The sequence below is a fragment of the Microbacterium sp. ZW T5_56 genome (assembly GCF_044987425.1).
GTDB lineage: Bacteria > Actinomycetota > Actinomycetes > Actinomycetales > Microbacteriaceae > Microbacterium.
Genome location: NZ_JBJDRI010000007.1, coordinates 1 through 113,316, shown reverse-complemented (window position 1 = coordinate 113,316; position 113,316 = coordinate 1). Strand labels below are relative to the sequence as shown.

Annotated in this window: 110 protein-coding genes, 2 tRNA genes and 1 pseudogene (1 of these 113 only partly in view); 45 read left to right on the top strand and 68 right to left on the bottom strand. The window is 67.7% G+C overall.

The window, feature by feature from the left end; translation table 11 throughout:
* Both ffh and ACI3KU_RS05330 read right to left on the bottom strand, forming a co-directional pair.
* Positions 1-159, bottom strand: partial view of a signal recognition particle protein gene (gene ffh, locus ACI3KU_RS05335; RefSeq protein ID WP_404921252.1) — the start only. The gene continues 1,398 nt to the left of window position 1, outside the view; only the first 159 of its 1,557 coding nucleotides appear in the window; the start codon lies at positions 157-159; its stop codon lies beyond the left edge, outside the window.
* A 24-nt stretch (positions 160-183) separates the two neighbouring features.
* On the bottom strand, positions 184-765 hold the full coding sequence (locus ACI3KU_RS05330; RefSeq protein WP_404921251.1) for a TetR/AcrR family transcriptional regulator: 582 nt from the start codon (positions 763-765) through the stop codon (positions 184-186).
* 91 nt (positions 766-856) lie between these two features.
* Between ACI3KU_RS05330 and lipB the strand changes: the two genes are divergently transcribed.
* Positions 857-1,510 carry a lipoyl(octanoyl) transferase LipB gene (gene lipB, locus ACI3KU_RS05325; RefSeq protein WP_404921250.1) on the top strand — a complete coding sequence of 218 codons (654 nt, stop codon included), beginning with the start codon at positions 857-859 and terminating at the stop codon, positions 1,508-1,510.
* Positions 1,464-2,492, top strand: coding sequence for a lipoyl synthase (gene lipA, locus ACI3KU_RS05320; RefSeq protein WP_404921249.1), 1,029 nt, complete (start codon positions 1,464-1,466; stop codon positions 2,490-2,492). Before lipB ends, lipA begins: the two co-directional genes overlap by 47 nt.
* Positions 2,493-2,590: 98 nt before the next feature.
* Here lipA and ACI3KU_RS05315 read toward each other — a convergent pair whose 3' ends face one another.
* The 3 genes from ACI3KU_RS05315 to smc form a co-directional block, all read right to left on the bottom strand.
* Positions 2,591-3,091, bottom strand: coding sequence for a DUF2004 domain-containing protein (locus tag ACI3KU_RS05315; RefSeq protein ID WP_404921248.1), 501 nt, complete (start codon positions 3,089-3,091; stop codon positions 2,591-2,593).
* Between the two features lie 92 nt (positions 3,092-3,183).
* Positions 3,184-4,053, bottom strand: coding sequence for a signal recognition particle-docking protein FtsY (gene ftsY / locus ACI3KU_RS05310; RefSeq protein WP_404921247.1), 870 nt, complete (start codon positions 4,051-4,053; stop codon positions 3,184-3,186).
* 37 nt (positions 4,054-4,090) lie between these two features.
* Positions 4,091-7,597, bottom strand: a complete 3,507-nt coding sequence (smc, locus tag ACI3KU_RS05305; RefSeq protein ID WP_404921246.1) for a chromosome segregation protein SMC — start codon at positions 7,595-7,597, stop codon at positions 4,091-4,093.
* Positions 7,598-8,071: 474 nt separating this feature from the next.
* On the opposite strand from smc, the gene ACI3KU_RS05300 reads away from it, so the two are divergent.
* Together ACI3KU_RS05300 and ACI3KU_RS05295 are read left to right on the top strand one after the other, a co-directional pair.
* Complete coding sequence (locus ACI3KU_RS05300; RefSeq protein ID WP_404921245.1) at positions 8,072-8,314, top strand: hypothetical protein; 243 nt, start codon at positions 8,072-8,074, stop codon at positions 8,312-8,314.
* Positions 8,315-8,323: 9 nt separating this feature from the next.
* On the top strand, positions 8,324-9,391 hold the full coding sequence (locus tag ACI3KU_RS05295; protein ID WP_404921244.1) for a GNAT family N-acetyltransferase: 1,068 nt from the start codon (positions 8,324-8,326) through the stop codon (positions 9,389-9,391).
* 17 nt (positions 9,392-9,408) lie between these two features.
* Here the strand turns inward: ACI3KU_RS05295 and ACI3KU_RS05290 are convergent, their stop codons facing one another.
* Positions 9,409-10,563: a hypothetical protein gene (locus tag ACI3KU_RS05290; RefSeq protein ID WP_404921242.1), complete on the bottom strand. Its 1,155-nt coding sequence runs from the start codon at positions 10,561-10,563 to the stop codon at positions 9,409-9,411.
* A 676-nt stretch (positions 10,564-11,239) separates the two neighbouring features.
* Between ACI3KU_RS05290 and ACI3KU_RS05285 the strand changes: the two genes are divergently transcribed.
* From ACI3KU_RS05285 to ACI3KU_RS05255, 7 genes and pseudogenes are all read left to right on the top strand, one after another.
* Positions 11,240-12,097 carry a hypothetical protein gene (locus ACI3KU_RS05285; protein WP_404921241.1) on the top strand — a complete coding sequence of 286 codons (858 nt, stop codon included), beginning with the start codon at positions 11,240-11,242 and terminating at the stop codon, positions 12,095-12,097.
* 152 nt (positions 12,098-12,249) lie between these two features.
* Complete coding sequence (locus ACI3KU_RS05280; RefSeq protein WP_404921240.1) at positions 12,250-13,299, top strand: NAD(P)-dependent alcohol dehydrogenase; 1,050 nt, start codon at positions 12,250-12,252, stop codon at positions 13,297-13,299.
* 112 nt (positions 13,300-13,411) lie between these two features.
* Complete coding sequence (locus ACI3KU_RS05275; RefSeq protein ID WP_404921239.1) at positions 13,412-13,942, top strand: hypothetical protein; 531 nt, start codon at positions 13,412-13,414, stop codon at positions 13,940-13,942.
* Positions 13,943-14,115: 173 nt separating this feature from the next.
* Positions 14,116-14,226 (top strand): annotated as a pseudogene (locus ACI3KU_RS05270) (thiol reductase thioredoxin); the annotation flags it as partial.
* Positions 14,223-15,305, top strand: a complete 1,083-nt coding sequence (arsB, locus tag ACI3KU_RS05265) for an ACR3 family arsenite efflux transporter (RefSeq protein WP_404921238.1) — start codon at positions 14,223-14,225, stop codon at positions 15,303-15,305. The pseudogene ACI3KU_RS05270 and the gene arsB, both read left to right, overlap by 4 nt.
* A complete protein-coding gene (locus ACI3KU_RS05260) occupies positions 15,302-16,288 on the top strand; it encodes a metalloregulator ArsR/SmtB family transcription factor (RefSeq protein WP_404921237.1) in 987 nt (328 codons plus the stop codon). Before arsB ends, ACI3KU_RS05260 begins: the two co-directional genes overlap by 4 nt.
* Before the next feature lie 11 nt (positions 16,289-16,299).
* Positions 16,300-16,704 carry an arsenate reductase ArsC gene (locus ACI3KU_RS05255; protein WP_404921236.1) on the top strand — a complete coding sequence of 135 codons (405 nt, stop codon included), beginning with the start codon at positions 16,300-16,302 and terminating at the stop codon, positions 16,702-16,704.
* A gap of 284 nt (positions 16,705-16,988) precedes the next feature.
* Here ACI3KU_RS05255 and mutM read toward each other — a convergent pair whose 3' ends face one another.
* The 6 genes from mutM to ACI3KU_RS05225 form a co-directional block, all read right to left on the bottom strand.
* Positions 16,989-17,885 carry a bifunctional DNA-formamidopyrimidine glycosylase/DNA-(apurinic or apyrimidinic site) lyase gene (gene mutM / locus ACI3KU_RS05250; protein WP_404921235.1) on the bottom strand — a complete coding sequence of 299 codons (897 nt, stop codon included), beginning with the start codon at positions 17,883-17,885 and terminating at the stop codon, positions 16,989-16,991.
* Complete coding sequence (gene rnc / locus ACI3KU_RS05245; RefSeq protein WP_404921272.1) at positions 17,878-18,537, bottom strand: ribonuclease III; 660 nt, start codon at positions 18,535-18,537, stop codon at positions 17,878-17,880. Before rnc ends, mutM begins: the two co-directional genes overlap by 8 nt.
* Positions 18,538-18,581: 44 nt before the next feature.
* Positions 18,582-18,791: a 50S ribosomal protein L32 gene (gene rpmF / locus ACI3KU_RS05240; protein WP_005050211.1), complete on the bottom strand. Its 210-nt coding sequence runs from the start codon at positions 18,789-18,791 to the stop codon at positions 18,582-18,584.
* A gap of 2 nt (positions 18,792-18,793) precedes the next feature.
* Entirely contained in the window at positions 18,794-19,291 is a 498-nt protein-coding gene (locus ACI3KU_RS05235) for a YceD family protein (RefSeq protein ID WP_404921271.1), read from the bottom strand.
* Positions 19,292-19,386: 95 nt separating this feature from the next.
* The gene (gene coaD / locus ACI3KU_RS05230) at positions 19,387-19,884 is read right to left on the bottom strand and encodes a pantetheine-phosphate adenylyltransferase (protein ID WP_404921234.1); all 498 of its coding nucleotides are present in this window, start codon (positions 19,882-19,884) and stop codon (positions 19,387-19,389) included.
* A 34-nt stretch (positions 19,885-19,918) separates the two neighbouring features.
* Positions 19,919-22,063 (bottom strand): ATP-dependent DNA helicase RecG, encoded by a 2,145-nt coding sequence (locus tag ACI3KU_RS05225; RefSeq protein WP_404921233.1) that lies wholly within the window; start codon positions 22,061-22,063, stop codon positions 19,919-19,921.
* A 70-nt stretch (positions 22,064-22,133) separates the two neighbouring features.
* Between ACI3KU_RS05225 and rsmD the strand changes: the two genes are divergently transcribed.
* Positions 22,134-22,697: a 16S rRNA (guanine(966)-N(2))-methyltransferase RsmD gene (gene rsmD / locus ACI3KU_RS05220; protein WP_404921232.1), complete on the top strand. Its 564-nt coding sequence runs from the start codon at positions 22,134-22,136 to the stop codon at positions 22,695-22,697.
* Positions 22,698-22,751: 54 nt separating this feature from the next.
* Here rsmD and thiL read toward each other — a convergent pair whose 3' ends face one another.
* Positions 22,752-23,780 (bottom strand): thiamine-phosphate kinase, encoded by a 1,029-nt coding sequence (gene thiL / locus ACI3KU_RS05215; protein ID WP_404921231.1) that lies wholly within the window; start codon positions 23,778-23,780, stop codon positions 22,752-22,754.
* A 71-nt stretch (positions 23,781-23,851) separates the two neighbouring features.
* Between thiL and ACI3KU_RS05210 the strand changes: the two genes are divergently transcribed.
* Positions 23,852-24,352 (top strand): DUF3515 family protein, encoded by a 501-nt coding sequence (locus ACI3KU_RS05210; protein ID WP_404921230.1) that lies wholly within the window; start codon positions 23,852-23,854, stop codon positions 24,350-24,352.
* A 49-nt stretch (positions 24,353-24,401) separates the two neighbouring features.
* Here ACI3KU_RS05210 and ACI3KU_RS05205 read toward each other — a convergent pair whose 3' ends face one another.
* From ACI3KU_RS05205 to leuC, 10 genes are all read right to left on the bottom strand, one after another.
* Entirely contained in the window at positions 24,402-25,280 is an 879-nt protein-coding gene (locus ACI3KU_RS05205) for a sensor histidine kinase (RefSeq protein WP_404921229.1), read from the bottom strand.
* Positions 25,277-25,987, bottom strand: coding sequence for a response regulator transcription factor (locus tag ACI3KU_RS05200; RefSeq protein ID WP_404921228.1), 711 nt, complete (start codon positions 25,985-25,987; stop codon positions 25,277-25,279). The genes ACI3KU_RS05205 and ACI3KU_RS05200 overlap by 4 nt, the downstream gene beginning before the upstream one ends.
* 32 nt (positions 25,988-26,019) lie before the next feature.
* Positions 26,020-26,616 carry a hypothetical protein gene (locus ACI3KU_RS05195; RefSeq protein WP_404921227.1) on the bottom strand — a complete coding sequence of 199 codons (597 nt, stop codon included), beginning with the start codon at positions 26,614-26,616 and terminating at the stop codon, positions 26,020-26,022.
* Between the two features lie 23 nt (positions 26,617-26,639).
* Positions 26,640-26,918, bottom strand: coding sequence for a DUF4190 domain-containing protein (locus ACI3KU_RS05190; RefSeq protein ID WP_404921226.1), 279 nt, complete (start codon positions 26,916-26,918; stop codon positions 26,640-26,642).
* Positions 26,919-27,002: 84 nt separating this feature from the next.
* Positions 27,003-28,088, bottom strand: coding sequence for a D-alanine--D-alanine ligase family protein (locus ACI3KU_RS05185; protein ID WP_404921225.1), 1,086 nt, complete (start codon positions 28,086-28,088; stop codon positions 27,003-27,005).
* A complete protein-coding gene (locus tag ACI3KU_RS05180; RefSeq protein ID WP_404921224.1) occupies positions 27,994-29,124 on the bottom strand; it encodes an NAD(P)H-dependent glycerol-3-phosphate dehydrogenase in 1,131 nt (376 codons plus the stop codon). The genes ACI3KU_RS05185 and ACI3KU_RS05180 overlap by 95 nt, the downstream gene beginning before the upstream one ends.
* Positions 29,114-29,863 carry a lysophospholipid acyltransferase family protein gene (locus ACI3KU_RS05175; RefSeq protein ID WP_404921223.1) on the bottom strand — a complete coding sequence of 250 codons (750 nt, stop codon included), beginning with the start codon at positions 29,861-29,863 and terminating at the stop codon, positions 29,114-29,116. The genes ACI3KU_RS05180 and ACI3KU_RS05175 overlap by 11 nt, the downstream gene beginning before the upstream one ends.
* A 4-nt stretch (positions 29,864-29,867) precedes the next feature.
* Positions 29,868-31,238 (bottom strand): UDP-N-acetylglucosamine 1-carboxyvinyltransferase, encoded by a 1,371-nt coding sequence (gene murA / locus ACI3KU_RS05170; protein ID WP_404921222.1) that lies wholly within the window; start codon positions 31,236-31,238, stop codon positions 29,868-29,870.
* Between the two features lie 9 nt (positions 31,239-31,247).
* Complete coding sequence (gene leuD, locus ACI3KU_RS05165; RefSeq protein ID WP_404921221.1) at positions 31,248-31,859, bottom strand: 3-isopropylmalate dehydratase small subunit; 612 nt, start codon at positions 31,857-31,859, stop codon at positions 31,248-31,250.
* A gap of 1 nt (position 31,860) precedes the next feature.
* Positions 31,861-33,303 (bottom strand): 3-isopropylmalate dehydratase large subunit, encoded by a 1,443-nt coding sequence (gene leuC / locus ACI3KU_RS05160; RefSeq protein ID WP_404921220.1) that lies wholly within the window; start codon positions 33,301-33,303, stop codon positions 31,861-31,863.
* A gap of 301 nt (positions 33,304-33,604) precedes the next feature.
* On the opposite strand from leuC, the gene ACI3KU_RS05155 reads away from it, so the two are divergent.
* Positions 33,605-34,882 carry an O-acetylhomoserine aminocarboxypropyltransferase/cysteine synthase family protein gene (locus ACI3KU_RS05155; protein ID WP_404921219.1) on the top strand — a complete coding sequence of 426 codons (1,278 nt, stop codon included), beginning with the start codon at positions 33,605-33,607 and terminating at the stop codon, positions 34,880-34,882.
* A gap of 59 nt (positions 34,883-34,941) precedes the next feature.
* Here ACI3KU_RS05155 and ACI3KU_RS05150 read toward each other — a convergent pair whose 3' ends face one another.
* From ACI3KU_RS05150 to ACI3KU_RS05130, 5 genes are all read right to left on the bottom strand, one after another.
* Entirely contained in the window at positions 34,942-35,862 is a 921-nt protein-coding gene (locus tag ACI3KU_RS05150; protein ID WP_404921218.1) for an ABC transporter substrate-binding protein, read from the bottom strand.
* Positions 35,863-35,916: 54 nt separating this feature from the next.
* The gene (locus ACI3KU_RS05145) at positions 35,917-36,627 is read right to left on the bottom strand and encodes an ABC transporter permease (RefSeq protein ID WP_404921217.1); all 711 of its coding nucleotides are present in this window, start codon (positions 36,625-36,627) and stop codon (positions 35,917-35,919) included.
* Positions 36,624-37,298, bottom strand: a complete 675-nt coding sequence (locus ACI3KU_RS05140; RefSeq protein ID WP_404921216.1) for an ABC transporter permease — start codon at positions 37,296-37,298, stop codon at positions 36,624-36,626. The genes ACI3KU_RS05145 and ACI3KU_RS05140 overlap by 4 nt, the downstream gene beginning before the upstream one ends.
* The gene (locus tag ACI3KU_RS05135; RefSeq protein WP_404921215.1) at positions 37,295-38,131 is read right to left on the bottom strand and encodes an ABC transporter ATP-binding protein; all 837 of its coding nucleotides are present in this window, start codon (positions 38,129-38,131) and stop codon (positions 37,295-37,297) included. Before ACI3KU_RS05135 ends, ACI3KU_RS05140 begins: the two co-directional genes overlap by 4 nt.
* Positions 38,132-38,210: 79 nt before the next feature.
* Entirely contained in the window at positions 38,211-39,230 is a 1,020-nt protein-coding gene (locus tag ACI3KU_RS05130) for a TerC family protein (RefSeq protein ID WP_404921270.1), read from the bottom strand.
* Positions 39,231-39,499: 269 nt separating this feature from the next.
* On the opposite strand from ACI3KU_RS05130, the gene ACI3KU_RS05125 reads away from it, so the two are divergent.
* Both ACI3KU_RS05125 and ACI3KU_RS05120 read left to right on the top strand, forming a co-directional pair.
* Positions 39,500-40,054: an RNA polymerase sigma factor gene (locus ACI3KU_RS05125; RefSeq protein WP_404921214.1), complete on the top strand. Its 555-nt coding sequence runs from the start codon at positions 39,500-39,502 to the stop codon at positions 40,052-40,054.
* Complete coding sequence (locus ACI3KU_RS05120; protein ID WP_404921213.1) at positions 40,054-41,229, top strand: DUF4349 domain-containing protein; 1,176 nt, start codon at positions 40,054-40,056, stop codon at positions 41,227-41,229. Before ACI3KU_RS05125 ends, ACI3KU_RS05120 begins: the two co-directional genes overlap by 1 nt.
* Positions 41,230-41,317: 88 nt before the next feature.
* On the opposite strand, the gene ACI3KU_RS05115 is transcribed toward ACI3KU_RS05120, so the two are convergent.
* The gene (locus tag ACI3KU_RS05115) at positions 41,318-41,749 is read right to left on the bottom strand and encodes a DUF6855 family protein (RefSeq protein ID WP_404921212.1); all 432 of its coding nucleotides are present in this window, start codon (positions 41,747-41,749) and stop codon (positions 41,318-41,320) included.
* 232 nt (positions 41,750-41,981) lie between these two features.
* Positions 41,982-42,054, bottom strand: a tRNA-Glu gene (locus ACI3KU_RS05110).
* Between the two features lie 171 nt (positions 42,055-42,225).
* On the opposite strand from ACI3KU_RS05110, the gene ACI3KU_RS05105 reads away from it, so the two are divergent.
* Complete coding sequence (locus ACI3KU_RS05105; RefSeq protein WP_404921211.1) at positions 42,226-42,861, top strand: MBL fold metallo-hydrolase; 636 nt, start codon at positions 42,226-42,228, stop codon at positions 42,859-42,861.
* Positions 42,862-42,908: 47 nt separating this feature from the next.
* On the opposite strand, the gene ACI3KU_RS05100 is transcribed toward ACI3KU_RS05105, so the two are convergent.
* Genes ACI3KU_RS05100 through ACI3KU_RS05090 form a run of 3 tightly spaced genes read right to left on the bottom strand, consistent with a single transcriptional unit; the run spans position 42,909 to position 45,129 of the window.
* Positions 42,909-43,835, bottom strand: a complete 927-nt coding sequence (locus ACI3KU_RS05100) for a hypothetical protein (protein ID WP_404921210.1) — start codon at positions 43,833-43,835, stop codon at positions 42,909-42,911.
* Positions 43,832-44,503 (bottom strand): hypothetical protein, encoded by a 672-nt coding sequence (locus ACI3KU_RS05095; RefSeq protein ID WP_404921209.1) that lies wholly within the window; start codon positions 44,501-44,503, stop codon positions 43,832-43,834. Before ACI3KU_RS05095 ends, ACI3KU_RS05100 begins: the two co-directional genes overlap by 4 nt.
* A 29-nt stretch (positions 44,504-44,532) precedes the next feature.
* Positions 44,533-45,129 (bottom strand): SGNH/GDSL hydrolase family protein, encoded by a 597-nt coding sequence (locus ACI3KU_RS05090; protein ID WP_404921208.1) that lies wholly within the window; start codon positions 45,127-45,129, stop codon positions 44,533-44,535.
* Between the two features lie 165 nt (positions 45,130-45,294).
* On the opposite strand from ACI3KU_RS05090, the gene ACI3KU_RS05085 reads away from it, so the two are divergent.
* From ACI3KU_RS05085 to ACI3KU_RS05055, 7 genes are read left to right on the top strand one after another with little or no spacing between them, the layout of a single operon-like run.
* The gene (locus ACI3KU_RS05085; RefSeq protein ID WP_404921207.1) at positions 45,295-46,566 is read left to right on the top strand and encodes an ABC transporter substrate-binding protein; all 1,272 of its coding nucleotides are present in this window, start codon (positions 45,295-45,297) and stop codon (positions 46,564-46,566) included.
* Positions 46,567-46,619: 53 nt separating this feature from the next.
* Complete coding sequence (locus ACI3KU_RS05080) at positions 46,620-47,546, top strand: carbohydrate ABC transporter permease (RefSeq protein WP_404921206.1); 927 nt, start codon at positions 46,620-46,622, stop codon at positions 47,544-47,546.
* Entirely contained in the window at positions 47,546-48,493 is a 948-nt protein-coding gene (locus tag ACI3KU_RS05075) for a carbohydrate ABC transporter permease (RefSeq protein ID WP_404921205.1), read from the top strand. Before ACI3KU_RS05080 ends, ACI3KU_RS05075 begins: the two co-directional genes overlap by 1 nt.
* 7 nt (positions 48,494-48,500) lie before the next feature.
* Complete coding sequence (locus ACI3KU_RS05070; RefSeq protein WP_404921204.1) at positions 48,501-50,462, top strand: hypothetical protein; 1,962 nt, start codon at positions 48,501-48,503, stop codon at positions 50,460-50,462.
* A gap of 2 nt (positions 50,463-50,464) precedes the next feature.
* On the top strand, positions 50,465-51,244 hold the full coding sequence (locus ACI3KU_RS05065; protein ID WP_404921203.1) for a ribonuclease activity regulator RraA: 780 nt from the start codon (positions 50,465-50,467) through the stop codon (positions 51,242-51,244).
* Complete coding sequence (locus ACI3KU_RS05060; RefSeq protein WP_404921202.1) at positions 51,223-52,164, top strand: aldo/keto reductase; 942 nt, start codon at positions 51,223-51,225, stop codon at positions 52,162-52,164. The genes ACI3KU_RS05065 and ACI3KU_RS05060 overlap by 22 nt, the downstream gene beginning before the upstream one ends.
* On the top strand, positions 52,157-53,086 hold the full coding sequence (locus ACI3KU_RS05055; protein WP_404921201.1) for an amidohydrolase family protein: 930 nt from the start codon (positions 52,157-52,159) through the stop codon (positions 53,084-53,086). The genes ACI3KU_RS05060 and ACI3KU_RS05055 overlap by 8 nt, the downstream gene beginning before the upstream one ends.
* A 12-nt stretch (positions 53,087-53,098) precedes the next feature.
* Here the strand turns inward: ACI3KU_RS05055 and ACI3KU_RS05050 are convergent, their stop codons facing one another.
* Both ACI3KU_RS05050 and ACI3KU_RS05045 read right to left on the bottom strand, forming a co-directional pair.
* On the bottom strand, positions 53,099-53,782 hold the full coding sequence (locus ACI3KU_RS05050) for a GntR family transcriptional regulator (protein WP_404921200.1): 684 nt from the start codon (positions 53,780-53,782) through the stop codon (positions 53,099-53,101).
* Between the two features lie 84 nt (positions 53,783-53,866).
* Entirely contained in the window at positions 53,867-55,153 is a 1,287-nt protein-coding gene (locus tag ACI3KU_RS05045) for an alpha-L-fucosidase (RefSeq protein WP_404921199.1), read from the bottom strand.
* Positions 55,154-55,307: 154 nt separating this feature from the next.
* Between ACI3KU_RS05045 and ACI3KU_RS05040 the strand changes: the two genes are divergently transcribed.
* From ACI3KU_RS05040 to ACI3KU_RS05025, 4 genes are all read left to right on the top strand, one after another.
* A complete protein-coding gene (locus tag ACI3KU_RS05040; RefSeq protein WP_404921198.1) occupies positions 55,308-55,856 on the top strand; it encodes a type 1 glutamine amidotransferase domain-containing protein in 549 nt (182 codons plus the stop codon).
* On the top strand, positions 55,837-56,484 hold the full coding sequence (locus ACI3KU_RS05035; protein WP_404921197.1) for an FHA domain-containing protein: 648 nt from the start codon (positions 55,837-55,839) through the stop codon (positions 56,482-56,484). The genes ACI3KU_RS05040 and ACI3KU_RS05035 overlap by 20 nt, the downstream gene beginning before the upstream one ends.
* Entirely contained in the window at positions 56,481-57,866 is a 1,386-nt protein-coding gene (locus tag ACI3KU_RS05030; RefSeq protein ID WP_404921196.1) for an Nramp family divalent metal transporter, read from the top strand. Before ACI3KU_RS05035 ends, ACI3KU_RS05030 begins: the two co-directional genes overlap by 4 nt.
* A gap of 85 nt (positions 57,867-57,951) precedes the next feature.
* Positions 57,952-58,461, top strand: a complete 510-nt coding sequence (locus ACI3KU_RS05025) for a hypothetical protein (RefSeq protein ID WP_404921195.1) — start codon at positions 57,952-57,954, stop codon at positions 58,459-58,461.
* 54 nt (positions 58,462-58,515) lie between these two features.
* Here the strand turns inward: ACI3KU_RS05025 and ACI3KU_RS05020 are convergent, their stop codons facing one another.
* The 4 genes from ACI3KU_RS05020 to ACI3KU_RS05005 form a co-directional block, all read right to left on the bottom strand.
* Positions 58,516-59,133, bottom strand: a complete 618-nt coding sequence (locus ACI3KU_RS05020; RefSeq protein WP_404921194.1) for a flavodoxin family protein — start codon at positions 59,131-59,133, stop codon at positions 58,516-58,518.
* A gap of 88 nt (positions 59,134-59,221) precedes the next feature.
* A complete protein-coding gene (locus ACI3KU_RS05015; RefSeq protein WP_404921193.1) occupies positions 59,222-59,461 on the bottom strand; it encodes a hypothetical protein in 240 nt (79 codons plus the stop codon).
* Entirely contained in the window at positions 59,458-60,927 is a 1,470-nt protein-coding gene (locus ACI3KU_RS05010; RefSeq protein WP_404921192.1) for a glycosyltransferase family 2 protein, read from the bottom strand. Before ACI3KU_RS05010 ends, ACI3KU_RS05015 begins: the two co-directional genes overlap by 4 nt.
* 210 nt (positions 60,928-61,137) lie before the next feature.
* Positions 61,138-61,782 carry an EAL domain-containing protein gene (locus ACI3KU_RS05005; RefSeq protein WP_404921191.1) on the bottom strand — a complete coding sequence of 215 codons (645 nt, stop codon included), beginning with the start codon at positions 61,780-61,782 and terminating at the stop codon, positions 61,138-61,140.
* Positions 61,783-61,974: 192 nt separating this feature from the next.
* Here ACI3KU_RS05005 and ACI3KU_RS05000 point away from each other — a divergent pair, with 192 nt between their 5' ends.
* A complete protein-coding gene (locus tag ACI3KU_RS05000) occupies positions 61,975-62,967 on the top strand; it encodes a diguanylate cyclase (protein ID WP_404921190.1) in 993 nt (330 codons plus the stop codon).
* Positions 62,968-62,992: 25 nt separating this feature from the next.
* Here ACI3KU_RS05000 and ACI3KU_RS04995 read toward each other — a convergent pair whose 3' ends face one another.
* Both ACI3KU_RS04995 and ACI3KU_RS04990 read right to left on the bottom strand, forming a co-directional pair.
* Positions 62,993-64,435 (bottom strand): amidohydrolase, encoded by a 1,443-nt coding sequence (locus ACI3KU_RS04995; protein ID WP_404921189.1) that lies wholly within the window; start codon positions 64,433-64,435, stop codon positions 62,993-62,995.
* A complete protein-coding gene (locus tag ACI3KU_RS04990) occupies positions 64,432-65,094 on the bottom strand; it encodes a VOC family protein (protein WP_404921188.1) in 663 nt (220 codons plus the stop codon). Before ACI3KU_RS04990 ends, ACI3KU_RS04995 begins: the two co-directional genes overlap by 4 nt.
* 203 nt (positions 65,095-65,297) lie before the next feature.
* Here ACI3KU_RS04990 and ACI3KU_RS04985 point away from each other — a divergent pair, with 203 nt between their 5' ends.
* From ACI3KU_RS04985 to ACI3KU_RS04945, 9 genes are all read left to right on the top strand, one after another.
* Entirely contained in the window at positions 65,298-66,101 is an 804-nt protein-coding gene (locus tag ACI3KU_RS04985; protein ID WP_404921187.1) for an AraC family transcriptional regulator, read from the top strand.
* A gap of 140 nt (positions 66,102-66,241) precedes the next feature.
* Complete coding sequence (locus ACI3KU_RS04980; protein WP_404921186.1) at positions 66,242-67,312, top strand: iron chelate uptake ABC transporter family permease subunit; 1,071 nt, start codon at positions 66,242-66,244, stop codon at positions 67,310-67,312.
* On the top strand, positions 67,309-68,382 hold the full coding sequence (locus tag ACI3KU_RS04975) for a FecCD family ABC transporter permease (RefSeq protein WP_404921185.1): 1,074 nt from the start codon (positions 67,309-67,311) through the stop codon (positions 68,380-68,382). Before ACI3KU_RS04980 ends, ACI3KU_RS04975 begins: the two co-directional genes overlap by 4 nt.
* 33 nt (positions 68,383-68,415) lie before the next feature.
* Complete coding sequence (locus ACI3KU_RS04970) at positions 68,416-69,228, top strand: ABC transporter ATP-binding protein (protein WP_404921184.1); 813 nt, start codon at positions 68,416-68,418, stop codon at positions 69,226-69,228.
* A gap of 149 nt (positions 69,229-69,377) precedes the next feature.
* Positions 69,378-70,376 carry an ABC transporter substrate-binding protein gene (locus tag ACI3KU_RS04965; protein WP_404921183.1) on the top strand — a complete coding sequence of 333 codons (999 nt, stop codon included), beginning with the start codon at positions 69,378-69,380 and terminating at the stop codon, positions 70,374-70,376.
* Positions 70,377-70,419: 43 nt separating this feature from the next.
* Complete coding sequence (locus ACI3KU_RS04960) at positions 70,420-71,334, top strand: SIP domain-containing protein (protein WP_404921182.1); 915 nt, start codon at positions 70,420-70,422, stop codon at positions 71,332-71,334.
* Positions 71,331-73,016: an ABC transporter transmembrane domain-containing protein gene (locus ACI3KU_RS04955; RefSeq protein ID WP_404921181.1), complete on the top strand. Its 1,686-nt coding sequence runs from the start codon at positions 71,331-71,333 to the stop codon at positions 73,014-73,016. Before ACI3KU_RS04960 ends, ACI3KU_RS04955 begins: the two co-directional genes overlap by 4 nt.
* Positions 73,013-74,752: an ABC transporter ATP-binding protein gene (locus ACI3KU_RS04950; protein ID WP_404921180.1), complete on the top strand. Its 1,740-nt coding sequence runs from the start codon at positions 73,013-73,015 to the stop codon at positions 74,750-74,752. The genes ACI3KU_RS04955 and ACI3KU_RS04950 overlap by 4 nt, the downstream gene beginning before the upstream one ends.
* 55 nt (positions 74,753-74,807) lie before the next feature.
* The gene (locus tag ACI3KU_RS04945; RefSeq protein WP_404921269.1) at positions 74,808-75,611 is read left to right on the top strand and encodes an endo alpha-1,4 polygalactosaminidase; all 804 of its coding nucleotides are present in this window, start codon (positions 74,808-74,810) and stop codon (positions 75,609-75,611) included.
* A 75-nt stretch (positions 75,612-75,686) separates the two neighbouring features.
* On the opposite strand, the gene ACI3KU_RS04940 is transcribed toward ACI3KU_RS04945, so the two are convergent.
* On the bottom strand, positions 75,687-76,319 hold the full coding sequence (locus ACI3KU_RS04940) for a hypothetical protein (protein WP_404921179.1): 633 nt from the start codon (positions 76,317-76,319) through the stop codon (positions 75,687-75,689).
* Positions 76,320-76,445: 126 nt separating this feature from the next.
* Here ACI3KU_RS04940 and ACI3KU_RS04935 point away from each other — a divergent pair.
* Positions 76,446-76,517 (top strand) — tRNA-Gln (locus ACI3KU_RS04935).
* Positions 76,518-76,639: 122 nt separating this feature from the next.
* Here ACI3KU_RS04935 and ACI3KU_RS04930 read toward each other — a convergent pair.
* The 4 genes from ACI3KU_RS04930 to gltX all read right to left on the bottom strand — a co-directional run bounded on the left by ACI3KU_RS04930 (position 76,640) and on the right by gltX (position 80,925).
* Positions 76,640-76,918 (bottom strand): hypothetical protein, encoded by a 279-nt coding sequence (locus ACI3KU_RS04930; RefSeq protein ID WP_404921178.1) that lies wholly within the window; start codon positions 76,916-76,918, stop codon positions 76,640-76,642.
* A 778-nt stretch (positions 76,919-77,696) separates the two neighbouring features.
* Positions 77,697-78,254 carry a hypothetical protein gene (locus ACI3KU_RS04925; RefSeq protein WP_404921177.1) on the bottom strand — a complete coding sequence of 186 codons (558 nt, stop codon included), beginning with the start codon at positions 78,252-78,254 and terminating at the stop codon, positions 77,697-77,699.
* A gap of 293 nt (positions 78,255-78,547) precedes the next feature.
* Positions 78,548-79,399, bottom strand: a complete 852-nt coding sequence (locus ACI3KU_RS04920) for a transposase (protein ID WP_404921176.1) — start codon at positions 79,397-79,399, stop codon at positions 78,548-78,550.
* 5 nt (positions 79,400-79,404) lie between these two features.
* On the bottom strand, positions 79,405-80,925 hold the full coding sequence (gene gltX, locus ACI3KU_RS04915) for a glutamate--tRNA ligase (protein ID WP_404921175.1): 1,521 nt from the start codon (positions 80,923-80,925) through the stop codon (positions 79,405-79,407).
* A gap of 52 nt (positions 80,926-80,977) precedes the next feature.
* Here gltX and ACI3KU_RS04910 point away from each other — a divergent pair, with 52 nt between their 5' ends.
* Together ACI3KU_RS04910 and ACI3KU_RS04905 are read left to right on the top strand one after the other, a co-directional pair.
* Positions 80,978-81,112 (top strand): hypothetical protein, encoded by a 135-nt coding sequence (locus ACI3KU_RS04910; RefSeq protein ID WP_404921174.1) that lies wholly within the window; start codon positions 80,978-80,980, stop codon positions 81,110-81,112.
* Entirely contained in the window at positions 81,109-82,752 is a 1,644-nt protein-coding gene (locus ACI3KU_RS04905) for a CocE/NonD family hydrolase (RefSeq protein ID WP_404921173.1), read from the top strand. The genes ACI3KU_RS04910 and ACI3KU_RS04905 overlap by 4 nt, the downstream gene beginning before the upstream one ends.
* 22 nt (positions 82,753-82,774) lie before the next feature.
* Here ACI3KU_RS04905 and ACI3KU_RS04900 read toward each other — a convergent pair whose 3' ends face one another.
* From ACI3KU_RS04900 to ACI3KU_RS04880, 5 genes are all read right to left on the bottom strand, one after another.
* Positions 82,775-84,019: an MFS transporter gene (locus tag ACI3KU_RS04900; protein ID WP_404921172.1), complete on the bottom strand. Its 1,245-nt coding sequence runs from the start codon at positions 84,017-84,019 to the stop codon at positions 82,775-82,777.
* Between the two features lie 101 nt (positions 84,020-84,120).
* A complete protein-coding gene (locus tag ACI3KU_RS04895; protein ID WP_404921171.1) occupies positions 84,121-84,891 on the bottom strand; it encodes a fumarylacetoacetate hydrolase family protein in 771 nt (256 codons plus the stop codon).
* Between the two features lie 83 nt (positions 84,892-84,974).
* The gene (locus ACI3KU_RS04890) at positions 84,975-86,054 is read right to left on the bottom strand and encodes a branched-chain amino acid aminotransferase (protein WP_404921170.1); all 1,080 of its coding nucleotides are present in this window, start codon (positions 86,052-86,054) and stop codon (positions 84,975-84,977) included.
* A 41-nt stretch (positions 86,055-86,095) separates the two neighbouring features.
* The gene (locus ACI3KU_RS04885; RefSeq protein WP_404921169.1) at positions 86,096-87,148 is read right to left on the bottom strand and encodes a 3-isopropylmalate dehydrogenase; all 1,053 of its coding nucleotides are present in this window, start codon (positions 87,146-87,148) and stop codon (positions 86,096-86,098) included.
* Positions 87,149-87,167: 19 nt separating this feature from the next.
* Positions 87,168-88,718: an MFS transporter gene (locus ACI3KU_RS04880; protein WP_404921168.1), complete on the bottom strand. Its 1,551-nt coding sequence runs from the start codon at positions 88,716-88,718 to the stop codon at positions 87,168-87,170.
* Between the two features lie 128 nt (positions 88,719-88,846).
* Between ACI3KU_RS04880 and ACI3KU_RS04875 the strand changes: the two genes are divergently transcribed.
* Positions 88,847-89,377 (top strand): TetR/AcrR family transcriptional regulator, encoded by a 531-nt coding sequence (locus ACI3KU_RS04875; RefSeq protein WP_404921167.1) that lies wholly within the window; start codon positions 88,847-88,849, stop codon positions 89,375-89,377.
* A gap of 71 nt (positions 89,378-89,448) precedes the next feature.
* Here the strand turns inward: ACI3KU_RS04875 and serA are convergent, their stop codons facing one another.
* From serA to ACI3KU_RS04825, 10 genes are all read right to left on the bottom strand, one after another.
* Complete coding sequence (gene serA, locus ACI3KU_RS04870) at positions 89,449-91,041, bottom strand: phosphoglycerate dehydrogenase (protein ID WP_404921166.1); 1,593 nt, start codon at positions 91,039-91,041, stop codon at positions 89,449-89,451.
* 326 nt (positions 91,042-91,367) lie between these two features.
* The gene (locus ACI3KU_RS04865; RefSeq protein WP_404921165.1) at positions 91,368-91,721 is read right to left on the bottom strand and encodes a hypothetical protein; all 354 of its coding nucleotides are present in this window, start codon (positions 91,719-91,721) and stop codon (positions 91,368-91,370) included.
* Entirely contained in the window at positions 91,718-92,272 is a 555-nt protein-coding gene (locus ACI3KU_RS04860) for a DNA polymerase III subunit gamma/tau (RefSeq protein ID WP_404921164.1), read from the bottom strand. The genes ACI3KU_RS04865 and ACI3KU_RS04860 overlap by 4 nt, the downstream gene beginning before the upstream one ends.
* Before the next feature lie 232 nt (positions 92,273-92,504).
* A complete protein-coding gene (locus ACI3KU_RS04855) occupies positions 92,505-93,218 on the bottom strand; it encodes a copper homeostasis protein CutC (protein ID WP_404921163.1) in 714 nt (237 codons plus the stop codon).
* A gap of 135 nt (positions 93,219-93,353) precedes the next feature.
* The gene (locus tag ACI3KU_RS04850) at positions 93,354-94,709 is read right to left on the bottom strand and encodes an alpha-L-fucosidase (RefSeq protein ID WP_404921162.1); all 1,356 of its coding nucleotides are present in this window, start codon (positions 94,707-94,709) and stop codon (positions 93,354-93,356) included.
* A gap of 1 nt (position 94,710) precedes the next feature.
* Positions 94,711-96,285 (bottom strand): M81 family metallopeptidase, encoded by a 1,575-nt coding sequence (locus ACI3KU_RS04845; RefSeq protein ID WP_404921268.1) that lies wholly within the window; start codon positions 96,283-96,285, stop codon positions 94,711-94,713.
* 112 nt (positions 96,286-96,397) lie between these two features.
* Entirely contained in the window at positions 96,398-97,345 is a 948-nt protein-coding gene (locus ACI3KU_RS04840; RefSeq protein WP_404921161.1) for an ROK family protein, read from the bottom strand.
* Between the two features lie 6 nt (positions 97,346-97,351).
* Positions 97,352-98,242, bottom strand: a complete 891-nt coding sequence (locus tag ACI3KU_RS04835) for a carbohydrate ABC transporter permease (protein ID WP_404921160.1) — start codon at positions 98,240-98,242, stop codon at positions 97,352-97,354.
* Between the two features lie 56 nt (positions 98,243-98,298).
* Complete coding sequence (locus tag ACI3KU_RS04830; protein WP_404921159.1) at positions 98,299-99,210, bottom strand: carbohydrate ABC transporter permease; 912 nt, start codon at positions 99,208-99,210, stop codon at positions 98,299-98,301.
* A gap of 42 nt (positions 99,211-99,252) precedes the next feature.
* Positions 99,253-100,527 (bottom strand): ABC transporter substrate-binding protein, encoded by a 1,275-nt coding sequence (locus ACI3KU_RS04825; protein WP_404921158.1) that lies wholly within the window; start codon positions 100,525-100,527, stop codon positions 99,253-99,255.
* 202 nt (positions 100,528-100,729) lie between these two features.
* On the opposite strand from ACI3KU_RS04825, the gene ACI3KU_RS04820 reads away from it, so the two are divergent.
* Positions 100,730-101,875: an ROK family protein gene (locus ACI3KU_RS04820; RefSeq protein ID WP_404921157.1), complete on the top strand. Its 1,146-nt coding sequence runs from the start codon at positions 100,730-100,732 to the stop codon at positions 101,873-101,875.
* Positions 101,876-101,928: 53 nt separating this feature from the next.
* On the opposite strand, the gene ACI3KU_RS04815 is transcribed toward ACI3KU_RS04820, so the two are convergent.
* Complete coding sequence (locus ACI3KU_RS04815) at positions 101,929-103,200, bottom strand: alpha-L-fucosidase (RefSeq protein WP_404921156.1); 1,272 nt, start codon at positions 103,198-103,200, stop codon at positions 101,929-101,931.
* A 156-nt stretch (positions 103,201-103,356) separates the two neighbouring features.
* On the opposite strand from ACI3KU_RS04815, the gene ACI3KU_RS04810 reads away from it, so the two are divergent.
* The gene (locus tag ACI3KU_RS04810; protein ID WP_404921155.1) at positions 103,357-103,710 is read left to right on the top strand and encodes a hypothetical protein; all 354 of its coding nucleotides are present in this window, start codon (positions 103,357-103,359) and stop codon (positions 103,708-103,710) included.
* A gap of 148 nt (positions 103,711-103,858) precedes the next feature.
* Here the strand turns inward: ACI3KU_RS04810 and ilvC are convergent, their stop codons facing one another.
* The 5 genes from ilvC to ACI3KU_RS04785 form a co-directional block, all read right to left on the bottom strand.
* On the bottom strand, positions 103,859-104,884 hold the full coding sequence (ilvC, locus tag ACI3KU_RS04805; protein ID WP_404921154.1) for a ketol-acid reductoisomerase: 1,026 nt from the start codon (positions 104,882-104,884) through the stop codon (positions 103,859-103,861).
* 55 nt (positions 104,885-104,939) lie between these two features.
* Positions 104,940-105,449: an acetolactate synthase small subunit gene (gene ilvN, locus ACI3KU_RS04800; protein ID WP_404921153.1), complete on the bottom strand. Its 510-nt coding sequence runs from the start codon at positions 105,447-105,449 to the stop codon at positions 104,940-104,942.
* Positions 105,450-105,451: 2 nt separating this feature from the next.
* On the bottom strand, positions 105,452-107,254 hold the full coding sequence (locus tag ACI3KU_RS04795; protein ID WP_404921152.1) for an acetolactate synthase large subunit: 1,803 nt from the start codon (positions 107,252-107,254) through the stop codon (positions 105,452-105,454).
* 915 nt (positions 107,255-108,169) lie between these two features.
* On the bottom strand, positions 108,170-108,946 hold the full coding sequence (gene otsB / locus ACI3KU_RS04790) for a trehalose-phosphatase (protein ID WP_404921151.1): 777 nt from the start codon (positions 108,944-108,946) through the stop codon (positions 108,170-108,172).
* Positions 108,943-110,361 carry a trehalose-6-phosphate synthase gene (locus ACI3KU_RS04785; protein WP_404921150.1) on the bottom strand — a complete coding sequence of 473 codons (1,419 nt, stop codon included), beginning with the start codon at positions 110,359-110,361 and terminating at the stop codon, positions 108,943-108,945. The genes otsB and ACI3KU_RS04785 overlap by 4 nt, the downstream gene beginning before the upstream one ends.
* A gap of 391 nt (positions 110,362-110,752) precedes the next feature.
* Between ACI3KU_RS04785 and ACI3KU_RS04780 the strand changes: the two genes are divergently transcribed.
* Positions 110,753-110,995, top strand: coding sequence for a hypothetical protein (locus ACI3KU_RS04780; RefSeq protein ID WP_404921149.1), 243 nt, complete (start codon positions 110,753-110,755; stop codon positions 110,993-110,995).
* 8 nt (positions 110,996-111,003) lie between these two features.
* Here ACI3KU_RS04780 and ACI3KU_RS04775 read toward each other — a convergent pair whose 3' ends face one another.
* On the bottom strand, positions 111,004-112,563 hold the full coding sequence (locus tag ACI3KU_RS04775; protein WP_404921148.1) for a DUF222 domain-containing protein: 1,560 nt from the start codon (positions 112,561-112,563) through the stop codon (positions 111,004-111,006).
* Positions 112,564-113,316: the final 753 nt, after the last annotated feature.

The following is a 113,316-nucleotide window of genomic DNA, read 5'->3' as shown; positions in this document are numbered from 1 at the left end:
GAACTCCTTCACGACCTCCAGCGCCACGTCCGCATCCAGGAGGGCGCGACGGATCTCGCGAACGGTGCCATCCACGTCCGCGGGCGTGAGCTTGCCCTTCGTGCGCAGATTGCGGAAGGTCTCGGTGAGACGATCTGAGAGCGTGCCGAAAGTAGCCATGATGCTACGAGTTTACGCGAGGACTCAGCGGATCGTCGCCGCACCCGGCATCGCGGCGACGAATGCCAGCGCCTCCCCCAGCCGATCCGCCAGCGCGGTGCGTCCGGATCCGTCACGGGCCCACCGCTCCACCGCGGCGAGCACGGCAGATCCATAGGCGGAGCCGATCACCTGTGCACGCAGCGGCGTCCAGCCTGCGGCCCGCAGGGCGCCGGTGACGGCCGTGCCGATCCGAGCGGCACGCGCAGTGCTCTCGCGCTGAAGATCCGCCGCGGCACCCATCGCCTCGTCGTTCGCAATCGCGAGCGCGAGCGAATCGGGCGCGAGTCCGTCCGAGAACGCCGCCAGCGCGGCGAGAACGTCTCGGGGCGCGGCCCCCACACGCAACTCCAGGGCGGTGATCGCATCATCGATGCCGGCCCACAGCACATCGTGCTTGGAGGCGAAGTAGTTGAAGAAGCTGGAGCGGCTGACACCGGCGCGGGCAGTGATGTCCGCCACATTCGTCGCCTCGTATCCACGCTCGAGGAAGAGCTCGCACGCCGCTTCGGCAAGCGTCTCCCGCGATGACGCCCGAGGCCTGCCCTGCCTGCTCTCCACACTCACCAGATCACTGTACCGAGACACCCTGTTGTCATGCGGATCGAATCGTATGGCATTATTGGACGCCGTACAACAATTGAAGCAAGGAGGCGAGATGGACGTGCACGTGGCAGGGTTTGCCCCCGATGCCGTTCCGTATGCGCGGGGCTGGGAGCTACAACGGGAGATTCACTCGGCCGTGGTCGATGGGACGCGCCCCGACACGCTGATCCTGCTGGAACATGAGGCGGTCTACACCGCGGGCAAGCGCACCGAACTCTCGGAGCGCCCGGATGACGGCACGCCCGTGATCGACGTGGACCGCGGCGGCAAGATCACGTGGCACGGTCCGGGTCAGCTCGTGGGCTACCCGATCGTCCGCCTGCCCGATCCGGTGGACGTCGTCGAACACGTGCGCGGACTGGAGCGGCGCCTGATCGCCGCGCTGCGTGTGTTCGGCATCGACGGTCGACAGGTCGCGGGCCGCAGTGGCGTCTGGGTGACGGAGGCCGGCCGTGACGCGAAGGTGGCCGCTATCGGCGTCCGCGTGGAGCGCGGCGTGACCATGCACGGCTTCGCGATCAACGCGGACTGCGATCTCGCCGGGTTCGCCCACATCATTCCCTGCGGGATCACGGATGCCGGCGTCACCAGCGCGACTCAGCTCACGGGCGAGCGCATCGGTGTCCGCGACCTCGTCGCTCCCGTTCTGGCTTCCTTCGATGTCGACGTGGTTCCCGACCTCCTCCGAGCGGCGGTGGCGGCATGAGCGCGATGGCCCCGACGGACGCAAGCTGCTGCGTCTGGAGATCCGCAACGCCGAGACTCCGATCGAGCGCAAGCCGGAGTGGATCCGCACGAAGGCGAAGACCGGGCCGGAATACCTCGGGCTCCGCGCGCTGGTGAAGGACGAGGGACTGCACACGGTCTGCCAGGAGGCGGGCTGTCCGAACATCTACGAGTGCTGGGAGGACCGCGAGGCCACCTTCCTCATCGGCGGATCCGACTGCACGCGGCGCTGCGACTTCTGCCAGATCGCGACCGGCAAGCCCGCGGAGTACGACACCGACGAACCCCGACGAGTGGCGGAGAGCGTGGCGAAGATGCAGCTGCGCTACGCCACGGTCACCTCCGTCGCTCGCGACGACCTGCCCGATGAGGGCGCCTGGCTCAACGCCGAGACGGTCCGCCGAATCCACCGGGACAATCCGGGCACCGGGGTCGAGCTCCTCGCCACCGATTTCTCCGGGCGCCCCGACCTCCTCGACGAGGTGTTCGCGTCGCGCCCCGAGGTGTTCGCCCACAATGTGGAGACGGTGCCGCGCGTGTTCAAGCGCATCCGACCGGCGTTCCGCTACGACCGTTCGCTGGGCGTCCTGACGCGCGCGCGGGCGGCGGGACTGATCACCAAGTCCAACCTCATCCTGGGCATGGGCGAGACCGACGACGAGGTCAGCCAGGCGATGCGCGACCTGCATGACGCCGGTTGCGACATCCTGACCATCACCCAGTATCTGCGCCCATCCCCGCGCCACCTTCCGGTCAATCGCTGGGTCAAGCCGGAGCGCTTCGTGGCGTTTCGCGAGGAAGCCGAGGAGATCGGGTTCCTCGGAGTCCTGGCCGGTCCGCTGGTGCGCTCCTCGTACCGTGCGGGTCGGCTGTGGGCGCGCTCGATGGTCTCGAAGGGGCGCGACATCCCGGAGCAGCTGCTCCATTTAGCCGACGCGGACGAGTTCGCGCAGGCCGTGTGAAACAGCGCCGTGTGAAAACGACGCCGTGTCATAACGACGCCGTGTCATAACGACGCCGCCGCCCGAAGCACCGGGCGGCGGCGTCTGTGTTCGCGGGATCAGTCCGCGGATGTCACCGAGAGCACCGAGGCATCCGACGCGAGGTTGACCAGCAGCACGTCATCCGTGGAATCGGCATCCAGCGCATACTCGAGGACCGCGAACGGATCGGTGCCGCCGTGCTCGTCGGCGAGGATCGTGACGCTCATCAGGCGCAGCGCCTTGATGATGTCAATGGCTGTATCACCCGAGACGTCCGTCAGGTAGTCCTCCAGATCATCGCCCAGGGTCTCCTCCTGCGAGATCACGTACTCGGTCACTTCGCTGGTGCGATCCCCCAGCTGGCCCACCATCGCCTCACGACACCGCAGGTCGAGATGCTCGAGCCCGGTGATCATCGCGGCGGCGATGTTGAGTGCGTCCGGGGCGACGTCGTTCTCGTCCGGAGCGGTGAGGTCCACGGTGACGGACTGGTCGCCGAATTCCACCGTCTCCGACCAGAAGATCGAGCCGTCGGGGCCCGATTCGAGCAATCCGAAGAAGTCGTGTTCGATCGCCATACGCCTATGTAATCAGTCTCCGCGGGGCGAGGGAAGTCGCCACGAGCCGAACGTCGTCATGCAGCCGGTGCGAAATCGCACTGACGACCGGATTAGGAAACGAGCTGTTCGGCGAACACGTGCGGCGTGAAGCCGGTGAGATCGCCGATTCCCTCGCCCTGGCCGAGGAGCTTCACCGGGATGCCAGTGCGCTCCTGCACGGCGAGCACGAAGCCGCCCTTCGCGGAGCCGTCGAGCTTGGTCAGCACGAGACCCGTGACACCGGCGTGCTCCAGGAACGACTCCGCCTGCATCACGCCGTTCTGGCCCGTCGTGGCGTCCAGGACGAGAAGGACCTCGCTGATGGGGGCCAGCTTCTCGACCACGCGCTTGATCTTGCCGAGCTCGTCCATCAGGCCGCCCTTGGTGTGCAGGCGACCCGCGGTGTCGATCAGCACGATCTCCGTGCCGGTCTGCTGCGCGTACTGGATGGTCTGGAACGCGACGGAGGCGGGATCCTGACCCTCCTGCTGCGGACGGACGATGGCCGCTCCCCCGCGCTCGGCCCAGGTGGCGAGCTGCTCGACGGCGGCGGCGCGGAACGTGTCCGCCGCACCGACCACGATGGAGCGGCCATAGCGACGCAGGAAGTGCGCGAACTTGCCGATGGTGGTGGTCTTGCCCACGCCGTTCACGCCGACCACCAGCACGATCGCCGGACGCTCCGTGAGCTTGAGGGTGGTGTCGAACTTGGCGAAGTGCTCCTCCAGCGTCTCCACCAGCATGCGCTGCAGGTCTTTCGGGTCCGTGGTGCGGAACCGCTCCACCTTCTCACGGAGCTCGTCGATGATCCGCTCGGTGATGTCCGGACCGAAGTCGGCGGTGATGAGCGCCGTCTCCATGTCCTCCCACGTCGTCTCATCGATCGTCGGCTTGACGAAGATGCCGCGCAGCGCACGACCCAGGGACCACTTTTCAGCCATGCCCCCAGCCTACCGACCGGTCCGCTCGCTGACGCGCCTACACGCGTGCCGCGCGGTCGCCCACCCGCTGACCAACAACCGCGGACACACCGTCCTGGCGCATCGAGACGCCATAGAGCGCATCGGCGATCTCCATCGTGCGCTTCTGGTGCGTGATGACGATGAGCTGACTGGACTCGCGCAGCCGTTCGAACACCCCGAGCAGTCGTCCCAGGTTCGCGTCATCCAGGGCCGCCTCCACCTCGTCCAGGATGTAGAACGGGCTGGGTCGGGCCATGAAGATGGCGGTGAGCAGAGCCACGGCGGCCAGTGAACGCTCACCGCCGGACAGCAGTGACAGCCGCTCGATCTTCTTCCCGACGGGACGCACGGACACCTCGATGCCGGTGGTGAGCATGTCGGTCGGATTGGTGAGGGTGATCGATCCGGAGCCCCCGGGGAACAGAATCGGGAACACCTCGTCGAACGCGACACGGGTGTCCTCGAAGGCACTCGCGAAGATGGTCTGCATGCGCTCATCGAGCTCCGCGATGATCGTCATCAGATCGGCGCGTGTCTGGGTGAGGTCGTGCAGCTGCTCGGTGAGGAACTTGTGGCGTTGCTCGAGCGCCGCGAACTCCTCCAGCGCGAGCGGGTTCACCCGCCCCAGCTGGGTCAGCTTCCGCTCCGCCTCCTGGAGCCGCTTCTGCTGAGCACGCCGCTCGAACGACACGGGCTCGGCCGTCTCGTCCGACTCATCGGGCATCAGCTGCTCAGGACCGTATTCGGCGACCAGCACATCCTCGTCCAGACCCAGCTCGCTCTGCACTCGCTCCAGCAGGCTCGTGACGTGCAGGCGCTTCTCGTGCATCTGCAGCTCCAGGGAGTGGACGCTCTCGGTCAGGGCGCTCAGACGCTCTCGGACACCCTCGTCCTGCGTGCGGATCTCGATGAGCTCCTGTGACTGTGCCGCACGCGCGGCCTCCGCCTCGGCGAGCGCGACCCGCGCCTCAGAGACCGATCGGTCCACCGAGGACAGCACCTCCGGAAGCTCGTCGATCACGCCCTGTGCGGCCTGACGCTGTGCGCGACGGATGACAGCGCGCCGAGCTGCTTCCGCGGCAGCCTCCCGCTCCTTCTCGCGCTGGCGCTCCAGCCCCACAGCGCGCGTCTCGGCGGATCGCACGCGCTCGCGCAGGGTCTCGATCTCCAGTCGTGTTCGCACCTCGGTCTCGCGCGCAGCGTCCAGCACCGCCAAGAGCCCATCCCGCGCCGAGGCGTCGAGAATAGGACGCGGAACCTCCAGCGCACGGGTGAGCTCCGCGGTGGCTGCGACCGACTTCGCCTCCGCGTCTGCGACCGCAGCCTGCGCCTGAGCGAGACCAGCCGCCAGGCGCTCGGTCTCGGCGGCCGCGGACTCCAGCCGCGACGTGATCTTGCTGACCCGCTCCGCGTGGGCGGCGACGGCGGCGTCGAACTCCCGCAGCGTCTGCAGCGCATCACGCGAAGCTCGTCGTGCACGCTCCAGGACATCGAGGGCGTCTTCTCGTGCGTCGCTGAGGCTGTCGACGATCACGCGGACCTCGGCGAGGCGTTCCACGGCAGCGTCACGTTCGGCGGCGAGCTCCAGCCGGCTCGTCTGACCCGAGCCGGCACGGAGGGTGAACGGCGTCCACACCTCGCCGGCACGGGTGACGATCGTGACCGGCAGGTCGAGATCGGCGAGGGCTGGTGCTGCGGCCACGGCGGCGTCCAGATCGTCGGCGATGAGGACGCTGCGCAGAACTCCGAGAATTCCCGCGGGTGCGGTGACAACGGCGGTGGCCGGCACTGTTGCGGGCACAGTGGGCAGATCCGCGGCGGGCACCGCAGCATCAGCGATGGCGATGTCCACAACACCGAGATCATCAGCGCGCACGGATTCCGCCACCCGCAGAGCGTCGGTTCGAGATTCGACCAGAAGGCCCTCGGCGAGAGGTCCCAGAACGGCGGCCACGGCCGACTCGTAGCCGGCGGTGACGCTGATGGCGTCGGATACCAACCCGCGAACACCCTCCCCCGCAGACTCCGCCAGCCCGCCGGCGGCATTGCGCGCGGCGAGCGCGGAGCTCAGGGCGGACGATTTCGCGGTCAGCGCTTCAGCCTCGCGCTCCGCCGCGTGCAGGCGCTCACGAATGCCCTCGACTTCACTCTCGGCGGCGGTGACCTCACGCTGTGCGCGCTCGTACGTCTCCGTGTGAGACGCCGTCGTTCCGTCGGGTGCCTCCTGATCGGCCAGCAGCTCGGCGGCCTCAACCGCCTCGATCCGACGAGCATCGGCAGCATCCCAGGCATTCTGCTGACGAAGCACCGCCCCGCGCACCGCGGCCAGGGCTGAAGCCGCTGCCTCCGCCTGGCCACGGAGCTTGGTGATCCGCATATCGTGCTCACTGACCAGGGCGCTCTGCTCGGCGATCTCCAGGTCGAGCGCGTCCAGCTCTCCGCGCGCCCGGACGACCTCAGCAGCGGCTGCGGTCGCAGCATCGCGGGCATCGCCCAGGCCCGCCGCGATCTCGTCGATCTGCGATCGTGCCTCGTCGATGTCTGTCTGCGTGACAGTCACACCCGGCTGCACATCGTCATCGGATCCCAGCAGCGCCAGCCGCTGATTCGCGAGAGTGAACAGACTCCGCAGCCGTTCCTGCGCCTGCTCAAGACCGAACAGCACGCTGCGAGCGGCGTCGACCTCGACGGTGCTCTGCTGCTTCTCCAGCACATCCATTCGAGCGCGCAAGCCCGCGGCCTGATCCTGCAGCAGCGCGCGCTCGGCGTGACGCTCCTGCTCGTTACGCGCCGCGTCAGCCAGTGCGGTGCGCAAGGTCACCAGATCGTCGGCGAACAGTCGTGCCTTCGCGTCACGCACGACGGCGGCGATCGTCGCGGCCTCGCGCGCGATCTCCGCCTGCTTCCCGAGCGGCTTCAATTGCCGACGGATCTCACCCGCGAGATCGCTGAGCCGCGTCAGGTTCGCCTCCATCGCGTCGAGTTTGCGGAGGGTCTTCTCCTTGCGGCGACGATGCTTCAGGATTCCCGCGGCCTCCTCGATGAACCCGCGCCGATCTTCGGGCGTCGCCTGCAGGACGGTGTCGAGCCGCCCCTGCCCGACGATCACGTGCATCTCTCGGCCGAGACCGGAATCGCTCAGCAGCTCCTGCACATCCAGCAGCCGCACGGACTCACCGTTGATCGCGTATTCGCTGCTGCCGTTGCGAAACAGCGTGCGAGAGATGGTGACCTCGCTGTACTCGATCGGCAGCGCGCCATCCGCGTTGTCGATAGTGAGGGCCACTTCCGCGCGCCCCAGTGGGCCGCGCGTGGAGGTGCCGGCGAAGATGACGTCCTCCATCTTCCCGCCGCGGAGGGTCTTCGCACCCTGCTCCCCCATGACCCAGGCGAGAGCGTCGACCACGTTGGATTTTCCGGAGCCGTTCGGACCGACGATGGCGGTGACCCCCGGCTCGAGGGCGAAGGTGGTGGGTTGGGCGAACGACTTGAACCCCTTGAGCGTGAGGCTCTTCAGGTGCATCCGTGCCCTCCTGGCCGTTGACTTACCTGCCCACGTTACCGGATGCCCGCACGACGGCTGGGGAGGCGCGACACGCCGCGACACGCCCGGAATGTTGACTTCGTTCGCGATTTCGCGCTAGCGTCGCTACCCGAACGACGAAAGGAGGATGCCATGTTCATGAAGAACCGTCCCGCCACTGCAGGTGACTTTGCTCGCTGCGCTGCAGGAATCAACGCATCCCTTCGTCGTGATCCCGGTCACGTCGGGGCGTAGCAGCGCCAGCCCGGAGTAGAGCACCGCTCCTCCGTTCGCCCCTTCCGACATCGCGTCGATCTACGCATCCTCTGGTGCGCCGTCTTTCGAGACGCCGCCCGTGCGACGCCCGATCGCGGTGTCCGGCTCCTCGCCGCCCGTCGAGTCATCGACTCACCCGCATCCTCATGCATCGCGCTTCGGCACGCGCCGCGCGCATATCTAACGAAGGTCACCATCGTGAACACTGTTCTCACCAGGCCTCAGGGCCTGACCCACCCCCCTCAACAGCTGCCGACGCCGCAGCGCCTGGCTCGTCTCGGCCTGTTCGACCGGATCACGCTGCGGATCGGTCTCTGGCTGATTCTGCGTGCCGAGCGGCCGAAGGTCACTCGCCGCCCTGGCGAGGATCGCGACACTGTCCGCGAGCAGCACGAACTGAGCGTCCAGCGCGCCATCGTCTTCGGCTCGATCATCCGATAAGGAGTAGACATGACCACCATCCGACAGATTCCCATCGCACCGGACGACACCACGGTCACGGCCGACATCGAAGCCGCGACCGCGCTTCGCAACACGGTGTACTCGATTCCCTCCGGAACGAGTGAGGAGGACCCCACTGCCGCGGCGTTCCTCCAGGAGTTCACCGGCACCACCCAGCTCCACCGCCTCTGGCTGTGCGAGCTGGGTGGTCGCCCGGTGGGCATCGCCCGCATGCATGCCCCGTTGGAGGAGGGAGCCACGTCCTCCTACGCGGAGATCCTGGTGCTGCCCGAGTACGAGAGCAAGGGAATCGGAACCCTCGCGCTGCGGGTGATCGAGGACGAGGCGCGCAGCCTCGGCCGACTCACGCTGATCGGCGAGGCTGAGCATCTTCCGGATCCGGCCCTACCGCGGCTGTCACCGCCGACCGGGTTCGGAACGATCCCGGAAGATCACATCGCGCGTTTCCTCGCGGGCCGCGGCTGGAGCTTCGAGCAGGTGGAGCGTAAGAGCACGTTCGATCTGACCGCAGATCTCTCACCGGTACGCGAGCATCAGGGACGAGCCGCCGCAGCGGCTGAGGGCTACGAGGTGCTGGCCTGGGATGACGCCACTCCGGCGGAGTATCTCGAGCCGATGGCTCGGCTGTACGAGCGGATGTCCACTGACATCCCGACGGCCGCGCTGGAACTCGTCCCGGAGAAGTGGACCGCCGAGCGCGTCATTCAGCGCGACGAGCGCCGAGCCGCCTCCGGCGATCACACGCAGATCACCGTGGCGCGGCACATCGCATCCGGCGAGCTCGTCGCGTTCAACGTGCTTGCTCGCGAGATGTCGGATCCGGCCAGCACGACGTTCCAGGGCGACACCCTGGTGCACGGTGAGCACCGCGGGCACCGCCTCGGCATGCTCGTGAAGACCGCCGGCATCCTCCGGTGGCGGGAGCGCAACCCTAAGTCGACACGGATCCTCACCTGGAATGCCGAGGAGAATCGACCGATGCTCTCCATCAATGAGGAGCTCGGCTTCGTTCCCGCCGGCTACATCGGTGCCTGGCAGAAGCGGCTGACGCCGTGACCGACGCGACGACGGGCTCAGTCCTGCGGGATCTCTTCGCCTGTCGTCGCGTCGAACACGCGTGACGTGTCCTCGTACTTCCCCTCGATCGAAACGCTCAATTGGAAAAGCCCGTTGGACTTGCGCACGTACACATCGCTGATCTCGGCACCCGGCGTCTCTCGGTAAATGCGCTGGGTCACGTCCCGAACGAGTGCCGCGTCGATGTCCGCGACAGTGAACGGCTGGGCGTAGTCGCTCGCTGTGGACGCCCAGGGCTCATCCAGCCGCCCATTGCGCAGCGCATACGTGTCAATTCCGATCGGATCGGATTCACTGTGCACACCCAGGGAGATGAAGTCGGCGAAGACGATGAGGTGCTCGAGTTCGCGATCGCCGATCTGATCCTGCAGGTCAGCTAGATCCAGAGGCAGGCGAGCGGAATCCCACAGCCCGTGAACCTGTCCCGACCACCGCGCGGGCAGCTCGCCGACGGTTGCGCTCAGTCGGTCGGCGCCGTTGAACGCGTAGAGGAGAGATCCGGTCGCGCCGGTCACCACACAGACCAGGACGATGGTGATGTTGAGGGCGCGACGCGCCGGTTTCATGAGTCGGGCATCGGGGATCGTCACCGTGACGGGCGTCGAAGGCTCTTCGGCCGCCGCGGGCATGCGTCCGTACTGCTGCGGTGCGGCTCGCAGGGCGTCCGCCCACTGCGGGCCGGGACTCAGATCAATGACGAGCCGCGATTCTGAGGCCGCGATGACCACATACGTTCCGTTCGCCAGATTCGGCAGGTCACCCAGGGTGATGAACTGGGAGATCGTCTCCCGCTTCGGCCGCCCCGTGCGCGGGAAGGTCGTCACCACGATCTCGAACAGATGGTGGAAGTTCCGCACGGTGACGCCCGCCTCGCGCAGGGACTCGATTCGTCCGATCATCCGCGGTGCGTCGGCGGGGGCGGGTTCCCCAGGCTTCGCCTTCATGGCCTCCGCGATACTCAGCCCTGCTGTCGTCTTGGCGCCCGCGATGAGCGCCAGCGGGCCGATGAAGCTGATACCGATTATCCCCACCACGAAGGGCGCTATTGTCCCCAGGCCCTCGCCGAGCGCAAGCGAGATGCCACTGGCAACAAGCGCTCCTGCACTGATCCAGAACAGCACGAGCAGGACGCGACGACCCCAACCCTTCATGGCCTCAGCATAGCGATGCGCTCCGGGCCGGCCGTGGCGCTCCGTCGCTGGTCCCTGGAGCGGGCGTCGTCGTAGCATGTGGGAAGGGGGAAGTATGACGGCTGATCACGATCGGCGCGCCGCGGAGGATCCGCGGACGCCGCCGCAACAGCTCGCGAACATCGCGACGCGTCGCTGGGATCTGCACACGATCATCGTGCGCAACCCCGCGACGCATCCGCCGTTGCGTCAGTGGATCGCGTCCGTGAACCCGGCAGCAGTGTCACGCCCCGGTCTCGCGCAGGAGTCGGACGCACCTGGTGCCCACCGCCGTGGTCCTGCCGCACCCGTGTCGCCCGCGCACGGGCCGGGCACACCGGTTCCAAGCAGAGGCGGTCCAGGCACAGGAGTTCCGCGCACGCCCTTCTCGAACACGCCGGTTGCGGGCACAGGAGTTCCGGGCACAGGAGTCCCGGGCACCCGGGTTCCAGGCACGCCCGGTCCGGCTCGGCCGTCCGGGCGCCAGGCTTCGCGCACTCCCCCGTATGTGCCGCGGCGGATCGCGCCGTCCGCGCCATTCGCCCCGCGCGGGCCCTACGCGCCGCCTCCGGGTCTGGCGGGATATCCCGCACCGCCCCCGCGCTCCCGGCGGGGATGCTGGTTCGCCGGGTGCGGCTGTCTCGGCGTCATCGGAGTCGTGATCGCGCTCGTCGTCGTGCTGAGCGGACTGGGTGGCGCGATCTCTGCCACGGGTTCGCGTCCGAGCGCTGCCCCGGTGATCACGACGCCACCGAATCCCACACCCACGCCTACCCCGACGATCGATCCGGAAGCCGCTGCGCTGGCGCAGCAGCTGGCGGCCTTCGCCGCCGAGCGCGACGCGTACTACGCTCTGTATCCCGCCGTCGACGGCAACCCGGTCGCGGCACTCGTCGCTCGCCCCAACGACTTCCACCGATTGGAGCGGCAGGCGGCGGATCCTGCCCTCACCAGTGTCGATGCGGCGTCCCTGGTTGCGCAGGCCGCACAGCAGCGGAAGGACCTGCAGCAGCGCGTCGATGCGGCAGCCGGGCGGCGCAATAACGACAGCGGCACGATCGCCGAAGACCTCGTGGACCGCGCCGGTAACGGGTTCATCGATATCCGGTGGGATGCCGCCGATGCTTGCGCGCTCACCATCACGGACGAGTGGCGCACCCTCGGATGCGTGAACGGCGACGATCTGCTCACGGTTCATCTGATGCCCGGCGACCAATTCGCGAACGAGTGGATGGTTCAGATGGTCACGGTGCACGAACTGGCGCATGTCTACCAGGGCGCCGATGCGTATCGGCACGAGAACTACAGCGGGGAGAGCGACCGCCTTCTTGCCGAGGGGTACTTCGAAGGAAGCCGCGAGAAGATGGCCGATTGCTACTCCCTGGCTTACTTCGACCAGTGGTCGCTGTGGTACGACAACACGACCGTCGGGTACGGCTACGTCTGCGGTGATGGCGAGCGACAGGCCATTCGGGACTGGTTCGCCACGCTTACCGTTCCACTCCCCCGAAGCTGATCGCGCGGCTCCGGTCGAGCAGCGCCGGTGGAAGATTGAAAACACACCGCGGAGACGGCTGCGGGGTGTGTTTTCGCCCTTTCACCGCGATCACGGGCGGCTCTTCGCACCGCGTTGGCCACAAAGCGGTGCGGTGGCAGAAGAATGGAGTCATGACGACAACCACAGTGAAGGCCTATGGTGCGCTCGATGCCACCAGCCCTCTCGTTGCACTGACCATCGAGCGCCGCGAGGTCGGCCCGCATGATGTGCTCATCGACATCGATTACGCCGGAATCTGTCACTCCGATATCCACACCATCCGCGGCGACTGGGGTCCCATCACCTATCCGCAGGTCGTGGGGCACGAGATCGTCGGCCATGTGGCGGCGGTGGGCAGCGCCGTCACGCGTCACCGTGTCGGCGACCTGGTGGGTGTCGGGTGCCAGTCCAACTCGTGCGGCGAGTGCGCGCAGTGTCAGCAGGGACATGACCAGTACTGCCTCAACGGAAACACCCAGACCTACAACAGCATCGATCCCGCAGACGGCACGATCACTCAGGGCGGGTACTCGCAGGCGGTTGTCACGAACGAGGACTACGTGCTCGCAATCCCCGCCGGCCTCGATCCCGCGAAGACCGCGCCTCTGTTGTGCGCCGGCATCACCACCTATTCGCCGCTGCGTCACTGGAACGTCGGTCCCGGTACGCGGGTAGGCGTCGTCGGCATGGGCGGGCTCGGGCACATGGGCGTGAAGTTCGCCGCCGCGCTCGGTGCCGACGTCACCGTCCTCTCCCGCGGAACCGCGAAGCGCGACGACGCTCTCGACTTCGGTGCACACCGCTACGTCGACACAACCGACCGCGAGGCGATGCGCGAACTGCGCGGTGGCCTCGATCTGATCATCAACACCGTATCGGCGGGCATCGACATCCGGGCCTACCTCGCCCTGCTCGATGTGGACGGGACGCTGGTGGTCGTCGGCGCTCCGGCCGAGCCGTTCAGCGTCCCGGCCTTCTCTCTCATCCCGGCGCGCCGCTCGCTCGCGGGCTCCACGACGGGCAGCATCACCGAGATCCAGGAGATGCTCGACTTCTGCGCCGAGAACGGCATCCACCCCGAGACCGAGCTGGTCTCCGCCGATCAGATCAACGACGCCTGGGAGCGCGTGCTCTCCGCTGACGTCCGCTACCGCTTCGTCATCGACACGAAGACACTGTAAGCGGTCAGAGCACGATGGAAAGACGCCGCCCGGGTTCGATTCGGGCGGCGTCTCTCCCTCTGTGGGCGTGGTCGTCGAAGCTCATCAGCGCCTGTCGTAGTGTGGGACGATCATGAGCTTTCCCAACCACGCACCCTACGCGCAGTTCGATGCGGCACTGGGCGACAACGCCACCGGCCAGTACGTGCCGGCGAGAGCCATCATCGCCGATGGTTTCGTGTCGCTCTGGGTGGCTTCCCCGTCGGGCTGGAGGCAGCACTTCAGCGTGCCCGCCCACGAAGTGACGGTGAAGTCCGCCGCTCAGCGCATCACGCTGGTCGTCCGCGGTCAGAGTTACCCGCTGCTCGCAAACCCGCGCACCGTCCGCAGGAGCATTCAGTACGGCATCGCCGGTGGAATGGCCGACATCCTGGACAAACCGCGATTCGAGATGGGCGTCGACCTCGCCCGTGGGGTCAACGTGGCCGGCAGCGCCTACGCGTTCCAGCGGCGCGGCGGTCCTGAGTTCATCGCCGCGGCCCAGCAGTCCGGCGCGCAGACCTCACGTCTGGGCTACGGCCCGCTGCTGGCAATCGGCTGCGGTGCCGGCCTCGCGATCGTCGTCATCGTGACGCTCATCACCGTGGTCGCCATCAATCTCTGACACGCACGCTTACCGCCGACGCCGACATCGTCGGCTGAAGCGTTCTGCGAGGCGGGACTCGGCACCCGCACGAGAGTGAACGTTCGATGACGCGTCCGGCCTGAGGTTGCAGGCTGAATAGAAGAACTTCAATATAGAAGCATGTCGAATCAACCCACGCTGACCGACGCTATACCTCGATCCCGACTCTCAGCTTCTCCTGGCACGGGAAGCGCGTGGACGTGCTGATCGGCGCGCACCCAAAGCCCATCCACGCGGCGAAGATCGAGGAACTGCTCGCATGACCGACACCCTGTCCCATACCGCCTCGAAGCGGCTCTCCCCGCTCGACCGGTGGCTGCCGCTGTGGATCGGTCTCGCCATGGTCGCGGGCCTGCTCCTGGGCCGGTTCGTACCGGCGCTCTCCGGCGCGCTGTCCGCGATGGAGATCGGAGGGATCTCGGTCCCCATCGGGCTGGGCCTGCTGGTGATGATGTATCCGGTGCTCGCGAAGGTGCGCTACGACAGGGTCGCGGCCGTCACCGGGGACAAGAAGCTGCTGGTCTCGTCGCTGGCGCTGAACTGGCTGGCGGGCCCCGCGGTGATGTTCGCCCTGGCCTGGCTGTTCCTGCCAGACCTGCCGGAGTACCGGACGGGGCTGATCGTCGTCGGCCTGGCGCGGTGCATCGCGATGGTCGTGATCTGGAATGACCTGGCCTGCGGCGACCGCGAAGCTACGGCCGTGCTCGTCGCGATCAACTCGGTCTTCCAGGTCGTGATGTTCTCGGTGCTGGGGTGGTTCTATCTCACGGTGCTGCCCGGCTGGCTGGGCCTGAACGTGCAGGGCCTGGAGGTCTCCGTCTGGCAGATCGCGCTGAATGTGCTCGTCTTCCTCGGTGTGCCGCTGGTGGCGGGCTTCGCATCGCGATGGATGGGCGAGAAGCGCCGTGGCCGCGCCTGGTATGAGGAGAAGTTCCTCCCCACGGTCGGACCATGGACGCTGTACGGGCTGCTGTTCACGATCGTGCTGCTGTTCGCGCTGCAGGGCGACGCGGTGCTGGCGAAGCCCCTCGACGTGGCGCGCATCGCGCTGCCGCTGCTGGTCTACTTCGGTCTGATGTGGTTCACGGGTCTGCTGCTCGGCAAGGGTCTGGGCCTCGGTTACGCACGGTCGACGACGCTCGCGTTCACCGCGGCGGGCAACAACTTCGAGCTCGCCATCGCCGTCGCGATCGGCACCTTCGGCGCGGCCTCCGGGCAGGCCCTCGCCGGAGTCGTCGGTCCCCTGATCGAGGTGCCCGTGCTCGTCGGCCTCGTCTACGTATCGCTCTGGGCCGCCCGCGCCTGGTTCCACACCGACCCCCACGAACGGATCGCATCATGAGCACGACCCTCGAGGCCTGCGTGCCGACCGCGAGCCATGCGATGGGCGTCGGTGCAGCGACGACAGTCGCCGGCGCGTTGAAGGCGATCGCCGACCCACTGCGGCTGCGGATGCTCTCCGCCATCGCGACCGACCCGCGGGGTGAGGCGTGCGTGTGCGATCTCGCCGAGCTCTCCGAGGTGTCGCAGCCGACGATCTCCCACCATCTGAAGGTGCTCAAGGAGACCGGCATGCTGCTCTCGGAGCGCCGCGGCACCTGGGTGTACTACCGCATCGCACCGGCCCGTCGCGGAGCGGTCACCGCGCTCCTGGATGCGTTCGCCCCTGCGGCGACGCTCGACACGGTGGAGGATGACGCCGAGCGGGTCGAAGCGCTGCGGACGATGGACGCGCGCGTGACCCGACTGGCGGACGAGCTCGCGGACGAGCTGACATGCCTGAACCGGGACCTGGTGGTGGCGATCGTGCGCGAGTCCTCCGCGGGCCTGGTGCGGTCGGGGAAGCTGACGCAGCACATGATCGCGCTCATCGAACGGTTCGCCCGGCAGCGCCTGGCTGATCTGACTCGTGACCGCAGCGCGGGAGTGCCGCAGGTGCTGTTCGTGTGCGTCGCGAACGCCGGCCGATCTCAGCTCGCCGCGGCAATCGTGAACCAGCTCGCCGGGGGCAAGGTCGTCGCCCGCTCCGCCGGGTCGACGCCCGCGGTGGATGTGCACCCGCACGTGAGGTCGCTGCTCGTCGAGATCGACGGCGCGCAGGAGGCTGACTCAGCCTTCCCGAAGCCATTGACCGATGACGCGGTGCGCGCCGCGGACGTGGTGGTCACGATGGGCTGCGGCGACGTCTGCCCGATCATCCCCGGCGTCCGCTACGAGGACTGGGCCGTAGGTGACCCCGCACTGGCCTCGCCCGAGGGCGTCGCCGCGATCCACCATGACATCGAGAGCCGCGTCCGCGAGCTCCTCGCCACGCTCACTGATTGAAGGAACCAGCCATGACCGACCAGAAACCCTCCGTCCTCTTCGTCTGCGTCCACAACGCCGGTCGCTCCCAGATGGCAGCCGGCTGGCTCCGGGAGCTCGCCGGCGACCGTGTCGACGTCCGCTCCGCCGGGTCGATGCCCGCCGACCAGATCAACCCCGTCGCCGTCGAGGCGATGCACGAGGTCGGCATCGACATCACCGCAGAGCAGCCGAAGGTGCTCACCACCGAGGCGGTGCAAGCCTCCGACGTCGTGATCACGATGGGCTGCGGCGACGCATGCCCGTTCTTCCCGGGCAAGCGGTACGAGGACTGGAAGCTCGACGACCCGGCAGGGCAGGGCATCGAGTCAGTGCGGCCCATCCGCGACGAGATCAAGGGCCGCATCGAAACACTGTTGGCGCAACTCCTGGGCTGAGCAAGTACCACGCGCGCGAGGAGGCGGGAACCACGCAACCCCTGCCCCTTCGTGCTGCCCGCGCGTCAGCGGCCGAGCGAGCACTCGGGGTCGATGGACCACTCGAATACGGTGGGCGTCAGGATGGCCCCGTCCCACGATCGGCGGGATGTCCCCGAGTCCCACGGTGTCAATCACGGGTCGGCGGTGGTTTCTGCACAGCAGGCGGGTATCGGCTGAAGCCTGGGGGCTCCGCGTGCGGGACGGCCTGGACGAGCACCGCGACCTTGGGGAACTTCGTGTGACTACGAAGAGCGCTTGCGCTGACACTGAGGACAGAAGAACGAGGATCGGTTCATGAACTTCGCTCGGCGGATGGGTGATCCACATCGTGCACATGCCTGGTCGGTACGGCCATAGGCATTTAGGGAGTGCGCGAAGTAACCGGCTTGGCCGTTCACGTTCACGTACTGCGCGTCGAAGCTCGTGCCACCTTCGGCCAGCGCCTTCTCCAAGACCACGCGGACCTCGGCGAAGAGCCGGTTCACGGCTCGCGTCGACAGCCTGCTCGCGGGTGTCTCGGGGTGGATCCGCGCTGCCCAGAGCGATTCGTCGGCGTAGATGTTGCCGATGCCGCTGACCATGCCCTGGTCCAGCAGGACACGTTTGATGGCCGAGTCGGTGCGCGCCAGCCGCGCCCGGACGGGGGCAAGGGCGAACGCCTCGTCCATCGGGTCGCGTGCGATGTGCGATACCTGCGTGGGGATCAGGGCGGTCGTCGTTCCCCACCCGGCCGGCAGCGTGTCAGCCGTGGGGATCAGCTCATCGATGGCCAGCGACCCAAACGTGCGCTGATCGGCGAAGACCACGGCAAGCTCGCCGTGTTCCGGGTGATCGACGATCAGACGCACCCGCTCGTGGCGTTCCGGAACCGCGCCGGGTTCACGAAGCAGCATCTGCCCGCTCATTCCGAGGTGCCCGACCACCGCCCGACCGGACGTCAGCGGGAACCAGAGGAACTTGCCACGCCGCGCAACACCGATCACGGTGGTGCCGGACAGCTCCGCTTCGAAGGAGGCGGCGTTGCCGACGTGTCGCGTGAGCGCCCGATCATCAAGCACCGAGACACCCGTGATGACGGCACCCGTGAGCGCCGGTGCCAGACCGGCACGAACGACCTCGACCTCGGGGAGTTCAGGCACGCTCGTTGAGCACGTGCCACGCGGCCAGAGCCGCCGCCATCTCGGCCGTCTTCTTGCTGGTCCCGATACCCGTGGTGCAGACGTCATCGACGCACACCGTCGCCGTGAAGCGCCGATCGTGATCGGGACCCTCGGCCTCGATGCTGTACACCGGAGCCGTCATTCCCAGCTTCGCGGCGACTTCCTGAAGCGCGGTCTTCGGGTCCACGGCTGCGCCGTACCGCTCCGGGTCCGCCAGCAGCGGCTCGATGATGCGATGCACCAGAGCGGTTGCGTCATCGGGACCCGCGGACAGGTAGGTGGCACCGATGATGGCCTCAGTCGTGTCGGCGAGGATCGAGTCCTTGTCGCGCCCGCCGGTCTGCTCCTCACCTCGGCCGAGCTTCAAGAACTCGCCGATGCCCAGCGTGCGTGCGGCCTCCGCGAGAGCCACCGTCGAGACGACGCTTGCGCGTCGCTTCGCCAGGGAGCCCTCGTCAAGGTCGGGGTGGCGCGTGTACAGCAGTACGGTCGTCGCCTGACCCAGCACGGAGTCACCCAGGAACTCCAGACGTTCGTTGTGCGGGATGCCCCCGCTCTCGTACGCGTACGAGCGATGTGTCAGCGCAAGTGACAGAAGCTCGGCGTCGATGACGACGCCGAGCTTCTGCATCAATGCGGTCAGTTCAGTCACTGTGCTTCCCGCGGTGAGGTGTCTCAGATGTCAGCGACCTTGCGGCCCTTGTACTCCAGGAACAGCTCCGTGCCCTGCGAGTCGGTGACGACCTTCGCCTGGTGCGGACGGCTGTAAACGACCTTGCCGTTCTCAACCGTCTTGACGAGCGTGGGGGCCTCGGCCTTCCACTGCGCGCGACGCGAACGGGTGTTGGAGCGGGAGACCTTCCGCTTCGGGGGGTTACCTGCCATGACTAGCTCTCTTCCGTGTTGCGCAGCTCGGAACTGGTCGTTCCGGCCGCCTGGTCTGTGAGTCCTTGAAGCGCAGCCCATCGGGGATCGACAGGGGCTGAGGAGTCTTCCGCCGACGCAGTTGCCAACCGCTCGCCCGTGGCCGGATCAAGACCGGGGCAATCCGGCTGACACACCGGCTGGAATGGAAACGACAGAACAATCGCATCCCTGACCGGAGTTTCAAGATCCACGTGGTTGTCTTGAACCTCGAAGTCAGTCTCTTCATCTCCAGAGTACGCGAAAAGCTCCTGGAACTCGACTTCGACACCCTGAGTGAACTCCGTCAGGCACCGACTGCACTCCCCCTCGACGCTCGTGCTGATGTCCGCGGTCACGAGAATGCCCTCGTGAACGGACTCCAGACGCACGTCCAGATCCAGCTCCTCGCCCGCGGGGACGGCCATCAGACCCTCCCCCCACTTCTCAGGGGCGGGAATGGTGAGCGTGAACTCACGCATCTCCCCCGGCTGGTGCGCGATATCGCGCACGGGGAGGGCGAACGGTCCGGGTCGGGTGGTCTTCACAACCGACCAGTCTACCGTGCGCTCACGGCTCAGAGGTCGCGCGCACCGGTGTCGAGGAATGTGGCGACGGCCGGCGGCACATACGCGGACACATCGCCACCGAGCGCCGCCACCTGACGTACCAGGGAACTGGACACGAGCGCGTGGGCGGGGTCGGGAAGCAGGAACACCGTCTCGACGCCGGCAAGGCCGCGGTTCACAATCGCCATCGGCGTCTCATACGCGACGTCGACCTGCGAGCGGATGCCCTTCACCAGCACGCCGGCGTTGACCTCCGCGCAGTAGTCCACCAGCAGACCCATGCTCCAGGACGCGACGACGATGTTGCCCGCCAGCCCCGCGTCGCGAATGGACTGCTCCAGCAGGCTCAGTCGCTGCGCGATCGGCAGCATGGCGTGCTTCTCGGGGTTGTGCACGACGAGCACGTGCAGCTCGTCATACAGTTCCGCGGCGCGGGTGATCACATCGAGATGACCGAGCGTGGGCGGGTCGAAGGATCCGGGGACGACGGCGATCCTGCTGTTCATGCTCACAGCCTATGGGGTGATCGACGGACTCGGCTCAGCTCTTGCCGAGCGCTGCGCGTTCCGCCTGCGTGACCCGGCGCGCCACCGCATCGGCCAGCGCAGGATGGGTGGCAAGGGTCGGATCAGCCTCCAACAGCCGCTCGGCTTCCGCGCGCGCGACGGCGATCGTGTCCGCGTCCTTGACCACACGCAGCAGCTTCAACGACGAACGGGCACCGGACTGCGCGTCGCCAAGCACATCGCCTTCGCCACGCAGCTCCAGGTCGACCTCGGCGAGTTCGAAGCCGTCGAGCGTCGCTGCGACGGCTTCGACGCGCGTCCGAGCGGGCGTTGCGTCTTCCGCCTCCGTGACAAGCAGGCACAGGCCCGGCACGCTGCCTCGCCCGACGCGCCCGCGGAGCTGATGCAGCTGGGAGACGCCGAAGCGATCCGCTTCGAGGATGATCATCGTGGACGCGTTCGGAACATCCACGCCCACCTCGATGACGGTGGTGGCGACCAGCACGTCGATCTCGCCGGCGGCGTACGCCCGCATGATCGAGTCCTTCTCCTCCGAGTGCATCTTCCCGTGCAGCACGGCGACCCGAAGATCCGCGAACGACGGGTGAACGGCGAGCATCTCAGCCACCTGGACAACGCCCCAGCGCGGCCCCGTGGCCTCGCCCTCGACCGGAGGCGGGAGTTCGCCGTCGACCAGCTCCTTCTGGGCATCGATCGCGGCGCAGACCACGAACACCTGCCGCCCCTGCGCGACCTCCTCGGCAGCGCGCTCCCACACCCGACCGAACCAGCTCGGCTTGTCGGCCAGCGGCGCGACATGCGTGGTGATCCCGGCGCGACCCGCCGGCATGGTGCGGATGGTGGAGACATCAAGATCCCCGAACACCGTCATCGCCACGGTGCGCGGGATCGGGGTGGCGGTGAGCACCAGCGCGTGCGGCGCGGTGCCCTTGGCACGCAGCATCTCGCGCTGCTCCACACCGAAACGGTGCTGCTCGTCCACCACCACGAGTCCGAGCTCGGCGAATGTCGTGCTCTCGCTCAGCAGCGCATGCGTTCCCACCACGATTCGCGACTGACCCGCCGCCACCCGCAGCGCTGCCTTGCGACGCTCGGCGGCCGGCATCTGCCCGGTGAGCAGGGTCGGGATGAGCTCGGGAGCGAGCTGCGGACCCAGCATCTTCGCGATCGAGCGCAGGTGCTGTGCTGCGAGCACCTCCGTCGGCGCGATCAGCGCGGACTGGCCGCCCGTCTGCGCCACCTGCAGCATGGCACGAAGCGCCACCAGGGTCTTTCCGGATCCGACCTCACCCTGCACCAGCCGATTCATGGGCCACTCGCCCACAAGATCCTGGGCGATGACCGCACCCACCGACTCCTGATCTGGCGTCAACGTGTAGGGCAGGACGGCGTCGAACCGTTCCAGGAGCGACCCGGCGGGCCGCGACACAGCGTGGAGCCGGCGCACCTCGGCGCGCTGCTGCAGCAGCGCCGTCTGCAGCAGCAGCGCCTCCTGCATGCGAAGCGTGTGGCGAGCGACATGAGCCTGCGACACCGTCTCCGGGCGGTGCACGGCCTCGATCGCGTCGCGCGCGGGGATGCACTTGTGCGCTGCCGCGAACTCCGCTGGTAACGGATCGGGCACCGGGCCGAGTTTGTCCAGCACCGCCTCGATCGTCTTCCGGATCTGCCAGCTGGTCAGCGCGGCCGTCGCCGGGTAGATCGGAATGGGCGTGTTCGCCCAGCGTGCGGCGTCGACCGAGGCCTCATCGTCGAACAGCTCGTACTCGGGATGGGCGAACTGAAGCCCGCCCTTGTAGAGGCCCACCTTGCCCGCGAAGATCCCGCGTCGGCCAGGACGAAGCTCTCCCAGTCGCCACTTCTGGTTGAAGAAGGTGAGCGACATCTCGCCGTTGCCGTCGCCGATGACGACCTCGACGAGTGATCCGCGGCGCGCCTGCATCTGACGCTCGGAGGCCTTGCGCACTTCGGCGACGATGGTCACCTGCTCACCGATAGGCAGGGAACGAATGGGGGTCAGCTCCCCATGGCTGGCGTATCGACGCGGATAATGGCCGATCAGATCGCCCACGGTGCGCATGTCGAACGCCTTCGCGAGCACGCCAGCGGTCTTCGCACCGATCGCGGTGTCGAGGCTGGTATCCACGCCGAACTGCACCTGTCCAGCCTACTGTCGCCCGCCGACACTGCCGCTCGGGGAGGGACGCGGGCGTGGATAGGCTGGGACCGTGACACGGATCATCGCGGGCGCGGCTCGAGGCCTCGGACTGACTGTTCCCGATGCGGGAACCCGACCCACCAGCGACCGCGTGCGCGAATCGTTGTTCGGCAGTCTCGAAACGCACGATCTCATCGCGGATGCCCGTGTGCTCGACCTCTACGCCGGGTCGGGCGCGCTCGGGCTCGAGTCCGCGAGCCGCGGTGCGAGCGCAGTGGACCTCGTCGAGAAGGCCCGCGGCGCAGCAGGCGTGGCAACGCGCAACGCTGCGGCCGTGGCGAAGGCGACCGCTGTCAGCGCTCGCGTCCACCAGAGCGGCGTGCTGCCGTTCCTGCGCTCGACCACCCTGGTCTGGGATCTGGTGTTCATCGACCCGCCCTACGACGTGACCGAAGCCGAGATCGGCGACGTTCTCACCGCGCTGGCACCGCGGCTGTCGCCCGATGCCGTGGTCATCGTCGAGCGAGCGAAGCGCTCTCCGGCACCGGACTGGGCCGCAGCGGGCATGTCCCCCCTGCGCGACAAGACTTACGGCGACACCACCGTCTGGTGGGGCGAGCCCGCGGCCGTCTGACACCACCCCCGGTCTTCGACACGCTCGCGGAGATATCTGCAACTGCGACTGTGACTAGCCTTGCGCCGCGTCCCAGTCCTGGTAGGGATCCCATCCACCGCGGGCGTCGTAAGCGTTGCCGTCGACGGTGACCTCCCCGACGGGTGCCCCATACACCCGACCGATGCGTCGGAACCCCTCCGGCAGCGCGATGTCGGCGGGGAACGCCGCCAGCAGCGTGTGGTCTTCTCCCCCGGCCAACGCGGCCGCGGGATCCTCGCCCAACAACGCCGTTTCCACGTCGATGCGCACGCGAGAGGCGCGCGCCATCCGTCGCGCATCCATCATCAGACCGTCCGAAACATCCATCAGCGCGTGCGCGCCGGCCGCCGCCGCCCGCTCGCCGAGTCGCACCGGAGGCTCCGGTCGCAGTTGACGCCCCAGATCGAAACGCTCCGCGTCCGTGAGGAGAGCGTCGTCCACACCGATCGGAGTGCCATCCGCATCTCGGAACCGCTCGAACAGCAGGCGCAGACCACGAGCCGCGGGTCCCTGCTCGCCGGCGAGTGCGACCACATCGCCCGCGCGAGCGCCGCTGCGCAGCACCGCGCGTGCGCCACGCAAGTCGCCCAGCGCCGTCACAGCGATCGTCAGTGTCGGCGACACCGTCACGTCGCCGCCGGCCACCTGGATGTCGTCGCCGAACCGGACGCACGCGCTCACGAGACCGTTGTAGAAGTCCCCGACCCAGCCGAGAGGCAGCGCTGCGGGCAGCGCGAGCGCGACGAGAAGGGCCGTGGGGCGGGCGCCCATCGCGGCCACGTCGGCGAGGTTCACCGCCGCCGCCTTCCAGCCGAGCGACGATGCATCAGACCAGGCCATGCGGAAATCCGGACCGTGCACGAGCGTGTCCGTCGTGACCACGGCGTCGCCGCCGAAGCGGAGCACCGCGGCATCGTCGCCGATGCCGAGACGGGTCGCACTGTCGGATCGCACCGCCGGCACGCGGTCCGTGATCCAGGCCAGCAGCTCCCCCTCCGAAACCGCCGAGATCGGAGTCGCGGCATCGGGGGCGCCGGCGACGCGAACGGGGGTCTCAGACATCCCTCCACGCTACCCGAGCGCCCCGCCTGCGCACGCGGCGGACGCGGAGGCGGGCGGGTTAGCCTGGAGGGGTGAGCCTCCTCCGCCGTATCGGCGCCCTCGTCGGCGCGTCCTTCGCTACCGCAGCCCTCGTCCTCTCACTGACGGGATGCTCTCAGACGATCGCCATGCAGGCGGCGCCGAACGCCGATGACCCGCAGTGCGCGGCGATGATGGCCCAGCTCAACAAGACCGGCTCTTACGACACGATCGCCGGACTCCCCCGGGTCTGGACCGACGCGCAGTCCACAGCGGCCTGGGGTTCGAAGGCGGAGATCCTGATGGCGTGTGGTGTGGAGGTTCCGATGGCCTCCACCACGCCGTGCCAGACCATCGCGGGCATCGACTGGCTGGTGGATTCCACCGACAAGGACCACTACCGGGTGACGACGTTCGGCCGGGAGCCTGCGGTGCAGCTGTTCATCTCGTCTCGGACTGATGGCCTGTCCCCCACCGAGGTGCTGGATCGATTCGCGAAGCCGATGCTCGGCTCCCGCGTGCTCGCGACCTGCACCGAACGCCCGACAAGCTGATTCGCCCCCGGTCCCGTCCCGATCGCGCGAGCGGATCGGACACGCGTTTTCACCGCACGGGTACGGTGAGGACCACCCGCGTGCCCTGACCCTGCTGCGACCGCAGCGAAACGTCACCGCCGTGTCGCCGCGCGATCACGCGCACCACGGGGAGCCCGAGGCCGGTCCCCTCGACCGCGCGTGCGTTGGACCCCCGGGCGAGGTCATCCCAGATCCCGTCGACCTCGTCCGCGGGGATACCCCACCCGGTATCGGCGACCTCCACGGTCACGACCCCGTCATGCTCGGTGCCGCGCACCTCGATGCTCGCACCGGGATCGGAGTACTTCGCGGCGTTGCCGACCAGATTGTAGATCGCCACGGCCAGCAGGTCCGCATCGCCGGAGACCGCGGGCACCGGCCACGGCACTCGCGCGAACTCGACACGATAGCTGCGTTCGGGATACCGGGCCGCCACCGCCTCGACTGCATCACGTGCGAGCACCTCCAGGTCGACGGCCTCGCGCTCGAGCGGGCGGGTCTCCAGCTCGGCGAGCTTCGCCAGATCAGACACCAGCGAGCTGAGACGCTCCGATTGCACGCGAGCGATCGTCAGCGCCGCAGCATCGCCGGTGGCGAGCCCCGTGCGAATCGCCGTGACGGGATTCTTCACCTCGTGATCGAGACGGCGAAGGAACCGAGCGCGCTCCGCTCGCGACGCGGTCTCGGCCTCGGATACCGCCCGCTCCGCGACGATGACGCGGCCGCGCTGGATCAGCGTCACGACGGCCCACACCAGCGAGATCAGCACAGCCGCCGAGAGAGCCAGTGTCGCGAACGGCAGCGACAGCACCAGAGTCGCGTTCGTCCGTGTCGCGACGAGCACGAGCGCGACGATGGCTCCCACACCCACGGGAAGCAGCGCCCACCAGACTCGTGTGCGACTCATGATCCGCTCACCGCCGCGACGAACCGATACCCGGAGGCCTGCACGGTCTCCACGTATCGCGGCTCCTGAGGGTCGTCGCCGAGGACGCGACGGATTTCGGCGATGCGGTGGTCGATGGCCCGCGTGGTCACCGCGAACTCGTATCCCCAGAGCGTGGTGAGCAGCCGATCCCGCGTGTGTAGTTCGTCGGGGTGGCTCATGAGGTACTCCAGCAGCGTGGTCGCGCGCGGCGTGAGGTCCACCTCGTGTCCGCGCAGGCGAACGCGCCGAGCGATGCGATCGAATTCCAGCTCACCGGCCCGCAGCACCTGTGCGGAGGCGAGGGAGCGCTCACCCGGCCGAGCCCGCCGCAGCACGGCACGGATACGACTCACGAGCTCGGGCGGATCGAACGGCTTGCCGAGGTAGTCATCGGCTCCTTCATCGAGCGCCGCAGAGCGTTCGAATGCCTGATCGACGCGGGTGAGCAGGATGAAGGGCGTCCAGTCCCGACGACCGCGCAGCTCGCGCAGCAGCGAACGGCCGTCGCGGCGCGGCATGATCACATCGCTCACGATGATGTCCACCGGCTCCGCGATCACGGCGGCCAGCGCTTCTTCGCCATCGGCAGCCGTGCGGATGCGGAATCCGCTGCGCTCCAGGTACGGCGCCAGAGTCGCCCGAATCGGCTCTTCATCGTCCACGAGCAGGACGGTGGGCTCAGTCATCGTTCACTTCTTCCTCGCCACGACCGACGCGCTCACGGGACGAACTCGCTGAGGCGGAGATCAGAGGCGAAACCGGCGTCCTCGATCGACGGGGTGCCACTCTCCCAGCGCACCGTGGTGGAGCTGCCCTTGCTCGTGACGCGAATCGCATCGACGGACGCGACGAGGGCGTCGGTCGAGAACGCATCCACCACCAGCGTCTTCACCTTCTGCGCCACCACGAGCACCGAGCTGCCCGTCACCACGATGGTGTCGCAGTCGTCTGTCACCTCGACTCGCACGGCGAACTCGGTGATATCCAGATTCCCCCCGCCGCAGGCGAGCTGCTGGTCCACGGTGTTCGCCACAGCGGCCCGGTGCTCAGCGGCGGTGACGGACCCGGTGCCCGACCCCGCGGATGCGCTCTCCGAATCCGTGGTCGTGGTCTCGACATCAGGGCCTTCCGACCGCTCGTCGGTGGGCGGGTCACTCGCCGAACCGGAATCCGCTGCGGAGTGCTCCCCCGCTGCGCTCTGCGCCGGAGCCACGGCATTCGGATCTGGCGCGATCGTGGCACTGCAGCCGCCGAGCACCAGCGTCGCCACGAGCACCGTGGCACCCAGTAGTGGTCTCCCCCGAAACGCGCTCATGTTCTTCACCGTAGCTGACCCGCTCATGCGGACGTCACCGCGAGCAGGATACCCCCGGCCGCCACGACCAACAGGATCACGATGGCGATGAGCTCCAGATAGCCGAGCACGAGACCGATGACGGCGAACGCCGCTCCGCCTTCGCCGCGTCGACGGATCTGGCCGAGCGCGAGGTGTCCGAGGATCACCGGAATCAGGGAGAAGCCGAGGAGAGAGAGGACGAAGGCGACCACCGCCAGCGTGTTCGTCGGCGCCGCTGCGGCAGCGGGCACGGGGCGGATCGGGGTCAACTGCTGGTTCATGTCTTCAGACTAGGAACGGCCCCGCCACACGTGGTGGCGGGGCCGTCGCAGACCTGTCGCAGATCTGCGACAGGTCAGTTCACGTCACGCGCGAGCGAGCGCGTTGTCGACGAGATAGGTGAGCAGATCCGTGTAACTGAGGCCGGTCGCGATCCAGCACTGCGGGAACATCGAGATCGGCGTGAAGCCGGGCATCGTGTTGAGCTCGTTCACGATCGGGCCGTCTGCCGTCACGAAGAAGTCGACACGGGCAAGGCCCTGCCCGTCGACGGCGTCGAAAGCGCGCACCGCCAGTTCGCGCACCAGGGCCATGGTCTGCTCATCCAGGTCGGCCGGGCAGACCAGATCGACGCCTTCGCCGCCGAGGTACTTGCCCTCGAAGTCGTAGAAGTCGCGGGTGAGCACGATCTCGCCGGGAAGCGATGCGCGCGACGGCTCGCCGGGCATGCCCTTCAGCACCGCCACCTCGATCTCGCGACCGACGATTCCCTGCTCGATGAGGACCTTGTCGTCCTCGGCGAACGCCACGCTCAGCGCGGCGTCGAGCTCGTCGGCGGTGTGCACCTTGGACACACCTACGCTGGAGCCCGCGCGCGCAGGCTTCACGAACCACGGCAGCGGGTACTGCGCGGCGGACGTGCGCACGTGCTCGGGTGAGGAGGCCCAGTCCGCGGCGGTCACGGTGAAGCCGGGCGAGACCGGAACGCCCGCCCCGCGCAGCACGACCTTCATGAAGTGCTTGTCCATGCACACGGCAGAATCCAGCACGCCGCAACCGGCATACGGGAGACCGAGGATGTCGAGGAAGCCCTGCATGGCGCCGTCTTCGCCATGCGGTCCGTGCAGGATCGGCAGGACCACGTCGATCGGCATCGGCTCGGACAGCGACCCATCCGCCTGACGCACGCGCAGCGCGCGCTCGCCGCCGGCCTCGGGCCACAGCACGCGGGTGCCGTTGTCACGCACCTCGGGCATGGCTTCGGCGAGCATCGCGAACTTCTCCGGGCGATCCTCCTCCAGCACGAACGCGCCCTCGGGCGTGATCCCGACCGGAATCACCTCGAACCGATCGCGGTCAATCGCGTGGAGCACTCCGCCCGCCGTGGCGGAACTGATCGAATGCTCGCTGGAGCGCCCGCCGAAGAGCACCACCACCCGCTGCTTGCCCATTGTCCGTCCTCTCCCCCTGTGGGGTGTCGTCGTCGGTGGTCAGGTGCGGGGCGATGTCCCGGGGGTGCATCGTGCCATCCAGCACCATCTTGACCTGTTGTACGATCGGCATCTCCACGCCGACCTCGGCCGCCAGCTGCAGCACCGGGCCGACGGACGCGAGCCCTTCGGCGGTCTGCTGCATCTGCGTGACGACATCCTGAAAGCCGTACCCCTGCCCGAGCAGGCGTCCGGCCGTATTGTTCCGGCTCAGCGGAGACTGGCAGGTGGCGATGAGGTCGCCCAACCCTGCGAGGCCCTGAAGCGTACCGGCCTGCGCGCCGTAGGCCACGGCGAAATCGGTCATCTCCACGAGACCGCGGGTGATGATCGAGGCTTTGGTGTTCTCGCCGTAGCCCACGCCGTCGACGATGCCGATGGCGACCGCGATGAGGTTCTTCAGCACGCCGCCGAACTCCGTGCCGATGACATCGGTGTTCGTGAACGTACGGAAGTAGCGGTTGGAGGCGAGGCGAGCGATCGCGGCAGCCGTCTCCAGTGACGAGGAGGCGACGACGGCAGCCGTGGGCTGCTCGCGGGCGATTTCCAGCGCGAGATTGGGGCCGCTGGCCACCGCGATCCGGTCGGGATCGCACTGGAGCTCCTGCGCGATGACCTGACTCATCCGCATGCCGGACTGCTTCTCGACACCCTTCATGAGGCTGACGATCGGGACGTCCAGGTTGCCGATCAGCGGCCTCAGCGCCTTGAGGTTCTGACGCGCCGACTGGCTGGGGACGGAGAGGAAGACGGCCTCAGCCCCATCGACCACCGTCGACAGGTCGGGGCTGGCTGTCATGCTGCGCGGCAGGTTGATGCCGGGCAGGTACTTGCTGTTGCGCTTCGCTCGGGAGATCTCTTCGGCCTGCTCGGGCCGACGTGCCCACATCACCACATCGGAACCGGCATCGGCCAGAACCTTGCCGAAGGTCGTGCCCCAGCTGCCCGCGCCGACCACCGCGACGCGAGGTGCGCGCACGGAGGGCCTAGGCGTCATAGCGGCCGGTCTCCTTCTGATCGTGCTTCGCCGGGTTCCAGCGCTCGGCCGGGGGCGTCTCGCCGCGCAGCTCACCCAGCATCTCGGCCAGGCGGTCCATCACGAGCGTGGTGGCCTCAGTCAGTGCCGCCTGAGAATGCGCGCGACCGGCATAGGCACTGAGGTCGATAGGGTCGCCAAAGGCGATGGTGACGGGCTTGCGCCACGGGAACAGGCGCAGCTTTCCGTAGCGCGGCATGATCTCCTGCGCCCCCCACTGCACTGCGGGGATGACGGGAAGTCCAGCGTCCAGAGCCAGGCGAACGGCCCCGGTCTTGCCACGCATCGGCCAGAGCTCCGGGTCGCGGGTGAGCGTCCCCTCGGGGTACACGATGACGCCGCGGCCGTGCTCGACGATGTCGTTGGACGCTTTGAGGGTCTCCTTCGCGGAAGCCGATGTCGAGCGGCGCGCCACCGGAACCATGCCGGTTGCGCGCAGCGCGGAACCCAAGACCGGAACGCGGAACAGCGATTCCTTCGCCATGAAACGTGGCGCACGGCCCAGACGCCAGACCCCCATCGCGACGATCAGCGGATCGATCTCGGAATAGTGGTTGGCCACCATGACGTACGCGCCCTCACGAGGCAGCTTCTCAGGGTGTATGAAGCGAACCTTCGCGAGGAGGCTCATGAACGGGACGACGATCGCTCCCAGCGGCCAGAACCAGCTGGGACGCGACTTCTCCGCGGTGGCGCGCACGCGATCAGCCGATGACGTCGAAGTCCGCACCGAGGCCGGACAGCTTCGGCAAGAGCTTCTCGTATCCGCGGCGGATGATCCCGATGTTGCGCACCGTGGACTCACCGGTCGCGGTCAGCGCCGCGATGACGTGGCTGTACCCACCGCGCAGGTCGGGAACCACGATGTCGGCACCGGTGAGGCGGGTCGAGCCGTTGATGACCGCGGCCTGCTCCAGCTGACGCCGCGGCACCCGGCGGGGGCCGTCCTGCAGACCGTGCGGGTGCACGACGATGTCGGCACCCATCTTGACCAGAGCGTCGGTGAATCCGAAGCGGTTCTCGTACACGGTCTCGTGGACGATCGACTGACCTTCGGCCTGCGTCAGGGCCACGATGAGCGGCTGCTGCCAGTCGGTCATGAAGCCGGGGTGAACGTCGGTCTCGACAGTCACGCCGCGCATCGTGCCGGCACCGCGACGGAACGTGATGCCGTCCTCGTGCACCTCGAAGTCGCCGTTCATGCGGCGGACCACATTGAGGAAGGTCAGCATCTCCTGCTGACGCGCACCCTCGACGTAGATCTCGCCATCGGTGGCCAGCGCTGCGGCAGCCCAGCTCGCGGCCTCATTGCGGTCGAAGATTGCACGGTGGTCGTAGCCCTTGAGCTCCTTCACACCCTCGATGAGGATGACGCGGTTCGGCTCGTAGGAGATGATCGCGCCCATCTTCTGCAGCACGGCGATCAGATCCATGATCTCCGGCTCGATGGCGGCGTTCTTGAGCTCGGTCTGTCCATCAGCGCGCACGGCGGTCAGCAGCACCTGCTCGGTGGCGCCGACGCTCGGGTACGGCAGGTGGATGTTGGCGCCGTGCAGACCGTTCGGTGCGGACAGGCGGATGCCGCTCGGCAGCTTCTCCACCACGGCACCGAACTTGCGGAGCGCGTCCAGGTGGAAGTCGATCGGGCGGTCGCCGATGCGGCAGCCACCCAGATCGGGGATGAACGCCTCACCGAGACGGTGCAGGAGCGGACCGCAGAACAGGATCGGGATGCGCGAGGAACCGGCGTACGCGTCGATCTCCTCCATGTGCGCGGACTCCACGTCACGCGGGTCCATGAACAGCGAGCCCGGCTCATCACCCTCGGCGACGTGCACGCCGTGCACCTCCAGCAGCGAACGGACCACGGCCACGTCGCTGATATCGGGAACGTCGCGCAGGGTGCTCGCCGTGTTGCCGAGAAGCGCCGCCACCATCGCCTTGGTGACGAGGTTCTTGGCGCCCTTCACAGACACGCGCCCCGACAGTGCACGACCGCCGCGAATGGACAGGACCTCCCCCGCCCCTGGTGCGATTCCGCCGGTTCCGGTGATGTCGTTCAGGGTGATGCTCATGCGGTGGCCTTACTCTGCGGGGGACGTCTGCACCGGTAGGGTGCGCGGCTTCCAGGATTCGCGACGCGCCTCGTAGGCTGCGATCTTGTGTTCGTTCCGGAGGGTCAGACCGATGTCGTCCAGCCCCTCCAAGAGCCGCCAACCAGTGTAGTCGTCGATCTCGAACGCAACCGTGAGCTCGCCCAGTGTCGCGGTGCGGGCCTGCAGATCGACCGTGATGGACACGCCGGGATCCGCGTCGATAGCCGCCCACAGCTGCTCGAGGTCGGCCTCCGAGATGATGCCGGTGAGCAGACCCTGTTTGCCGGAGTTGCCGCGGAAGATGTCGGCGAAGCGCGGGGAGAGCACCACGCGGAAGCCGAAGTCGCGCAGGGCCCAGACGGCGTGCTCCCGGCTGGAGCCGGTGCCGAAGTCGGGACCGGCGACGAGCACCGAGGCGCCCTGGAACGCGGGCTGGTTGAGAACGAAGTCCGGGTCCTGTCGCCAGCCGGCGAACAGCGCATCCTCGAAGCCGGTCTTGGTGACGCGCTTCAGGTAGACGGCGGGGATGATCTGGTCGGTGTCGACGTTCGAGCGCTTCAGCGGAGCAGCGATACCGGTATGGGTCGTGAACTTCTCCATGTCAGGCCACCTCTCCTGCAGTGTGCAGATCACTCGGGCTGGACAGCGTGCCGCGGATGGCGGTGGCTGCGGCGACGAGCGGCGACACCAGGTGGGTGCGCCCGCCCTTGCCCTGACGGCCCTCGAAGTTGCGGTTGGACGTCGACGCGCAGCGCTCGCCCGGTGCCAGCTGGTCGGGATTCATGCCCAGACACATCGAGCAGCCGGCGAAGCGCCACTCGGCGCCGAAGTCGGTCACGATCTTGTCGATGCCCTCGGCCTCCGCTTCCAGACGCACGCGCGCGGATCCGGGGACCACCATCACACGGACGCCGTCCGCCTTCTTCTGCCCCTGGATGATCGAGGCGAAGGCACGCAGATCCTCAATGCGGCTGTTGGTGCACGAGCCCATGAACACGGCGTCCACCTGGACGTCCTTGAGCTTCGTTCCCGGCGCGAGGTCCATGTACTCCAGGGCGCGCTCGGCGGCGGCGCGCTCGTTGGGGTCGACATAGTCCTCGGGAGAGGGCACAACGTCGGACAGCGAGACGCCCTGGCCGGGGTTCGTTCCCCAGGTGACGAACGGCTCCAGGGTGTCGGCGTCGATGAAGACCTCGGCGTCGAACGTGGCGCCCTCATCGGTGGGGAGGGTGCGCCAATAGGCGACGGCGTCGTCCCAGTCCTGGCCCTTCGGCGCGTGCGGACGCCCCTCGAGGTAGGCGAACGTGGTGTCGTCAGGTGCCACCATTCCGGCGCGTGCGCCGGCCTCGATGGACATGTTGCAGATCGTCATGCGTCCCTCCATGGAGAGGGCGCGGATTGCGGAGCCACGGAATTCCAGCACGTAGCCCTGACCGCCGCCGGTGCCGATCTTCGCGATCACGGCGAGGATGATGTCCTTCGCAGTGACACCCGACTTCAGCGTGCCGTCGACGGTGATCGCCATGGTCTTGAAGGGCTTGAGCGGCAACGTCTGCGTGGCCATGACGTGCTCGACCTCGCTGGTGCCGATGCCGAAGGCCATGGCTCCGAAGGCGCCATGCGTGGAGGTGTGTGAGTCGCCGCAGACCACCGTGATGCCCGGCATGGTCAGCCCCAGCTGCGGACCCACCACGTGCACGATGCCCTGTTCCGCGTCGCCCAGCGAGTGGATGCGGACGCCGAACTCGGCGGCGTTGCGGCGCAGCGTCTCGATCTGCGTGCGGCTGGTGAGGTCGGCGATCGGCTTGTCGATCTCCAGCGTCGGGGTGTTGTGGTCCTCGGTGGCGATGGTGAGGTCCAGCCGTCGCAGCGGACGGCCCTCCGCGCGGAGGCCGTCGAAGGCCTGCGGACTCGTCACCTCGTGCACCAGGTGCAGGTCGATGTAGATCAGGTCCGGCTCGCCATTCGATCCCTCGACGACAAGGTGGTTATCCCACACCTTCTCGGCCAGAGTCCGCGGACGGGCGGTGTCAGTGGTGGTCATTGCAGTCTCTCCAGAATCGGCGGATGGCCCAACGAAACGGCTCCGCGACGAGCAGGCCTAGAACGAGGGCTCGTCGCGGCGGAGAAGGAGAAGCAGTCCCGCGCGCATCTTTTGAGGCTACCACCGCCGTGCACCGCGACGGACCGCACGGCCCCGCCCCGCGTAACGCAGCAGGACGGCCGCGTGTGACGCCGAGCTGTCATTTCGTGTCACGCGCTGTCACACGATGATCGCCCTGCGCGCGCCACCTGGAATCCTGGGCGTGCGTGCGATGAGACACGCTCGATGAGAAGGAGCGCCAGTGAGCGATCAGCACGGGTTCTCGACCCGCCAGGTACACGCCGGATCCGACGTCGCTACGGCCACGCCGCGCGCCGTGCCGATTCACCTGACCGCCGGCTTCCCCTTCGACTCCTTCGCGCACGCCGAGGATCACTTCTCCACCGGCGCCGGCTTCGGCTACACCCGGATCGGCAACCCGACCATCGACGCCGTGGAGCGCAAGCTGGCCGCGCTGGACGGAGGCACGCAGGCGCTGCTGGTCTCCTCGGGCCAGGCGGCCATGTCGACCGCTGTTCTCGCAGTCGCCGGCGCGGGCGATCATGTGGTCTGTTCGGACCACATCTATGAAGGATCGCGCGGGCTGTTCCTCGACTTCCTCTCCCGCATCGGCATCTCCACCACCTTCGTCTCCGACATCCGAGACCCACAGGCCTGGCGCGATGCCGTGCAGCCCAACACCGTGGCACTCATCGGCGAGACGATCTCCAACGCCACGAACCTGCTGCTGGACGTGCCGTTGGTGTCGTCAGTGGCGCGCGAGTTCGGCATCGCGCTGATCGTGGACAGCACCTTCTCCACGCCGTACCTGTCCCGCCCCCTGGAGGAAGGCGCTGACCTGGTGATCCACTCGGCGAGCAAATTCCTGTCCGGACAGGGTTCGGTGCTGGGCGGTGTGGTCATCGACGGCGGACACTTCGACACGGCGCGTGACGGTGGCCGCTCCCCTCATCTGGTCGCTGCGGGCCGTCACGGCGAGCCGAGCATCGCCGAGCGTGCCGGCGGCAGCGCACGCATCACCTACGCCCGCGAGGTCGTGTCCTCGCGCCTGGGGCCCACCATCTCCCCGCTGAATGCGTTCCTCATCGGTCAGGGCGCGGAGACGCTCTCCGTCCGCGTTCGCGCTCACAGCTCGGCGGCGGCCGAGGTGGCCGCCTGGTTGGACGCGCACCCTGCCGTGGAGCGCGTCGACTATGTGGGCCTGCCGTCGCACCCGGACCACGAACTCGGACAGCGCATCCTGCCGCGCGGAGCCGGATCCGTCTTCACCATCACGCTTCGCGGTGGTCGCCCGGCCGCGGAACACGTGATCAACTCGGTCGGCGTGATCACGCACATGACGCACCTCGGCGACGTCCGTTCGCTCGTGCTGCACCCGGCCACCACCAGCCACGTGCACAGCACCGCGGAGGAACGCGCCGCCGTGGGCGTCTTCGACGGCACTCTGCGTCTGTCGATCGGCCTCGAAGAGGTGGCGGACATCATCGCCGACCTCGATCAGGCCCTCGCAGGCGTCTGACGACTCGCTCACGCAGAACCGCCCCGGTGCGATGCACCGGGGCGGTCCTCGTTACGTCATCAGCCGGCGAGACCCTGGTCGGCGAGCCAGGCCTTGGCGATGTCCGGGGCGGACTTCTGATCGACCGTGCTCTCCTTGTTCAGCTCACGCAGCGCGTCCGCGGTCAGCTTCGCGCTCACCGCGTTGATCGTGTCCGCCACCTTGTCGGCCACGTCCTTGTTCACCACGGGAACCACGTGAGAGGCAAGGAACATGCTCTTCGTGTCCTGCAGCACGACGAGGTCGTCGGTCGCGATGCGCGGGTCGGCGGTGTACACGTTGCCCACCTGGATGCCGCCCGCGATGAGCTCATCCACCGTGGTGTCGGCCGTCGGGGAGAACGTGACGTCCACACCGTAGATCGACTTCAGGCCGCTGGGACCATAGGGGCGCTCCTGCAGCTCCGGCGGGCCACCGAGGGTGAGGTCGGGCACCTTCGCGAGGTCCTCGATGGTGGTGAGCGAGTGCTCCGACGCGAACTTCGCCGTCACCGTGTACGAGTCCTGATCCGTTGCCGGCGCCTGATCCAGCACCGTAAGCGAGGTCGGCATGGCGGCCTTGAGCGCTGCGTACACGTCATCATCACCGGTCGCGGTGGTGCTCTTGTCCAGCCACTGCAGCAGGTTTCCGGTGTACTCGGGGAAGAGAGTCACCTCGCCGCTTTCCAGAGCCGGCATGTACGCGTCGCGCTGACCGATGTTGAACTTGCGCTCCACCGTGTTACCGGCGCCCTCCAGCGCCTGGGCGTAGATCTCCGCGATGATCTCGTTCGAGTAGTAGGCCTGCGAGCCCACCACGATCGTGTCCGCGGGTGCTGCGGAGCCGGTGGAGTCGGTTCCCGTCGACGAGGACCCGCCAAGCGGGTCTGAGGAGGCGCAGCCCGCGAGGGCGAGAGCAGCCGCGGTGAGGACGGCGAGGGCGAATCGTCGTGTGAGGTTCATGATCGCTCCGATCTGTTGGACGATTTCTCGAAACTGCTTCTGTCGGGTCTTGCGTCAGGCGGTGGCCGCAGCTGCGGCCCGTGCCTGTGTCAGGCGGATGCGAACACCCGCAGGTGTGACGACGCGCTGCAGCAGGGCAAGCACCGCGTCGATGGCGAGAGCGAGCACGACCACCACGATGGACGCACCCAGGATCTGGTCGAACTTGCGAGTCTGGATCCCTTGCAGGATGAAGAACCCGATGCCACCGAGACCGACATAGGCGGCGATGGCCACCGTGGCGACGACCTGCAGCGCAGCGGCACGGAGGCCGCCGATCAACAGCGGAAGACTGAGGGGCACTTCAACTCGGAACAGCACCTGCCACGAGTTCATTCCCACGGCGCGCGCCGCATCGAGGGTTCGCCGATCGATCGCGTCGATTCCGGAGTAGGCACCGGCGAGGATCGACGGGATGGCGAGCACGACGAAGGCGACGATCGCCGCCGGTCCCTTCAATGCGACGCCCATCACCATCACGAGCAGAATCACGAGTCCGAGCGAGGGAATGGCGCGTGCCATGCCGGAGATCGCGACGGCGACGTTGCGGCCGCGCCCGGTGTGGCCGATCCACCAGCCGAGGGGGATCGCGATCACCGCGGCGATGACGACGCTCACCAGCGTGTACCAGAGGTGCAGGCCGATGTTGGCGGGCAGCGACAGCGCGGCACCCTGCAGCCGATCGGGCGAGAAGATCCAGGCGAAGGCGTCCAGGAACAGGTTCATGCTGTTGCCACCACCCGTCGTGTGCGCGCCACGCGCGGTGCGGACCGGTTCCAGGGCAGCAGGAGGCGTCCGAGGCCCACGAGGATGAGGTCGAACACCCAGGCCATGAGCCCCACGGCCACCACGCCGGCGAGAACCTCGGCGACGATGCGACGCTGTGATCCGTTGGTGAACAGGTATCCCAGGTTCTCCACGCCGATCAGGATGCCCACCGTGGCGAGCGCCACTGTCGACACGGTCGCCACCCGGAGCCCCGCAAGCAGCACGGGTCCTGCAAGCGGCAGCTCCACGGTGAAGAAGCGACGCACACGGCTGTAGCCGATGGCGGTGGCCGCCTGCCGCGCATCGTCGTCGACCGAGTCGAACGCGTCCGCGACGGATCGGGTCATGAGCGCGACAGCGTAGATCGTGAGCGCGACCACGAGGTTGGTGGGTGACAGGTACTCGATTCCGAACAGGCTGGAGAGCACCGCGAAGAGGCCGAACGACGGTATCGCGTAGAGGACTCCGACCAGGCTCAGCACGACGCCGCGCACCCGCGTGTAGCGATGTGCGACCCAGCCGACCGGAAGGGCGAGCAGGAAGCCGAGAAGAATCGGCACCGCACACTGTGCGACGTGCTCGAGCGTCAGCGACCAGATGAGCCCCAGATTGTCGATAACCCAGGTCATGCCGTGCCCCCGCCCTCCGGGTCATCGATGAGGCGGGCGTGCGCACGGCCGGCCTCGTCAACGAGCACGGTGCCGTCCGGGGGGTGCTTGGCGCGCAGGCTGCGGCGTCCGCCGTCGAGACCGACGAACTGTCGGACGAAGTCGTCAGCCGGCGCCTCGATGATCTCGCTCGGTGATCCCAGCTGAGCCACGTCGGCACCCTGGCGGAGGATGACCACCTGGTCGCCCAGCAGGAAAGCCTCGTCGATGTCGTGCGTGACGAAAACCACCGTTTTGTCGAGCTCCTGCTGCAGGCGCATGGTCTCACGCTGCAGATCTGCTCGAACGATGGGGTCGACGGCGGCGAACGGCTCATCCATGAGCAGGATGTTGGGATCGGACGCCAGCGCTCGCGCCACGCCCACGCGCTGTTGCTGCCCGCCCGACAGCTGCGCCGGGTAGCGGGAGCCGAGATCGGGGTCCAGGCCTACCAGCTCGAGCAGCTCCCCCGCGCGAAGGCGGGCCTGGGAGCGGGAGACGCCGTTGAGAACGGGCACCGTGGCCACGTTGTCCCGGACGGTGAGGTGCGGCATCAGTCCACCGTTCTGCATCACGTATCCGATGCTGCGGCGCAGACGCACCGGGTCGGTCTGACGCACGTCTTCACCATCGATGAGAATGGTGCCAGATTCGGGATCGACCATCCGATTGATCATCCGCAGCAGGGTGGTCTTGCCGCAGCCGGACGAGCCGACGAAGACCGTGGTGCGTCGTGCTGGAATCACCAGAGAAAAGTCGACGACCGCGACCGTTCCGTCGGGATACTCCTTGTGGACTGCGCGATATTCGATCACCGTTCAAGCCAACCATGGACCACCGACACGCACCAGGGCACCCGCCGAGGCGGGTGCCCTGGTGCGAAAGAACCGCGGGTCAGTCCCGTGTTTCCACGTTACGCGCCGCGACACGGCGCTCACGCCCGGAGGCGATGAGGCTGGCGATTGTGGCGATCGACATCGATGCGACGATGACGATCAGCGAGGTCCAGGTACTGATCTCGGGAGCCCACTCGAAGGGCTGTCCGCCGTTGAGGAACGGGAGCGAGTTCTCGTGCATGGCGTGGAAGACGAGCTTTACGCCGATGAAGGCCAGGATCGCCGCGATGCCGTAGTGCAGGTAGCGCAGGCGCTCCAGGAGATCGCCGAGCAGGAAGTACAGCTGGCGCAGACCCATCAGCGCGAAGAGGTTCGCGGTGAACACGATGAACGGGCTCGTGGTGATTCCGAAGATCGCCGGGATCGAGTCGATCGCGAACAGCAGGTCAGTCACACCGATCGCGATGAACACGATGATCATCGGGGTGAACACCCGGCGACCGTCGATGCGCGTGGTCACCTTGGCACCGTCGAACTCATCGGTGACGGGAATGACGCGGCGGACGAGCCGCACGATCAGACTCTCCTTCTCCTCATCGTCCTCGGAAGAGTTCTCCAGCGCCTGCTTGATGGCGGTGTACAGCAGGAACGCACCGAAGATGTAGAAGATCCACGACCAGCGCTCGATCACGGCTGCACCCAGCAGGATGAAGGCGGCGCGCAGGATCAGCGCGATGATGATGCCCACCATCAGCACTTCCTGCTGGTAGCGGCGCGGCACCTTGAACTGCGTCATGATCAGCACGAAGACGAAGAGGTTGTCGATCGAGAGGCTGTACTCGGTGAGCCATCCGGCGATGAACTGCCCGGCGTGCTCGCCGTCGGCGAAGATCCACATCAGCACGGCGAAGATCAGCGCGAGCGTGACGTAGAAGACCACCCAGAGCGTCGACTCCTTGGTGGACGGGATGTGCGGGCGCTTGAGCACCAGCAGCAGATCCGCCACCAGGATCAGGACCAGCACGATGAGCGAGCCGATCTCGAAGACGGGCGGAAGCTCGAGCAGAGCGTTCTGCATGGGAAGGAAGGTCGTGGAGATCACGGAGGCCTTTCGGAGGATATGACGAATGACCGAAAGTCTCTCCCCCGCTCCATGAGCGGTGCGCAACCGGAGCCGAAGCTCGTGATGACGATGGCGCGTTTGTGGGATACTCCCCCTCGCTTCATCGATTCTAGCGCGAGATCGACATCGACCCGCGCGCCAGCCTGCGGTTCCTGTCGCTCGAGGTCTGAGACGATATCTGCCACCGACACACTGTCAGGTGAGAGACAACAGAAGGAGGGCGCGTGGAGGCAGTACTCGACGACGCCGACCTCGTGGCCGCGGCCGCGGGAGGCAGCGAACACGCCTTTCAACGGCTGTACCGGCAGTACGTGAAACCGGTCTACTGGATCGCGTACGGATTGCTGTCCAACGCCGCTGACGCCGAGGATGTCGCCCAGGAAACGTTCGTGGTGGCGTGGCGGAAACTCGCAGGCCTGGAGCTGCAGGGTTCGTCCCTGCTGCCCTGGCTGGCGACGATCTGCCGCTTCCAGGCTGCGAACCGGCTGCGTTCGCGTCGCCGCGACCTCGCACATCGCACCGAGCTGGTCGACGAGGCCGTGCCCGACACGGTGAACGTCGAGGACCAGGTCATCGGCGCCGATCTGGCGGAACGCATCACGGCCGAGATCGACGCGATGAGCGAGATCGACCGCGAGATCTTCCGCCTGTGCGTCGTCGAAGGCTACGGCTATCAGGCCGCAGCGGACTCCCTGTCGGTCGGCCATGGCGTCGTCCGAAACCGTCTCTCCCGCATTCGCACCCGTCTGCGGACCACCCTGACCGAATCGGAGAGCTGATGAAGGCCACACCGCCGCTCGCGAAGCCCGAACTTCCCGAGCTGGACGAATCCACCATCGATCGGATGGAGAATGTCGTCTTCGCCCGCATCGCGACCCAGACGCAGCAGGACCGCGCCGACCGCGCGCGCCGCCATCGTCGCCGGCTGACGGCGGGCTGGACCACCGCCGCGGCGACGGTCGCCGTCGTCGCCACCGGTGCCGTACTCGGTCCGCAGCTGGTCGCCTCCACGATGGCGCAGGACAGTGCCGCCGGGTCCAGCTGGTCCGAGGCTGCGGGGGGCGGCGCGCCGGATGCCGCCGCCGTCGACGCAGGCAAAGCGCTGGAGGGCGCCGCGGATTCCGCCGCGCTCCGCGGCGACTCATTCGCTGCGAGCGGGGGCGCAAACTCGGCTGCCGTCACACCCGTCGAACCGCAGATCGTCACCACGGCGGATGTCGGCCTGCAGGTGGACGACATCACGGCCGCCTCCGCGCAGCTGGCGATCTTCGCTCAGAATCACGGCGGATACGTCGCCTCTCAGAGCGTCGGCAACGGGGGCGGAGTGATCGACCCCGCGGCCTCGGCGAACGTGCGCGCCGACTACGGCTATGTGTCCCTCCGGATTCCCGAGTCCGACATCACGACAGCGATTGCGGACCTCGCCGATCTCGGCACCATCGCGTCGCAGTCGATCAACCGCACCGACGTCACATCGCAGAGCGTGGATCTGCAGGCCCGAGTGGATTCGCTGTCGACCTCGGTCGCACGGCTCGAGGAGCTCATGAAGGCGTCGGGATCGGTCGCCGATCTGGTCGCCGCTGAGAGCGCCCTGGCCGAGCGTCAGGCAGAGCTCGAGTCGCTGCAGCAGCAGCTGGCGAGCCTGCAGGATCAGGTCGCGATGTCGACGTTGTCCGTGAACCTCAGCCTGGCGACGACCTCCGTGACCGCGGATCCCGCCGGATTCGGAGACGGTTTCTGGAACGGATGGAACGGCCTGATCGCGGCCGGGAACGCACTGCTGATCGCCCTCGGATTCGCGATCCCGTGGCTCGTGGTGATCGGCGTCATCTTGTTGATCGTGCTGCCGATCGTCCGCGCCGTGCAGAACCGTCGTCGTGCTCGCCGTGAGGCCAGCGGCGAGGCGCAGGCCGAGGCGGACGACGCCGCGCTCGACGAGGCACTGAAGGGCTGACACCTTCGAGACGTAGATGATCCCGGTCGCTCACGAGCGGCCGGGATCATCTACGTGTGCGGCCACCCCCACGGGGCGCGTCCGCGCCTCACTCTGGGCGCGGCACCGCTCGGACGCGATTGTTGCGGGCGTTGTGCTCGAGCTCGACGAGCCCCAGTGCCTCAAGCAGCGGAGGGAGATACATCCCGAAGCGTCCGCGATACCCTTTTCGCTGTCCGTACCAGCCGCCGACCGGGTTGTCGGCCGATCGACCCCAGGCCTCAACGGTGTCCGCCGCCGGCTCTTTGCCTTCATCCGCGGCACCGAGAACCACCCAGTCCCCGCGCCGCAGCAACTCTGCATGGAGATCCTCGATCCCGGAAGCGAGGTAGGTCAGCTTCGTGGTTCCCACCTGGCAGACCAGAAGCGCCGGATCGCTCGAGTCGTCTCGGTACATCGTGTACTGCGACGACAAGGGTGCGGTCTTCAGCACCCAGGGGTCCGTCTTGCTGCCCGTCCCCGACCAGCGATCATCGGCCATGCTTGCTCCTCTTTCGCGACGCGCAGGCAATCTGACGGGCGCAGGCGGATCGTATCAAGGACGTCGGCCCTCGTCGATGCCGAGCGTGTCGGGCGATGCTCTGCGGTGGTATCGCCGCATCGCGTTGAGTGTCACCCACGGACGAAAGTCTCGCGGGGGCTGGTCTCGCAGGGTTGGGGAGTGCGGAAACGAGAACACCCCCGGACGAGTGTCCGGGGGTGTTCTCACTCGGTGACCCCAGCGGGATTCGAACCCGCGTTACCGCCGTGAGAGGGCGACGTACTAGGCCGCTATACGATGGGGCCGAGTGTCTTCCGCGGCCTTTCGGCGCGCTTACGACTCATTTAGTATGCATGAGGAGAGGACCGCTCTGCAAATCGCCCCCCTGCTTCGTCGATCTCGGGCGTGTTCATCTTCCTGACGACTGCCGGTCATGCGCGCTTGGCGTGAGCGGGCAAAAGGGGTTGACTCGTCCCATGCGCATCACGAAGTACGAGCACGCCACGGTCGTCCTGGACAAGGACGGCGAATCGCTGATCATCGACCCCGGCAGCTTCCTGGCCAGCCTCACGGAGATCCCCCGCACCGTCGCGATCGTGCTGACCCACCAGCACGAGGATCACTGGAGCCCGCGCACGCTGGACCAGATCCTCGCGAGCAATCCCGGCATCCCGATCTTCGCTCCGGCGGGCGTCGCCGCCGTGGCGTCCGGCTACGACATCACCGTCGTCGCAGCGGGAGACACCGTGCAGGCCGGATCTTTCGTGCTGCGATTCTTCGGCGGAGTGCACGCCGAGATCCACCGCTCGATTCCGCTCATCGACAACGTGGGGGTGCTTGTCGACGACGCTTTCTACTACCCCGGCGACTCCTATGCCGCCCCGGCCGTTCCCGTGACGCTCCTCGCCGCTCCGCTCGGCGCTCCGTGGCTGAAGATCTCCGACGCGATCGACTTCGTGCTCGAGGTCGCGCCGAACCAGGCGTTCGGGACCCACGACATGACGCTGTCCGCCATCGGGCGCACGATGCACCGCGGACGCCTCGCCTGGGCCACCGAGCAGGGTGGCGGCACATTCCACGAGCTGGACCCGGGAGACTCGGTCACGATCTGAATCAAGCGGGCGGCACGCAGCGGCGCGAGCCAACCGACTCGCTCAACTCATGAGGACATATCGAGCGCCTGTTCCCACATCTCCAGTCGGTCACCCTGCACGGAGATCCGGATCTGGCGCATCGCCTCCGACGTTGACGGGTCCCAGGTGAAGGACTCGCCGTCGAACCAGAGGTCGATCAGGCGAGGATAGTCTGATCCTTCGCCAGCGCCGCTGCAGAGGGGCAAGGCGTAGCTCCCGGGATCCAACAGCCACAGGCAGTCCATGGCATCGTCGCGCACCGCACTGTGCAGGGTTGCCCCGATCACCTGGACACCGTAGGCCTCCCCGTACGAGACGCCCGTTGTGACGGCGTAGGTCTGAAAGAAGCTCGGCTCGACCTCAAGCATGTCCTCGGTCTCCGCGGCCGTCATCGGCTCACCATGCAGCACAACGGCCGGTCGCGGCTGTGAGACGCCCCAGATCAACGAGCCCACCCCGACGGCCGCCGCGGCGATCGCCGCACCGACGGCAGCCGCGCGCACCCGCTGTCCGCGCAGCCGGGACGCGCGGCGACGCGCAGAGTCGACATCGACATCGCCATCAGCACCGACACCGCCATCAGCATCAGCATCAGCATCAGCATCAGCATCAGCATCAGCATCAGCATCAGCATCAGCACCGACACCGACACCGCCACCGACACCGAGACCGAGACCGAGACCGAGACCGCGACGATCCGCACAATCAGCGAGTTCGTGAGACGGGTGCTCCGCATCGACCGCCACCGCTGCCTGCCCCGCGGTCCAGCCAGAGACCCCCGCGTCGCAGTGAGGAGCAATTCGGTTCGCGGCGCGTCGTTGGATGACGTCGGCGAGCACCCGCGCGTCATCGGGACTCAGTTCACTCGCACGAGGCCCGAAGGCGCGCCGCAACAGCGCGTGCTCCGACTCCTCACCATCGGAGTCCCGGGCATCGATCACCTCCGCGCTCACGTCGGCTCCCGCGACAGCCAGACGTCAAGCCCGAAGTCTCGCTCGATGAATCGAATCGAGTCCTGTCGGCCGAGACCGAACAACGAGCTCGACGTGTTCAGGTCGCCGGCCACTTCCCACGTGGTGCCGTAGATGCTCACCGGCGCGCATGTACCGAACAGCGTCTCGGTGCTCAGGTCGGCGGTGGGACCAGCGACATACAGGCACCGAACCGCATCGGCGCCCTCCGCGCTCAGTGTGCCGATGCCGATCTTCATCCGATCCGCCGTGAACTCGCGATAGTCCACGACCTCCTCGTGTCCCACCGTGGCGGATTCGGCTTCCCACACCGGGATCAGCACGCGGTCCGGATGTGGCGCGGTGACGGCGCCGAGGAAGAACCCGGCGATCGTGAGCGCGACGACGGTCAGCGCGCCGACGCCCGCCCACAAAATACGCTCCATCGGAGTGAAGCTGCGGGGTCCCGCAAGCACAGGTGGGGTAGCGCCCATGCCGTCGACCGGCCCAGGTAAGCCGTCGAAGCGTCCGGGCGCATCATCGGGCACCGACGCCTGCAACTCGCGAAGGCGCGTCTGCGCATCCTCCGCGTCCGCGCCGGCGTCCGGGCCGTAGACGGCACGCTGGAGCCGATTCAGCTCGGCGCTCCCCGCCGCGTCCCGCCCGCTCATGCCCCCACCGTAATACCCGCCGCCGGGATTCAGACCGTGAGTCGGCGGTATGCCTCCAGCCACGCGTCGGCGATCACCCGCGAAGCCTGCGGGAACGGATGCACACCGTCCGGCGCCCACGCGGCGGGCTCCTCCCGCGCTGCCGCGGTCAGCCGCTGCTGCAGCCGGACGAACTGCGCGCCATACTCGTCCGCGAGCGCCGCGACAACGCGCTGTTTCCCCTCAAGCTCGGACAGCCACGTGGACTGCTCCGCGGTCACGGGCAGGAGGAAGGGTTCCACCAGCAGCACTCGCACGCGCGGCGGGACCTGGTTGAGTATGTCCCGCAGCCGCGCGGCGAAGTCCTCGTCCGTTGTGGGGTCTTCGCTGTCGAAGCGCCGCCAGACATCGTTGATCCCCACGTAGATCGAGAGCACGTCCGGCCGTGCCGCCAGCACGTCGCGCTCCCAGCGCTCGACCAGATCGATCGCGCGGTTGCCCGCGATTCCTGAATTGCCGAGGTGCGCGCCCGACAACTCCGGTGTCTGCGCCAACAGCGACACGTATCCATCCCCGAGCGAGGCGGGATCGGCGCGGTCTCGTCCAGCGTCGGTGATGGAGTCACCGGTGAAATGAATGCGGAGCATGGGGTCCTCTCGTGGCATCAGGTTAGGGCACGCGCACACTCCGACACCCATGCGGGGGGCGAAGTGATCCGATGTTTGGGTCAAAGTCTTGCATGCGCTACCGATTATCGATTATCGTCATGTTCACCTCCTCCCCCGGAGCTTTCGAAGACGAGAGGATCGACGATGATCAAGAAACGTTCCCTGGCGACGATGAGCATCGCGCTGCTCGCCGTGGCCGCGCTCACCGGATGCAGCACGGGCGGCTCAGGCGACGACGGCGGTGACGCCGGCGGCACGACCGAGGTCCGCGTGCTCGTGAACATCACCCCCAACCTCACCGAGGAATGGTGGAACGAACTGGTGAAGCCGTTCGAGGACGCGAACCCGGACATCGACGTCATCATCCAGAGCCCCGGCGCCGACGGCGTGCAGAAGGCACTGCCACGGCTGCTCGCATCCGGCGATGCCCCCGACATCGTCCAGTCGCTCGCGCCCACCCCGGAGCTCGCCCAGGAGTTCGTCGACCTGTCCTCGTACGACTGGGCGGCGAACGGCCCGCTGGCCGAGCAGTACGCCATCGACGGCAAGCAGTACATGGCGGGCGTCGGCATCCAGCTGCAGAGCCTCTGGTTCTACAACAAGACGGCCTTCGAGGAGGCCGGCATCACCGAGACGCCGAAGAACCTCGATGAGTTCACCGCGGACCTGGCGAAGCTCAAGGACGCTGGCTGGACGCCCATCCAGACCGGCGGCGACTGGATGTCGCAGATGTCGTACCAGGCGCTGGCCCTCCCCTCCGTCGTCGCGGAGAACGAGGACTGGTTCCAGAAGATGAGCTCCGGCGACCTCACGTTCAGCAAGACGGCGGGCCCCTACACCGACATCTACGCGGACTGGGTGGCGAAGGGGTATCTCAACTCCGATGCCCTCGGCATCAAGTACCCGGACGCGGAGCAGAGCTTCCTCGCCGGAAAGAGCGCGCTGTATCCGATGGGAAGCTGGTTCGCCGCCGCCGAGGCCAACGCCGACAACCCGCCCCAGATCGGCGTCTTCGCCGGCCCCGCCGATGCATCGGTGGAGAACCCGGCGATGGGCGCGAACATCGCGAGCCCGTACTCGATCCTGAAGTCCAGCGACCACCAGGAGGCCGCGCTCAAGGTGGTGGAGTACCTCGCCACCGACAAGGCTGCCGTTGTGGATCAGCTTCAGGTCGATGGCAACTACCGCGACGGTTACGAGTACGAGATGAACGATCTGGCCCAGGAGCTGCTGCAGATCGTCGCCGACACCCCCGCGTCCAGCTACACGCCCACCGGAAACGGCTACGGCGAACGCACGATGCCCGCCGGCTACGGCGACGAGCTGAACACGCAGGTGCAGGCGCTCCTCGGCGGCACCTCCGCCGCCGACGTCAACAGCGCACTGGACTCCTGGTTCGTGGCGAACGCGCAATGATCCCTCGGGGCGCCCGGCCACCCGGGCGCCCCGCTCACGTGATGGAGCCTCCCATGGTCACACTCGACCGTCCTGCCGCGCCCCCGCGGCGAATCTCCCCCGCGATGCGCTGGCGTGCGCGCGTCCCCGGATTCCTGATGAGCGCGCCGGCCGTCCTGGTGTTCGTCGCGATGTTCATCATCCCGATGATCCTCGCGTTCGTGCTCAGCCTCACGAACTGGAACGGCTACAGCCTCAACTTCACCTTCATCGGGTTCGACAACTACACGCACGCGTTCCGTAACCCGCGCACCATCGATGCGGCGATCTTCACCGCCGTGGTCGCGTTCTTCGGCACGATCGCCTGCAACGTGCTGGGGCTGGCGGTGGCGGCGCTGATCTCCGGACCGGGCCGCGCGAACACCGTGTTCCGCACGATCTTCTTCTACCCGTACATCATCAGCGCGCTCATCATCGGTTTCCTCTGGGCCGCGATGCTGAGCCCCCAGGGAGCGGTGAACAGTGTGCTGGGTGCCATCGGCCTGGATCCCCTGCCGTTCCTCACCGACATCGGCTTCGCGAAGGCGAGCGTGATCGCCACCATCGTGTGGTCGCACTTCGGCTTCAACATGATCCTCTACATCGCGGGGATCAAGTCGGTGCCGACGGAGTACTACGAGGCGGCCACGGTGGACGGTGCCAGCCCCTGGCAGCAGTTCCGCAACGTCACGGTGCCGCTCATCGCGCCCGTGCTCACCGTGAATCTCGTGCTCACCTTGGTCGGTCTACTGAAGGTGTACGACGTGGTGCTCGCCCTCACCGACGGCGGGCCCGCTGCGGGAACGCAGACCATCGTGTTCCAGATCCTCAAGGACTCGTTCGCGAACGCGAAGCTGGGACTGGGGGCCGCGCAGTCCGTCGTGCTGCTCATCATCACCGCCGTGCTCGGGCTCGGCGTCACCCTCGCCCGTCGCGGCGCCGAGAAGAAGGTGGCCGACTGATGGCCCTGATCACCGACGGAACCGTCGCGCTCGTCGACGAACCCACCGACACCCGCACGCTCGCCGCGTCCGACGGCCGCGGTCGCCGCCGCACCGGTCCCCGACGGAGCCGACGCCCGCGTCCACTCCGGGCGCTGATCTGGGTGGTGCTGTCCGCGCTCGCGCTCGTGATGCTCGTGCCGATGTACATCATGATCATCAACGCGTTCAAGCCGCAGCAGGAGATCATCCGAAACCCCCTGGGCTTCTCGCTGGACACGCTCACCTTCGAGTACCTGTGGGCGGCGATCACGTCCGAGCGCTTCAATGTGGTGGCCGCCTATGGCATCACGCTGTTGTTCGTGGTGCTGGTGAACGTGTTCGGCATCCTCCTGTCCGCCCCCGTGGCGTATGTCATCGCCCGTGGCCGGTCGAAGTGGCATCTGGGTCTGCTGCTGCTGTTCGTCTCTGGCATGTTCATCCCCGGCCAGGTCACGCTGATCCCGGTGGTGTTCGTGCTGCGGGTGCTCGGCCTGATCAATACGATTCCCGGGTTCCTGCTGTTCGAGACCGCGGCGACGCTGCCGATCACGATCTTCCTGTTCGCCGCGTACCTGCGAACGGTGCCGCGCGACATCGACGAGGCCGCGGCACTGGACGGTGCGGGTCGAATGCGCGCCTTCTGGCTCTGCATCTTCCCGATCATGCGCCCGGTGGTGGCGACGATCATGGTGCTGAACTCGATCAGCGTGTGGAACGACTTCGTCAGTCCGCAGATCATCCTGGGACCGAGTTCCGGCCTGTACACGGTGACTACTGGCGTGTACTCGGCGGTGAGCCAGTACAGCACGTCCTACACCACGGTGTTTCCCACGCTGCTGCTCGCGATCGCCCCCGCGGTGATCTTCTTCATCATCATGCAGCGCCACATCATCGGCGGCCTCGTCGCCGGCGCCACAAAGGGATGAGCCGGCGATGAGCCTCGAAACCCCCAACCAGGAGAACCCCTCGATGACTGTCCTCACCTTCCCCCTCACGCGGATTCCCGCGTGGGCCGTGCTGGAGCGGCGGCTGTTCGATGCTGTCGAGGAGGCGTGGCGCGTGTTCGATGCCCGCTTCTGCGATGCCGACGGTCGTGTGCTGCGCACGCCCGAATTCGATTCCCGCGACGGCGTGGACGATCTGTACGAACCCTTCTTCAACTGGCCGACCTTCTACGCCCTCGGCGGCAGCGACGAGATCCTGGCGTCCGCGAAGCGGCACTGGGAGGGCGTGACCGCCCAGCTCACCGAGGGCGGCATGCTCACGGACGAGTACGAGAACGGCTACGACTGGTTCCACCAGGGCGAGTCGCTGATCTTCCTCTACGCGCTGTCTGCGGCGGATCCGGATGACGCGGCCTTCGCCGAACGAGCTCGCCGCTTCGCGGAGTTGTACACCGATCCGCGCCACGGCAACTGGGATCCGGAGCACAACATCATCCGGGCGCCGCACAACGGCGCGCTCGGTCCGCTGCCCGGACTCGGCCCGCAGTGGCAGGCGTACAGCGCAGATCAGCCCGAGATGCGCAAGTACGGTCTGCCACTGGATTCGCTTCCCGGCATCGAGTCCTGGGACGACCTCGCCGACGAGGACAACGCCCGTCGCATGGGTCAGGAGATGCAGCGGCGCGCGGCGGGCGACGTGGCCGTCAACCTCGCGGCGACCACCCTCGCGGTGAATCGCTGGCTCTATGACGCGGACGAGGCCACGGCGCGGTGGGTGATCGATTACATCGACGGCTGGCGTCGCCGCGCTGCAGACAACGACGGTCTCATCCCCGACAACGTCTCCCCCGATGGTCGCGTCGGCGGGCTCCATGACGGCGCCTGGCACGGCGGCCACTACGGCTGGACCTGGCCGCACGGTCTCGAGACGATCGGCATGGCCACCGTGATCGCCGCGATCAATCACGCCATCGTCTCGGGATCGACCGACGCGCTCGATCTGGCTCGAGCGACCCTGGATGCCTCGCTGGCTCACGCGATTTTCGGCCCGGTGATCGAGTCCGGATTCAGTCTCACGGGTGGTTGGAAGGAGCGACACGGCGAGTACGCGGGCCGTCCGGGCATGCTCGTCCCGCACCGCTACGGCCGCGACGGCTGGTTCGACTACGGTCCGCCGCGCCTGGACCTGCCGCTCTGGCTGTGGTGGTTCAGTCGCGACGAGGCCGATCTCGCGCGCCTGCGCACCCTGCTGCGTGGTCTGCCCCACGATGCAACCGAGGTGATCGCGTTCCGCGACAAGGCCGAGGCCGGTCATGAGGCCGCCTGGTTGAGTTTCCTTCTCGGCGAGGCACCCGACTACCCGGTGCACGCGCTGGAGATGGCACTCGGTCAGGTGTCGCGGCGCGTCGCCCTGATGACGGATGCCGACATCGACCCCACCACCGTGCACCTGCACTTCTGGCAGCGCGTGAACCCTGTGGTCACCGAGGTGCTCTCGCACCTGGTGTCGGGGGCACCGCAGATCCTCTACAACGGCGGCCTGCCGCTGACGGCGCTGCGCTACCGCGACGAGGATCGTGATCGGCCGGGGCTCCCCGCCGATGTCGCAGCGCTGGTCACGCGCCTCGGCGACGGCGAAGTGGACGTGGAGCTGGTCAATCTGTCGCAGGTGCACGTTCGTCGGGTGCGCCTGATCGCCTCCTCGTTCGCCCTCCAGCGGATCACCGCGGTGCGTTCGGAGGGCGTGACACAGAGCGCCTACCCGGGCCGCAGCGAGGCCTATGCATCGCCGCGCGAGGAGATGTCCGTCCGATCCGACGACGTCTCCGATGGCACGGTCATCGTCGAACTCGCCCCCGCACACGCCGCCCGCCTCACCCTCACCGTCGAGCCGGAGACGGCTCGCCCCCACCATGACGGACGCGCCGACGCGTCCGCAGCGAAGGAATGATCATGACCGACACCGCCACCCTCATCCGTCCCGAATTCCAGCTTCCGGTTCGCGGACCCGAGTTCCAGCGCGCGGATGCCGACACTCTCGCGTCGCTCGAGCGGGTCTCCGCGGCCACCGCGTGCGCGAAACTGCACGGTCTGGGAATCCGGCACTCGTTCATCGAGGGCCCCCGCCCGCTCCGTACCGGCCAGCGGATCGTCGGCAACGCCGTCACCCTGCAGTTCATGCCGCAGCGTGAGGACCTCGCCTCCGGTCTCGGCCAGGAGTACGTCGAGAAGCACACCGCCCTGTGGAAGGTGCTGGAGAGCATCCAGCCCGACGATGTGCTCGTCGTCCAGGCATACGGCAGCGCGCACTCGGGATGTGTGGGAGACATCCTCGCGCGTTACTTCCAGCGCCGGGGCGGCGTGGGAATGGTGGTGGATGGGCGCATCCGCGATTCGGGCAAGATCGCCGATATCGGCCTTCCCGTGTGGTCCACGGGTGTCACGCCGCACTACGCATCCCAGTCGGAGCTGTTCCCCTGGGCTTTCGACGTGCCCGTCGCTGTCGGCGGAGCGCTGTGTCTGCCCGGCGATGTCGTTGTGGCCGACGATGATGGTGCCGTCATCGTTCCGCAGGCCATGGTGTCTGCCGTGGCCGAAGACGCCGTGGATCACGAAGAATGGGAGAGCTTCAGCCGGATGCGTCTTGATCAGGGCGCCCGGCTCAGCGACTACTATCCGCTGACCCCCGACAGCCGTCAGGAGTATGAGACGTGGCGTTCCGCCCAGCACTGATGCCGCTGCGCACCGAGGCCGACGACGCCACGCTCGTCGGCCTCGGCTGCGCGCCGTTCGGCAACCTGTTCTCAGCCGTGGATGACGATCAGTGCGCCGCCACCGTCTCGCGCGCGATCCAACATGGGGTGCGCTTCTTCGACACAGCCCCGCACTATGGCGCGGGAGAGAGCGAGCGTCGCCTCGGGCGCGCGCTCGCGGACGTTCCGCGTGACCGGGTCTGCATCGCCACGAAAGTGGGACGACAGATCCTGACCGACGACGAACGACCCGCATCGATCGGTGCTGTCGGAGCCTCGACGGGGCCAGACCTCAGCGCCGACGGCGTGCTGCGCAGCGTCGAGGGGAGCCTCCGCCGACTCGGCACCGACCGCATCGATCTGCTCTACCTGCACGATCCGATGGACGTGGATGAGGCGCTGCGCACGGCGATGCCCGCGCTCGACCGGCTGCGCGCAGAGGGCGTGGTTCGAGCGATCGGGGTGGGCATGGTGTGGCCGGACCCGCTCACGCGCTTCGTGCGAGAGAGCGACCCGGACGTGGTCATGATCGCCGGCCGGACGACGCTCCTGGACCGCACCGGCGAGAGCGAACTGCTGCCGGCGGCAAGGGCGCGGGACGTAGGCGTCATCGCCGCCGGTGTGTTCAACTCCGGCATCCTGGTCGACCCGATCGGCACGCCCTACTTCGACTATCGCCAAGCACCCGCCGACATGCAGGCTCGTGCACGTCGGATGGCGCAGATCGCCGCCGACGCAGGCGTTCGCCTTTCGGACGCCGCCGTGCGCTACGCCCTCCGACTCGCCGGGGTCGATGCGGTGGTAGTCGGCGCGCGAACCCCGGACGAGGTCGACGCGTTCGTCGCGAGCGTCGCCGCTGAGGTTCCGGAACTGCTGTGGGACGCGCTTGCCCGTGTCTGACCCCACACCACTCCCCACTATCCGCGAGACTTCCGACTGTGGGCGAGAATCCACGCAACGCGGCGATTGTCGCCCACAGACGGAAGTCTCGCGGGTCTCAGACGCCGGCACCCCACCGCGTCACTCTCCGCGGGCGCATCTGGACGCGCACGTTCACCTCTGGGACGTTGACGCGTTCGAACTCCCCTGGTTCCGCGCGGACCTCGACCTTCCGCCTCGCGTTCTCATCGCCGATCTTGAGGGCGCGAATCCCGCTGGCGTCGGCGCCGTGGCCGTGCAAGCGGCCAACACGCTTCGTGAGTTCACGTGGCTCGAGGACGAAACCTCCACGGCCGCCCGCCCGGTGCGCCTGGTCGGCCAGTACGAGCCCAGCGCCGACGGCTGGGCGGGCGTCCTGCAACCCCGGTGGCGACACCTCGCCGGTGTACGTCTGGCTGCGGGCTCAGCACGCGCGGATCTGTCCGACTTCGCCGGTCTCGACCAGCTTGCAGAGGGACTGAGTGAGCACGGACTCGTGCTGGAGCTGCTGCTACGTCCGGAGCAGCTTCCCGCCGCCACCGCGCTCGCCGCGCGTCATCCCGCGCTGCGCACCGTGCTCTGCCATCTCGGACTGGGATTCGCCGAGCCCGACGTGAACTGGTACCGAGCGCTCGCGGACTTCGCTTCCCTTCCCGCCGCCCACGCCAAGGTATCCGGCGTGATCCACCACTCCGAGCCGAATGAGCGGCTGCGGAGAATCGTCGCGCACGCGCGCGAGAGCTTCGGCGCTCGTCGGCTGCTGTTCGGCAGCGACTGGCCGATGTCGGCCCGCGTTGCGCCGCACGAGACGATCGTCGCGCTGACCGCGGCAGCGTGGGGCGAGGACGCTACCGACGCGGACGACTTCTGGGGCGCCACAGCCCGAAGGCTTTACGGCTTCTGAGCCCGAACCGCCTCAGTCCACGTGGTCGGGCGCTCCGGCGACCATGTCGCGCAGCGTCCCCGCGGCGTGCGCGCGGAACAACGCCGCCGCCTCATCGGGGTCGCCTGCGTCGAGCACCGCGAGGAGCTCGTCGTGCCAGTCGGCCACCATTCCCCAGTCGCCGACGAAGTCCGGGTCGCCCAGCAGATGAAGCGAGCGCAGACTCGGCTCGATGATGTCCCACATCCGCGGCAGGTAGACGTTGCGGCTCGCCTCGATGACCGCACGGTGAAAGGTGAAATCCAACTCACGGAATCGGCCCAGCTCGCGCACCGCGGCGGCATCGTGCATCTGAGCGATGAGGCCGGAAAGGTGCTCCCGCGTTTCTGAGCTGAGGCGGCCCGCGGTGAGTCTCCCGGCGAGGGTCTCGAGCTCGGCGCGGGCGACGCGCGCCTGTTCGATCTCCTCATCGGAGTACGTCGCAACGAACGACCCCTGGTGGCGGACATGCGAGACGAGCCCGTCGTGGGTGAGCCGCTTCAGCGCCTCGCGCACGGGAGCTTGACTCACCTGAAGTTTCTTGGCGAGGCCGGATTCCACCAGCTGCTCCCCCGGCGCCAGCGTGCCTCCCTTGATCATCTGCTTCAGCAGGTCGTAGATCTGGTCGGAGAGCAGGCCGCGTCGAATCTCGGGGACGGCATCCAGGGCATCGGGCATGGCGTGATCCTATTACTGCAATCGACAATCGCTAACGAACACTCCGAGTGTAATCGATTATCGGTAATAGCGCGCTGGCTGTCCTCAGTGATCGGGCACATCCGTCGATGCGGCATAGTCGGCAGGCAGCAGCGGCTCATACCGCGTACTCGCCGCCGGATGCACCAGCACGGCCTCCAGTTCGCCACCGCCGACGAGGGTGACCGTGAGCGTGCGCACGTCGACGCCCGACAGTCGGTGGATGCGCCGGACCCCGATCGTGTGGCCCGCGGCCAGCACCTCCCCCGCCGACTCGACCCGATGCCGGGTGACGCGCTGCCCCTCTTCGAGACGCTCGCGCAGCTCGACGTGACCGGCGATGATGCCGTCGGGCACCTCCGCCCGCCACACGCCCCCACCCTGATCGTGAAGCCGCGCCGCGACCGGTTGCCCGAACCGAAGGTCCAGCTCGGCCCGGTACTCCTCGAGACGAGCGATGTCCGCGGCGTCGATGCGCCCGCTCCGATCCGGCGGGAGGTTCAACAGCAGGTTGGCACCCAGCTCCACGGACCCTGCGTGAATCGCGAGGAGATGCGGCACCGACTTGGGACTTTCGTCGGCGTGCCAGAACCACCCGCGACGAATGGACACATCGCACTCGGGCGGCAGATAGCGCGGCACCGCGAGCGCGGACTGACCCTCGACGTACTGGCTCAGAGGCACGGCGTCGGCGACGTACTCCACCGGGTCTGCCGCAAGCCCGTCCTCGTTACCCACCCAGCGGATGGTCGGAGCGCCCATGTTGAAGACCATGGCTTCCGGTTGGTGTTGCGCCACCAGCTGCATGAAGCGTGGCCAGTCGTACGTGCGCCCTTCCGAACCCGCACCGTCGAACCACACTTCCACGAGGTCGCCATAGCCTGTGAGCAGCTCCGTCAGCTGCGCGGCATAGAGGTCGTCGTAGCGATCCGGATCGAAGTACTCGGGCGCGTGCCGATCCCAGGGTGAGAGGTACAGCCCGAATCCCATCCCACGATCCCGGCACGCGTCGGCCAGTTCGCGCACCACGTCACCAGTCCCGCCACGCCAGGGCGAGGAGGCCACCGAGTAGTCGGTGGTCGCGGTGGGCCACAGGCAGAAGCCGTCGTGGTGCTTCGCGGTGAGTACGACATAGCGTGCCCCGGCGAGCTCCGCGGCGTCCAACCACTGATGGACATCGAGGTCGGTCGGCACGAACAGGTCCGCCGGAAGCGTGCCGTCACTCCATTCCCGGTCACCGAAGGTGTTGATCCCGAAGTGGAAGAAGACGCCGGTGCCCGCCCGTTGCCAGCGCAGCTGCGCGGGCGTGGGACGAGGGATCTCGGTGTGCGAGTGGGACGAGTCGGATGTCATGGTTCCTCCGCGTCCATCCTGGCGCACGTCCTCCCGCTGCAGGCGAAGCGAGACACGCCGGTTAGCACAACCGTGCTCGCCGTGCCATCCCCTACGCAGCCTCTCGGCCGTCGGCAACCGTGGAGGGATGACGAGTCCAACGAGAGGAGAAGTCATGTCGAAGCTTCAGGGAAAGCGCATCGCTTTCGTCGCGACGGATGGGTTCGAGGACAGCGAGCTCACCAGTCCGTGGGAGGCGGTGACCGCCGCCGGGGCCGACGCGGTCATGATCGCGCCTGCTGCGGGCACGATCACCGGCAAGAACGGTCATGAGCAGCCCGTGGACCATGTGCTCGGTCAGGTGAGTGCCGACTCGTTCGACGCTCTGGTCCTGCCGGGTGGGGTCGTGAATGCCGACCACCTCCGGCTGGACAGCGAGGCGGTCGCGTTCGCACGCGACATGTTCACCGAACACAAGCCGGCGGGCGTGATCTGCCACGGTGCCTGGCTCCTCGTCGAAGCAGGGGTCGTGGACGGGCGACGGATCACAAGCTATCCGAGCCTGCAGACCGACCTGCGTAACGCCGGTGCGGACTGGGTGGACGAGGAGGTCGTGGTCGATCAGGGTCTGGTCTCCAGCCGCACGCCCGAAGACCTGCCCGCGTTCAACGCCAAGCTCGTGGAGGAGATCGGAGAGGGTGAGCATGAGCGTCAGCACGCCTGAGCATGGCGAAGGTGGAGCGATGGAGGATCCCACGGGAGTGACACGGCCGGATCCGGCCACCGCTGTTCCCGAAGAACCGGAGCAGACTCATGTCCCATACACGGGCATGCGGGAGATGCCGGCGAACGCGGATGCGGGTCCCGCGCCGACCACCACTCACTCCACGTGGGGTGCGGGCAACCCGCATCTGCTCGTCACAGATGAGATCGAGAGGTTCAGCTTCCCGCTCGACGAAGACGAGGTGCGCATCGGAGCCGCGACCGGCTGCCAGTTGGTGCTGCCAGGAATCGACGCGTTGCACGCCACGATCACGCACGACGATCGCGACGAGTATGTTCTCGTGCTGCATGGCCAGGGCGAGATGAACGCCAATCCGGAGGCAGCGGCATCGGACGTCGCGGGTTCGCCCGCGGGCGAGCGCAGCGAAGTGCTCCGGACGGGTGCCCGGTTCACCGCGGGAGCCTGGCGGTTCGTCTTCATGCGCGACGAGTTCGCTGACCACGGTCGTCCGTTCGGCGGTCGCATCGGCGGCGAGCTGTCCGATCAGCCGCCGCAGCCGGCCCGCCCAGATTACAGCGACCCCGAGCATCCGGAGTGGAGCGGCCGCTGGGAGGTTCAAGACGATTGAGCGACCAGCACGCAGACGAGGCCCCTTCGACAACGGAGGGTGACAAGCAGCCCGCAGGGAGCGGCGACGACAGCGGCGGCGGTGTCCGCCGCGCCCTGCGGGCGGTGGGCCCCGGCATCGTCACCGGCGCCGCCGACGATGATCCGTCAGGGATCGCCACCTATGCCCAGTCCGGGGCGATGTATGGCACCGGGCTGCTGTGGACGGTGCCGCTCACGCTTCCCCTCATGATCGTGGTGCAAGAGGCGTGCGAACGGATGACGCTGGCCACCGGAGACTCGTTCGGTGCGCTGATCCGTCGACGTTTTCAGCGCGGCGCGCGCACGTGGATCGCCGTCCTGCTGGCGGCGCTGTTGGTCGCCAACAGCGTGAACGCGGCGGCCGACCTCGTCGCGATCGGCGAAGGCATGAGCCTCCTGCACGCCGGTCCCGCACCCCTGTGGTCGCTCATCGCCGGTGTGGTGATCGGTTTCGTGGTGGTGCGCGGCTCCTTCGCGTGGATCTCGCGCGTCTTCAAGTGGCTGTGCCTGGTGCTGTTCGCGTATGTCGGCGTCGTCGTGGTCGCGTCGGTCGATTGGGCCGACGTGCTCAGCGGCCTGCTGGGGCGAGGCTTCGAGTGGGAACCGCAGTATCTGGGTCTCGTGGTCGCCGTGCTCGGCACCACGATCAGTCCCTACATGTTCTTCTGGCAGACCGAAGAGCGCGAGGAGATGCTGCGTTCTGACGCTCGATCTCATCGGACGGAAAAGACCGGGCGCGCGAAGCCCAAGACCCTGGACGACCGGTCCCCCGCCGAAGCACGCCGAGCCCTGTGGCTGGGCCGGTTCGATGTGGTCATCGGCATGCTGTTCTCCGTGGCGATCATGTTCGCCATCGTCGTCTCGTCCGCGGCGGCGCTTGGCGTGCACCATCAGAAGGTCGACTCCGCCGAGGCCGCTGCGAAGGCACTGCAGCCGATCGCGGGCGACTTCGCCTTCGCGCTTTTCGCGATCGGATTCATCGGGTCCGGCATGCTCGCGGTCCCGGTGCTCGCCGCCTCCGGTGCCGCGGGATTCGCGGCGCTCCTCGGTCGCCCCTGGAGCCTGGATCGCAAACCCCACCAAGCGCGGACGTTCTATGCGCTGTTGCTGGTGGGTCTCACCACCGCGGTGGTGCTCTCGATCATCGGGGTGGATCCGATCGGGCTGCTCGTGCTCTCCGCCACGATCAACGGCATCGCAGCCGGGCCGTTCCTCATCGTGCTCATGCTGATCACCGGCAACCGAAAGCTCATGGGCGAGCATCGCAACGGCTGGGCGGCGCGAATCCTCGGCTGGACGACCGCAGTCATCATGTGCGGGGCGGGTGCGTTCGGAATCGTCTCACTCGCCCTGGGGCACTGACTCGCGACATGCGATCGCGCCACTGTCAACCCGGTCGCCGATCGCGTCCGGCAGCCCGAGCCTGGGAGGAACGGAAGGAGAAATCATGAGCGAGATCTACGACGAAGGCCTGCTGCCCCCGAACGTTCATCCGTCGCGGACCGATCGGAGGGTGGCGGGCGAGGACGATGCGGACAACCGTGAGCCGCAGACGCAGGAGCCAGCCCTGGATGAGCATGTGGGCGACGTCGCCGATCAGGGCCTTCTCCCGCCCAACGTGAAACCGTCGCGCACGGATCGGACGGCCGATGCCGACGGCGGCGGCGCCCCGCCGCCCGAGGCGGACACGGACGACCAGCTACCCGGCACGGACGACGGACTTCACGGTCAGGAACCCGGAGCGCAAGCGGGCGATCCGCTCCCCGTCCCCGCCCCTGAGCCCGGGCAGGTCCCCGAGCGCGATCCGGACATCGCCCCGCCGACCGCGCCCGAGCGCGCCCCCTCCCCGGACGAAGATCCCGAGGTGACACCTCTGACGGATCCGGAGTTCGATCTCGCCCCCGACCGCGACCCCGATTTTCGGGACCCGCAACGGCCCGAAGGAACACCGATCTGATCCGCGACAGCGAGGCGTCGGATGCCGTCACGGACAGCACCCGACGCCCCGGTGTCACTCGGTGGGTGCGGGGTACGGGTGTCCCCGCAGCAGCCGTGCCACGTGTGCCGCGTTGATGGCGGCTGTCTGCGCGGTGGAGCGCACGATGTCGGGAACGGTCTCCAGCGCGATGAAGTCCGTCTTGCCCATCGCCTCGCCGTTCCAGTAGACGCCGGTCTGCGCTGCGACGGTGAACCCGACATCGCCGAGGGTCTGCGCGAGGATGCCGATGATGTGGTGTGCTCCGTCCTCGTTGCCGACCACGACAGGAATCGCGACCCGGTCGTACAGGCTGGGCCGTCCCCGTTCGTCTGTCTGCGACAGTTCGGCGTCGAGCCGCTCGATCACGCGCTGCGCGACACTGGAGTGCTGCCCCACCCATGTCGGCGTGGCGAACACCACGATGTCGGCTTCCAGTACCCGCCGCAGCAGCCCCGACCACCCGTCGCCGGGGCCCATGTCCCGTTCCACGCCGGCCTGCACACTGTGATCGACGACGCGCACCGTATCGACAGTGCACCCGAGGTCGTCGAGCGCGCCGGCGACGAGCCCGGCCAACGCTCCCGTGCTCGACTCAGCGGGGGCCGGCTTCAGCGTGCAGTTGAGAACCAGTACGGTCAATTGCTCAGTCATACCGGCACGGTAAGCGGGTTCGCTCGCGCGATCACCGGGGTGGCGCATCGGCGGAGAAGGCGCTATGAGTCACCTGTCTCGCTCTGTCTCAGAGGGGCCCATCCGGATGAATGTTGCGCGTCTCGGACCTCCGCGAACGCCCGCGCCAGCGCCACCGCGGGGGTGGCAGCATCTTGAAGATCGCCAGGCACACGTACACCACGGTGTTGACGGCGACGAACCCGGCGAGCACCGCGAACCACCCGCTGTTCAGCACCGTTTCCGGCAGCACGATCCCGGCCTGCACGATCCCCGCGTGCACGACGCCTGCTGTCGCCAGCGCGCTCATGCCTGCACCGCCACGTTGTCGCGCCCGGCGGGCTGCTGCAGATGCGACCACGTGGCCTCGCGTCCGAACGCCATGTCGATCACGCCCTTGACGAACACCACGTCGCAGAAGAAGTCGTACACCAGCTCGGGGATCACGAGCGCCGCGAGAAGGCGCGCGCGCCAGCCTCCACTCCATACCGTGACCACGCGTTCGATCATGAACACCAGTCCGATCGCGATCCAGAACGTGAACCACACCCACTGATCGAGCGCCAACAGCATCGTGATGATGAGCACGAAGTACGCGGTCAGTGCGATCACGGAGTATCCGATCCCGATCTGCTGGGACCAGTAGCGCACTGTCGTGGGGGTGAGCCCGTACTCCCCGAGGTTCTCCAGCGCACCGCGCTGCCAGCGCAGTCGCTGCTTCCACAGCATCCGCCACGTGGGCATCAGCTCGGTGACCACCACGCACTCGGCCGGCGAGATGATCAGCCCGCCGAGACTCTTGATCGCGATGGTGATCTCGTTGTCCTCGGTCAGCGCGACGGTGTCATAGACCTCTCCCGAATTCCCGGGGATGAGCACGCCCCGTGCATCGGCGACCGCACGCAGCGCCGGTGCGCGGAACACGCTCGCGGTGCCGGTCAGCACGAACACCTTGCCGCGACGACGGCGGATCTCCCGGGAGTAGCGCGTGAACTCGTTGCGCTGGAACTGCCCCAGAATCCCGTGCCCGCTCTCACCGAGGAAGAGCCCGCCCACCGCCATCAGCGCTCGGTCGGCGCTCATGCGACGCCGCACCACCCGGAGGAACCGTGTCGTGGCGAAGCGTGTGTCGGCGTCCATCACGAGGACGCCGTCGTTGTTGCCGAGTTCCGGCAGCAGCTGGGACAGCGCCTGATTCAACGCCCCCGCCTTCTTGCGGGTGTTGCCGACCGTCTCGATCACCTCGACGCCGGCAGCGCGGGCCAGAGCGACCGTGTCGTCCGTGCAGTTGTCAGCGACGACGATGATCCGCTCGGGCGGATGGGTCTGCTGTCGCAGGGAGGCGAGCGTGGCGGGAAGGTTGTCGGCCTCGTTGTGGGCGGGAATCAGTGCGGTGATCGTCACCTCGCCGTCGAACACGCCGCGCGTCGCCGCCATGATCCTTCGCGGAGCGAGCGGGCGCGTCTCGATGTCGGGAGGCGTTCGGCGAGACCGACGCGTGACGTGCAGTTCGTAGAGCACCACGGCCGCCGCAGCAGCACAGGCGAACAGCACGGCGCCGATCAGCAGACCGATGGTCGGTCCCTCGGCGTCGTAGCGGAACTCGAGCCCGAGCAGGCTGCCCTCGCGCGGGTTCCACACCGGTCGTGGCGCGGTGAGTGTGATCACCACGAACAGCAGCGCAGCCGCCAGCGCCGTGATCGCGATCACGATGACGCCCGCGAGCCGTCCCGTGCGCGTGAGGCCGGACCCCCGCGCGGTTCTTCCGCCGGACACAGCAGTTCTCCCCTCGTCTGATTCAGGACGCGGTTGCGCGACGAAGGAGAGGGTGGATCGGGACCACCGACGCTCATCCGCACGCGGCACCGGCGGACGGGATTCCACCGACATCCACGTCACTGCTGCATCTTCCATTAGACGATGCCCGGATGGCGAATGGCGTGTTGTGTCCTGTGAATTTCATCCGGAGGCGCTCGCCTCCCCGAATCAGCCCACGTCTGCGATCGGCGCCGGGCGGCCGAACAGGTACCCCTGCGCATAGTCGGCACCGAGCGCACGCGCCACGGCCACGTGCTCTGCCGTCTCGACTCCCTCGACCAGCACACGGGCGCCCACGACTCGGGCGGCATCGCAGAGACGAGCGGCGAGCACCCGGATCGCCGGATCGTCGCGGTGTTGAGCGACGATCGCCCGGTCCAGCTTCACGATGTCAGGGCGGAGCTCGATGATGCGCTCCACCGTGGAGTGCGCGGCGCCGGCGTCGTCCAGAAGAAGAAGGCAGCCGAGCGCCATGCTGATACGGCGGGCCGCGGTGCAGGCGGCGGGTGCCGACATCTCACTGAGCTCGAGTCCCCACCGCAGGCGGGGGTCGAACCCCTCGCCGTCTCGCTCCAGTGCATCGAAGGTGGGCCCCGAGGCGTTGCACGTCACCAGACATCCGTCCGCAACCTTCACGGCCGCGCTGCGGATGTCCGTGAGCAGCGCGAGTTCGAGGTCCACCAGCGCGTCTCGCTCGCGTGCGTCCGAGAGATGCTGGTCGGGGGCGCGTCCGTCGGAGAAGCGCGAGAGTGCTTCGAAGCCGGCCACGGTGCCGTCGCTCAGGTCGACGATGGGCTGGAATACGACCGCCACGTGCGCCTCCCCGCCTTGTTGGCCGTGCTCACTCTATTGCCTGGCATGCATGGGACATACTCCACGGCGGCATGAGCTGTCCGAGCCGTGCCCGGAATTCGCGTCATAAAGTGCGCTCGATGCCGTCTCTCTGATGAGACCCCGTGCACCGGCCATTCGAAGACGGGACGGGAGAGCGGCGAAGGAGGAGAGATGGCGGGTGACCGATCGGGTGCTGTCGAGCGTGCGAGCCGTTCGCTGCGCACGCGCCTCAACGGCGACGAACGCGCGTACGTCTACGCGACCGGCGCGCTCACCGGAGCGCTCGTACTCAGCGCACTTGCCCACATCGTCTTCGAGGAGCCGCAGCCGACGCTCGACATCCTCATCTACACGGCCGCACGTGTCGTGCTCGGAGCCGTGGTGGTGATCGCTGCGGTCACCCTCCGTGAGCGCCTGCCCGCCTGGCTCGGTGCGATCGGAGCGCTGACACCGGCGGTCATGTTGGCTCTGTTCGCCGTCTTCGGCACGGACACCGCCCACACGCTGCTGTGTCTGCGCGAGTTTCCGATCATCGCGCTGTACCTCGGCTGGTTCTTTCCGTCGTGGTTCGCTCGGCTGAGCGTTTACCCCGTCGTGGTGACCACCATCGCTGCTGCCACGTTGCGCGGCCTGCCAGCAGTCGACGGGGCACTCACACCGATCGGTGTCGCCGAGTTCACCATCTTCTCCGTGCTCTGCCTGGTGCTCGGCATGCGCGGTTCGGCCTACTACCGGCGCCGCTCTGACGGCGACCCGCTCACCGGCGTGCTCAATCGTCGGGGTCTGCGCCGTGCGGGCCTCGACGAGGTGCGTCGCGCACATCGACGTGGTGAGCCACTCACGGTGGTGCTCGTCGATGCGGACAGGTTGAAGGCCGTGAACGACGCGGACGGACACCATGCTGGTGACACCGCGCTGCAGGAGCTTGCGCATCACCTCGGCTCCGCCATCCGCGACACGGACCTCGTCGGACGCGTCGGCGGCGACGAGTTCGTCCTCCTGCTGAGCGGGACCGACGCGCGCACCGCCCGGAGCATCATGGCTCGCGTGCACCGCACGTCACCGGTCCCGTTCAGCTACGGCATCGCGGAGCGCTCCCCCGCCGACGATCTGGACGCCCTGATCCGCCGTGCGGACGAGCGGATGTACGGCTACAAGTCCTGACCCGTCCGCTCGGCGAATCCGGACATCAGTCCGCGGTGTCCGTCCAGCGGAATCGTCCGCCCTGAGCCGCGAACTCCGCAGCGACCTCGGCTCGCAGCCCCGGGTCGGCGAGGAAGTCCACGGCGGTCACCGCGAGCGCGACGGCGGCGTCGGAGAGCGCCGCGAAGGAGGCAGGCTCAATCGTGTGGGCGGCGAACGCGGCGTTGTGCGGATGTACGTCGTCGGGTCCCCCGAGTCCGATCGAGGGATGCAGCGAGGGCACGTAGTGACTCACGTTCCCCATGTCGGTGGAGGCACCGCCCTGGCCCTGCACCACGGGGGAAGTCGGGACGACACGACCACGGTCGCGTACGGCCTGCACCCACCGCCGGGTGAGCTCGTGGTTGTGCTGGAGCGGCAGGTACGGGGGCACGGGGTCCACGTCGATCTCGGCCACTGTTCCCGTGGCGAGGGCTGCCCCCTCGAGCGCATCGACGACGCGGTCGGTGAGAGCACGGAGGGTCTCGATCTCCGCAGAGCGTACGTAGAACAGCGCGCTCGCCTGCTCGGGCACCACGTTGGGGACCGCTCCCCCATCGGTGATGATGCCGTGCACTCGGTCGATGGGCAGGATGTGCTGACGCAGCTGCGCGACGCTCTGGTAGGCCGTCACGACGGCGTCGAGAGCGTTGCGCCCCAGCCACGGCGAAGCCGCCGCGTGTGCTGCGCGACCGCGGTAGGTGACCGCAACCCGACGCACTCCGGTCGTTCGCGGTGCCAGGACCGGCGAGACCGCAGAGCCGGCACCCGGGTGCACCATTCCGGCGGCGTCCACGTCGTCGAATCCGCCGGCGCGCAGGATGAGCTCCTTGCCGCCGCCGTTCTCCTCCGCCGGGGTGCCGATCAGCGAGATCCGCGCACCGAGGCGCTCCGCGATCGGCGCCGCCGCGAGAAACGCACCGACGGCGGCACCAGCGATGATGTTGTGCCCGCAGGCGTGTCCGACGCCCGGTAGAGCGTCATACTCGGCGATGAGGGCGAAGTGCGGACCGTCCGCCGGCCCCACCGACGCGCGGAACGCGGTCGGAAGGCCGAATGCCCCGATCTCCGAGGTGACGCCGTGGCGGCGCAGCACGTCGGCGATCCGCGCAACCGAGCGCCGCTCGGTGAACCCGATCTCGGGATCGTCGTGCAGCTCGATCGCGAGCTGCTGCAGCTCGGGAGCCAGTTCGTCGACGCGACGTGAGATCGCCCGCGCGGCGTCAGCTCCCGCCCCCGCGTGCGTGGACTGCTCGACGGTACTGACCGCCGCGACCGGCTGCGCGGATCGCAGGTGCCAGTCGAGCGCAGCCTGCAGGGCCCGCTCCGATGTGTCGCTCTCGCGTGCCGACCGCTGCGCGGCATCGTCCTCCACCGCGGCATCGTCCTCCGACACGGCAGAGACCTCCTCGTCCCGCTCGACGAGCACCTCGCTGTCGTGCAGCGTCACAGCACGACCTCCTCGCCCTGTGCGTTGCGCACGGTGAGGCGGTAAGCGTCGGAATCGCCGGACACCAGGGGCACGAGGGCGTCCTCCCCGAGGCCGAGCGCCTCGTGAACCGCCGACAGCGCGGCGTCATCTGTGACCACGCGCTCGAAACTCACGAGCTCGAGCGTCGGGATGTCGCTCAGGCCGGGCTGCGGCGTGGTTCCCCAGTCGATGAGGAACGGCACCGCGAAGTCCCCGCTGCCGCGCGTGAGGCGCCACTCGAGAAGAACGCCATCCGGGCGCCGACGCGACAGGTCCCAGACATCACCCGGGTCGTAGCCGCGCTCGCGCGACTCTGCGACAGTCGCCTCGATGTTCTCCGGGTGGACGGCGTAGGTGACGATCCGCGGCGCGTCGAGGCCATCGATGCCGAAGGTCGTCACGGGCGCCTCGTGCTCGGCCTCCGGGTTCGGACCGATCAGCTCGATGTAGTGAGGAACACGCTCGCCGTCGATGGTGAGTGCGACCAGGGCGTTCGCCGTGCCGGTCGGGTGTGCGCCGCCCGGGGCAGCGGTCACTCCGGTGCGTTCTGCGAACCAGGCGACGACGTCGTTCAGGTCGGGACCGGCGATGACGATGTGGTCGAGCAGCGCGGGGGCGGCGTGGGTGGTGCGGGTCATGTCGGACTCCTCTGAGGCTGGTTCGGGGCAGGGCTCCAGTACAGCGCGTCCACCGTCGCGCACGGAGGCCCGCCTTTCATCTGCGGACACCGCGGGTCATGCGGCGTCATCTACCGGTCATCCAAGCGCGGGCGAGATCCGGACACGACGTTCATCAGATGTTGCTAAGGTAAGGGTTGCCTAACTCGCATTCGGAGGTCCCGTTGACGCTGCTCACCCCCGCCCCGCCCGCCTCGATCCCGCGGGAGGTCGTCGAACACGTCGGCACGGAGGTGCGCCGTCCCTTCCTGCTCACCACGAGCGCCCGCACCTCGAATCAGGCCGAGTCGTGGCCGCTGCACACCCACACCGAGCACGAGTTGGTGTGGAGCGATCGCGGCATCGTGACGATGTACTCGGGCGGTCGTCGGTGGACCGTGACGCCGGGGGTCGGCCTCTGGATCCCCGCCGGTACGCCGCATGAGGGATCGGTGGGCGATAAGGCCGCGGTGCGCACGACGTACTTCGCGCCTGAGTCGTGGACACGTGCGTGGCACGAGCCGATAGCCGTAAGCCTGAATCCCGCGGTGCGCCAGCTCCTCATCCATCTGCGCAGCGCTCGCATGACCATCGAGCAGCGCATCCGCGCCCAGCAGGTGTGCATGGATCTGCTGCAGACCGCCGACACGGTGCAGCTGGACGTTCCGGTGCCGCGCGATCCACGCCTTGCTCCCCTGGTCGATGCCGTGCTGTCCGACCCGGCGGATGACCGCTCACTGGAGCAGTGGGCGTCACTGCTCAGCATGACCTCACGCACGCTCACGCGCGCGTTCAGCGCGGAGGTGGCGATGAGCTTCGCGCGCTGGCGTCGCCTGGTCCGCATGCGGGCAGCCGTCGGACAGCTCGCCGACGGGACGAGCGTGAAGAGCGTGGCTCGTCGCGTCGGCTACGGCTCAACCAGCGCCTTCGTCGCCGCCTTCCATCGCACGGTCGGCTACACCCCCGGCGACGTCATCGAACAGCTCTGATCGCTCGCGCGACGACGCTCTGCTCCACCCTGGCTGTCCGAAACGGGATACGAGTTGTCCCCTGCGCCGATCGTCACGTTCCTAGCCTCGAAGAGGGCGCGGCCTGGCGCGCTCGCATCACCACATCGGAGGATGAACCGTTGACCGCAGCCTCCCCGCTTGCTCCCGTCGCGCCCGCGACGCCATCCGCGCCGCGGATCGCCCGGCCCCGGCGCAGCACGCTCACGCGTGGGTCGCTCCTGCTGGTGGCGCTCGGCGCCCTCGGCGCGGTCGTCATGATCAGCATCTCGGTCGGCTCCCGCAGCATTCCGCTGGAGACCGTGTGGGAGGCACTCGTATCACCGGCCGACCGGGATGAGCACTACGTCATCTGGGACCTGCGCCTGCCGCGTACGCTCGTGGGCCTCGTCGTCGGCATCGCCCTGGGCGTTGCGGGGGCGCTGATCCAGGCACTGACCCGCAACCCTCTCGCCGATCCCGGCATCCTCGGCGTCAACGCCGGCGCCTCCTTCGCTGTCGCGCTCGGTGTGGGCGTCTTCGGCATCAGCTCCGTCTCGGGCTACATCTGGTTCGCGTTCGCCGGCTCACTGGTGGTGACGGTCGCCGTGTACGCGATCGGCTCGGCCGGGCGCGGCGGTGCGGATCCGCTGCGCCTGGTGTTGGGCGGCGTCGCGATCGGTGCCGTGCTCGGCGGGCTCACGAGCGCCATGACACTCCTGAATCCCGAGGCCTTCGACAAGATGCGCGGATGGGGCGCCGGGACCGTGGTGAGGCGCAGCTTCGATGTGGTGCTGCCGGTGGTGCCGTTCCTCGTGATCGGACTCGTCATCGCGCTCATCGTCGCCCGGTCGCTCAACGCCATCGCGCTCGGAGACGACCTGGCCGCTGCCCTCGGAACGCGCGTGATCCGGACGCGCATCCTCGTGGTGATCGCCGTCACGCTGCTGGCCGGCGGGGCCACGGCGATCGCGGGCCCCATCGGATTCGTCGGGTTGATGATCCCGCATGTCGCGCGGTGGATCGTCGGACCCGACCAGCGCTGGATCCTCGCGTTCACCGTGGTGCTCGCGCCGATCCTGCTGCTGGTGGCCGACATCGCGGGCCGGCTCGTGATGCGCCCGGCCGAGATCCCGGTGGGCATCGTCACCGCCTTCGTCGGCGCTCCGGTGCTCATCGCCCTCATCCGCCGACGTCGGGCGAGCGGGCTGTGACCGTCGCCTCCACCGCGGATCGCCGTATCGACCACGGCCGTCGCGTGATCCGCTGGCACCGCCGCGGCGTCTGGCTGCGGGTGGACCTGCGCACGCTCGTTGTGGGGGCGATGCTCGGCACAGCCACCGTCGCGATCACCCTCGCGGCGCTCGCCAGCGGCGACTACCCGCTCGCACTAGATCAGGTCGTCAACGCGCTCTGGGGCAGCGCCGACGATTTCGCCGATACCGTGGTCGTCGAATGGCGCCTGCCGCGCGCGCTCGCCGCCGTCGTGTTCGGCGCGGCGCTGGGCGCGAGCGGCGCGGTGTTCCAATCACTCACGCGCAATCCGCTGGCGAGCCCCGACGTGGTGGGCTTCTCGGCCGGGGCGTACACGGGCGCCCTGATCGTCATGATCGTTGTGCACGGCACCTATCTGGAGGTCGCGGCGGGGGCCTTCATCGGCGGAGTCGTGACGGCGGCACTGGTGTACCTTCTAGCCTTCCGTCGCGGTGTCCAGGGATTCCGACTCATCATCGTGGGCATCGGGGTGTCGGCGATGCTGAGCTCCATCAACACCTGGCTGATGCTGACGGCCGATCTCGACACCGCTCTCGTCGCGGCCGTCTGGGGAACCGGCTCACTGAACGGCATCACGTGGCAGCAGACCGGTGTCGGATCCGTGCTGGTGGCCGTCCTGCTGGTGGTCACGCTCTGGATGGCCCGGCCGCTGCGCCAGCTCGAACTCGGCGACGACGCGGCGAAGGCGCTCGGCGTGCGCGTCGAGCCGGCGCGCCTGGGACTGATGCTGCTGTCAGTCGCCCTGATCGCGGTCGTGACGGCCGCCGCAGGACCGATCTCGTTCGTCGCTCTGGCGGCGCCCCAGATCGCCCGCCGCCTCACGCGCACGGCGGGCGTGTCCGTGGCGGGGCCGGCGGTGCAGGGAGCTCTGCTGCTCGCTGCGTCCGACTATCTCGCCATGCACGCCCTCCCCGCGATGCTCCCGGTCGGCACGATCACCGTGGTGCTCGGCGGCGCCTACCTCGTGTGGCTGCTCGTCCATGAAGCGCGACGCCGCTCCGTCCGGTAGTCCGCACCCTCCGCCCCTCTGTCAGGAGAAGCCATGACACTCACCGATCGCACCGCCACGGCCATGACACGCCTGGCCGTGGAGCACGCCCGCATCGGCTACGACCGCCGGGTGATCGCCGAGGATCTGTCGGTGACCATCCCCGACGATTCCTTCACCGTGATCGTCGGACCGAACGCGTGCGGGAAGTCGACCCTGTTGCGCGCACTGTCGCGACTACTGCGTCCCCTCGACGGGCGGGTGCTCCTCGACGGGCGGGAGATCGCCTCGTACCGGGCCAAGGACGTGGCCCGCCGGCTCGGCCTCCTGCCGCAGACCTCGCTCGCCCCGGACGGAATCACCGTGGCCGACCTGGTCTCGCGCGGACGCTATCCCCACCAGGGTCTGCTGCGGCAGTGGACGGACGTCGACGAGGCCGCCGTGCTGACGGCGATGGCCGCCACCGGTGTGACCAGCCTCTCCACGCGGCTCGTGGATGAGCTCTCCGGCGGCCAACGGCAGCGCGTCTGGGTGGCGATGGTGCTCGCGCAGGAGACGCCGCTGCTGCTGCTCGACGAGCCGACCACGTTCCTCGACATCGCCCATCAGATCGAGCTGATGGAGCTGTTCACCGATCTGCACCGCGGCGGCAGCACCCTGGTGGCGGTGCTGCACGATCTGAATCACGCGGCCCGATACGCCACGCACCTGATCGCGATGAAGGACGGCAGCATCGTCGCGCAGGGCCGACCGTCCGACATCGTCACAGCGGAGCTGGTGGAGGAGGTCTTCGGATTGCGGTGCCTCATCATCGAGGATCCCGTGACCGCCACGCCGATGGTGGTTCCCCTCGGCCGCGAGCGCTGATCTCCGCACGCGTCTGCGTCCTCCCGATGTCCCGAACGCGACGCAGCACGTCCCCCACGCGCCATCACCGCTTTCTAGCGTGGATCACGGGCCACCAGCCCTCCTCATCACCCCTCGACCCGGCGCTCACGCGCCCCGCAAGGAATCCCATGTCCTCCTCCCCCTCACTCATCCGTCGCGCCGCTCTCGCGGCCACAGCACTCGTCGTCTCTGCTGCGCTGGTGGCGGGATGCTCCACCAGCTCCGCCGTCGAGCCCGCGTCCTCCACCGCCGCCTCGGAGACCATCGACTTCTCCTACGAGGGCTACACCGCGACGATTCCCGCGGACCCGCAGCGCGTCGTCGTGCTGGACAGCCGGAGCGGTCTGGAGATGGCGCTGCTGGCGGACTACCCGATCGTCGCGACGGCATACGGCAAGGACAGCCCCCTCTCTCCCCTGGTCGATGAGAGCGCCGCCCACCTGAAGAACACCGCGTTCGACCTGAACCGCGAGGAGATCGCGTCCTACCAGCCCGATCTCATCGTGGTGGGCGTCGGCTGGTGGAACTACTACGACGGCGAGGACTTCAAGCTCGACGAGATCGCGCCGGTCCTGGCCGTGAACGACGGCATCGACGTGGCCGGCGCCTCTGCGGACAACCCCTTCGTGGCGATGACCGACCAGCTGACGCTTCTCGGTCGTGCCGACAAGGCGAGCGCGGCGATCGCCGACTATGAGAGCGCTGTCGCGGACGCGAACGAGAAGATCGGCGCGTATACGGCAGGCAAGGTGGCGTCGGTGATCCATGCTCCGGAGGACAACTTCACGGTCATCACCGACGACTCGGTGTTCGGGGTCGTGCTGCCGGCGCTCGGGCTGACCATCCTCGACAACGAGGAAATCAGCTCCGCTCCCGCGAACCAGAACGGCGACGGCCACATGCTGAGCTTCGAGAACGCGGTGAGCGCTCTGAGCGACGCCGACATCCTGTTCGTGTTCAAGGCCGAGGTGGATGCCGATCTCGACCCGCTGCTGGCGCGCGTCCCGGCAGTGGCGAGCGGGCACTGGATCAACGGGAACCTCGCAGAGCGCTTCGGGTTCGCGCTCACGTACACGAGCTTCGTGGAGCGCATCGTGTCCGCCGTCGAGGGCTTCGACGACTTCTGATCCGCCGTCCGCCGCGATCCCCACCGATCTGAGAGGAACAACCATGGCTCCCGCGACCGAGTCCCCCTTCCCAGCCGACTACGTGCCTCGCATCCACCGCGCGGAGGTGCTCACGGTGGAGCGCCCGAACGAGGGCATCATCCGCATTCGCTTCGGTGGGGATGACCTCCGCGATTATCCGACCACGGGAATCGGCGACGAGTACGTGCGCATGTTCTTCCCCGACGCCCCCGAACAGGAGGTGCGCCTGCCGCGGATCACCTCTCTGCGCGGATGGGAGTATCCGGAAGGCGTCGAGGCGTCGGAGATGCGCGTGTACACGATTCGCGCGCATCGGCCCGGCGAGGTCGTCGTGGACTTCGTGGTGCATGACGGCGGGATCGCGGCCGCGTGGGCAGAACAGGCACGCCCCGGTCGCGCGGTGGGGATCAACCCGCCGTGCGGGCTGTACGAGCGCCCCGAGCACCTTCGTCGACAGATCCTCGTGGCCGATGAGCCGGGGTTGCCGGCGGCGCTGCGCATCGCGGAGGCCACCGCTGCCGACGTGGCGACGATGCTCGTGCTGGAAGTTCGAAGCCCCGCTCACCGGCTCACCGCGGAGGTGGAGGGAGTGCAGTACGTCTGGCTCGACGGTTCGGGCAACGGCCAAGCGGACAGCCGGCTCGTGGCCGCCCTGGAGCGCCTCGCCCCCGGCGACGACACCTACGTGTGGGTGGCGACGGAGGGACGCGTCAACCGCGCCGCTCGTCGTCACCTCCGCCACGAGCGGCGCCTCCCCGCGGAGAACTACAAGTGCGTGGCGTACTGGCAGGAGCGCGCAGAGGCCTGGCGCGCGCGGTACGACGAGCTCGGTGCGGAGTTCGCGGCCCGGGTGCGGGCCATCCGCACCGCCGACGGACGGGATCCCGAGGAGATCGACGACGAGGTGGAGAAGCTCTACGAGAACGTCGGGCTGTGACGCCGGACGATGCCGCTCCCTCCCCCAGCGTCGGCGGGATCACTCGCGCAGCGCTGTGGCACGATCGGCAGGGTTGGCGTCTGGCCGCGAGCACGGCGGGGATGATGCTCCATCAGGTCGGTGAGGTGTCGGTCCCGATCCTCCTCGGCGTCGTGATCGATCGCGCGATCGTTCCCCGCGACCCGGGCGCCCTGGTGTTCTGGCTGGCGGTGTTGGGTGCGGTGTTCGTGGTGATGTCCCTCAGCTACCAGTGGGCGGCGCTCGGGATGGTCCGCACATACGGACGCGGTGAGCAGAAGCTGCGCCACCTCGTGGTCGCGCGGATCCTGCACCCGCGTGGCGAGCGGTCGGGCACGACGGTGGGCGCAGCCGTCTCCACGGCCACCAGCGACACCTATCGACTGGCGGGTCTCTCGTGGAGCATCGCGCAGCAGGCAGCGACGCTGGCGGCGCTCCTGACGGCGAGTACGGCGCTGCTGCTGATCTCGGTGCCGCTGGGGATCGGGGTGCTCCTCGGAGCCGTGGCGCTGCTGGTGGGCATGCGTTCACTCGCCGGTCCGCTCCTCTCCCTGGGGTTGACCGAGCAGGCCGCTGTCGCGGAGGCCGGTGCTGTCGCCACGGATGCGGTGCTCGGTCAGCGGATCGTGCGAGGGCTCGGTGCGGAAGATGAGATGGTGCGGCGCTATCGATCGGCATCTCGTCTGTCGTTGCGGGCGGCTGTCGCCGCGGCGAGGCGTCTGCAGACATACCAGGCGCTGAGCTCCGCATTGTCGGTGCTCTTCCTGACGGCGCTCGCCATCGTGGCAGCCGTCCTGGCCGTCCGCGGCGAGATCACGGTCGGTCAGCTCGTGACGGTCGTGGCGCTCGCGCAGTTCCTGCAGGGGTCCCTCGCCCACATCGGCACGTTCGCAGCCAACTGGTCGCACAAACGCGCCTCGGCGGTACGTGTCCACGCGCTCGCCACGGCGCCGTTTCGGACCACCGATCAACCGGGACCGGTCGCTGCGCCCGGGAGCGGTCGACCTGTCGTCGCGTCCCGAGGTGTGAGCTCCGACGCGGTGACGCTGTCCTGGCGCACAGCAGAGAAAATCGTCACCGTTGACGAGGGTGAGCTCGTGGGCATCGCGGTCCCGGACGCGCGAACGGCGCGAGCCGTCGCAGCCCGTTTCGGAATGCGAACGTCTGTGGGGGCGGATGAGCTCTTCCTCGGCGGTGTCGACGTCCGGCTCCTCGGGGTGGAACGCTACCGGCGACTCGTCCTCGCCCCACCGCATGACGCCGCGCTGTTCACGGGCACTCTGCGGGAGAACGTGGTCGATGATCCGTCGCGCTGGGACGATGACATCGTTCATGCGGCGGGGCTCCACGACCTGCTCCGTCGGCTCGGCTCCCCCGACGCCGCCATCGGCGAGGCGGGACTGCGTCTCTCCGGCGGCGAACGACAGCGCGTCCTCCTGGCGCGTGCACTGCATGACACCGCCGCCGTCCTCGTCTTGGACGAGCCGACGACGGCGCTGGACCCGGTCACCGAGCACCAGGTGGCTGTCCGGATGCGCGATCTGGGTCGCACTGTGGTCGTGGTCACATCCAGCCCGCTGCTTCTTGCGGCCTGCGCTCAGGTGCTTCCGGCACCCGCACCCGGTGTCCTGTCCCTGCAACGAGGCGGATCCACGACACCATGACGCTCTCCCCGACCCTGCGCATCGCTGATGCCTCTCAGAGCTTGCGGGAGGTCGCTCGCCTGCTCCGACCACGACGGCTCCCGTTCGCAGGGGCGGTCCTGCTTCTCCTCGCGGGCTCCATGGCGGCGCTGGTGATTCCGGCAGCGCTCGGCGCCGTGGTCGACGCCGTGATCGCCAGTGCCGACCTCGCGAACCTCGCGCTGTGGGGAGCATTGATCGCCGTCGCCGGGCTTGCTTCGGCGCTGCTGCTGCGCTTCGGTGGTTCGCTGCTGGTGTCCGCCCTGCAGGGCGCGCTCGCCGAACTGCGCGAGGACGTCCTCTCCGCTGCCCTGCGCATCGACACCGGGATCGTCGAGCATGCCGGTGCTTCGGATGTGCTCTCCCGTGTCACCAGCGACGTCGAAGCGATCACCGCCGCCGTGTCCGACGTCGTGCCGCAGTTCCTGCGCGCACTGTTCACGATCGCGCTCACGATGGTGGGCCTCGCGGCGCTGGATCTCCGCCTCGCGGCCGCCGCACTGATCGCGGTGCCGATCCAGGCGATCACGACCGCGCGATTCCTGCGTCGATCGCGCCCGCTCTACCGACGGCTGCGGCGCGAGGAAGCGGCGCGGAACCAGGCGGTGATCGAAGCGGTGCGCGGTGCCGAGACGGTCGCCGCTCACCTCGCGCACCGCCGACACCTCGCCCGGATCGCGCACCGCAGCCATCGCGCCATCGAGACCGGTCGAGACGCCGGTCGCGCACGCAACGCGTTCTTCGCGGGCCTGAATCTCGCCGAGTTTCTCGGGCTGTCCGCGGTGTTGACGGTGGGCTGCTGGCTCGCGGTCACGCAGGGTCTCACGGCGGGCGCCGTTACTGCAGCCGCGCTGTTCTTTCATCGCCTGTTCGACCCCATCGGCGCGCTTCTCTCGGGCATCGACGACCTCCAGAGCGGTGGTGCGGGGCTCGGTCGGCTCGTGGGTGTGCTCCAGATGAGGGAGCCTGCCCCCGAGCGCCAGCCGCCGCGGGGAGGCTCCATCACGATCCGCGGGGCGTCGTTCTCCTATGCCGCGGACGACGCTCCCGCACTCGACGCCCTGGAGCTCACGCTGGCCGAGGGCAGCACGACGCTCCTGGTCGGCGCCTCCGGATCCGGCAAGTCCACCCTCGCCCGACTCATCGCCGGGGTGTGCGAGCCGACGGTCGGGTCGGTCCACCTCGGCGGTGTTCCCGCCCGGCACGCGGGCGATGAGCGGCGACGCAGCGCCGTGCTCGTCACGCAGGAGCTGCACCGATTCGGCGGTTCGATCGCCGAGAATCTGCGCCTGGCCGCCCCCGATGCAGCGGACGATGCTCTTCGGCAGGCGCTCGCCACCGTGGGGGCGTCCTGGCTGGATGATCTGCCGCACGGTCTGGCGACGATGGTCACATCAGAGCTGGACGATGCACGACTCCAACATCTCGCGCTCGCCCGGGTACTGCTCGCGGACCCGCTGGTCGTGGTGCTGGACGAGCCCAGCGCGCACGGCGGTGCGGGACACGCGCTCGATGCGGCGATCGCGGCTGTCGTCCGCGATCGCACCGCGGTGATCGTCGCCCATCGTTTCGCCCAGGCCGAGCAGGCGGACACGATCGTGGTGCTGGAGCATGGTCGCATCGTCGAACAGGGAACGCACACGATGCTCATGCGCGAACCCGCCGGCATCTATCGGCGCCTCCGGGACACGGCCCGACACCCCAACTCGCCCCGGTGACGGGCGCGCATAGGCTGAACCGGTGTCTTCCCTGCGTTCCCTGACCGCCGCCGTCATGCTCGTCACCGTCGCCGTGGTGTCCGGCTGCGCTGGTGGCGGCGATGCGACGGTCCCGCCCACTGCGGACAACTCGACTCCTTGGCCCGCGACCACGGCGTTCGACTACCAGCTGGGCGGCCCCTACGAGCCGAGCGCCGGCGTGGGCGTCGTGGCGCGGGACCGCACGGCGCCGCCCGCGCCGGGCGCGTATTCGATCTGCTACGTGAACGCGTTCCAGACTCAACCGGGCGAACGGGAGTCGTGGCCTGAATCCGTTCTTCTCACCGACGACGGCGAACTCGTCCACGACCCGGACTGGCCCGACGAGGTTCTGTTGGACACCTCGTCCGCCGAGCGCCGCACCGCGATCGTCAACGTGGTCGCTCCGTGGCTGCGCGGCTGCGCCGAAGACGGGTTCGACGCTGTCGAGTTCGACAATCTCGACAGCTTCACCCGGTCAGACGATGCCCTGACCCTCGAAGACAACCTCGAACTTGCTCGGCTTCTCGCCGACGTCGCCCACGATGCAGGTCTCGCCGTGGGCCAGAAGAACACCGCGGAACACGCGGCCCGGCTCCATGCTGAGGCAGGATTCGACTTCGCGGTGACCGAGGAGTGTGCCGCGTATGAGGAGTGCTCGGCCTACCGCGATGTGTACGGTGCCGCTGTGCTGGACATCGAGTACACCGACGAGCTACCGCGAACCTTCGAGGAGATGTGCGCCGATCCGGATTCGCCGCCTCTCATGATCCTGCGCGACCGTGACCTGCGCACCCCAGATTCCGACGCGTACGTGTTCGAGACCTGTCCGTCGCGCTGAGTAGGGCAGTCACCTCCCAGCCCGACAGTCTCGACGGGGATCCACCGGGAACGGGAGCTCGCGGTTCGCGGCTTGTCAGCCCCGCAGGCCGGCGACCGCGGCAGCGACGTCAATCGCCGCGTCAACGGGGATGGCGGTATCGGGCGACGCGGTCAGCATCGCGCCCGTCGCCACGATGGTGACGGAGCCGCGCGGGAAGAGCACCTGAACCGAGCCCACCTCGCCCAACGTCGTGCCTTCGCCCAGGATCAGCACACGACCGCCGAGCGCGTCGGCACGCGGATCGTCTGTCGCGCCGGGCAGAGTGCTGAGCTCCTCCGCTGTCCAGGCCAGGTTGTCGATGCCGACGGACAGCGCAGCGTAGTCGGCGATGTCGGTGGAGCCGGAGGTGACCGCGTCGTTCGTCCAGACGCAGGTGGTCCCGTCCGATGCCTCAACCGAATCCACCGCGGAGAACGCGAAGTTCCCCGTGATCGACGCGGCAAGCGGCTCGATGTCGGCGCAGGTGATCGCGACGGAGGACTCCGCGTCGACCGGTGCGCTCGACTCGGGTGTGGCACTCGGCTCGGCCGCGCTGTCTGACTCCACCGCCGCGGGTGGATTCGCCGCCGCCGTGGACGTCGATTCCGGGGATGCCGAACATCCGCTGAGTGTCGCGACTCCCAGAGCCGCGATGATGACCAGTGCCGGGGATACGGGGAGTCTCACCCGGCAATCCTTTCACAGCGCCCGGGACAGCTAGACGCCGTGACGCGCGCGGGATACGCTCTCAGTTTGGCCGGTGCGCACACGTGGTCTAAGCTAGAACACGTTGCGACGCCGGTCGATAACCGGTGGGGTATGGTGTAATTGGCAACACGGCTGATTCTGGTTCAGTTGTTCTTGGTTCGAGTCCAGGTACCCCAGCACTCACGAAAGGCCCTCAGGAAACCGAGGGCCTTTCGCTTTGCCTCGGTCAGAAGCTGACTGGGAACGGTCCCCGGAACGCGCCGGAGTTTGGTTCGCTCTCGGCAGCTGCCGCATGTGCGTCACCGTGCTGCGACATACTCTTCCATCCGCCGCAGGATGCTCGCGCGGTACGGCACAGCTCGCGCGTACCCGAGCGGCGTCGCGCCGCGCCGAGACGGGGTTTCAAAGTCGAGCCGGCCGGGCTGCGCGAACCAGAGGTCGTAGATGGGCTCGAGTTCCTCGTCCGTGAGCGTGATCCGAACCACCTCGCAGAACACCAGGCCACCCGGGGGGCTCACCGCGTTGACATCCGCGCCGAGAGCGATGAGACGCTTGGCGATGGCCACATCCGGCGCCACGTCGTGTTCCACCTGATGAAGACCTCGACGCCTACCCGGCGGTCAGCGGCAACCGAGCGCTACACCCTCAACTGCGAAGAGCCCACAAATTTCATACGCTCCTCCTACCCCGATGCCGTGCTGCAATCTCGAAATGGCAAGGGCAAGGTGAGGGTGGCCACCCCGCCAGGCTCAGGAGAGCGGAGCCTTCCGACGTGGCGAGACGTCGACTACCCTCGGGCGCTCCTAGTGCTCCACAGCATCTATGGGGCGTTCGGAGAGTACAACCCGTTTGCCGGTGAGCCTGTGCCGACCCAGTTCACGAGGCATGCGACGATTCACTCGATAAGTCGCCGTCAGTACAGCAAGGCCAACGCTCTCGTGGGATTGATGCACGTCATCGGACTTCTTTGCTTGATCGAGGAAGACTAGCCCGCAAGAAGGCCCCGCCGACAGAACATGGAAAGTCGGCGGGGCTAAGGGTTTACGCGGACGCACTCCGCAATGCACCATTAGAGCTATATCGGGGTAGTAGGCGAGCATTCATAGCTCAACGTCCGACTCATCGAAAACTCCGGTCGGAAGAGCAGTGCGGCTGACGCCATCGCGCAGGAGCGAGCCGAACCGACGAGCCGGTTTCGTCATGGCGATGAGATCGAGACTCTTCATTTCGTTCCTGTCGTCTGTCCGGCGGCCGAGGCTCAGCAAAGCACACGCATTCGGCATTCCATGCCCCGCGTCCGCAGCGAGGAGCCGCGGTTCGAGATAGCGATGAGCGCGCCGACGGGTCCCTTGCAGTTCACTGAACTTGTTTCTCCGAATACCCCCGGGCGTCACGGTCGGCGAGTTCATCCCAGTGTCCCCATGTGGCCACAGGTGCGTACATCGTGAACGGATCGATCCGGCGGTCGGCGGTCGTGATGTCTCGGCTGCCCTTCTCATAGATGAGAAGGCGTCCGGTGCCGTCTTCGTAATTGATGAAGTCGAACCGTATGAGTGCGTCGCGTTCTTTCATCGGGAGCATTGGGTGTGGTGGTTGGTCGGGGTAGTCCCAGACGTGCGCCTGGTGCGCGAAGAGGCGACCGTTGCCCACGTTGCGCCACCGGACGCGCGACACTGGCACACCAGGAGGGCGTTGGAAGGTGATCATGAACGTCGGGTTCTCGCCGGTCGTGACATTGATATGCCACGGGACGATGCCGGAGGGGTCCTGCAGGATGGGAATCAGCGCCAACTCCTGAGCCGGGAGCGCGTAGCGGCGCTTCGCTTCGGCCTCATCGATCCAGGTCAGGTTGGGTTCCGGGATCGCGTTCTGAGTCCAGTCGTTGAACCGTCCGCAATAGCGCCAGCCGATCATGTCCACCCTCCAGATCTAGCCCGCGAGTCCCCTGCCCGCCATGCGTGGACGCGATCATTCCAGATGTTCTGCGCCGAGGGTCCTCGGTCTCCCCGGTCTTGGTTCGGCGCGGTGGCATGGCGTGTCTCCAGCGGAGGACATTTCGCTGAAGATCGGTTCTCAGCGGAGAAATCGTCCTCGTTTCGCGACATCATCCTCCTTTCAGGCGCCGAGCTGTCTCGATCGGCCGGCGACGCGGTGGTGCTCCTGGCACGGAATTGTCGCCGGACCACTAGACCCGGCCGAAACCAGTCTCAGCCCTGCAGACGCGCCAGCGCGGCGCGGGCGGTGTCCTCGCGCTCACGAGCGACGCGCGCTTCCTCCACGCGCACCGCCCGCTCCCCCTCCGCGGCATCGGCATCGGCACGCGCCGCATCCAGCGCGCCGCGCACGCGGGCGAGATCCGCCTCCAGCTGCGCCACCCGCTCAGCGAGCCCCTCCGAACGCGCCTGTGCCTCCTGCGCACGCCTCACGAGGTCCGCCAGCACGCGATCCGCGCGCTCTCGAGCCTTCTCCGCATCACGAACGGCAGCCTCGGCCGCGCGGACGCGGCGCCGCTCGGCGAGTTCGTCCGCGGGAGGCTCGGCCACCACGGGCGGCGACGGCGGACTGCCGGCGACGACACCGTCCAGGTCTGCGATACCGCCGGCGCCGGGTTCCAGCGCCCGAACGAGCCTCCCGGACGCCACCGCAGCGGCCGCCTGCGGGTCGAAGAACGCCGCGGAGAGGGTCTGATGCACCGACTCGAGCGTGGCATCCGTGACCCGCTCCCCCTGCGATGTCGCCAATCGCGCCGCATCCTCGGCGAGCCGTCGGGTCAGTGCCCGGCGCTGCCGGCTGAGCTCGGTGAGTGCTGCCGCATCCAGATGTTCCTGTGCTTCGCGGAGATCCGCCGCCAATCTCAGGGCCTCAGCGAGCTGATCGGCGCACTGCCGGGCGAAGACGTTCACCACCCATGCGGCGACGCTCGGCTTGCGCAACGCGGTGATCTGTTTCGCCAGCTCTCGATCGTCGGATCGGGCGGCGAACTGCGCGCGCGACGAGACGAACTCGGCGAGCGGGCCGGAGCAGAGCTCGGCCGCGATCTCGTCGAGTTCGCCCGTCACGTCGGTCAGTCGGTGTGCGACAGCTCGTTCGCGAGGGCGTCCAGTCGACGCAGTGTCTCGGTCTTGCCGAGCAGCTCCATCGACTCGAACAGCGGCGGGGACACGCGACGGCCCGTGATGGCCACACGCGGCGGACCATAGGCGACACGCGGCTTCAGACCGAGCTCATCGACGAGCGCCGCGGCCAGCGCTTCCTGGATGTGCGCGGCGTCGAAGTCCGCCTCTGCGACGACCTCGAGGGCGCCGACGCACGCGGTCAGCACCATCGGGGCATCCGCGGGGAGGCCCTTCATCGCGTCGGCTTCGTAGGTGACGGAGTCGGTGAAGAGGAACGACAGCATGCCGGGCACCTCACCCAGCAGCTGCACGCGCTCGTGCACCAGCGGCGTCGCCTTCGCAAACAGGGCCAGCTGCTCCGACGTGGGCTCGGACCAGACGCCCGCGGCCGCCATGTAGGCGACCGAGCGCTCCGTGAAGTCCGCGACATCGATGCGGCGGATGTGATCGCCGTTGATGGACTCGGCCTTCTTCTGGTCGAAGCGCGCGGGGTTGGGATTCACGTCGGCGATGTCGAAGGCCGCGGTGAACTCCTCGAGCGAGAAGATGTCACGGTCGGGACCGATCGACCAGCCCAGCAGCGCCAGATAGTTGAGCAGACCCTCGTGGATGAAGCCCTTGTCGCGCTGCAGGAAGAGGTCCGCCTGCGGGTCGCGCTTGGAGAGCTTCTTGTTGCCGGTCTCGCCCAACACCAACGGCATGTGACCGAAGCGCGGCACGAAGTCGGTCACACCGGCATCGATCAGGGCGCCGTAGAGCGCCAGCTGGCGTGCGGTCGACGGCATGAGGTCCTCGCCGCGGATCACGTGGGTGATGCCCATGAGCGCATCATCGACGGGGTTCGTGAACGTGTACAGGGCGTGGCCGCCGGCGCGCACGATCACGAAGTCGGGGAACGAACCCGCCGGGAACGTCACCTCACCGCGGATTAGGTCGACATAGGTGAAGTCCCCATCCGGGACGCGCAGACGGTACGCAGGCTCGCGGCCCTCGGCCAGGAAGGCGGCCTTCTGATCTTCGGTCAGATCGCGGTCGTAGTTGTCGTAGCCCAGCTGCTTGGCACGACCCGCTGCCTCGTTGCGCGCGTCGATCTCCTCAGCATTGGAGTAGCTCTCGTAGACCACCCCTGCCGCGATCAGCTTCTGCAGGACCTCGGCGTAGATGTGCTTGCGCTCGGACTGACGGTACGGCGCGTGCGGGCCGCCGACCTCAACGCCCTCGTCCCAGTCGATCTTGAGCCAGGTGAGCGCGTCCACCAGCTGGCGGTAGCTCTCCTCGCTGTCGCGCGCGGCATCGGTGTCCTCGATACGGAACACCAGCTTGCCGCCCGTGTGGCGCGCATAAGCCCAGTTATACAGGGCAGTGCGCACCATGCCGACGTGCGGCAGGCCGGTGGGTGACGGGCAGAAGCGCACGCGCACGTCTGCGCCGGAGGCGGTCGTGGTGCGGGGATCAGGTGAAGTCGACATCGCCTGACATTCTATCCGCCGGCGACCCCCCGGCCCGTGGTCAAGTATCGTCGTGCCTGTGCTCGGGTTCTTCCTCACTCGCTTCGGCTCAGACACAGGCGAGAACTTCGCGGCCCTCTACGCCGCCGCGTTCCTGATGGCCCTGGTCGCCGCGCTCGCCGTCACTCGCGTACGGAGCGTGCGATGAGCAGCCCGGAGACACGACTGACACGCGTCGCGGCCCAGGAGTATCGCCGCCTCACCCGCAGTGCCGACATGCCCCCGGTCACGCACCCGACGGTGCAGCGCGCCCGCGACATCCGCGTCCTCGCGCAGGACGGCACCGCCCTCCTCACCGACCACTGGCACGCCGCGAATGCCGCCGACACCACGCTCCTGATCCGCACCCCCTACGGGCGGGAGGGCATCGCCGGCATCGCCAGGTTCATCGCCGAACGCGGACACCACGTGATCGTTCAGAGCTGCCGGGGCACGTTCGGTTCGGAAGGTGCGTTCAGCCCGCTACACGACGAGATCGCCGACGGTCAGAGCACCCTCAGCTGGCTGCGCGCTCAGCCCTGGGCCACCGGACGAGTACATACCTGGGGAGGAAGCTACTTCGGCGTCACGCAATGGGCGCTCTGCGACGGGCCCGAACGTCCGGACGCCATGGGCATCGCCGTATCGGCTCGTCGATTCGATGCCGGGATCATCTATCCGGGCGGCGGTTATGCCATCGACACCACCGTGGCATGGAGTTTCGCGCTGCGCATGCAGGAGCGTCCTCTCCTCGCGCGTCTCGGGATGATCCTGCGGGCGTCCTCAGCCCTGCGGCGCGGCTCCCTCGCGATCCCTCCCGCGGATGCCGCCCAAACCGCGGTGGGAACCGACCCCCGGTTCTTCCGCGACTGGGTGGAGCACTCCGATCGCGACGATCCCTGGTGGGAGCCGCTGCACTTCGCCCAGGACACGCACACCATTCCGCCCGTCGCGCTCGTCGCCGGGTGGCGCGACCTGTTCCTGCAGGAGCAGTTGAGGGATCACGCCGCGCTCGTCGCCGGAGGCGTCTCCACGAAACTCGTGATCGGGGACTGGGTGCACGGCGCGCCCGAGACCTCCGTGATGGGTGTGCGCGACGCGCTGCTCGCCTTCGACTCGCTGGATCGGCTCCCCGACGTGCGCGTCGAAGTCACCGGAGGCGTGGGCTGGTGCGAGGTAGATTCGTGGCCGCCTGCCGCCGCGTCGACAACGTGGTCGGCCACTGCCACCGGCGGCCTGCGCCGTGGTCCTGCAGACGAACTCGCGACCCCGGTGTCGTACCGCTACGCCCCCTCCGACCCCACGCCGAGCGAAGGCGGTCGCACGCTCGGTCCATTCGCCTCCGGGTATCGAGTCCAACGGCATCGGGAGGCCCGGGCGGACGTCGTCCTGTTCACCTCCGACGCACTCACCGACGACCTCCTCGTGATCGGTGAACCCCGTGTCGAGATCCTGCTGACTTCGACCAACCCACGTGTCGACCTGTTCATTCGGCTCTGCGATGTGGACGAACGGGGCCGCTCGCGAACGGTCACCGACGGCTACCTCCGGCGAGATCCCGACGCGGAGAGCAGCACGACCCTCGCGCTCACCTCCCTGGCCCACCGCTTCGCCGTGGGACACCGGCTGCGCCTCCAGGTGTCCTCGGGTGCGCACCCGGTGTACCTGCGAAACCCGGGCACGGCCGACCCGATCCGCGATCACAGCAGAATGATCCCGAGTGATCAGACCTTTGTGGTGGGCGGGGAGCACGCCCTCGTGCTCCATCTCCCCGTGGCTGACGGCGCCGTCCTGCATCCGATGAGCTGACCCGCGCTCACTCTGAGACGAATCAGGCCCGGGGGTCACGAACGCGCAGCGCGAACGGCGACACCACGGTGACGGCGATCACCAGCACGAGAGCAACGACCGCCAACCCGCGATACTCCACCGCCTGGAGCACGAGTCCGGCAAGGATCGCGCCGACTCCCGCGCAGAGGCTCATGAGCGAGTCACTGAGGCCCTGCCGTCGCGGACGCCGCTCCACCGAGGACGCCTCGGTGAGCAGCGTGCTGCCGGCGACGGTGGCCGCGCTCCACCCGAGCCCGAGCAGGACGAGAGCGATCAGCACACCGGCGTGGGACGCACTGCCCACGAAGGCGGCCACCAGAGCACCCGCGAGGAGCGCCTGGCCGAGCACGATCACCGCGACACGTCCGAAACGATCCGACAACCAGCCGAAGACCGGCGACAGACCGTACATGCCGGCAACGTGGGCGGCGATGGTCACGCCGACGATCACCGTCGCGTCGCCCATCGTCATGTGCTGCAGGTGCACCGGCGTCATGGCCATCACCGATGCCATCACCGTGTGGGATGCTGCCACCGCGAAGATCGCATAGCGAGCCACCCGGGGTCGGTCCACGGACGCGCCGAGAGCCGCCGCAGGGACCGCGGCGTCGCGCTGCTGGGCGATCCGCAGCGGATCGGGACGCAGCGCGACGATGTACAGCAGGAACGCCGCGACCTGAGCCGCGAGCGAGAAGAGATAGGAGCCGGTATGCACCGGCATCCCGAGCACGCGCCCGAGAGCTTCGCCCGGGCCCAGCAGCAGCGGACCGGCAACGGCCCCGACGGTTGTCGCCCACACGACGACGGACAGTTCGCGTCCGCGCCGTGCGGGTGTGGCGAGATCCGTGGCCGCGAAGCGGGACTGCAGGTTTCCGGCGTTTCCCGTGCCGATGAGGACAACACCGATCAGGAACAGCCAGAACGTGGCCGACGCCGCTGCCGAGATCACGATCGCGATGCCGATCAGGGCGAGCAGGTTGCCCAGCGTGAGAGCGGTGCGTCGTCCGCGGCGTGCGGCAAGCCGTGCCAACGGGATGGCGGCCAGAGCGGCGCCCAGGGTGACGAACGCCGTCGCGAAGCCGGACAACGCGTCCTGCCCGGTGATGTCCTTCGCCAGCAGAGCGCCGAGCGACACCGTGGCGCCGAACGCGATGCCACCCAGCACCTGACCGACCGCGAGCGTGCGCACCGTCCGCGATTGGATCCGTGCGATTGCCGCCTCGTCGAGGGCGGCCGACAACGTCATGAGATAACCGACGACGTCATGAGATGACCGACGACGTCATGAGATGACCGATGCCGTGTGGCGAAGCACCCGCTGCTCAGGACGCTGTGCCCCGACGTTCATCACGACGCGTCGCGCACGGTGTTGCGGAGAATGCCCAGACCGGTGATGTCGACCTCGACCACGTCGCCGGCCACGAGCGGTCCGACGCCGGCCGGGGTTCCGGTGAGGATGACATCGCCCGGAAGCAGCGTGAACGCTGCCGAGGCGTGAGCGATGATGGCGGCCACGCCGTGCACCATGTCGCTGAGCGGAGCCTGCTGCTTGATCTCGCCGTTCACCTTGGCGGTGAGCACGCCGACAGTCGGGTCGAACTCGGTCTCGATCGCGGGGCCCAGCGGGCAGAACGTGTCGAACCCCTTGGCGCGCGACCACTGGCCGTCGCTGCGCTGCAGATCGCGAGCGGTCACATCGTTGCCGATGGTGTAACCGAACACGTAGTCCAGTGCGTTCGCCGCGGTCACGTTCTTCGCGATGCGGCCGATCACCACGGCAAGCTCGCCCTCGAACTCCACGCGCTCGGACAGCGCGTTCGGGCGCACAATGGCATCGCCCGGGCCGATGACGGCGGTGTTGGGCTTCAGGAAGAGCATGGGCTCGGCCGGCACGTCGTTGCCGAACTCGGCAGCATGATCGGCGTAGTTGCGGCCGACGGCCACCACCTTGGAGCGCGGGATCACCGGCGCGAGCAAGGCGGCATCGGCCAGCGGTACCCGCTCCCCCGTGGTGTCGAAACCGGCGAACATCGGATCGCCGGCGATCACGACCAGATCGGTGTCGTCGACGATGCCGTATTTGATGGCGTCCTGGTGGCTGAAACGTACGATCCTCACCACCCCAGCCTATCGTCCACCGCGCATGCCACGGGGCCCGTGCCCGCCGTCGTCGCGGCGGGCACGGGCCCCGTGGTGGAGTATCAGGCGTCGAGGCGCACGAGCCAGCCGTGCTTGTCCGCCGCACGGCCGTACTGGATGTCGGTGAGCTCCTGACGCAGGCTGGTGGCAAGCTCGCCCAACGGCTGCTCGTCCTCGAAGTCCGCGCCCTTGAGCAGGCCGATCGGGCTCAGCACCGCTGCCGTACCGCAGGCGAACACCTCAACGATCTCGCCCGTGCGAACGCCCTCGCGCCACTCCTCGAGCGAGATGTCCCGACGCTGGATCGTGTGTCCGCGATCCTCGGCCAGCTGCAGGATCGAGTCGCGCGTGATGCCCTGCAGGATCGAGTCGGACTCGGGCGTGACGATCGTGCCGTCCTTCATCACGAACACCACGTTCATGCCGCCGAGCTCTTCGACGTTGCCGTCGCGGAGGAAGACCACCTGGTCGCAGCCGTTGTCGCTGGCCTCAGCCTGCGCGACGAGGCTCGATGCGTAGTTGCCGCCCGTCTTGGCCGCGCCGGTGCCACCCTTGCCGGCGCGGGCGTAGTCCTCGCTCAGCCAGATCTTGACCGGCTTCACGCCGCCAGAGAAGTAGGCGCCGGCGGGACTCGCGATCAGGTAGTACGCGACCTTCTTGGCCGGGCGGACGCCAAGGAAGGCTTCCTTGGCGAACATGAACGGGCGGAAGTAGAGTGACTGATCCTCCCCGGAGGGAACCCAGGCTCCGTCGACGGCGATCAGCTCGCGCAGCGACTGCACGAAGACCTCCTCGGGCAGCTCCGGCAGAGCCATACGGCGGGCGGGGCGCTGCAGACGACGCGCGTTCTCCAGCGGACGGAAGGTGTGAACCGAACCGTCGGCGTGGCGGTACGCCTTGATGCCCTCGAAGATCTCCTGACCGTAGTGCAGCACCGACGCCGCCGGGTCAAGGGAGATCGGACCGTAGGGCTGAACCCGCGGGCGGTGCCAGCCGCCGGTCTCCGACCAGCACACGTCGAGCATGTGATCGGTGAAGTGCTGACCGAAGCCGGGGTTGGCGAGGATCTCGTCACGCTGGGCGTCCGTCTTGGCCGCGAGGTTGCGGGTCACCTGGAATTCGAGGGGGGAAGAAGTGGTCATGTCACATCCTGGTTCGAAGAAGCGTTCTGCGCGGGATCAGGCTACGCCCGAACCCGCTCGGCGATGGCATCGCCGATCTGAGTCGTGGTGCGAGGCTGCTCGCCACGAGCGGCGACGTCCGCCTCGATCGCGTCGTTCACGCGACGTGCTTCGTCCTCCAGCCCCAGGTGATCGAGCAGGAGGGCGATGGAACCGATCGCAGCGGTGGGGTCCGCCTTCTGCTGACCCGCGATGTCGGGCGCCGAACCGTGCACGGGCTCGAACATCGACGGGAAGCTGCTATCGGGATTGATGTTCCCGGAAGCGGCGAGGCCGATGCCTCCGGTGACGGCACCTGCCAGATCGGTCAGGATGTCACCGAACAGGTTGTCGGTGACGATCACGTCGAAGCGGGACGGGTTCGTGACCAGGAAGATCGTTGCCGCATCGACGTGCAAGTAGTCTACGGCCACGTCGGGGTGCTCCGACGCCACCTCGTTCACGATGCGCTGCCAGATGCCGCCGGCGAACGTCAGCACGTTGGTCTTGTGCACCAGCGTGAGCTTGCGGTGCCGGCGCTCGGCCAGATCGAACGCGTAGCGGACCACCCGCTCCACACCGAACGCGGTGTTCACGCTCACCTCGTTGGCGATCTCCTGCGGGGTGCCGCGGCGGATCGAGCCACCGTTGCCGACATAGGGCCCCTCCGTGCCCTCGCGCACGACGACGAAGTCGATGTCACCCGGATTCGCCAGCGGGCTGGTGGAGTTCGGGTAGAGACGCGAGGGGCGGAGGTTCACGTAGTGATCCAGCGTGAAGCGCAGCTTCAGCAGCAGGCCGCGTTCGATGTTCGCGTCCTTCAGCCGCGGGTCACCGGGGACTCCGCCGACCGCACCCAGGATGATCGCGTCGTTGTCGGCGATGGCCGCGAGATCTTCGTCAGTGAGCGTGTCACCGGTCTCGAGGTAGCGCGCGGCACCGAGGGAGAATCGCGTCTTCTCGAAGGTCACACCAGAGTCGGCCGTGACCGCATCCAGCACCTTCTCGGCTTCGGCGACGACCTCGGGGCCGATCCCGTCACCGGGGATCACGGCCAGCTTCACGACACGCGACATTGCTCTCCTCAGGGCGGCATCACTCCGCGTCGGAGTGTGCGACGGACTTCCCTCCCAGCGTAGTGGCCGCGATGACGGCGGCGATCACCACGAGACCCGCGCCGATGAGACCAGTGATGAGCACACCGGAGTCGAACGCGTAGGCCGCAGCATGCCTCAGCTGGTCGCCAACGGCACCGCCGATCTCCTCGGCCGTCACCATGGCTCCGGCCAGTGTCTCGCGAGCGGCGTCGGCCGCCTGCTCCCCCACGCCATCCGGGATGACGAGGTTCGTGCGGTAGAGAGCGGTGAGCAAGCCACCGAGCACGGCCGTACCGAGCACCGCGCCCAGCTCATACGCGGTCTCCGACACTGCGCTGGCCGCCCCGGCCTTCGCGGGCGGAGCGCTGGCGAGGATGAGGTCGTTGGACACGGTCTCCGCCATGCCGATGCCGATGCCCAGCAGCACGAACGCGATCACCAGGGTGAGGAGCGCTCCCTCCTGCGATGCCAGCGCCGACATCACGAAGCCCGCGATGGAGAACAGCAGCGCGATCGGAACGATCACGCGCGGAGCCACGCGCTGAGCGATGGGCACCACCACAAGTCCCGCGACGATCATCACGACGAGGCCGGGAACGAGCGCGAACCCGGCGGCCATCGGCGTGAGGCCGAGGATGAGCTGGAGGTGCTGCGAGACGAAGTACAGGAAGCCGACCAACGCGAAGATGCTGAGCATGTTCACGAGGATCGCTCCGGTGAATCGCGGCGTCTGGAACAGCTTCATGTCGAGCATGGGGACATCGGCGCGCAGCTGGCGACGAACGAACAGCCACCCGAAGCCCACACCGACCACGAACAGGATCGGAGCCGGCGAGAGCAAGCCCTCCACCGCGAGCTCCTTGATGCCGTAAACGATCGGAACCATGGTGGCGATCGACAGCACGATGCTGATCGGATCGATGCGACCCGGGCTCGGGTCCCGCGTCTCGGGAACGAGGACCGGCGCGAGGATTAGCAGCGGGATCATGACGGGTACCGCCATGAGGAACACGGACCCCCAGGAGAAGTGCTCGAGGAGGAAGCCTCCTACGATCGGCCCGAGCGCTGCGCCCGCGGAGAATCCCGCTGCCCAGATGGCGATCGCCAGGCGACGCTGAACCGCGTCGGTGAAGATGGTGCGGATCAAAGAGAGGGTGGACGGCATGAGCATGGCGCCGAAGATGGCCATGACGGCGCGAGCGGCGATCAGCCACTCGGCAGACGGTGCGAACGCGGCGAGCGCGGAGACCACGGTGAAGCCGATCGCGCCGATCAGGAGCAGGCGGCGACGACCGAAACGGTCACCCAGGGTTCCCATCGTCACCAGAAGCGCGGCGAGCACGAGCGAGTACGCGTCGATGATCCACAGCTGTTCGATGGCCGACGGCTGCAGGGAGATCGCGATGTCTGGCAGAGCGAACGTGAGCACGGTGTTGTCGACCGAGACCAGCAGCACCGGCAGCATGAGGATCGCGAGGGCGACCCAACCGCGCCAGCTGACTCGACCGGTCTCGATATCGGCACGCAGGGCGTGAGTGTCGACAGACATTTCTTCCTCGGTTTCGTGAACAGGCTCCCCTGTTCGAGTTTCGGGCCGGAGCAGGGCTAACCGTCCGGCTGGTACAGTTATACCGTCCAGACGGTACAGTAATCAAGTCTCATGAGAGGATGCTGGGCATGGCACGACCCCCGCACGCTCGCGAGAAAGTGATCGACGCGTTCGAATCGCTCCTCATCGACGACGGCGAGCGCGCCGCCACGATGGATGCCACCGCGCGCATCGCTGGTGTCTCCAAGGGCGGGCTGCTCTACCACTTCGGCTCGAAGTCCGCGATGGAGCAAGCTCTCGTGGAGCGCATGGATCGCCTCGTGCGCGAGGACCTCGATGCCATGACGGCATCCCCCAGCGGAGTGGTGGACGCGTTCATCCGCAGCTCAGCCACCATCAACTCGCCGCTGGACCGCGCCATCGTCTCCGTGGGGCGCCTGGCTACCTCCGGCTCCCCCACGGCCACGGAGGCGCTGCGCCGGCTCCGGGAGAGCTGGCGCACCTTCCTCGACCCTCACGTACCCGACGACACCGCGCTCACCCTGGTGATGCTGGTGGCAGACGGCGTGTACTTCAATCAGTCGCTGGAGATCGGCTCTGTCGCCGAGATCACCGACATGGACGCGCTCATCGCCCTCGTGCGCCGACTCACGGACTGACGCGCCTTCTCATCACAGAACGCGAATGAGCCCGCCCTCTCGGGGCGGGCTCATTCGTCTGGCGCGGGGGCTCAGGCCTCCGTGATCTCGATCTGACGGAAGACGTCGGCATGGATCGCGGAGCTGACCTCTTCCAGCAGCTCATCGGAGACCGGCGAGTCGACGGTCAGCACGGACAGCGCCCGCCCACCGGCGGACTGACGGGCGATCTGCATGCCGGCGATGTTGATGCCGGCCTCGCCGAACTTCTGGCCGTAGACGGCGACGATACCGGGGCGGTCGGTGTAGACCATCACGATGTGGTGCTTCTCGATGGGCAACTCGAGCGCGAGACCGTTGATGCCGACCAGCTTCTCGATCTGCTTCGGCCCGGTGAGCGTCCCCGAGACCGACAGCTGCGTGCCGTCGGACAGTGCACCGGTGAGCGTGATGACGTTGCGGTACTCGTCGGACTGGTCATCCACCAGCAGGCGCACGTCGATGCCACGCTGGTCGGCCAGCAGCGGCGCGTTCACGTACGAGACGGACTCGCTCACGATGTTGGTGAAGACGCCCTTGAGGGCCGCGAGCTTGAGGACGTCCACGCTGTAGCCGCTCAGCTCGCCGTGCACCTCGACATCCAGGCTCGTGAGGGGCGACTTGGCGAGCGCTGAGAAGAACTGACCGAGCTTCTCGACGAGGGCGATACCCGGACGCACGTACGGGTCGATGGCACCACCCGCGACGTTCACCGCATCCGGAACCAGCTCGCCGCCGAGCGCGAGACGCACCGAGCGGGCGACCGAGATACCGGCCTTCTCCTGCGCCTCATCGGTCGACGCACCCAGGTGGGGCGTCACTACGACGTTCGGCAGACCGAGCAGGCCGGTCTCCTTCGGGGGCTCGGAGCTGAAGACGTCGAGGCCCGCACCGGCGATCTCGCCAGACGTGAGTGCCACTTCGAGCGCGGCTTCGTCGATGAGGCCACCACGCGCCACGTTGACGATGTACGCGGTCTTTTTCATTGCGGCCAACTGGGCCGTCGAGATCATGCCGGTGGTCTCCGGCGTCTTCGGCATGTGAATCGTGATGAAATCCGACTGCTCCAGCAGCTCGTCCAGGCTCAGCAGCTCCACACCGAGCTGCTGCGCGCGAGCGCTGGTCACGTAGGGGTCGTACGCCACGACGCGCATGCCGAACGCCTGCATGCGGGCGGTGATCAGCGCGCCGATGCGGCCGAGACCGATGATGCCGAGGGTCTTCTCGAACAGCTCGGTGCCCGTGAAGGAGCTGCGCTTCCACTCGCCCGCGGACAGGGACGCGTGAGCGGCAGGGACTCGACGAGCTAGCGAGAGGATGTGGCCGATGGTCAGCTCCGCCGCCGAGATGATGTTGGAGGTCGGGGCGTTGACCACCATGACGCCGGCCGTGGTGGCTGCCTTGATGTCGACGTTGTCGAGACCCACACCGGCACGAGCGACGACCTTGAGCTTCGGCGCCGCGGCGAGAGCCTCAGAGTCGATCTGCGTGGCCGATCGGATCAGCACGGCGTCCGCATCGGCCAGAGCCGACAGCAGCGCGGGACGGTCGGTGCCATCGACGTCACGGACGTCGAAGTCCGGACCGAGCGCGTCAATCGTGGCGGGTGAGAGCTTTTCGGCGAGAAGAACGACGGGCTTCGTCACAGAGGTATCCTTCGAGGCGGTATTTCGCGTGATGGGGAGGGGCCGATGCGCCGCACGCCGTCGGGGGCGCGATCGGTGTCAGCCTACCGTCTCGGCAGCGATGCTCCCGTTCACGTGACGTTCGGCGACCATTCAGCACCCACCGCTGAGCCTGCGCAATCGAGCACCCGGCGGTGGCATCGTGCGCTCAGGCGCGCAGAATGCTGAGCCGCTGCCGAGACCGCCGTTCAGAGTGCGCGTGACGCCGAATCTGAGAATTTCGAGCTCGCCGGGGTCGATGCGCGGGGCCCGACAGAGGCAGCGTTACACCCACCCGGCACGTGTGATCAGCCGGCACCCACCAGCGACGACTGTGCGGCGACCTGCAGCATCATCACGTCCAACCAGAAGACGCCCACGAGCGCGACGCCGGCGAGGAACAGCAGCGCCTGCTTCCAGACCCACAGGCGACGACCCACCAGAACGATGCCCGCGTACACCAGCACCGGGAAGATGACCGGCATGAGACCGACGCCCACGCCGGCCGGGGTGAGCCCGGTGTTGCCTTGCGAGGCGAGAACCAGCGCGAAGACAGCAACCCAGATCGCGAAGGAGTAGATGAGGCCGAACAGCGCGGCGATCGTCCATCGCAACCAGGATCCGGCACCGCGTGTGGCCGGCTTGACGGTCTGCTCGCTCACTGGGCCCCTCCCATCAGTGCGCTCTCCCAGTTGATGACGAACGGCCACGGCACGAGCAGGACAACGCCCATGATGAGCCAGAGGAAGCGCACCCACGGTCGGCTGCGCAGCGTCAGCACGAACACGACGGCGAACCAGACGGCGGGAGCGGCGATCGCCGTCCACTTGACGATCGCGTAGATCGGGCCGTTGGCCAGCAGCAAGTCGCCGACCACGTCCAGGCGGTTGCCGCCGATGAACCATCCGATCACGTAAAGCAGGTAGACACCGGCGAGGATTCCGATGCCCAGCAGCGCGCCGTTTCCGGCCTCAACGGGCTGGTCGTTGTGGACGACCTCGTCGCCCGCGAAGGACTGCGCCTCGGCATCGTCCTCATCGACCGACGCAGCAGGCGGATCGGCGGTGGCCTCTCCCTCGATGTGGACCTGGTCCGCCCCCTTGCCCACGGCACGCCACCCGCGCGCGAGCGTCGGCTCGGCTGCGCCGGGGTCGGGTACGGGGTCGGGTACGGGATCGGCAGCGCCCTGCGGGCCGTCCGGATCGGAACTCATGTCCTCAGTCTACGGACCCAGCGAGATACCGCCCATCCCCTGCCCGCTCCCCCTACGCCACCCCATGACCCGTGAGACTTCCGTCTGTGGGCGAGAACTCGCGCAACGCGGTGATTCTCGCCCACAGACAGAAGTCTCGCGGTCAGTGGTTCTCGCCTCACAACGACGGACGTCGAGCGACGGAAAGCAAACGGAGGACGGGGAGCCAGGGCCGGACGTCGAACACCGGGTGTCAGGCGTCGGCGGCGGCGCGGGCGGCACGCACGAGAGTGTCGGAGACGACGTCGTACTCGTCGATGCCACCGCCGGGACCTGCGGGGCTTCCGTCGCTCACCGCGACGCGCGCCGACAGATGGATCGCGTCCACGCCCGCGGCACGCAGCGCTGCAATCGCGTCGATCGTCACCCCACCGCCGGCCTGGATCTGCAGTCGTCCGTTGGCCGCGCCGACCATCTCGGCCAGCACGGCGGTGCCGTCTCCCGCCCGCGTGGCTCCGCCGGACGTCAGGATGCGCGTGGCGCCGAGGTGGACGAGCTCACTCACTGCCGCGACCGGGTCCGGATGCACGTCGATCGCGCGGTGGAACACCAGGTCGGCGTCTCCGGCAGCTTCGCGCCATCGTTCGACGGCGTTCGCGTCCACGGACAGGTCCGGGCGCAGCGCGCCGACGACGACGGCGCCGATGCCGAGCGCCACCGCGTTGCGAATGTCCGCCGCAACCACACGGATCTCGTCACCGTCGTAGATGTATCCGCCGGCCCGCGGCCGAATCAGCGCAGCCACGCGGTCGCCGCCCACGGCGTCCACCGCCCCGGCCATCACCGCGTGCGATGCCGTGATCCCGCCGGTGATGAGCGCCTGGCACAGTTCCACGCGGTCCGCGCCGTTGCCGATGGCCACACGAGCATCACGCGGCGACTGCGCCACGATTTCCACCACGGTCATCTGTCCGCCTCCATCCTCAGCATCCGGTCGCAGTGTGCGCCCGGGGGACGGGGCCCGTCATCACAACGCGAGCCGGGCACCGTCGCCTTCCATGATCCTCGCCGCATCCTGGACGGGGGTTCGATTCCCCCCAGCTCACATCAACACAGTGAGCGTGGCGACCGCGTCACCGCGGAGGCCTTCGGGGATCGCCACGGTCGCTGTCCCGTCCGCGAGCGCGACGATCTCCGCGGCCTGAGCCCCCGCCCACCGTGCACCCGAAGTGCCGGCGAGTTCCGTCGGCAGCTCCACGACTCCCGCAGCCGGATCGAGCACATGAACGTGTGTGCCCGCGGCAGAGGATGTGTAAGCGCGCGGCGTTCCCTGACGTTCGCCGGCACGAATCCAGGGGCGGGTGGCGTAGATCGCGTCGCCGTTCACCCGGAGGAACTCGCCGAGCTGACGCATCGCCGCAAGCTGCAGCTCGGGGATCGTGCCGTCTGCGCGCGGGCCCGTGTTGATCAGCAGGTTTCCGTTCTTGCTCACCACGTCGACGAACAGGCGAATCAGATCGGTACCGGACAGCGACTGCTCCGGCCCCTCCGCCTGGTTGTACCCGAACGAGTAGCCGAGGCCACGCGTCGATTCCCACACCTTCTCCTGGACGTCCTCGATATGCGTGTACTCACGCGTGAGGAAGCCGTGGTACGGGACACCCCAGCGATCGTTGACGACGCCGTCGGGCACGGCGGCGAAGTACCGGCCGAGCAGCGCGGCCACCGCGAACTCGTCGTGGCCCTTGCCTCCGTCGGGCCAGTCGATGTCGTTCCACAGCACGTCCGGGGCGAACCGTTCGACCAGCTCCTCCAGCTGGGCTGCGGCGTAGCGGGAGTACTGCTCGTCGTTGCGGCGGAATCGGAACAGGTCCGTGTCACTCTCGATGGCCGGGAAGTCCCCCGTGTGCCAGTCCAATGCCCCGGAGTAGTAGACGCCGAAGCGAGCTCCGCGGCTGCGCGTGGCATCGTGCAGCTCGCCGATGAGGTCACGGCGCGGACCCCGACGCGCGGCATTGAAGCCGCTCGTGGCGGTGTCCCAGAGCGCGAAGCCGTCGTGGTGCTTCGTGGTGGGGATGATGTACTTCGCCCCAGCTCCGACCAGCTCAGACACCAGCGCATCGGCGTCGAAGGCGTCCGCCCGCCAGAGGTCCGCGAGGTCCTCATAGCTGGTTCCGGTGCCGTACACCTCCTGGTGGCGCAGCCAGGTGGGACTCCCCGCGATGCGAACCGTGTTCCCGTACCACTCCGCGTACTGGTGATAGGCGTACGCGTCCTCCGTGGGGATGTGGACGCCGGGACCGTGTTGGATCGCCCAGGCGGGAACCGAGTAGAGCCCCCAGTGGATGAAGAAGCCCAGCTTCGCGTCGCGGTACCAGTCGGGCACGGCGCCGGTGAGCGGATACTCGGGACCCTGGGCGCCGAGATCCGGGCCGATGCGCTTCTCGAAGTTCATCATGTCAGCGGTCCTCTCCACCGTCGGCGAGTTCAGATTCTGCGCCCCGCCGGGTGACCAGCGGGGTCAGGTCGGGATCGGTGCCGGACTGATCGAACGGATACACCCCGGGCTGCAGGCGGTGATGCCCGAGTCGCAGCAGGTCCTGATCGACCCCGCCGGGCGTGAGGGCGAGGATCCAGTCGGCCGCGAGCTCGTACAGCTCCGGCTCGAGGTACCCGATCTTCACGATCACGATGTCGGCGCTCTTCGGCTCCAGACCGAGCATGCGGAAATCGTCGAGGTGGTGGAAGGGTTTGCGGCGTTCGGTGATGATCGAGAACACGCTGCCCGCGCGCACCACGACCTGGGTGCCAGCATCCGGATCTCCGTCGGTGACCGAGAACACCTCTCCGGTGATCGTCACCGGCCCACGGGGGCCGGGATCGACCCGACCGCCGACCTCCAGGGTGACCGTGCTGCCGACGCCAGCCGCGACAGCGTGCGCGACGGCGGCGGCATCGAACACGGACGCGTGAATCACCACGCGCCCCGACTCGCGCAGGTCCGCACGCTCCAGCAGCTCGCCGAGTGTCCAGGAGACATCGCCTGCACCGCCCGCGGTGGGATTGTCGCCAGAGTCCGAGATGAGGAACGGCCGCGCGGCCCCCGGGGCCAGTGCTCGATCCAGTGCCTCGCCGAGCGTCGCGGTCGGACCGACGAACACGAAGTCGGCCCGCGCGTCCCAGTACCGCCGCGCGAGCCGCTCGGCCTCTCGCGCGATGACGTCGGCGTCGTCGCCCATCACCACGACGACCGCCATGTTGCGAGGCTCATCAGCCCACGCGTAGCCCACCCACACGGCGGCATCCACCACGCCCGGCAGCGACTCGATATCGGGGAGCTCGTCATAGATCCCCCTGGCCGGCTCCAGCCGCGTACTCGTCTTCTCCCCCGGCAGCAGCACGGGAACCGGCACCCAGGCCTTGAGCGGACGCCGCTCGAACGGATCTGCACCGTGCTCGCCACGCAGGCGCGCGAGGAGGTTCCACACCGCGCGCTCCTTGGTGTTCATCCAGTCCTCGTGCGGCGCCATCCGGTAGCAGGTGAGGAGATCGACAGCATCCAGCAGCGTGCGCGACACGTTGCCGTGCAGGTCCATCGACGTGCTGATGAGGGTGTCGGGTCCGAGTTCCCGGCGCACCGCCTCGGCCAGGTCGCCCTCGGCGTCATCCATGCCCACCACGCTCATGGCGCCGTGGATATCGAAGAAGAACCCGTCGAACGGCCCGTCCTCGGCGATCGCGGCACGGATTCCGTCCACGATTCCCGCCTTCATGCGCTGGTATGTGTCCGGCGCAACGGCACCGCCCGGCAGCGAACGCCCGTGATAGATCGGGGTCCAGTCCGCGGCTTCGCGCAGCTCCCGTCGCGCGTCGAGGAAGGGGTAGTACGCCAATAGCGCGTCAGACTCCCGGATGGTGAAGGCCTCATCGCCGGAGATGTGCGGCGAGAAGGTGCTCGATTCAATCGAGATGCCGCCGATCCCGATGCGAGGACGGGTCAGGCCGCCCTCGGCGACGGGGGCCAGCGGTCCCATCCAGATCTCGTGGGCTTCCGGTCGTTCGGTCACGGGGGCTCCTTCTCTGAGGCGGGGGAAGAGTATCAGGCCGTCGGTCGGCTGCCGACGGGAGGGAGAGGTTCGAGGACGGTCAGGAACGTGAGCGTGCGGCAGCCGCGGCTCCGAGGGCCACCGCGTCGGATCCGAGCGCGGCCGGGATGATCCGCAGCGGCGCGCCCGACACCGGGGCGTCCGTCCGCAGCGTCGCCGTGATCGCGGGCTCCAGCAGGTCCCACGCGTGGGACACGCCCCCACCGATCACCGCGACGTCCAGGTCCACCAGGGTCGCCGCGCTGGCGCAGGCCAGCGCCACCGCGCGCCCCGCGGCGTGGAAGACGGCGATGGCGTCCAGATCGCCGCCTCGCGCGAGCTCGGCCACGTCTGCGGCACCGAGGCCGGTCGCTCCCGACCGCTCGGCATAGCGCAGCGCGATCGATGTGCCGGAGGCCAGGGTCTCCAGGTGTCCGATCTGGCCGCAGGTGCACACCAGATCGCTGTAGCCCGGAGTGTGGCCGATCTCGCCGGCCGCGCCGTTGGGCCCATGACGCAGCACTCCGTCGAGCAGGAGCGCACCACCCACTCCGGTGCCCAGCATCACACCGAGCACGTCGGAGCCGTGCCCCGCACCGGCGGCGACCTCTCCGAGCAGGAACGCGTTCACGTCGTTCTCGACCGCGACCGGAACGCCGAGGCGTTCGGTGAGCGCGGCCGCGAGGCCGAAACCGACCCAGTCCGTGAACATCGCGGAGGCGGCGAGGATGATTCCCGCGTCGGGATCTACCACGCCGGCGGCACCGACCCCGGCAGCCCGCAGCCGACCGGAGACCTGCGCCACGAGATCGCGGGTCAAATCGGCGGCGGCATCCGCCATGGCGATGCCGCCTTCCTGGGCGGGGGCGGGAACGACGCCGCGCGCGAGCACGGCCCCGTCCTCCCCCGTCACCAGGACAGCGATCTTGGTGCCGCCGATATCGATTCCGGCGACGAGGGTTCGTTCGGCGGAGAACGCCGCATCGGCGGCGCGCACATCACTGCTCATCAAGGGTCAACGACCACCCATGCCGGCCATCGCGATGCCCTTGACCAGGTGCTTCTGCAGCACGATCACCAGCAGCGTCGTGGGGATCATCGAGATGATGGCCGCGGCCATCTGCAGATCCCAGCGCGTGCCGTTCTGTCCGGCGAAGCTGGCCAGACCGATCGGCAGCGTGCCGAGCGCGGAGGTGTCGCTGACCACGATGAGCGGCCACAGGTAGCTGTTCCAGAACGACAGGAACGTGAACACGGCGAGCACGGCCACGGCCGACTTCGACAGCGGCAGGATGATGCTGAGGAACGAGCGCAGCGGATTGGCCCCGTCCACGCGGGCCGCCTCCTCCAGCTCGAACGGGATCCCACGGAAGAACTGGCGCATCAGGAACGTGCCGAACGCGCCGAACGCGAAGGGCAGCACCAGCGCCTGGATCGTGTTGACCCAGCCGAAGTTCTGCATGAGCTGGAACATCGGGATGACGAGGACTTCAGCCGGAACCATCAGGGTCGCGAGGAACAGGATGAAGACCGCGTCGCGGCCCTTCCAGCGCAGGCGACCGAACGCGTAGCCGGCCGCCGTGGACACGATGATCACCACGAGCGTGCCGAGGATCGCCACGACGAACGAGTTCACGATGTAGTGCACGAAGGGGCCGTACTGGAACACGTCGACGAAGTTGGACCACTTCACCTGCGAGCCGATCAGCGTCGGCGGCATGGAGAAGATCTCGACGTTCGGCTTCAGAGCCGAGAAGAACGCGTAGATGAGCGGTGCGACGAAGATCAGCGCGGCGATGTAGATCAGCACGTGAGCGAGGATGAGTCGCACCTTGGCTGCCGGCGTGGTCTCTGCACCGCGCTTGCGCGGGCGCAGAGCGGGAGAACGCAGGGTTTCAGTGCTCACGACGCACCCCGTTCTGCTGGGCGGGTGAACCGAGGATCAGGAGAGCATTCAGGGTTTCAGTGCTCATAGTGCACCCACTTCTTCTGTGCGGTGAACTGCAGGCCCGTGATCACGATGATGATGGCGAACAGGATCCAGGCGCCGGCGGCCGCGAGTCCGAGGTCGCCGAAGGTGAAGCCCTGCTCCCAGATGTACATCACGAGCGGTTTGGTGGCGTTTCCTGGCCCGCCGCCGGTGAGCAGCTGCGGTTGGGCGAACACCTGGAGGGACGTGATCATCGTCATGATCGCCGCGAAGAACACGGACGGCGAGATCATCGGCAGGATCACGCTCCACACGCGGCGGAAGCCCTGCGCTCCGTCGATCGCCGCGGCCTCGAGCACGCTGTCGGGCAGCTGCTCCAGCGCGGCGGAGAAGATCAGCATGTTGTAGCCCAGCCCCTGCCACACGCTCATCGCGACGACCATGATCATCGCCCAGGCGGGGTCGGCCAGGAAGTTGGGGAGAGTGATGCCGAAGAACGACTGCGAGACGCCGTTGAACAGGCCCTGCGGCTGCAGCATCATCTTCCACACCAGCACGTTGGCCACCATGGGGGTGACCACGGGGATGAAGAAGAGAACGCGCAGTGCGCCGCGGCCGCGGATGCGCGGGCCGAGCCCGAGAGCGAGCGCCAACGAGAGCGCGATGCTCGGCGGGACGTAGAGGATCGTGTACACCGCGGAGTTGCGCAGCGCCGGCCAGAAATCGGGGCTCTTGCTCGGATCGAACAGCTTCGCGTAGTTGGCGAAGCCGTTGAAGGTGCGATCGCCGAACACGGGCCAGTCGAAGACGCTCATCACGATCGAGAGCCCCACCGGGACAATCGTGAACAGGGCGAGCCCCACCAGGGCTGGGCTTGCGAAGCCCAGCGCCCAGCGGGACTCGACCCGCGCGAGCGACCCTCGACGATTCTTCGTCTTGGTCATCTTGCTTTCTCTCGGTTCACTGCGGAGACGTACCGGGGTACGTCAGTTGCCGAACTGCGACTGCGCGTTCTTCAGCAGGTCCGCCATGGTCATCTGACCGCTGTAGACGGACACCAGGTTGGGCTGGATGTAGTTGTCGAGCTTGTCCCAGTTCTTCGTCATGTACAGCGGCGTGGTGCTGGCGAAGGCTGCCTCGAACACGGACTTGACCTGGTCGCGGTACTTCTCATCGATCGAGTCGAAGTACAGCGGCTGCGACTCGGTGCGCGCCGGGAAGGAGCGGCCCGAGGAGGCGATGTAGTCCTGCGCGTCCTTGCCGAGGAGCGATCCCATGACCTTCAGTGCGGCCTCGGGGTTGTCGCAGGTCTTGGCGATGCCGTAGCCGGAGCCGAGGATCGGGCCGACGCTGCCCTTGGCGCCCGCGGGAAGCGGTGCCATGCCCGCGGCGAAGCCAGACTCGTTGGTGAGGTAGCTGACGGCGTTCCACGTGCCGTCAACGGCCATCGCGGCGTTTCCACTGGAGTACTGATCCTCGCCCCAACCGGTGTCGGAGGCGGAAGCCACGGGGGCGGCGACCTTCTTGTCGGTGACGAGGCCGGCGTACCACTCGGCGGCCTTCACGAAGTCCGCGTTGTCGATCTCGAGCTTGCCGTCGGCGTTCGCGGGCTGCGTGCCGGACATCGAGATGGGAAGGGACACCCACTGGTAGCCGCCCATGCCCATGCCGAAGCCGAACTTGCCGTCCTTGGTGGCTGCGGCCGCGGTCTTGTCGAAGTCGTCGAAGCTCCAGCCGATCTCCGGGGTGGGGGCGCCCGTCGCGGTCAGCATGTCCTGGTTGTAGTAGACGAGCATCGTGGCCACATCGAAGGGCAGACCGTAGAGCTTGCCCTCGAAGCCGAGGATGCCGTCGGCACCCACGTTGAAGTCGGCGAGGTCCAGACCGGCGGTCTTGAGGTCCTCATCGCTCAGCTCGCGGAAGCCGGCGGTGTAACCGCCCAGCTGGGCGCCGCTCATACCCGAGACGCACGCCATGTTGCCGGAAGCCATGTTCGTGGTGAGCTTGGTGAAGTAGTCGCCCCACGGAGCGGTCTGCAGCTTGATGTTGATGTCGGGGTTCGCCTCCTGGGCGAACTTGACCTGCTCCTGGAGAGCCTTGGTGTCGGACTCGCTGCCCGACCACATGTCGACGACGATGGTGGGCTTGTCGCCCGAACCGCCGGAGCCCGCGTTCGACCCGTCAGAGCCGCCGGAGCAACCGGTCAGCACAACAGCGATGCCGGCGGCTGCCGCCACCGCGCCCACGCGCAACTTCTTCATTGAATGCCTCCTCGGCGATTGGGGACACTTAGTTCGAGTATCGAACCAAGCTGGTGCAGTTGTGTGTAAAGTCACCATGTCAGAGTTCGATGATCGACACAAGTCGAACATCGGACCTTTACCGAAGCTTGATTTATCGTCATGCTGCATCTTTCGCGCTTTTCGGCCGATAACGTGGCAGAACGCTCGACAGAAAGATCCCATGTCTTCCGTGACTCCTGCCTCGTCCGACGATGCCGCCCTGCGCGCTGCGCTCCGTCTTGTCGCGCACGGCGCGGCCACCTCGCGCTCCGAGCTCGCCGAGCGACTCGGTCTCGCGCCCTCGACAGCCGGGCTCCGCGTTCAGACGCTCATCGATGCCGGACTCCTGCGCGAAGGTGCCGACGGCGCGTCACGCGGGGGGCGACGCCCCCGAACCCTCCACGTCGATGACGAGGCCGGTGCGATCCTGACCGTGGATCTCGGCGGCGGTCATGCCCGAATCGGCCGCCACACGCTGAGCGGCGCACTACAGGATGTCGTCAGCGTTCCCGTGAACCTCGCCGACGGACCGCGCGCGACGATGGCGTTGGTTGAGGCAGCGTTCGACCAGATCGCCGGCGGCTCCCGCATCCTGGCGATCGGGGTGAGCCTTCCGGGTCCGGTGGATATCGAGACGGGGACTGTGGTGCAGCCTTCCCGCATGCCCGGCTGGCCGGGATTCCGCGTGGACGAGCACCTTCACGCGCGCTACAGCGCCCCGGTTGCGGTGGACAACGACGCCAACCTCGCCGCGCTCGGCGAGCACCGGGTTCATTTCGGCACCACCCACCACAGCATCACCGTGAAGGCCGGCACCGCGATCGGGTCCGGCATCATCGTCGACGGCGAGGTGCACCGGGGCGCGACGGGTGCCGCGGGCGACATCACGCACACGCGCATCGACGGCAGCGGCGATCTGCCGTGCTCCTGTGGAAACACCGGCTGCCTCGAGACGGTGGCCAGTGGCGCCAGCCTGCTTCGCCAGGCTCAGGCCGCGGGCCTCGACGTTCGTACCCCCGCCGAGGTGATCGCGCTCGCCCTCGATGCGGAGCCGGTCGCCACCACGCTGGTGCGAACCGCGGGTACGCACCTCGGCCAGGCGCTCGCGGGTGTCGTGAACTTCTTCAACCCGCACGCGGTCTTCCTCACGGGCAGCCTGACGGTCGCGGAGCCGTTCCTGGCCGCAGTGCGCAGCCGCGTGTATGAGGTCTGCCACCCGCTGGCGACCAAGTCGCTGCGGATCGAGGCCGCGCAGACGGGCGCGGACGCGATTCTGTTCGGCGCCGCGGATCTCGCCCTGGGCCTCGTCGAGATCCCGCAGAACTGACGGACGCCCGCTGACCCCCGCGCGTCGCGGGGGTCAGCGGGCGGCCCCGTCCGTCAGACGCCGTCGGCGAGGCGCAGTTCGATGACCGGCACCAGTACGTCCGGTCGGCGAACCGGCAGCTGGACCGTGAGCGTCCCTTCCGCCTCGCCAGCGGGAGTCATGAGTCCCGCGATCTGCTCGGGATCGCTGACCGACGTCTTCAGCCACGAGCCATCGTTCAGCAGGCGCGCGTAGGTCACCTTCCCGGCCAGCTCGGGCAGGTGCACGAAGCCCAGCGGCCAGGAGAACAGGTGGAGGTAGAGCCGGTCGCCGCGGCGCGTGTACACGCCCTCGCGCGGCGGAACGAAGTCCGCGTGTCCGGCGCCCACGATCGCGTCGCGGTGCAGTTGCATCCAATCCCCGATCGCAGTCAGCGTGGCGACGTCGCGTGGCGGGATGGCACCGCGCCCATCGGGACCGGTGTTCAACAGCATGTTGCCGCCCATCGACACCGAGTCGGCGAGCATCTGCACGAGCAGTGTGGCCGACTTCTGATCGGTGTTGTCGCGGTGGTAGCCCCAGGAGCCATTCAGCGTCTGGCACGCCTCCCACACCTGCGCGGTGCCGTCGGCGGCGAAGATGGGGGCGGTGGGCTGATACTGCTCCGGGGTCACGAAGTCGGCGGGGATGCCCAGGCGATCGTTGACCAGCATGGCCGGCTGCAGCTCGCGGCAGAGCGCCAGCAGCGCCTCGGCGTCCCAGTCCTCCGGCCCCTTGCCGTTCCAGCCCTGCTGAGATTCGGGGTAGGTGAAGTCGAAGAAGAGGTAGTCGATGTCGCCGTACTCGGTGAGCAGCTCACGGACCTGGCCGTGCAGGAACTCCCGATAGCGCGACATGTCGCGTCCCTCGTTCAGGGCGTGAGCGTTCTCGTCGTCGCGGCGCGGGTGGTTCCAGTCCACGGTGAAGTCCGGATGGTGCCAGTCGATGACCGAGTGGTAGAGACCGACCCGGACCCCCTCCGCCCGCAGCGCGTCCACGTACTCGCGCACGAGGTCCCGACCACAGGCCACGACACTGGTGAAATCCGTGAGCTTCGAGTCCCAGAGCGCGAAGCCGTCGTGGTGCTTCGTGGTGAGCACGACGTAGCCCATCCCGGTCGCCTTCGCTCGGCGGGCGATCTCGCGCGCATCGAACCGGTCCGGAGCGAAGTTGTCGAAGTACTGGCGATAGTCCTCGTCGGTCAGGCGCTCATAGTTCTGCACCCACTCATGCCGGGCCGCCCCGCTGTACAGACCGAAGTGCACGAACATTCCGAATCGCGCCTCGTCAAACCACTGCTGCCGCATCGTCGCCTCTCAGATCAGGTTGCTCCCATCCTGTCATAGACATCGGATGTATAAGGGCATTCTGCCGTGATCTCGACGATAAACGGCTGGATTGACCCGAGGTGTGCTTCCCCGCACCCCCTCGCGTGTCCGACACACGCCTGCAACACTGGAGACATGTCTCTGGAACTCATCATCCGCTGGGAGGACGGCGAAACGTCCGCTCTCGAACACGGCGAACTGCTCATCGAACAGCTGGACGAGATCGACGCGATCGCGGACGAGCACGACGCGCGCTGGCTGAGCTCATTCGCCGATGACCGCGATATCCCCGAGGACTTCGCGGGCGACCCGGAGCAGCTGGCCGAGCTGCTCGGTCCGAACCCGATCTGGCACACCCCTACGGAGGCAGCCGCCGCGATCCATCAGCTGGCGGAGCTGACGAGCGGGCCGATCGCCGATGGCCTGCGCGAGCTCTCCACCCTGTTGCGCCGGGACACCCGAGCCTTCCAGCTCGACGTCCTGCTCTGATCGGTTCTCTGGGACTCTGATCGGCTCCGGGGACTCTGATCGGTTCTTGGGACTCTGATCGTTCCGGGGACTCTGATCGTTTCCCGGAAACGCGGTTCCGGGAAACGCCGAAGGCGGGACCGGAAACCGGCCCCGCCTTCGCGAGGGATCAGCGTGCTGCGTTGCCCTCGGTGTAGTCGTCGTCCGTCTTTGTCCAGGCGAACAGAGCGCGCAGCTCCTTGCCCGTGGCCTCGATGGGGTGCTCCTGCTCCTTGGCACGCAGGGCGAGGAACTCGGGCGCACCGGCGTCCTGGTCCTCGATGAAGCGCTTGGCGAAGGCACCGGTCTGGATGTCCGTGAGGATGTCCTTCATGTGCGCCTTGACGTTGGCGTCCACCACGCGGGGGCCGGAGACGTAGTCGCCGAACTCAGCGGTGTCGGAGATCGACCAGCGCTGCTTGGCGATGCCACCCTCCCACATCAGGTCGACGATGAGCTTCAGCTCGTGCAGCACCTCGAAGTACGCGATCTGCGGCTGGTAGCCAGCCTCGGTCAGCGTCTCGAAGCCGGCCTGCACCAGGTGGCTCATGCCACCGCAGAGCACCGCCTGCTCGCCGAAGAGGTCCGTCTCGGTCTCCTCGGTGAAGGTGGTCTTGATGACGCCGGCGCGGGTGCCGCCGATAGCCTTCGCGTACGACAGCGCCGTTGCCCAGGCGTTGCCCGAGGCGTCGTTCTCGACAGCGATGATGTCGGGGATACCGCGACCCGCGACGAACTCGCGACGTACCGTGTGGCCCGGGGCCTTGGGGGCGATGAGGATGACGTCGACGTCCTTCGGAGCGTCGATGTAGCCGAAGCGCACGTTGAAGCCGTGCGCGAACGCCAGCGTCTTGCCCGCGGTCAGGTTCGGCTGGATCGAGTCGGCGTAGATGCCACGCTGGTGCTGGTCCGGCGCGAGGATCATGATGAGGTCGGCCCATGCGGTGGCGTCGGCGACGTTCTTCACCTCGAAGCCCTCGTCCTGTGCCTTCTGGGTCGACTTCGAGCCGTCCTTGAGGGCGATGACGACCTCGACACCCGAGTCGCGCAGGTTCTGCGCGTGGGCGTGGCCCTGGGAGCCGTAGCCGACGATCGCGACCTTCTTACCCTGGATGATCGACAGGTCTGCGTCTGCGTCGTAGAAGATCTCAGTCACTTCTTGCATTCTCCTTGTTCGTGAAACACGTTCTGATGGAAGTTGGGATGGCTGCTCAGCCGCGCAGCACGCGCTCGGTGATGCTCTTGCCGCCGCGGCCGATGGCGAGCAGGCCGGACTGGGCGAGCTCCTTGATGCCGAAGGGCTCGATCGCGCGGAGGAAGGCATCCACCTTGCCCGAGTCGCCGGTCACCTCGACCACCACCGCATCGGGCGCGTAGTCGACCACCTGGGCGCGGAAGAGGTTGACCACCTCGAGCACGTTGGAGCGCGTGCTGTTATCGGCGCGCACCTTCACGAGCATGTGCTCGCGCTGCACGGAGGCCGTCAGCTCCAGCTCGACGATCTTGATGACGTTGACCAGCTTGTTCAGCTGCTTGGTCACCTGCTCGAGCGGCTGGCTCTCGACGTCGACCACCACCGTGATGCGGGACAGACCCGGCACCTCGGTGACGCCCACGGCGAGGGACTGGATGTTGAACCCGCGGCGGGCGAACAGCCCCGCGACACGGGTCAGCAGACCGGGCTTGTCCTCCACCAGGAGGCTCAGCACATGGCTCGACATGATCAGATCTCCTCGTCGAAGGCAGGCGCGTTCTCGCGTGCATATTGAATGAAGCTGTTCGAGACGCCCTGCGGGACCATCGGCCACACCATGGCGTCCTTGGAGACGACGAAGTCGATCACCACGGGACGGTCGTTGGTCTCCAGCGCGAGCTTGATGGCCGCGTCGACCTCGTCTTCCTTCTCCACGCGAATGGCGAGAGCGCCGTACGCCTCACCCAGCTTCACGAAGTCGGGGATGCGGACACTCGCGTGCCCGGTGTTCAGCTCGGTGTTGGAGTACCGGCCCTCGTAGAAAAGGGTCTGCCACTGCTTCACCATGCCAAGGGAGGAGTTGTTGATGATCGCGACCTTGATCGGGATCTCATTGATCATGCAGGTGGCCAGTTCCTGGTTGGTCATCTGGAAGCAGCCGTCACCATCGATGGCCCACACCACGCGGTCGGGCTCTGCGACCTTCGCTCCCATGGCGGCGGGAACCGAGTACCCCATGGTGCCGGCGCCTCCCGAGTTCAGCCAGGAGTTCGGACGCTCGTACTTGATGAACTGCGCCGCCCACATCTGGTGCTGACCGACACCGGCCGCATAGACGGCTTCGGGACCGGAGAGCTCGCCGATGCGCTGGATCACGAACTGCGGCGACAACAGGCCATCGGTGGTCGGAGCGAAGCCCAGCGGGAACTCGGCGCGCAGACCGTCCAGGTAGCTCCACCACTCCTCGGTGTCCGGCTTCGCGCCGCCGAGCTGGCCCCGGAACGCGGCGTCGAGATCGATCAGCACGTCGCGGACATCGCCCACGATCGGCACGTCGGCCGCACGGATCTTGCCGATCTCGGCGGGGTCGATGTCCACGTGCACGACCTGCGCGTGCGGGGCGAACAGCTCGGCCTTGCCGGTGACACGATCATCGAAGCGGGCACCCAGAGCGATGATCAGGTCGGACTCCTGCAACGCGAGCACCGCGGGAACCGTGCCGTGCATGCCCGGCATGCCGAGATGCTGCGGGTGTGAGTCGGGGAACGCGCCGCGGGCCATGAGGGTGGTCACGACTGGTGCGCCGGTCGACTCGGCGAGCGTGCGCAGCTCCTCGGACGCGCGGGCGCGGATCACGCCGCCACCCACGTAGAGCACGGGCTTGCGCGCCTCGGTCAGCAGCTGTGCCGCTGCCTGGATCTGCTTGCCGTGCGCCTTGGTCACCGGGCGGTAACCCGGGAGGTCGATCTTCGGCGGCCAGATGAAGGGCGCCTCGGCCTGCTGCGCATCCTTGGTGATATCCACCAGCACCGGACCGGGACGGCCGGTCGATGCGATCTCGTAGGCCGCGGAAATCGCCCCCGGGACTTCCTCGGGACGAGTCACCAGGAACGAGTGCTTGGTGATGGGCATCGTGATTCCCACGATGTCCGCCTCCTGGAAGGCGTCGGTTCCCATCAGCGTGGAGAAGACCTGGCCCGTGATGGCGAGAATCGGCACCGAGTCCATGTACGCGTCGGCGATAGCGGTGACGAGGTTGGTCGCACCGGGCCCTGAGGTCGCGATGGTCACGCCGGTCTTGCCCGATGCGGACGCGTAGCCCTCGGCAGCGTGTCCACCACCCTGCTCGTGGCGAACCAGGATGTGGCGGATCTTGGTGGTGTCCATCAGCGGGTCGTAGACCGGGAGGATCGCGCCGCCGGGAAGGCCGAAGACGTCCGTGACGCCGAGGAGCTCGAGAGTGCGGACGACAGCTTCAGCTCCCGTGAGCACGGGCGCAGTAGCGGTGCGAGCTGGCGGCCGGGGAACGGCCGAGGCGGAGGCGTCGGACATGATGCATTCCTTGTGTTCGTGTGCGGATGAGAAAGACTGTGCGGCCGTCAGCTGCAGCGGCGGCTGAGCGGACTCAGCGGCGGCCGGAGGACGTGGCCTGTACGCGTCGGGTGGAGCGCGGATATTTCGGCGTCCGATGAGACTCACCGGAGCCCAGCTCGTCTCCCCCGACGAGTGAATCCGGGGAGAGAGCCGCGATATCGACCCGATTCAGATCACCATCGCGCACGAACAGGGGAAAGACATTCGCCCGATCGAGTGCTCTGCGCTCATCTCCGGGTCCGGTTGTGCCGACATCGGGGTGAGCGTGCATCAAGCGTAATACATGATTCGCATCCTGCCCGCCACCGCGCCCCCACGGCATGCATCGCGCGGACACACGACGTGCGTCCGAGTGCGATGCGGCGGGCATACCGAGAGTCTACGGCCCGCCGCCCGCCCTGCGGTGCCACCTGTGGTGGGCAGGTTCGCCGGGCTCAGGAAGCCGGGTCAGTAGGGCGTGACCGCGGGCCTGCTTTCGGAGATGACTGACCGATCACGTCGAGGACCACCGCGAGGTTCCCTTGCCGCATCGCGCAGCAACACGCGACGCCAGGCCTCCCGTTACTCGAATCGAAGTGACCACGTTCCGCACCACAGCGGGTGCGGGATGCTGGCGCGTCGCTCGCCGTCGAACCTCACGGTTGGCGCGAATCACCGCGAACCCGTGCAGCACCACCGCACGTTCGACACGTCCGCAACACCAGCAACAAGCGAGAACAAGCCTTCCGACGCTCGGATTAATGCGATCACGCTCCGCACCACGGCGAAGGCCCAGGAGTCAGCAACACGGGCCGCCACGCGCCCCGTTACTTGCATCGAAGTGACCACGTTCCGCACAACAGCGGGAGCGGGATGCTGACGGGTCGCTCGCCGTCAAACCTCGCGGTTCGCACGAATCGACGCGATCACGTTCAGCACCACCGCGAGTTCCGCGGGTCCCGAGACGCTGAGCCGCGCGGACGTCTCGCCGTCCCCGACGCGGATCCCGAGGTCATCCGGTCGCAGCGAACGCAACGCATCCTCGTCGGTGATGTCGTCGCCAGCGAACAGCACCGCTGTCGCGGCGGTGAGCTCGCGGAGGTGTGCGACGGCGTCGTCCTTGCCTTCATCGCGCCAGGCGTACTCGATGACGTCGTGTCCCTCGCGACGGCGCCAGCCGGAGCCCGCCATCAGCTCGTCGATGCGGCGCCCGGCATCGTGAGCCACCGCAGGTGCAGCAAGTCGGGTGTGCAGGGCGAATCCCGCGCTCTTCTCCTCAATGCGGACGCCCCCGAGGTCGGCGACCGTGGCGATTGCGCGATCGCGCAGCAGTGGTGCGTCGGCGGGTTCTTCCAGCGCATCCTGCTCGCCGTCCGCGAGGGCTGCCGGGAGCAGGTACTCCGCGCCGTGGGAGCCGGCGAGCAGGATCGGCGACACCGGAGGACGTTCGGTGATGATCTGGAGATCTCGGAGCGAGCGACCCGACACGAACGCCACATAGGTGTCGTCCATCCGACTCAGGGCATCCAGCACAGCCGTGGCCTCCGGAATCGCGCGGACCGACATGGGGTCATCAGCCAGCTCGGAGACCGTGCCGTCGAAGTCGAGGGCCACGAGCAGGGTCTCGGTGGTCGCGATGGAGCGGACTTCTTCGATGATCCGGGGGGTCATGCGGATTCCCCCGCTCGCACCTTCTCCATGGCGGAGAGGAACGCCGCGGACCAGGCTTGCACGTCGTGCTTGAGCACCTTGCGCCGCATGGAGCGCATGCGGCGCCGCTGCTCAGCATGGGGCATGTTCACGGCCGTCATGATGGCGTCCTTCAATCCGTCGATGTCGTGCGGGTTGACGAGCAGTGCGGTGGTCAGCTCATCGGCAGCACCGGCGAATTCGCTCAGAACCAGCACGCCCCGGTCGTCGTCGCGCACCGCCACGTACTCCTTGGCGACGAGATTCATGCCGTCCCGGAGGGCGGTGACCAGCAGCACATCCGCTGCGAGGTAGAGCGCGGCCATCTCCTCCTTCGGATAGGAGTGGTGCAGGTAGCGGATCGCGGTGTGATCGAGCGTGTCGTAGGTTCCATTGATACGACCGACCATGAGCTCGATCTCATCACGGAGGTCTGCGTAGGCGTCGACGCCTTCACGCGACGGGCTCGCGACCGTGATGAGAGTGGCATCTGCGACGCTCAGTCGCTCATCGCCGAGGAGTTCGCCGAACGCCTTCAGACGGTGACGGATGCCCTTGGTGTAGTCCAGCCGATCCACACCGAGGAGGATGCAGCGCGGATTGCCCACGCTTTCGCGGATCTCCTGGGCTCGCGCCACCACGGACGGTCGGTGCGTGAGTTCGGCGTAGCTGGCGGTGTCGATCGAAATCGGGAACGCCTTCGCCAGCACGGTGCGGGTGCCGCCGTTCTCCGTGGGGACGGTGATGTGCGACGCGCGGGATTCGACCTGCAAGAGTCGGTGCGCGGTGGTCTGGAAGTTGCGCGCGTCGCTGTGGCGTTGGAAGCCGATGACGTCGGCGCCGAGCAGTCCGCGCAGCACCGGAACCCGCCAGGGCAGTTGCATGTAGATGCCGCTCGCGGGGAAAGGGATGTGGTGGAAATAGCCGATGGTGACGTCGGGCCGCAGCTCCCGGACCATCTGGGGCACCAGCTGGAGCTGGTAGTCGTGGACCCACACCGTACCGCCGGGGGCAACGGCCTCCGCCGCACGCGTCGCAAAGCGACGATTGACGCGGACGTATGCGTCCCACCACACGCGCCGGTAGCGGGGCGAAGCGATGACGTCGTGGTACAGCGGCCAGAACGTGTCGTTGGCCATTCCCTCGTAGTAGTCCGCGACGTCCGCCTCGGTCAAAGTGATCGGAAGCAGCCGAATCCCGTCCGCGTCGAATGGCTCGAGATCGAGATCAGCGCGCCCCGGCCAGCCGACCCACGCACCGTTCACTGTCTTCATGACCGGCTCCAGTGCCGCGACGAGGCCACCGGGCGACGTTCGCCAATGCGTCGACCCATCTGGTTCGACGATGCGATCGACGGGAAGACGGTTAGCGACGACGACGAGCTCCGGCTTAGGCACGCGGTCCTCCTGACTGTTGGTCTCGGGTGCGTGGACTCACCCAGGCTAGTGCGAGAGCCAGAGGGTTTGGTGGATGCGCGGGCGGGTGGCGGTCCAGCACCGCATGTGTTATGCATACCCGCTTCTTTCGTCTCTCCGTGGGCGGATTTCGATGCCGACCAACCTCATGTGCTGCGGCCACGCGCTCGCCCGTCGACCGCAGAGCCGAGTTCGGCTCGTGCGAGCTTCCCGCCACAGCGCGCGGGGCGTTCTCCCGGGCGTCCCCCTCTCCAGGTCCGCCACGAACGGGCCGTGAGCAGACCGCTGGAAGCGGCACGCGTCTGCCGCTCCGACATCCTTCCCCACGCCATGAATCGTCCCGTTTTCCCGCCTCAGCCGATAGATTTGTGGCATGCGCAAGTATCTGTTCGGTACGGGAATCATCGGAGCGATCACGAGCGGCTACTCGCTGCTGCGCGGTACACGCGAGGAGCGGTTCACCTGGCGAACTGTGGTTGCGTGGCTCTCGTGGGGCCTCACGCTCGCCCTTGCGATCGGCACCATCGTGGAGGTTCGACGCGAATCCCGCGGCGACATCGTCGCCCACCCGGAGGCCTCCAAAGAGGAACGCCGCCAGCTCAAGCGCTTCCGCTGACTCCTGGGCTACCACGGAGGTTCCGAGTCTTCTTGGTTCGCGGGGCGCGACGGGCGCTGATTCCCCTCGGCTCCCTCGGAGTGCTCATCAACCGCTGGACCACTTGGCACGAACCCGACCGTCCGCGGCGCGAGTATGTCGAGGTGGGAGCGGTCGAGCGCGGTCACAAACTCCAGATCTCCTCCGGCGAGCGGCTTGATGCTCCACCCGGCGCTGGTCTTCAGTGTGTGGTGTCGGCGGCAGAGTGGTGCGAGGTTCCCGACGTCGGTCTTTCCGCCTTCCGCCCATTCGTGGTTGTGGTCGATGTCTGTGTATCGCACAGGAACCCGACACCCCGGATGCCGACAGTGCTGATGGCGATGGGTTAGGAGTCGTTTCATCTCCGCAGTGGGGCGATAGCGATCTGTCGCGAGAACCGCGCCATGAACGGGATCGGTCACCAGCCGATCCCAACCGGCTGCTCCACCAGCGAGCTGGCGCGCCGTGTCGGCATCGATCGGAATCATGCCGTCAAGCTCGGCCCCGATATCCGTGACGCCCATAAGCGTGAGCGCCGGGACCGAAACGGCCAGTGTCGCCCGAATCGCGCCGATTGCGGTATCAACACTCGTCGGCGTGCTGGTCAGCAGCAGGTCGGCAAGCAGGTCGGCGCGCATCTGGCTGACAGTGCGTACATCCTCATACGGTGGCTGTTTTCCATCGCTCTCGGCAAGATCGGCGCGCCACACGCTGGCGCCCAGCCCGACGGCGGCGTCGCTTTCGGCACTGGGGCCGGCTCCGCCCACGACGCTCGAGGCAACCTCGTCACTCGCGCGTCGGTCGCCTTCGTGTCGTGCCGCACGCTGGCCGCGAAGGGCGTGCGCCATCTGATCGAGTCGGTCCTTCACACCGTGTGCCAGCACAGAGGGAAGGTATGCGTGAAGAGTGGACATGCCATCGAGGTCATCCGTGACCCACACAGTTCGATCCTCGCTTGCGACTCGGTGCCGTTCGGTGATGCCGACCTCCCGCACCTCCTCCGCCACCTGGGCCAGCATTCCACGCAGTCGGTTCGGTGACTCAACTCGCGCGAGAGCCAAAGCGCGCTCGATGTACTCCTCGCGCGCGGCGCCCGCTGGGATGGGCGCCCCGGCGTTCACCACCGCCTCAGCATGCGGCATCAGAATCTCACCTGCCGACAGAGCGGCATGAACCGCGGCAAACTCGTGCACCAGTTGGAATGCGTCGGACATACGGCGCTGAACAGTTCGATCGCTGATGTGGATCACCGCCCCCACCTCGGCAGCCAGTGAGCGCAGACCGAGGTCACCCCTCGAGGACTCCCCCGACGCTCCGGACAGCGTCACGAGATCGGCGAGCATGGCAGCTTCCATAGCATCAGCAGCAGCGCGCGAACGCGTCACGGCGGCGATCGCGTCGATGTAGGAGTTCAACACAACCGGCGTCGCCAGCCACGGGCCGAGCTGCCGCCCCTCCGCGAGCTGAGGGCCCACACTGGTCGATTGCGTGGCGGCCCTCTGCCCACCGTCGGCGGCGAACCGTTCATCGCCTTCAGTATCGAATGTCATGTCTCCATTATTCCCGCCAGCATAGTATTTATGTTCGAGCCTCGGGGATCTGTGGAAACCTCTGGTGACGCACAAGCGCCAGGCGGGCTTCGACGTGCTGCGCTCGCTCAGATCACGAATCGATACGAGCGGATGTCACTCGCCTCAGCTCTGTCCGCCGGAAACCCATCAAATCCGCCCCGCTTCTGCAGGCTGCACAAGCTCCCGTTCACGCGTGACCCGATCCCTCAGGCACCTGGCGCAGTCCTCAGCGCCGCTCCACCCCGTGTGCTGGCACCTCGAGCTCGTTTCCGATGGCTGGAGCGATACGCCGCGTGTTCAGCAGGCGGCCCATCGCCCTCCACACGCCTCACTTGCGCCGCCCGCCGGGGCACCGTCGCGCAGCCCGCCCACACTCCCGTCACTTTGTTCAGCTTTCACTGCTCCACGCACGAGATCTGTGTCCCCTTCACGCACTCGACCGTACGTCCCGCACGACTCGCTCGACCCGCCTCCACTGCCTGCCCGGACTCACCCTCAGCCAAGTCCGCGCGACGCACACAAACCCGTGCGACATGAAAGTGCGCGGGCTCCGCTCACCGCCCACGAGATGCCGGACTCCGACGCCTCCGCGTCCAGCCCACCGTGCCAGCACAGACACACCTCAGCACCAGCACCAGCACCAGCACCAGCACCAGCACCAGCACCAGCACCAGCACCAGCACCAGCACCAGCACCAGCACCAGCACCAGCACCAGCACCAGCACCAGCACC

Bases quoted from the DNA above. Each gene is read 5' to 3' on its own strand.
- lipB (WP_404921250.1), top strand. From the start codon at position 857: ATGGACGTGCACGTGGCAGGGTTTGCCCCCGATGCCGTTCCGTATGCG.
- lipA (WP_404921249.1), top strand. From the start codon at position 1,464: ATGTCGACGTGGTTCCCGACCTCCTCCGAGCGGCGGTGGCGGCATGAG.
- ACI3KU_RS05315 (WP_404921248.1), bottom strand. From the start codon at position 3,091: ATGGCGATCGAACACGACTTCTTCGGATTGCTCGAATCGGGCCCCGAC.
- ftsY (WP_404921247.1), bottom strand. From the start codon at position 4,053: ATGGCTGAAAAGTGGTCCCTGGGTCGTGCGCTGCGCGGCATCTTCGTC.
- smc (WP_404921246.1), bottom strand. From the start codon at position 7,597: ATGCACCTGAAGAGCCTCACGCTCAAGGGGTTCAAGTCGTTCGCCCAA.
- ACI3KU_RS05295 (WP_404921244.1), top strand. From the start codon at position 8,324: ATGACCACCATCCGACAGATTCCCATCGCACCGGACGACACCACGGTC.
- ACI3KU_RS05290 (WP_404921242.1), bottom strand. From the start codon at position 10,563: ATGAAGGGTTGGGGTCGTCGCGTCCTGCTCGTGCTGTTCTGGATCAGT.
- ACI3KU_RS05280 (WP_404921240.1), top strand. From the start codon at position 12,250: ATGACGACAACCACAGTGAAGGCCTATGGTGCGCTCGATGCCACCAGC.
- ACI3KU_RS05275 (WP_404921239.1), top strand. From the start codon at position 13,412: ATGAGCTTTCCCAACCACGCACCCTACGCGCAGTTCGATGCGGCACTG.
- arsB (WP_404921238.1), top strand. From the start codon at position 14,223: ATGACCGACACCCTGTCCCATACCGCCTCGAAGCGGCTCTCCCCGCTC.
- ACI3KU_RS05260 (WP_404921237.1), top strand. From the start codon at position 15,302: ATGAGCACGACCCTCGAGGCCTGCGTGCCGACCGCGAGCCATGCGATG.
- ACI3KU_RS05255 (WP_404921236.1), top strand. From the start codon at position 16,300: ATGACCGACCAGAAACCCTCCGTCCTCTTCGTCTGCGTCCACAACGCC.
- rnc (WP_404921272.1), bottom strand. From the start codon at position 18,537: ATGCAGAAGCTCGGCGTCGTCATCGACGCCGAGCTTCTGTCACTTGCG.
- rpmF (WP_005050211.1), bottom strand. From the start codon at position 18,791: ATGGCAGGTAACCCCCCGAAGCGGAAGGTCTCCCGCTCCAACACCCGT.
- ACI3KU_RS05235 (WP_404921271.1), bottom strand. From the start codon at position 19,291: ATGCGTGAGTTCACGCTCACCATTCCCGCCCCTGAGAAGTGGGGGGAG.
- coaD (WP_404921234.1), bottom strand. From the start codon at position 19,884: ATGAACAGCAGGATCGCCGTCGTCCCCGGATCCTTCGACCCGCCCACG.
- thiL (WP_404921231.1), bottom strand. From the start codon at position 23,780: ATGTCTGAGACCCCCGTTCGCGTCGCCGGCGCCCCCGATGCCGCGACT.
- ACI3KU_RS05205 (WP_404921229.1), bottom strand. From the start codon at position 25,280: ATGAGTCGCACACGAGTCTGGTGGGCGCTGCTTCCCGTGGGTGTGGGA.
- ACI3KU_RS05200 (WP_404921228.1), bottom strand. From the start codon at position 25,987: ATGACTGAGCCCACCGTCCTGCTCGTGGACGATGAAGAGCCGATTCGG.
- ACI3KU_RS05195 (WP_404921227.1), bottom strand. From the start codon at position 26,616: ATGAGCGCGTTTCGGGGGAGACCACTACTGGGTGCCACGGTGCTCGTG.
- ACI3KU_RS05190 (WP_404921226.1), bottom strand. From the start codon at position 26,918: ATGAACCAGCAGTTGACCCCGATCCGCCCCGTGCCCGCTGCCGCAGCG.
- ACI3KU_RS05185 (WP_404921225.1), bottom strand. From the start codon at position 28,088: ATGGGCAAGCAGCGGGTGGTGGTGCTCTTCGGCGGGCGCTCCAGCGAG.
- ACI3KU_RS05180 (WP_404921224.1), bottom strand. From the start codon at position 29,124: ATGACGCCTAGGCCCTCCGTGCGCGCACCTCGCGTCGCGGTGGTCGGC.
- murA (WP_404921222.1), bottom strand. From the start codon at position 31,238: ATGAGCATCACCCTGAACGACATCACCGGAACCGGCGGAATCGCACCA.
- leuD (WP_404921221.1), bottom strand. From the start codon at position 31,859: ATGGAGAAGTTCACGACCCATACCGGTATCGCTGCTCCGCTGAAGCGC.
- leuC (WP_404921220.1), bottom strand. From the start codon at position 33,303: ATGACCACCACTGACACCGCCCGTCCGCGGACTCTGGCCGAGAAGGTG.
- ACI3KU_RS05150 (WP_404921218.1), bottom strand. From the start codon at position 35,862: ATGAACCTCACACGACGATTCGCCCTCGCCGTCCTCACCGCGGCTGCT.
- ACI3KU_RS05145 (WP_404921217.1), bottom strand. From the start codon at position 36,627: ATGAACCTGTTCCTGGACGCCTTCGCCTGGATCTTCTCGCCCGATCGG.
- ACI3KU_RS05140 (WP_404921216.1), bottom strand. From the start codon at position 37,298: ATGACCTGGGTTATCGACAATCTGGGGCTCATCTGGTCGCTGACGCTC.
- ACI3KU_RS05130 (WP_404921270.1), bottom strand. From the start codon at position 39,230: ATGCAGAACGCTCTGCTCGAGCTTCCGCCCGTCTTCGAGATCGGCTCG.
- ACI3KU_RS05120 (WP_404921213.1), top strand. From the start codon at position 40,054: ATGAAGGCCACACCGCCGCTCGCGAAGCCCGAACTTCCCGAGCTGGAC.
- ACI3KU_RS05115 (WP_404921212.1), bottom strand. From the start codon at position 41,749: ATGGCCGATGATCGCTGGTCGGGGACGGGCAGCAAGACGGACCCCTGG.
- ACI3KU_RS05105 (WP_404921211.1), top strand. From the start codon at position 42,226: ATGCGCATCACGAAGTACGAGCACGCCACGGTCGTCCTGGACAAGGAC.
- ACI3KU_RS05095 (WP_404921209.1), bottom strand. From the start codon at position 44,503: ATGAGCGGGCGGGACGCGGCGGGGAGCGCCGAGCTGAATCGGCTCCAG.
- ACI3KU_RS05090 (WP_404921208.1), bottom strand. From the start codon at position 45,129: ATGCTCCGCATTCATTTCACCGGTGACTCCATCACCGACGCTGGACGA.
- ACI3KU_RS05085 (WP_404921207.1), top strand. From the start codon at position 45,295: ATGATCAAGAAACGTTCCCTGGCGACGATGAGCATCGCGCTGCTCGCC.
- ACI3KU_RS05080 (WP_404921206.1), top strand. From the start codon at position 46,620: ATGGTCACACTCGACCGTCCTGCCGCGCCCCCGCGGCGAATCTCCCCC.
- ACI3KU_RS05075 (WP_404921205.1), top strand. From the start codon at position 47,546: ATGGCCCTGATCACCGACGGAACCGTCGCGCTCGTCGACGAACCCACC.
- ACI3KU_RS05070 (WP_404921204.1), top strand. From the start codon at position 48,501: ATGAGCCTCGAAACCCCCAACCAGGAGAACCCCTCGATGACTGTCCTC.
- ACI3KU_RS05065 (WP_404921203.1), top strand. From the start codon at position 50,465: ATGACCGACACCGCCACCCTCATCCGTCCCGAATTCCAGCTTCCGGTT.
- ACI3KU_RS05050 (WP_404921200.1), bottom strand. From the start codon at position 53,782: ATGCCCGATGCCCTGGATGCCGTCCCCGAGATTCGACGCGGCCTGCTC.
- ACI3KU_RS05045 (WP_404921199.1), bottom strand. From the start codon at position 55,153: ATGACATCCGACTCGTCCCACTCGCACACCGAGATCCCTCGTCCCACG.
- ACI3KU_RS05040 (WP_404921198.1), top strand. From the start codon at position 55,308: ATGTCGAAGCTTCAGGGAAAGCGCATCGCTTTCGTCGCGACGGATGGG.
- ACI3KU_RS05035 (WP_404921197.1), top strand. From the start codon at position 55,837: ATGAGCGTCAGCACGCCTGAGCATGGCGAAGGTGGAGCGATGGAGGAT.
- ACI3KU_RS05025 (WP_404921195.1), top strand. From the start codon at position 57,952: ATGAGCGAGATCTACGACGAAGGCCTGCTGCCCCCGAACGTTCATCCG.
- ACI3KU_RS05020 (WP_404921194.1), bottom strand. From the start codon at position 59,133: ATGACTGAGCAATTGACCGTACTGGTTCTCAACTGCACGCTGAAGCCG.
- ACI3KU_RS05015 (WP_404921193.1), bottom strand. From the start codon at position 59,461: ATGAGCGCGCTGGCGACAGCAGGCGTCGTGCACGCGGGGATCGTGCAG.
- ACI3KU_RS05000 (WP_404921190.1), top strand. From the start codon at position 61,975: ATGGCGGGTGACCGATCGGGTGCTGTCGAGCGTGCGAGCCGTTCGCTG.
- ACI3KU_RS04990 (WP_404921188.1), bottom strand. From the start codon at position 65,094: ATGACCCGCACCACCCACGCCGCCCCCGCGCTGCTCGACCACATCGTC.
- ACI3KU_RS04970 (WP_404921184.1), top strand. From the start codon at position 68,416: ATGACACTCACCGATCGCACCGCCACGGCCATGACACGCCTGGCCGTG.
- ACI3KU_RS04965 (WP_404921183.1), top strand. From the start codon at position 69,378: ATGTCCTCCTCCCCCTCACTCATCCGTCGCGCCGCTCTCGCGGCCACA.
- ACI3KU_RS04960 (WP_404921182.1), top strand. From the start codon at position 70,420: ATGGCTCCCGCGACCGAGTCCCCCTTCCCAGCCGACTACGTGCCTCGC.
- ACI3KU_RS04950 (WP_404921180.1), top strand. From the start codon at position 73,013: ATGACGCTCTCCCCGACCCTGCGCATCGCTGATGCCTCTCAGAGCTTG.
- ACI3KU_RS04945 (WP_404921269.1), top strand. From the start codon at position 74,808: ATGCTCGTCACCGTCGCCGTGGTGTCCGGCTGCGCTGGTGGCGGCGAT.
- ACI3KU_RS04925 (WP_404921177.1), bottom strand. From the start codon at position 78,254: ATGATCGGCTGGCGCTATTGCGGACGGTTCAACGACTGGACTCAGAAC.
- gltX (WP_404921175.1), bottom strand. From the start codon at position 80,925: ATGTCGACTTCACCTGATCCCCGCACCACGACCGCCTCCGGCGCAGAC.
- ACI3KU_RS04905 (WP_404921173.1), top strand. From the start codon at position 81,109: ATGAGCAGCCCGGAGACACGACTGACACGCGTCGCGGCCCAGGAGTAT.
- ACI3KU_RS04900 (WP_404921172.1), bottom strand. From the start codon at position 84,019: ATGACGTTGTCGGCCGCCCTCGACGAGGCGGCAATCGCACGGATCCAA.
- ACI3KU_RS04890 (WP_404921170.1), bottom strand. From the start codon at position 86,054: ATGACCACTTCTTCCCCCCTCGAATTCCAGGTGACCCGCAACCTCGCG.
- ACI3KU_RS04885 (WP_404921169.1), bottom strand. From the start codon at position 87,148: ATGTCGCGTGTCGTGAAGCTGGCCGTGATCCCCGGTGACGGGATCGGC.
- ACI3KU_RS04880 (WP_404921168.1), bottom strand. From the start codon at position 88,718: ATGTCTGTCGACACTCACGCCCTGCGTGCCGATATCGAGACCGGTCGA.
- ACI3KU_RS04875 (WP_404921167.1), top strand. From the start codon at position 88,847: ATGGCACGACCCCCGCACGCTCGCGAGAAAGTGATCGACGCGTTCGAA.
- ACI3KU_RS04860 (WP_404921164.1), bottom strand. From the start codon at position 92,272: ATGAGTTCCGATCCGGACGGCCCGCAGGGCGCTGCCGATCCCGTACCC.
- ACI3KU_RS04855 (WP_404921163.1), bottom strand. From the start codon at position 93,218: ATGACCGTGGTGGAAATCGTGGCGCAGTCGCCGCGTGATGCTCGTGTG.
- ACI3KU_RS04850 (WP_404921162.1), bottom strand. From the start codon at position 94,709: ATGATGAACTTCGAGAAGCGCATCGGCCCGGATCTCGGCGCCCAGGGT.
- ACI3KU_RS04845 (WP_404921268.1), bottom strand. From the start codon at position 96,285: ATGGGACCGCTGGCCCCCGTCGCCGAGGGCGGCCTGACCCGTCCTCGC.
- ACI3KU_RS04840 (WP_404921161.1), bottom strand. From the start codon at position 97,345: ATGAGCAGTGATGTGCGCGCCGCCGATGCGGCGTTCTCCGCCGAACGA.
- ACI3KU_RS04830 (WP_404921159.1), bottom strand. From the start codon at position 99,210: ATGACCAAGACGAAGAATCGTCGAGGGTCGCTCGCGCGGGTCGAGTCC.
- ACI3KU_RS04825 (WP_404921158.1), bottom strand. From the start codon at position 100,527: ATGAAGAAGTTGCGCGTGGGCGCGGTGGCGGCAGCCGCCGGCATCGCT.
- ACI3KU_RS04820 (WP_404921157.1), top strand. From the start codon at position 100,730: ATGTCTTCCGTGACTCCTGCCTCGTCCGACGATGCCGCCCTGCGCGCT.
- ACI3KU_RS04815 (WP_404921156.1), bottom strand. From the start codon at position 103,200: ATGCGGCAGCAGTGGTTTGACGAGGCGCGATTCGGAATGTTCGTGCAC.
- ACI3KU_RS04810 (WP_404921155.1), top strand. From the start codon at position 103,357: ATGTCTCTGGAACTCATCATCCGCTGGGAGGACGGCGAAACGTCCGCT.
- ilvN (WP_404921153.1), bottom strand. From the start codon at position 105,449: ATGTCGAGCCATGTGCTGAGCCTCCTGGTGGAGGACAAGCCCGGTCTG.
- ACI3KU_RS04795 (WP_404921152.1), bottom strand. From the start codon at position 107,254: ATGTCCGACGCCTCCGCCTCGGCCGTTCCCCGGCCGCCAGCTCGCACC.
- otsB (WP_404921151.1), bottom strand. From the start codon at position 108,946: ATGACCCCCCGGATCATCGAAGAAGTCCGCTCCATCGCGACCACCGAG.
- ACI3KU_RS04780 (WP_404921149.1), top strand. From the start codon at position 110,753: ATGCGCAAGTATCTGTTCGGTACGGGAATCATCGGAGCGATCACGAGC.
- ACI3KU_RS04775 (WP_404921148.1), bottom strand. From the start codon at position 112,563: ATGACATTCGATACTGAAGGCGATGAACGGTTCGCCGCCGACGGTGGG.